This window comes from Streptomyces sp. NPDC048612 (assembly GCF_043199295.1).
Lineage (GTDB): Bacteria > Actinomycetota > Actinomycetes > Streptomycetales > Streptomycetaceae > Streptomyces.
The window spans coordinates 1-115,343 of the sequence record NZ_JBICVV010000025.1 but is presented as its reverse complement, the minus strand read 5'-3'; the positions used below and the strand labels follow the sequence as shown (position 1 = coordinate 115,343).

The window sequence follows — 115,343 nt, the reverse complement described above, 5'->3', positions numbered from 1 at the left end:
GAGCCGCCCCAGCCGGCCTCGACGACGGTGCCCGAGCCGACCGCGTGGACGCTGGTGCCGGAGGCGGCGTGGAAGTCGATGCCGGTGTGGCTGCCGGAGGACCACAGGCCGCTGGACGCCTTGTAGGCGGTGGAGACGTAGGAGTCGCCGACGGGGGCGACGAAGGCGTTGAGGCGCTTGCGCTCCGCGTCGCGGGCCGCCCGCACCTTGGCCTCGTGGGCGGCCTTGGCCTTCTTCTTCGCGGCCTCGGCGCGCCGCTTGGCCTCGTCGGCCTGCCGCTTGGCGACGGCCTCGGCCTTCGCCTTCGCCGCGGCGACCTCGGCGTCGGCCTGCTGCGCGTCGGCCTGCGCGGCGACCCGGTTGGCCAGCTCGTCACCCAGCACGACGGCCTGCTGGAGTCCGGTGTCGTGGACGCGCGACTCGTCCGTCGCGGCCAGCGCCGGCGAGGCCACGGAGGCAACCACACCGCCGGCCGCGATGGTGGCTATGCCGGCGATGTTGCGGGTCGTCCGGACGGGACGGCTCGTGCGGCGGTGCTTCCCGGTGGCACGGATGAACGCCATGGGCTGGCTTGTCCTTTCCCTCCTTCTCGCCTACCGGGTTAGCTGACGGGTTCGGAGCAGGAAGGTCTCCTACGGCCTCCTCGGAGAGGAGCCCGATTCACCCCACGGGACGTATGGGTCCCCGGCTCCCCTGGCTCGCGCCGTACGGGGACTCGGCGATGACTGCCCGGTGCCACTGTTGTGGCGGACTTGTGACGAACAGCCGGACCGACGCTAAACGGGGCAACTTTCAATCGGCAAACAGAACCGGTTTTTTGTGCGGGATGCCACAAGAACGGGAGCACCGACGGAGATAAACCGGACATACGGCGGCTCCCGTGACACTCGTGCGTCACGGGAGCCGCCTCGTCGACATGTGACCTTCCGTCACACGGCGGGGACCAACGGCGGGGACTAGCCGCCTACGACGGTCACCTCACCGATGCCCAGCCCCTTGACCGGCTCGGCGATCTGTGCTGCGTCGCCCACCAGGACCGTCACCAGCCGGTCCACGGGGAAGGCGTTGACCGCCGCCGCGGTGGCCTCGACCGTGCCGGTCTCCGCGAGGCGGGCGTACAACTGCGCCTGGAAGTCGTCCGGGAGCTGCTGCTCCACCTGGTCGGCGAGGGTGCCCGCGACGGCCGCAGCGGTCTCGTACTTCAGCGGCGCGACCCCGACGAGGTTCTGCACGGCGACATCCCGCTCCTCGTCCGTGAGCCCCTCTGCCGCGAGGGTGCGCAGCACCTTCCACAGGTCCTCGAGCGCCGGGACGGTGGAGCCGGTGTCGACCGAGCCGCTGATGGCGAGCAGCGCGGCGCCCGTGGACCCCTCCGGGGAGGAGGGGGCGGTGGAGCGGAGCACCTGGCCGAAGGCGCGCACCCCGTAGGTGTAGCCCTTCTCCTCCCGCAGCACGCGGTCCAGGCGGGAGGTGAGGGTGCCGCCCAGGCAGTACGTGCCGAGGACCTGGGCCGGCCACACCCGGTCGTGCCGGTCGGCGCCGATACGGCCGATGAGCAGCTGCGTCTGGACGGCGCCGGGGCGGTCGACGATCACCACCCGGCCGGTGTCGTCGGCGACGATCGGAGCGGCCTTCAGCGGCTCGGCCGTGGAGCCGGTCCAGGCGCCGAGGGTGTCGGCGAGCGCCGCGGCGAGGTCGACACCGGTGAAGTCACCGACGATCACGGCGGTGGCCGTGGCGGGCCGTACGTGGGCGTCGTAGAAGGCGCGGACGGCCGCGGCGTCGATACGGGCGACGGTCTCCTCGGTGCCCTGCCGGGGCCGCGACATGCGGGCGGTGGCCGGGAACAGGTCCTTGGACAGCGCCATCGCGGCACGGCGGGCCGGGTTGGCGAGCTCGTGCGGGATCTCGTCGAGGCGGTTGCGGACCAGCCGCTCGACCTCGCTCTCCGGGAAGGCGGGGGCCCGCAGCGCGTCGGCGAGCAGACCGAGCGCACGGGTCAGCCGGGACGCCGGCACCTCGAGGGAGACCCGTACGCCGGGGTGGTCGGCGTGCGCGTCCAGGGTGGCGCCGCAGCGCTCCAGCTCGGCGGCGAACTCCTCCGCGTCATGGGTGTCGGTGCCCTCGGACAGCGCACGCGCCATGATCGTGGCGACGCCGTCCAGGCCCTCGGGTTCGGCGTCCAGCGGCGCGACGAGGTTGATCTCGACGGCGACGACCTGCTGGCCGGGGCGGTGGCTGGTCAGCAGGGTGAGCCCGTTGGGCAGTTGGCTGCGGTCGGGGGCCGGGAAGGCCCACGGCTTGGGCGCGCCCCCCTGGGGCTGCGGGTGGAAGTCCATGGTGCTCACGGGAGAATCGGCGTGGGTGGTGGCGTCGCTCACTGGTGCGCCTCCCCTTCCTCGTCGTCGGCGGCGTCGGTCGGCTCGGTGGGCTCGTAGACGAGCACCGCGCGGTTGTCGGGGCGCAGCCGGGCCTTGGCGACGGCCTGCACCTCCTCGGGGGTGACGTCCAGGACGCGCTGGACGGCGGTCAGCGCGAGCTGCGGGTCGCCGAACAGGACGGCGTAGCGGCACAGTTCGTCGGCGCGGCCGCTGACCGTGGCCAGCCGGTCCAGCCACTCGCGCTCCAGCTGGGCCTGCGCCCGCTCCATCTCCTCCGGGGTCGGCCCCTCGGCGGCGAAGCGCGCCAGCTCCTCGTCGACCGCGCGCTCGATGGCGGGCACCTCGACCCCGCCGGAGGTCTTCACGTCCAGCCAGCCCAGCGAGGGGGCGCCGGCCAGCCGCAGCAGGCCGAAGCCGGCCGCGACGGCGCTGCGGTCCCGGCGCACCAGCCGGTTGTACAGGCGGGAGGACTCGCCGCCGCCCAGGACGGTCAGCGCCAGGTCACCGGCGTCCGCCTCACGGGTGCCGTCGTGCGGCAGGCGGTAGGCCGCCATCAGCGCGCGGGAGGGCACCTCCTCCTCGACGACCTCACGCAGCTCGCCGCCGATGACGTCGGGCAGGGTGCCGTCGCGCGGCGGCTGCTTGCCGTCGTGCGAGGGGATCGAACCGAAGTACTTCTCGATCCAGGCCAGCGTCCGCTCGGGGTCGATGTCGCCGACGACCGACAGGACGGCGTTGTTGGGCGCGTAGTAGGTGCGGAAGAAAGCCCGCGCGTCCTCCAGGGAGGCCGCGTCCAGGTCCGCCATCGACCCGATGGGCGTGTGGTGGTACGGGTGTCCCTCGGGGTACGCCATGGCCGTGAGCTTCTCGAAGGCCGTGCCGTAGGGGACGTTGTCGTAGCGCTGGCGGCGCTCGTTCTTGACGACGTCGCGCTGGTTCTCCAGGGAGTCCTCGTCGAGCGCGGTCAGCAGCGAGCCCATCCGGTCCGCCTCCAGCCAGAGCGCGAGCTCCAGCTCATGGGCGGGCATGGTCTCGAAGTAGTTGGTGCGCTCGAAGCTCGTGGTGCCGTTGAGCGAACCGCCGGCGCCCTGCACCAGCTCGAAGTGGCCGTTGCCCTTCACCTGCGCGGACCCCTGGAACATCAGGTGCTCGAAGAGGTGAGCCAGGCCGGTACGGCCCTTGACCTCGTGGCGGGAGCCGACGTCGTACCACAGGCAGACGGCTGCGACCGGGGTCAGGTGGTCTTCGGAGAGCACCACGCGCAGGCCGTTGGCCAGCCGGTGCTCGGTTGCTGTCAGGCCGCCGGAGCCGGCTTGTTCTGTGGCCGTGTGACCCATGGGCATGTACGTCCCTTCGATCCGCTTGCGAGGAAGTTCTGTCACTGTATGCAAGCGCGTCGGCATCTGGCGAAGTTCCCCTCCGACCAGGGCCCGAACGTACGCGCACCCGGCCCCTCGGGAGCCGAAGGGGGAGTCGCGGTCGGCGTTGTCAGTGCGGCGGTCCACAATGGTCCGCGTCAGACTCAGACATACTCGCGGGTCGATCCCCAGCTGGTTGACCCGACTGGTTGACCGTTGTTCCGATGTCGCCTCCCCGACCTCGGCAGTAGACGCAGCAGAAGGAGCCGCAGCCGCGATGGCCCGCCGCAGCACGAAGACCCCGCCGCCGGACGACTTCGAGGAGAGGATCCTCGACATCGACGTCGTCGACGAGATGCAGGGTTCCTTCCTCGAGTACGCGTATTCGGTCATCTACTCGCGCGCCCTGCCGGACGCCCGCGACGGCCTCAAGCCCGTGCACCGCCGCATCCTGTACCAGATGAACGAGATGGGGCTGCGCCCCGAGCGCGGCTACGTCAAGTGCGCCCGCGTCGTCGGCGAGGTGATGGGTAAGCTCCACCCGCACGGCGACGCGTCGATCTACGACGCCCTGGTGCGCATGGCACAGCCGTTCTCCATGCGGCTGCCCCTGGTGGACGGCCACGGCAACTTCGGCTCCCTGGGCAATGACGACCCGCCCGCCGCGATGCGGTACACCGAGTGCCGGATGGCCTCCGCGACATCCCTGATGACGGAGTCCATCGACGAGGAGACCGTCGACTTCGCGCCGAACTACGACGGCCAGGAGCAGGAACCGGTCGCCCTCCCCGCCGCGTATCCAAACCTTCTCGTCAACGGCGCCTCCGGTATCGCCGTCGGTATGGCGACGAACATGCCGCCGCACAACCTCGGCGAGGTCATCGCCGCGGCCCGCCATCTGATCAAGCACCCCAACGCCGATCTCGACACGCTGATGCGCTTCGTGCCGGGTCCCGATCTGCCGACGGGCGGCCGGATCGTGGGTCTCGGCGGCGTACGGGACGCGTACGAGAAGGGCCGTGGCACGTTCAAGATCCGCGCGACGGTCACGGTGGAGAACGTCACCGCCCGCCGCAAGGGCCTGGTCGTCACCGAACTCCCCTTCACGGTCGGCCCCGAGAAGGTCATCTCCAAGATCAAGGACCTGGTCGGTTCGAAGAAGCTCCAGGGCATCGCGGACGTCAAGGACCTCACCGACCGCGAGCACGGCCTGCGGCTGGTGATCGAGGTCAAGAACGGCTTCAACCCCGAGGCCGTATTGGAGCAGCTCTACAAGCTCACGCCGATGGAGGAGTCCTTCGGCATCAACAACGTCGCGCTGGTGGACGGCCAGCCGCTGACGCTGGGCCTCAAGGAGCTGCTGGAGGTCTACGTCGACCACCGCTTCAACGTGGTGCGCCGGCGCAGCGAGTTCCGGCGGACCAAGCGGCGCGACCGTCTCCACCTGGTCGAGGGCCTGCTGACGGCCCTGGTGGACATCGACGAGGTCATCCGGCTGATCCGCTCCAGCGAGAACAGCGCACAGGCCAAGGAGCGGCTGATCGAGCGCTTCTCGCTGAGCGACATCCAGACGCAGTACATCCTCGACACCCCGCTGCGCCGGCTGACCAAGTTCGACCGTATCGAGCTGGAGTCGGAGCGTGACCGGCTGAAGGACGAGATCGAGAAGCTGACGCAGATCCTGGAGTCGGACAGCGAACTGCGCAAGCTGGTCTCCGGCGAGCTGGCCGCGGTCGCGAAGAAGTACGGCACGGACCGGCGGACGGTGCTGCTGGAGTCGGCGGGCACCTCGGTCGGCGCGGTGCCGCTGGAGGTCTCCGACGACCCGTGCCGGGTGCTGCTCTCCTCTACCGGCCTGCTGGCGCGGACGGTCACCGGGGACATGCCCTTCGATGTCGACGCAAAGCGCGTCAAGCACGATGTGATCGTCTCGGCGGTGCCGGCGACGACCCGCGGCGAGGTGGGGGCGGCGACGTCCCTGGGCCGGCTGTTGCGGATCTCGGTGATCGATCTGCCGCAGCTCCCGGAGACCGCGGCGGCGCCCAGCCTCTCCGGTGGCGCGCAGCTCGCGGAGTTCCTCACCCTGGAGGACGGCGAGGAGCTGGTCTGCCTGACCACGCTGGACGAGTCCTCGCCGGGTCTGGCACTCGGCACGGAACTGGGTGTCGTCAAACGGGTGGTGCCCGACTATCCCTCCCACAAGGAGGAGTTGGAGGTCATCACCCTCAGGGACGGCGACCGCATCGTGGGCGCGGTCGAGCTGCGCACTGGAGAGGAGGATCTGGTCTTCATCACCAACGAGGCGCAGCTGCTGCGCTATCCGGCGTCCCAGGTGCGGCCGCAGGGCCGGCCGGCGGGCGGTATGACGGGCATCAAGCTGGGCGAGGGCGCGAAGGTGATCTCGTTCGCCGCGGTCGATCCGGCCGCCGACGCCATGGTGTTCACGGTCGCCGGCTCGCACGGCACGCTGGACGACTCGGTGGCGACGGCCAAGTTCACCCCGTTCGATCAGTACCCGCGCAAGGGCCGGGCGACCGGCGGGGTGCGCTGCCAGCGCTTCCTGAAGGGCGAGGACTGTCTGACGCAGGCGTGGGCCGGGCCGGCTCCGGTGCGGGCCGCGGACGCCAAGGGCAATCCGGTCGAGCTGCCGGAGGCCGACCCGCGCCGGGACGGCTCGGGAGTGCCGCTGACGAAGCCGGTGGCGACGCTGGCGGGGCCGGTGTAACCGCCGCCGCAGTGGCGAGGTGACCGACGCCGTCGGGCCGGTGGAGAACCGGCCCGGCGGCGTCAGTCGTCCTCCGCCTCCTCGCGGGCCGCCACGTACCGCAGCACGCCCCACATGCTGTTCGGATCGGCTTCCGGCGGTGTGCTCTCCCGGCAGTTCTCCAGCTCCTTGCGCAGGGCCGGCGCGTCGATGCCACTGCCGATCAGGACGAGCTGGGTGCACCGCTCCTCGTCCTTGGGCCACGGGGCGGGGTAGAAGCGCAGGAAGTCACCGACGGCGTGCACCGTGAACTTCTGGCGGCTCTCCGGTACGTCGAAGTGCACGAAGCCCTTGATGCGGTAGAGGCCGGCCGGGCGGCTGTCGAGGAAGTCCATGAGGCGACGCGGGTGCATCGGCTCGGCGGAGGTGAACTCCACGCTCTCGTAGGCGGTGTGGAGGTGGCCCGCGTGGTGGGTGTGGCCGGGGTGGTCGCAGGTACCGGGGTGGTCGCAGGTACCGGGGTGACCGCAGTTGTCGCCGGCGTCGTGGCCGGGCGCCCCGTTCGCCGCAGCCTCGCGCAGCAGGTCCTCGAAGGACAGCTGGCGAACGGCCGCGTCGTGGTCCGCGCCCAGGCCGCGGTCGAAGAACAGCTCGGGATCGACCCGCCCGTAGGCGGTGCAGATCACCGGGCGGCCGGGGGCGAGGCCGGCGAGCGTGTCCATGAGTGACTGCCGCGCCGCGTCGCCGATGCGGTCGGCCTTGTTGAGCACCACGATGTCGGCGATGCCCACGTGCCGGTCCAGTTCGGGATGGCGTGCCCGGGTGTCGTCGAACTCCGCGGCGTCGACGACCTCGATCAGCCCGCCGTAGACGATCCGGTCGTTGTCGCTGGCGAGGATCATCCGGATGAGTTCCTGCGGCTCGGCCAGCCCGCTGGCCTCGATGACGATCACGTCGATCCGGGCGGCGGGGCGGGCCAGCCGCTCCAGGTAGGTGTCCAGCTCGCTGGTGTCGACCGCGCAGCACAGACAGCCGTTGCCGAGCGAGACCATCGAGTCGACCTGCCCGGCGACGGTCATGGCGTCGATCTCGATGCTGCCGAAGTCGTTGACGATCGCACCGATCCGGGTGCCGTCGCTGGTGCCGAGCAGATGGTTGAGAAGGGTGGTCTTGCCCGACCCGAGGAAGCCCGCGAGCACGACGACCGGGATCTGTTGCGTGGCCAAGGGGCCCCTCCATGGTGCGGGTGGCGGGCCGCACGGACCGGCGGCGGACGAGCTGTCGATCGTAACGGACCGCCGCCGCCCGGGCCCGGCCCGGCACCCGCCCCTGGCGCCTCCTGGGCTAGCGGGGCGCGACGACGGGCAGCGGCTGCGGCGGGGGCGGTCCGACGTACCGGGCCGCGGGGCGGATGATCTTCGAATCCTGGGCCTGCTCCAGGATGTTGGCGCTCCAGCCGACGACCCGGGCCGCGCAGAAGGTGGGCGTGAACATCTCGCGCGGCAGTCCACACAGCTCCATGACGACACCCGCGTAGAGCTCCACGTTGATGTGCAGCTCACGACCGGGCTTGAGCTCGGCCAGCAGCTCTTCGACCCTCGCCTCCACCTGGACGGCGAACTCCACCAGCGGGCCCCCGAACCGCTCGGCGATACCGCGCAGCATCCGGGAGCGCGGGTCCTCGGTGCGGTAGACGGAGTGCCCGAACCCCATGATCCGGTCGCCGCGCCGCACGCGGTCGCGAATCCAGGGGTCGATGCGGTCAGGGCTGCCGATGGCGTCGAGCATGTCCAGGGCGCGGCTGGGCGCACCGCCGTGCAGCGGGCCGGAGAGCGCGCCGACGGCACCGACCAGGCAGGCCGCGAGGTCGGCACCGGTGGAGGTGATGACGCGTGCGGTGAACGTCGAGGCGTTGAAGCCGTGGTCGATGGTGGAGATCAGATACGCCTCGATGGCCCGGACCCGCTCCGGCTCCGGCTCGTCACCGGTCAGCATGAAGAGGTAGTTGGCCGCGTGGCCGAGGTCCGCACGCGGCTCGACGGGCTCCAGGCCCTGGCCGAGCCGGTACAGCGCGGTGATCAGGGTGGGTACGGCAGCGCAGGCGACGAGCGCGTCGGCACGGCGGCGGCCGGCGTCGAGGTCGTACAGCGGCCGGAATCCCGCCGTCGCACCGAGCAGTGACAGCGCGGTGCGCAGCCCGGCGAGCGGGCCGGAGAGCGCACCGGCACGGGCGAGGGCGGGCAGCGCCTCACGCACCTCCGCGGGCAGTGTGCGCAGGGCCGCGGTCTCGGCCTTGAACGCCGCCAGCTGGGCGGCATCGGGCAGCTCCCCGTGGAACATCAGGTACCAGACGTCCTCGAAGGTGCGGGCCGTGGCCAGCTCGACGGCGGAGTACTGGCGGTAGTGGTAAAAGCCCTCGGCGCCCCGGACGTCGCCCAGCTGGGTCTCGGTGACGATGACGCCCGCAAGCCCCCGCGGAGCGTCGATAGGTGCCTTCACCTTGGCGGTCATGGCTGGTCTCCTTGCTCTTTCTCACTCGAATATTGATCCGACTGTCCATGCTTGACTCAATACTTGTCAATGTTGATTGAATCAATATGGATAAGCCTGGATACGGTGACCTCATGGCGGATCGAGAAGCAGCGCAGGAAGCGGACGGGCAGCGACTGAGCACCCGGGAGACGGCCGACCGGCTCGGCGTGAAGCCGGAGACCGTGTACGCCTACGTCAGCCGCGGCCAGCTGACCAGCCGCCGCGAGCCGGGGGGTCGCGGCAGCACCTTCGACGCGAAGGAGGTCGACGCGCTCGCCCGCCGTGCCGGACGCCGCGAGCCTTCCTCCTCCGGTAGCGAGTTGGCGGTCCGTACGGGCATCACACTGATCGACCGCAACCACTGCTACTTCCGCGGCGTCGACACCTCGGAACTCGCCGCCCACTACAGCTACGAGGAGGTCGCCGAGTGGCTGTGGACCGGTGAACTGCGGCCCGGCATCCGCTTCACGGCACCACAGGACGCGCTGTCCGCCGCCCGACGAGCCATGCAGGCCCTGCCGCCCCACAGCGGACCGATGGACCGGCTACGGGTCGCCGTGATCGCCGCCGCGGCCGCCGACCCCCTGCGCTTCGACCTGTCCGAGAACACCGTCATCGACACGGCACGCACCCTCATCCCGACCCTTGTCGACGCCCTGCCGTCGCACGCCCCCGAGCCAGGCGCCGGCGACTCACTCGCAACACGCCTCTGGTCACGGCTCACGGCAGAACCAGCCGACGCCGCGGCACTCCGTGTGCTGGACGCCGCCCTGGTCCTCCTCATCGACCACGACCTCGCCGCCTCGACCCTCGCGGTCCGGGTCGCCGCCTCCGCCCGCGCCCATCCGTACGCGATCGTTTCGGCCGGCTTCGGTGCACTCGATGGCGTGATGCACGGCGCGGCGAGCGGGCTCGCGCATCGGATGCTGCGGGAGGTACTGGACCGGGACAGTGCGGCCGCCGTTGTCGCCGACCACCTGCGGGCAGGCCGCCAGGTACCAGGCCTCGGTCACCGCGTCTACACGGGCGAGGACCCACGCGCCCACACCCTCTTCCAGCTCCTGGAGGACGTACCGCAGGCCCGCCCTGCGCTGCAGGCCGCCCGTCAAGTGATCACCACGACAGCGCGGCACGCCGACCTGCACGCCAACGTCGACCTGGCCTTGGCCGTACTGACCGTCTCGACAGGCATGCCGGCCGAGGCGGGCGAGACCGTCTTCGCCGTCTCCCGCACGGCCGGCTGGATCGCCCACGCCCTGGAGGAATACGCGGAACGCCCTCTCCGTATGCGTCCCAGCGGCCAGTACCACGGCCCCCGCCCGCCACAGCCGCTGCCGTGACCGCCGGCCGGCGGGTGCACGGACGACACGGCGGCAACCCCGACACCACCCCACATCGGCATGGCGCCATCGCATCTCCGGGCCTCCGACGGGAGTGGCGCCAGCCGATGCCCAGGCGCTCGCCTCCCGTCATCGCCCTCTTGAGGCACACCCGAAAACCCGCTCCGGACGAATGAGGTTAGGCTCACCTATGTGACTACCTGCGCCACTGCTTCCCGTGAATCGGCCGAATCTCTCGCCGGAACCGCGGCGCCTGCCCGGACCTGGCTGCTCATCGAGCAGACAGGCCCCTGGGGAGCCCATGCACTGACGAACAGTCACCTTGACCCTGACGTCGGCCGGGCCCTCGAAGCCGCAGCAGAGGGAACGGGCGTGCGCGTCGCCCTGATCCGCAGGCCGGGACGCCACGCCGACTGCCACGGCACCTCCAGGCGACGCCTGTTCCTCGCGCACACCGCCCCGGGCCGCTCCTGGATTCGCACGGCGAGCGTCAGCGACCCGCGGGCAGCCCTCGACCTGGACTTCACGGCCCTCGGCGCGGGAGAGCATCACGGCCTCTGGGAGCCGTACATCGGTGAGCCGCTGGTCCTGGTGTGCACCAACGGCAAGCGGGACCGATGCTGCGCCCTGCTCGGCCGCCCGCTCGCTGCCGAACTCGCCACTGGTGGAACCGAGGTCTGGGAGGTCACCCACATCGGTGGTCACCGCTTCTCCCCCACCCTTTTCGTCCTCCCCTACGGCTACGCCTACGGACGCGCCTCCGCCCCTCTGGTCAAGGAGGCTGTGGAGGCGGCGCGCGACGGCCGGATCGCGGGCGACCACTGCCGTGGGCGCTCGGCCTGGGACCGGCCGGGCCAGGCCGCTGACCTTGCGGTCCGCCGACTGATCGGAGAGGACCGGGCGGACGCACTCGACGTCGTACGGACCGACGCGATGTGGCCCGACCCCAAGCCGGCCGACGGCTGGACGACCGGCAGCACGGCGGCTGCGGGGCTCTCCCCTGCCTGGGCCGTTACCGTCGCGCACTCGGACGGGCGCTCCTGGCGGGTCACCGTCGAACAGCGGGCCGACGGTGCTGCGGCGCCCGCTAGCTGTGGTGCGCCGCTCGGTCCACCGGCGCGTATGGCGGTTGTCTCCGTCTCCGCGGCGAACGACATGCTTCACGGGGCGCTCTCGGCCGCCACTAGGTGACCTCGCGGGCTTCCCCCGGCGGTCGCCGCGCTCGTCGTCAGCCTCCGGTTCCGCTGCACGCGACCGGTCCGGGCCCGCGCGCTTGCCGGCTCGATGGCTGCTCTGGAGCCGGTGGCTGTGCCTCTCCTCGGCCCCTCGGGCTGACGCATCGGTGCCGTCCGGCGGAACGGGACCGTCCCATGACCAGGTGAGGCGGCAAGCGAAACGCACTGTCCAGCTGCGGCGACTTCGTACAGCCCCGATTCGGCGGCCGAACCCCATCCCACCCGGCTCCTTCCACCACCGCCGCCACGCCCCGCAGCCATCCCCCGTTGACCTCATTGACCGCTCCTTCCCACGCTCGCACCGCATGCCTCGCCCTGCCCCGGGCGGCTTCCCACCGCCCGGCGCAGGGCCTATCCGGTTTCACATGCGAGGTTAGGCATGCACACTCCGCACCCAAAAGGCCTGTGGATAACCCTCCCAACACTTCCCCGTCGCCTGCTGACCAGCACCTGACCTGCACCTTCGCTACGACGAGCGCTCTCCGGCCGATAGGCAGGTCGAGAACGGCGCGGCGGGACCGGCAACCCGGCACAGGGGGTCGCAACAGCAGCAAGGGCCCGGATTCGGCCCAGGTCATCAGGCCCGGGGCCGGCGGAGTCACGTCCGAGTCGCCGCCCGGACACCCTCCGAATTCCTTCCATCAGGGATTACCGTGCGGCCACGACCGCGCTTACTGTTCGTTCGTATGGGCGAAAAGGAAGCGTCGGTTCCACGCCCGAGCGGCCCAGAGCCCTCGGGCTCGGCACCGTTTCCCGCCGACACCCCGACCCCCGGCGCCACTACCGGCCAGCCGGGCAGCCTCTCGCACACGGCCGGCCGTCGCCCCGCCTTCGAGTCCACGGTCGCGGCAGGCAATGAGCCCGCGACCGGAAGGCTGCGCCGCGCGCGGCCACGGCTGGGCTGGCCACGGCGCGTGTTTGCCCAGGTCCTGATGGTGCAGTTGGCCATCGCCACCGGCGTCACGGCGCTGGCGACCGGCCTGTTCCTCGCTCCGCTCAGTACCCAGCTGGACGACCAGGCGATGCGCCGCGCTCTCGCCATCGCGCAGACCACCGCGGCGGAGTCGCACCTCGACGACGCCCTGGAGTCGTCCCGCCCGACACGTCACGGGCCTGTGCAGAACGAGGCGGAGAGAATTCGCGCCGCCACCGGGGCCGAGTACGTCGTGATCATGGACAAGCGGGGTGTGCGCTGGTCCCACACCGACCCTGATGAGATCGGGCGGCACGTGTCGACCGACCCGAGCGCCGCGCTCTCCGGCCAGGACGTCATGCAGATCGACGAGGGAACCCTCGGCCGGTCCGCGCGCGGCAAGGTCCCGCTCCGTGACGAGGCCGGCAAGATCGTGGGCGCGGTCTCCGTCGGCATCGCGTACGAGAGCGTGCAGCAACGGCTGCTCTCCACCGTTCCCCAGCTGCTCGCCTACGCAGGCGGGGCACTCGCCGTGGGCGCACTGGCCGCCTATCTCGTTTCCCGCCGTCTCCAGCGCCGCACCCACGACCTGGCCTTCTCCGACATCTCCGCGCTGGTCGCGGAGCGGGAGGCGATGCTGCACGGCATCCGCGAGGGGTTCCTCGCGCTCGACAGACACGGCCGTATCCGGCTCATGAACGACGAGGCCCAGCGCCTCCTGGACCTCCGCACCGAGGACACCGGACGCCCCCTGGAAGAAGTCCTCCCACCCGGCCGCACCACCGATGTTCTGGCCGGTCATGCCTCAGGGCCAGACCTGCTGGCCGTCAGTGGCCAGCGGGTCCTGGTGGCGAACCGCATGCCGACCGATGACGGTGGTGCCGTGGTCACCCTGCGCGACCGCACCGAACTGGAGCGGCTGGGCCGCGAACTGGACGGCACCCGCGGCCTCATCGATGCCCTCCGCGCCCAGGACCACGAGCACGCCAACCGGCTGCACACGCTGCTCGGTCTGCTGGAACTCGGGCTGTACGAGGAAGCCGTGGAGTTCGTGACGCAGGCGGTGGGCGTCCATCGCGCGACCGCCGAGCAAGTCACCGAGCGCATCCACGATCCCCTGCTCGCCGCCCTTCTGGTGGGCAAGGCCACCGTCGCCACCGAGCGCGGCGTGTCCTTGAGCATCTCCCCCGACACACACGTGCCCGACCGTCTCGTCGATCCGGCCAGCCTGGTCACCATCCTCGGCAACCTCGTCGACAACGCCCTGGATGCGACATCGGGTGAACGCGACGCCCAACTGGAGGCGGAGATCCGCGCTGAAGGCCGGACTGCCGTCGTGCGTGTCAGCGACAACGGACCAGGCGTGCCCGAAGAACGCCGCGCGGAAATCTTCACCGAAGGGTGGACGACCAAGGAGCCGCCCGCCCATGGGCAGCGCGGTATCGGCCTGGCACTCGTGTGCCAGCTCGCCGAGCGCTACGGAGGCAGCGCCGAGGTCAGCGAGCGCCCCGGTGGCGGTGCGGTATTCACCGTCACGGTGCCCGACGCACTGTCCGACGAGCTTCCCGAGCCCCGTGGGGCAGACCCACAGAACAGCATCACGGACGACACCCGCACCACCACCGCACGTGCCGCAGCGGGCACTCGCCGTCCCCAAGGTGCCACGGAGGCCGGCCGATGATCGATGTACTGGTCGTGGACGACGATGTGCACGTCGCAAAGATCAATGCGGCCTACGTCGCCAAAATCGAGGGATTCCGCGTCAGCTGCCTGGCACACACCGCCGGCGAGGCCCTGACCGTCCTTGAGAGGCACCCCGTCGACCTGATCCTCCTGGACCACTACCTGCCCGACAGAACAGGGCTCCAACTGGTCGGCGAGCTTCGACGCCGCGGTCTGCTCACCGACGTGATCATGGTAACCGCGGCTCGCGACATCGCCACCGTACAGGCGGCGATGCGCCACGGAGCTCTGCAGTACCTGGTCAAGCCCTTCACCTTCGCGGGCCTGCGCTCCAAGTTGGAGAGCTACGCAGCGTTGCACCGCACGTTTGCGGGCGGCGGGCAGGCGGAGCAGTCCGAAGTGGACCGGATCTTCGGGACGTTGGGAGCCGCCAACGCCGGGCCAGCAGAGTTGCCGAAGGGACACTCCACCGCCACTGCCGACCGTGTCCGCTCGGTACTGCGCTCCGCGGATGCCCCACTGTCCGCACAGGACGTCGCCCTGCAGGCGGGGCTGAGTCGGCAGACCGCCCAGCGCTACCTCAAGCTCCTGGAACGCGCCGGGCGGGTGCGCCTCACGCTCAGATACGGCGAGACCGGCCGCCCCGAGCACCGCTACGAGTGGGTCTGAGCCCTCAGCAGGGACGCACGGAGGCAGGCGGCGTGCGTACGGCCAACACCACCGCCACACCGCACTTGCATGCCGGCCACCGCCCTCAGATCACCCACGTGAACACCCCTGCGGGTAAACAGACCTAAGCCGCCCCCGCCCCCGTGAGCGCCCGTACCTCCGTTTCCGCGTGCCGTGCCTTGTCGGCGGTCTCCGGGGAGAGCACGGTTCCCAGCCAGCCCATCAAGAAGCCCAGCGGGATCGACACAACACCGGGGTTGTCGAGCGGAAAGACGGCGAAGTCCAGTCCGGGGAAGAGTGACTCCGGACTGCCGGAGACCACCGGTGACAGGACGACCAGGGTGATCGCAGGGATCAGACCGCCGTAGACGGACCACACCGCGCCCCGGGTGGTGAAGCGGCGCCAGAAGAGGGTGTACAGCAGGACCGGCAGGTTGGCCGACGCGGCGACGGCGAACGCCAGCCCCACCAGGAAGGCCACGTTCAAGTCCTGGGCCAGCAGGGCGAGGCCGATGGCGACCGCGCCGACGGCCACCGCCGCGATACGTGCCACGGCGACCTCGGCGCGCTGAGCGTCCTGCGTCGTACCTCGCGGGCGTCGTAGTGAGGCATACAGGTCATGCGCCACGGAGGCCGACGATGCGAGCGTGATGCCGGCGACCACGGCCAGGATGGTGGCGAACGCGACAGCGGCCACCACGGCGAACAGCACCGCCCCTCCAGTCGAACCGGCGCCGCCTCCCAGATCGAGGGCGAGCAGCGGCACAGCGGTGTTGCCTGCCGTATTGGACGCCCGGACGGCATCGCTGCCGAGTACTGCGGCAGCACCGAACCCGAGCACGATGGTCATCAGGTAGAAGCCGCCGATCAGACCGATGGACCAGACGACGGAGCGGCGGGCGGCACGCGCCGTGGGGACGGTGTAGAAGCGGGAGAGGATGTGCGGCAGCCCCGCCGTGCCCAGGACGAGCGCGATGCCGAGGCTGATGAAGTCGAGCCGTGAGGTCCAGTCGCCGCCGTATTTGAGGCCCGGCGCGAGGAAGTCTCGGCCGTGCCCGCTGCGTTCAGCAGCGGTGCTCAGCAGTTGGTTGATGTCACCGTGGAAGCGGACCAGTACCAGGACGGTCAAGGCGACGGCGCCGCCCAGAAGGAGTACGGCTTTGACGACCTGAATCCAGGTCGTGGCCCGCATACCGCCGAAGGCGACATAGACCACCATCAGGGCGCCGACCCCGATCACCATCCAGGTACGGGCCTGCTGGCCCGCGCCCCCCACGAGCAGGGCGACCAGGCTGCCGGCACCGACCATCTGCGCCACCAGGTAGAGCACTGACACGGTGACGGAGGCCGTGCCGGCCGCGATGCGGACGGGGCGTTCCCGCATCCGGGCGGCGACGACATCGGCGAGGGTGAACCTGCCGCAGTTGCGGACCAGTTCGGCGACGAGGAACAGGACGATGAGCCAGGCGACGAGGAAGCCGACCGAGTACAGCAGGCCGTCGTATCCGAAGAGCGCGATCAGCCCGGAGATGCCGAGGAAGGAGGCGGCGGACATGTAGTCCCCCGCGATGGCGAAACCGTTCTCCATGGGGGAGAAGAGCCTTCCGCCCGCGTAGAACTCCTCGGTGGAGCCGCCTCTGCGGCGGCTCACCCATGTGGTGATCGCCAGGGTGACGGCGATGAACACGCTGAACAGGAGCAGCGCAAGGGTCTGGTGGTCACCGGTCACCGGATGTTCCCTCCGGTCAGTTCCTGGGTTTCCCAGCGGATGTCGAGCGCCGCGCTGTCCCTGCGCAGCCGGGCATGGCGCGCGTACGCCCAGGTGAGCAGGAACGTGGTGACGAACTGGCCGAGCCCGGCGAGCATCGCGATGTTCAGGGCGCCCGCGACGCGATGGGCCATGAGGTCCGGCGCGGCGATCGCAGCGATCACATAGGCGAGGTACCAGCCCAGGAAGACGACCGTGCCGGGCAGGACGAACCGTCGGTACCGTCGGCGCACTTCCTGGAAGGCCGCGCTTCGCTGCACCGCCAGATACACCTCGCCGTGCGGCACGGACCGCTGTCCCGGTGCCGACGGGGGCGGCTGTGTCCCGCCTCGCCCGCCCGTTGCCTCCACCGTGTCGGCCAGTTCGCCCCACCCGGAGGCGAGGGCGTCGTACCAGGGGTCGTCGAGCCGCAGGGCCCCTGGTTCTCCGGCCGCACGGCCGTCCTGCTTGTCCACCGAACTCTCCTTGATGCACGGGTCTGTTGTCCGTGCGGCCCAAGGGTGGACAGAAAGGAAGATCCTGGACTCTTCATTGCGAATCCTTCACCCCATCAGGTGATGGGACTGTCCGGGCGACTGTGCGAGACCCTGACGGTGGGCGCAGCGAAGGGCCGAAGCCTGGTCCGTGGCCCTGCCTAGGCGAAGAGTTCAAGCCGCACGCCCACCTGCGCTCTGAGCATGCTTGCGCACGTCCGTCAGCGCCTCCCGCCGCGCCCTTCCGGGCCACGAGACCCTCTTGAGCCCGGCACGGCACGGAGCCTCGCCCGCCACATGCAGCTCAGCACCGCCCTCAGCGGCGGCCAGGCGACACAGAAGCTCGGGCCGTGAATCCCATGCCCACTCGCCACGCAAAGCCGCTCACGGGCGCCTTGCGGCCCTTCTCGACCCACCCCACGCCACACCGCGGCGATCACACCCAGGCAGAGACGCCGATGGGCGCCTCCCCACCCCAGCGGTGGAGAGGCGCCCATCGGAATCAGTCGCCCCTTAGGTGTCGATGCGCGACCGGTCCAGGGTCGACGCGGAGTTGGTGATGAACTCCTTACGGGGAGCGACCTCGTTGCCCATGAGGAGGTCGAAGGCCTTCTCCGCCGCTTCGAGATCGCTGATGTTGATGCGACGCAGGGTGCGGTGGCGCGGGTCCATGGTCGTCTCGGCGAGCTGGTCGGCGTCCATCTCACCCAGGCCCTTGTAGCGCTGGATGCTGTCCTTGTAGCGGACCTTCTTGCGCTGGAGTTCCAGCAGGGTCTGGCGCAGCTCGTTGTCCGAGTACGTGTAGATGTACTTGTCCTGGCCCTTCTTGGGGTTGATCAGCTCGACGCGGTGCAGCGGCGGGACCGCGGAGAACACCCGGCCCTGTTCGACCATCGGGCGCATGTAGCGCTGGAAGAGGGTCAGCAGCAGGCAGCGGATGTGGGCACCGTCGACATCCGCGTCGGCCAGGAAGATGACCTTGCCGTAGCGGGCGGTGTCGATGTCGAAGGTACGGCCCGACCCGGCTCCTATGACCTGGATGATGGCGCCACACTCGGCGTTCTTGAGCATGTCCGAGACCGAGGACTTCTGGACGTTCAGGATCTTGCCGCGGATCGGCAGCAGGGCCTGGAACTCCGAGTTCCGCGCCAGCTTGGCGGTACCCAGCGCCGAGTCTCCCTCGACGATGAACAGCTCACTGCGGTCGACATCGTCGCTGCGGCAGTCCGCGAGCTTGGCCGGCAGCGAGGAGGACTCGAGCGCCGTCTTCCGCCGCTGGGCCTCCTTGTGCTGACGGGCGGCGATGCGCGTCCGGGCAGCCGCGACGACCTTCTCCAGGACGGAGCGGGCCTGCTGCTTGTCGTCCCGCTTCGTGGAGGTCAGGAACGCCTTGAGCTCCCGGCTCACCACCTGGGCGACGATCCGCGAGGCGGCGGAGGTACCGAGCACCTCCTTGGTCTGCCCCTCGAACTGCGGCTCCGCGAGCCGTACGGTCACGACGGCCGTGAGCCCCTCCACGGCGTCGTCCTTGACGACGTCGTCCTCGGCGACCCTCAGCAGCTTGCTCGACCGCAGCACCTCGTTGACGGTCTTGGTGACCGACCGCTCGAAGCCGGAGACGTGGGTGCCGCCCTTGGGCGTCGCGATGATGTTGACGAATGACTTGATCGTCGCGTCGTAACCGGTGCCCCAGCGCAGCGCGACATCGACGCCCAGTTCCCGGGTGACCTCGGTCGGTGTCATGTGGCCCCGGTCGTCGAGGACCGGCACCGTCTCCTTGAAGGTGCCCTGGCCGCTCAGCCTCAGGACGTCGCAGACGGCCTTGTCCTGCGCGAGGTACTCGCAGAATTCGCTGATGCCGCCGTCGTAGCGGAACGTCTCTTCCGTCTTCCCGGCGCCGTCGATACCCCGCTCGTCACGGACCACGAGGGTCAGGCCCGGCACGAGGAAGGCCGTCTGGCGGGCCCGGGCGTACAGCGTCTCCAGGGAGAGGCGGGCGTCCTTGAGGAAGATCTGCCGGTCGGCCCAGTAGCGCACCCGGGTGCCGGTCTTCGTCTTGGTGATCCGCTTGCCCTTGAGCAGGCCGTTGCCCGGGTCGAACGGGGCGTCGGGGCCCGATTCGGTGAAGATGCCGGGGACGCCGCGGCGGAAGCTGATCGAGTGCGTCTTGCTGTTGCGGTCGACCTCGACGTCCAGCCGGGCGGACAGGGCGTTGACGACCGAGGCCCCGACGCCATGCAGGCCGCCGGAGGCCGCGTACGAGCCGCCGCCGAACTTTCCGCCGGCGTGCAGCTTGGTCATCACGACCTCGACGCCGCTGAGGCCCGTCTTGGGCTCGACGTCGACGGGGATGCCCCGGCCGTTGTCCTTGACCTCCACCGACCCGTCGTCGTGGAGGATCACCTCGATGTGGTCGCAGTAACCACCCAGGGCCTCGTCGACGGAGTTGTCGATGATCTCCCAGAGGCAGTGCATCAGCCCCCGGCTGTCGGTCGAGCCGATATACATGCCGGGGCGCTTACGGACGGCTTCAAGCCCCTCGAGGACGAGCAGATGCCGCGCGGTGTAGTTGGATCCGTCCCGGTCTGCCCCGGTCAGCACTGCGGTGGACGGCACGGACATCTCGGCGGTCACGCGGTTCGCTCCTCGCTGAATTTCTGGCAGCCCGCATTCCGCGGACTCTGTTGTGGCGGTGTCGCCGGTCAGAGGGTACCGAGGCCTGGTAGAGCCGATGTGACGCCACCCGTAAGCATGACCATGGTAGTAGAATTTCGCTCGTACGTTCGATACCTCGTTGGGGTGACGTCCGAGTGACGTGCACATCACGTTCCCTTCGAGGCATGAACCATTTAGGCTCCGGGCACGTCCTCATCAACAACCGGCAAGCCAGCCGGGGGGACAGACCAACAACCAACGTGAATCAGACCACCACGCAATACGGCTCATTCGCCGCCACCCGGCAGCACCCGGCCCCCTCGAAGAATTTTTTCGAGGAAAAGGCACGAGCGGGAACGATTTCGGCCTGGTTGGATGTTGACCCTGGTACGACAGCTCGTCGAGCTAGAGAAGAGGCGACGTGACTACTGTTCTGACACCCGCGAGCCCGCTGACGGCCGCTGACCGCTGCGACCGCTGCGGCGCCCAGGCATACCTGCGCGTCGTCCTGATGTCCGGCGGAGAACTGCTCTTCTGCGCCCACCACGGTCGCAAGTTCGAGCCAGAACTCAAGAAGATCGCCGCGGAAATACAGGACGAGACGGAGCGGCTGACCGCTTCTCCGGCGTCCGCGTCCGATGAGGAACGCTGACACTTCGCATCCACGACGAGCGAGCAGCGGCCCAGCGCCGTACTGCGGGCGGTCTCCCCGACACCACCGGGGAGACCGCCCGCACTCGTACGCTCAGCCATGCCTGACAGCTCCCCGCGCCACTCAGCCGGCCCCGTGTGCGGACACGGCCGGGAGCAGCGCCGTGGCGCGCGTATAGACCCCCGGACTGCCCGCCTGACCGCAGCCGGTCCCCCACGACACCAGGCCCACCAGCCGCCCCTGCACGACCAGCGGCCCGCCGCTGTCACCCTGGCAGGCGTCCCGGCCGCCGGACGGCTCCCCTGCGCACAGCATCGACTGCGCCCTGTACTTGCCCTCGGCACTTCCCGGATAGGCCCGCGCACAGACCGCGTCCCGCAGCACGTTCACATGTGCCGCCCGCAGGTGTGACGCATAGCTGCCGCCGCCCGTGGTGTCGCCCCACCCGTAGACCGTGGCCGCATTGCCCGGCCGGTAGGCGCTGTCCTGCCGCCCCGCTATCGGGATGGGCCGGTTCGGGAGCGGCTTGTCGAGCGTGAGGACAGCCATGTCGCCGTCGTTCGTCCAGCTGTTGTAGCGCGGGTTGACCCAGATCCTCGCGGGCTTGAGTTCCTGCCCGCCACCGCCGGCGAGGTTGTCACGTCCGACGACGACCCGCAGGTCCCTCACCTGCCGCCAGGGGACGCCCAGCACCTCCTTGCTCAGGCAATGCGCCGCCGTCACCACCGTCGAGTGCCCTACGAGCACGCCGCCGCAGAACTGTCCGGAGCGCTGGGCCCCGAACCGCTCGTGAGAGGCCAGCGCCACCGCCCAGGGGCTGTGGGACAGCGGAGCGGGCTTGCCCCCGATCACCGACTCGTCCGCGGCCGCCGTGGCCGGCAGGGCGAGGGCCAGCGCGAGGGCTCCGAGGGCAACGTGGGCGATCGGACGCATTCGGACTCCTGACGATGAGGCAGTGCGCGCATACCCAGAGTGACCCAATCGGCTGCCCCGCGCACCCGGACGGGCGCGAGCCCGGCCTCTCCGAGGGGAGAGACCGGGCTCGCGATGCCGTCCGGACGGGTGGGACTAGTCGAGGTAGTCGCGCAGCACCTGGGAGCGCGACGGGTGACGCAGCTTCGACATCGTCTTCGACTCGATCTGCCGAATCCGCTCACGCGTGACGCCGTAGACCTTGCCGATCTCGTCCAGCGTCTTGGGCTGGCCGTCGGTGAGGCCGAAGCGCATGGACACGACGCCGGCCTCACGCTCGGAGAGGGTGTCCAGCACCGAGTGCAGCTGCTCCTGCAGCAGCGTGAAGCTGACCGCGTCGGCCGGGACGACCGCCTCGGAGTCCTCGATGAGGTCACCGAACTCGCTGTCGCCGTCCTCGCCCAGCGGGGTGTGCAGCGAGATCGGCTCACGGCCGTACTTCTGGACCTCGATGACCTTCTCGGGGGTCATGTCGAGTTCCTTGGCCAGCTCCTCCGGGGTGGGCTCACGGCCCAGGTCCTGGAGCATCTGGCGCTGGACGCGCGCGAGCTTGTTGATGACCTCGACCATGTGGACGGGGATACGGATCGTACGGGCTTGGTCGGCCATGGCGCGGGTGATCGCCTGGCGAATCCACCACGTCGCGTAGGTCGAGAACTTGTAGCCCTTGGTGTAGTCGAACTTCTCGACCGCACGGATCAGACCGAGGTTGCCCTCCTGGATCAGGTCCAGGAAGAGCATGCCGCGGCCCGTGTACCGCTTGGCCAGGGAGACGACCAGACGGAGGTTGGCCTCCAGGAGGTGGTTCTTCGCCCGGCGGCCGTCCTCGGCGATGATCTCCAGCTCGCGCTTGAGCTTCGGCGCGAGCTTGTCGGAGTTCGCGAGCTTGTCCTCGGCGAACAGGCCCGCCTCGATGCGCTTGGCAAGCTCGACCTCCTGCTCGGCGTTGAGGAGGGGGACCTTGCCGATCTGCTTGAGGTAGTCCTTGACCGGGTCGGCGGTGGCGCCGGCCGCGGCGACCTGCTGCGCGGGGGCGTCGTCCTCGTCGTCGTCGGACAGGACGAAGCCGGCGTTCTCCGTGCCCTCGGCGGCCTCGGGGGCATCGCCCTTGCCGGGCACCGGGGTCTCCTCGGTCACGTCCTCGTCGAGCAGCTCGTCGACGTCCTTCTTGGACGCGGTCTTCTTCGCGGTGGCCTTCTTGGCCGTGGTCTTCTTCGCGACCGTCTTCTTGGCGGTCGCCTTCTTCGCCGCTGCCTTCTTCGCAGGCGCGGACTCGGACTCACCGGCCGACGGGTCCGCCATGGGGGCGGGGGCCGCGGCTGCGGTGGTCTTCTTGACCGTGGCGGCCTTTGCCGCGACGGTCTTGGTGGCGGTGCGCTTCGCCGGACTCTTCGCTGCGACGCTCTTGCGGGTGCGCTTGGGCGCCTCTGCGGCACTGACCATCAGCGTCACACCCTCCTCGTCGAGGATCTGGTTGAGGCTGCGCAGAACGTTCTTCCACTGGGTTGGCGGAATCTGGTCAGCCTCGAAGGCCCGACGCACGTCATCGCCGGCGATCTGCCCATCTGCCTTTCCCCGCTCGATGAGCGCCATCACAGACTCGGACTCGGCGATCTCCGGCGGGAGCGTACGGGATGTGCTGGCCGACACGAACAACCTCTCGGAACGATGGAAACGGCTTCCGACCCCGTCCTGTGTGGATCGGAGCCGACGACCGCCGGTGGGGATGGACCGACGGCGCAGGGGCAACCGGGGAGTTGAACAGCGTCACGAACGCCGCTCGTATTCCCTCCTCGGCTATCACCTCTTAAGTCATCGCGCTTCCCTGAAGAGCGTTACGCCCAATCTGCGTGGCCCGAGTCACACCCCATAACGACCCATTCCCAGTCATATGACATGCAACCCTCCCAAGACCTGTCGCCGGATTCGGTCGACGCCCCGAATCCGGCGATCCCGTGCGCCGTCGCCGCGTACGGCGTGCCCTGCCCGGAGGGGTGTGCAGGGCACGGAGGCCGCGCGGCGCCTACAGTCCGTACGCGGTCGAGTACGGCCTTCAGTGCTCGCGGGGCGCGGGGACGACGTGGTCCGCGGGCGTCCCGGACCCCTGGCCGACGACCTCGCCATGGGCGGCGAGGAGCTGCCGCATCGCGGACTCGGCTGCCGTGGCGTCGCCGGAACCGATCGCGTCGACGACCCGCATGTGCTGGCCCACAGACGTCTCGACCGGTCGCTCGCAGCCGCCGGCGGAGCCGCCCGAGACGTGCAGGGCGGCGGAGACGATGCCCGAGAGGTGCTCGAGCATGCGGTTGCCGGCGAGCTGCAGCAGCAGCGAGTGGAACTCGGCGTCGGCGCGGCAGAAGGTCATGGTGTCGCCCTGGGCCGCGGAGTGGCCCATGATCTCGACCATGTCCGCCAGCCGCTGCTGGATGTCCTCACGGCCGTGGCCCGCGGCGAGCCGGGCGGCGAGGGGCTCGATCGTCCAGCGCAGCTCGCACAGCTCTCGGCGCTGGTCGTCACGCTGTGGCCCGTAGGCCCGCCATTCGATGATGTCGGGGTCGAGGAGGTTCCAGTCGCTGACCGGGCGCACCCGGGTGCCCACGTTCGGGCGGGCGCTGACGAGGCCCTTGGCCTCGAGCACGCGCAGCGACTCGCGGACGACGGTGCGGGAGACCTCGAAGCGCTGGCCGATCTCCTCGGGGACGAGCGGGCGGTCGGCGCCGAGATCGCCGGAGACGATCATCTGGCCGAGCTGCTGGACGAGTTGGCCGTGCAGGCCGCGGCCGCGACTGCCGGCCGCGCGACGGCCGACCCGGCCGATGTCCGACTCGGAGCCGTCCCAGACCTGCGAAACCCGCTCGGCACGGTCCTGGCCGGCTGCGTTGTTGGCGTTCGCGGCGTTGGCCGCGTTGGCGTAGGGGTAGCGGTCGAGCTCGCCCGGGCCTGCGAGGCCGGTGTCGCCGGGGCGAGCCGCGGTCATCATGGTGTGCGCAAGGGTACTCACGCATCTTTTGTCGGCGACACCCTGAACACCCTTGAGGTCTTTGGTGAAAAGCACACGAAAGGGTGATCGCCCCCCATCCCTGAATTGACGCTTTATCGGAAAGAAATGCGCTCTCCCAGGCGAGTTGCGGACAGCGGCCACTACAACAGGGCGCCAAAACGTATGCATTACTCGATCAGCAGCTGAAGCGGGAAGGCCCCGTGGGTGCATCACCGCAGGTCAGGCCGGTCGGCGACAACACCCCTGCGCCGTTTGCGTGTTGGGGTGCGATCCACATCACGAACAGATGCTTCCTGGTCGATTCCGAACGGGCTCTTGACGCGACCACTGAACGGCAGGGCGACTTCGACCGAGGTCTCGTGAAAAGCACCGCAAACAATGTCATTACAGGGGAACGAAATACGCGAATGCGCCGCGCTCGCACCTGCGCGTAACCGGTGGATGGCGCGGCCAACTGGCACCGCGAAAAGGTCACTCGACAGCGACGATGAGCCACGGCACCCAAGGCTCCGCCGGGGCCGGGAGCGGAGAGGCGGGAGGCAGGGGCGAGCGAGCCGATGCGCAACGGCCATCGGCCGCGGCCCCCTTCGCGCCGGTCGCTAGTGGAGTGGCGCCCCGATCGGGCGGTACCTCGCGGTCGAGAACGCCGTCGGTGGGCGCACCCGAGCCGCGGGGATCACCGGACAGTCAGGCGGTACGAGGCGTCGCCCCCCTGGCGGGGCGTGAGGCCGGTCGGGAGCTGCAGGGGACACGAAAGGACTCACCCAGCCAAGGTACCGCAATATGTCCTATTTTCTCGCAATTGCCCAACCTTGATAGCCCATCGTGTCACCGCGGGTGAACTTCAGCCCCACGGTGTCTGGGCTGCGCCCGGCAGCCTCAGACCTCCGGGCGCAGCATCGGCGGGTTGAGCAGCGTCGCTCCGCCGGCTCTGAACAGCTGTGCGGGGCGGCCACCCTGACGTGTCGTCGTACCCCCGGTGGGAACCAGGAAGCCGGGAGTCCCGGTCACCTTGCGGTGGAAGTTGCGGGGGTCGAGCGCGACGCCCCAGACCGCCTCGTACACCCTGCGCAGCTCGCCGACGGTGAACTCCGGCGGGCAGAAGGCCGTGGCGAGCGAGGAGTACTCGATCTTCGAACGGGCCCGTTCCACGCCGTCGCCGAGGATGCGGGCGTGGTCGAAGGCGAGCGGGGCCGCCAGCTCGCCCTCCCGGGCGAGGGTGTCGTCCTGTTCCAGGAGGGACTCGACCGGTGCCCATCGTGCGCTGTGGGCGTCGCCGCCGGCCCGGGGAGCAGGCAGGTCGGGGGCGAGCACCAGGTGCGCGACGCTGACGACCCGCATCCGGGGGTCCCGCTTGGGGTCGCCGTACGTGGCGAGCTGCTCGAGATGCGCGCCGGGGACGGGCGACGAGTCCTCCGGGGACTGGGCGTGCAGGCCGGTCTCCTCGGCGAGTTCCCGGGCGGCCGCGCCTTCGAGGTCCTCGTCGGCCCGGACGAACCCACCGGGCAGGGCCCAGCGGCCCTGGAACGGCGGCTCACCGCGGCGTACGGCCAGCGCGCACAGGGCGTGGCGGCGCACGGTGAGCACGACCAGGTCGACGGTGACAGCGAAGGGCGGGAAGGCCGACGGGTCGTAGGGAGGCATGGGCGTGATCATAGTCGTCCGCCTGACGATAAACAGGCCCGAAGCACCTCACCGCCCCAGCTGCAGGCCGTCAGCGGCCGTCTCCACCACCCCCATGCCGAGTCTGCTGACCCGTACGGCGAACGGCTCCTCCGCGACGCTCAGTCCGGTGAACTGCAGGGCGCCGAGCGGAGCCGTACCGGGCGGCTGCACGGACACCGTGCCGGCGGGGACATCGGGGCGTAGGCCGGCGAGCGCGACGAGTATGTACACCGCGCCGGCTGCCGCCACGGCAGCGGGGCGGCAGGCCGCCGGGTGCGGCACGGGGGCGCCGTCGCCGGTGCGCTGCTCCCCCGCGTACATCTCGGGGAGGCGGTATCCGAAGCTCTCCGCCGCGTCGAGAACCCCTCTGGTCAGGGCGTCGGCTGTCCGCTCGTGGCCGGCCGCGGCCAGACCGGCGGCGGCAATCGCCGTTTCGTGGACGCGGACCGCGCCGCTGCGGTGGCCGAAGGGGCTGTAGCCGCTCTCCTTGGCACCCAGCCCGCGCAGCCCCCATCCGGAGTCCATGGCCGGGTTGCCCAGCAGGCGGGCTAGTTGTCCGATCTGGGCCGCGTCCAGCAGACCGGGAGCGAGGACGCCGCCGCCGAGCAGGCCGGTGTCGAGGAGCGCCGCGGTGGTGGAGGCGAGGTGCGGGACGGGGCGGCCATCGGCGGTGAGCAGTGCGGCGGGGCGGCCGCCCGCACCGTCCTCCAGCCAGAAGTCCCTCCGGAATCGGGTGCGCAGGTCGTCGGCCCGGTCCCGTAGCTCCGCCGCTCCGGGGGCTCCGAAGGCGTCGAGGAGATCGGCGCCCAGGAGGGCGGCACGATGGGCGTGGGCCTGGGTCTCGCAGCGGTACGGTCCACCGGGCGCGGGGTCGGGGACGTAGCCCCCGGGACCGCCGCCTGGCGGCTCGGTGACGCGTCTCAGCCATCGCAGACAGCGCTCGGCTGCGGGGAGCAGCCGCTCCGTCTCCCGTTCGGGCAGCCCCCAGCGGCGGGCCTCTGCGAGTACGGCCGGGAAGAGGAGAGTGGCCTCGACGCCGGTGCAGCTCGGTGGGGCATGGGGTCCGGCATCTCTGAGAGGGCCTGGGATTCGGCCGAAATCCGGTCCTGGTGCGGCTTGTTGCGTACGGGCGAGCGCACGCAGTGTGCCCGCGGCGAGCCGGGTGCCCAGGGGAAGCAGCATCCGGGCGGCCCACAGCGCCTCGACCGGTGCGAGGCCGCAGCGCCAGGGGAAGCCACCGGCGACATACAGGTCCGCGGGGGCCGCCGGGTCGCGCATCACCAGGCCGTGGAGATCGTCGAGACTGCCCGCCATGAGCGTCTCGGCCCGGTGGTCGTCGCATTCCAGGCGGGCCGCGCTCCAGGGACGCGGTGGCCGGTCGCCCCGTGGCCGCGGGACGGCCGGCCCGGTGCGCGGGCCGGGGATGCGGGCAGTAGCGGGGCCCCGGTGGTTGTCCGGGGCGCCGCTCGGTCCGGACTTGTCGTGTTCCAGTCCGGCACGCAGTTCGATGGTGTGGCGGGCACCGGGCGGCAGGTGCAGATCCCAGCGCAGCAGGCCCGCCGAGGCCAGCATGTCCGCGGGGCGGGGCGTCGCCGTCACCACCGCGTGCACACCGGGCCCGGACCAGCAGAGTCTGGAGCCGTGAACCACGGCCCGCAGGGCGGGGCCCGGGAGGCCGGCGGCGACGGAGCCGAGTTCCGCGAGGTCCGTGCCCAGCCGGATCTCGACCGGAAGCCGGACGGGCCGGGCGGCACTGCTGTGGAACGTGATCCGCTCGGTGCCGTCGGCGGACCGCAGCCGCTCCACGTGGAGCTCCGGGTCCGGCCCGCGCTCACCGGTCGCACGGATCGTCCCGACGAACCGGGCTCGGGCCGTTCCGGTCAATCGCCCCTGGACGGCGAGTGGTTCCTCGCCCGCGACCAGCAGCTCACAGCGGGAGAGGACCCGTCGGCCGTCGCGGTAGAAGCCGTCCATGCCCTGGCCGGTCAGCTGCCCCGACGCCGGGGAGACGGCGAGGGCGGGGAGGGCCACACAGACGAGTGAGGAGTGGACGGGTTGCGGTCGCGGCGCCCGGGGTAGTGCCGGGCACCGCGCTCCGGGCAACCGACGGGCAGGTTGGGCAGTGGGGACGATGCCTGGCACGCGCTGTGCTCCCTGGTGAGGTCGGGGCTCCGGACGGATTACGCCACTCGGGTGAACGCTCCGGCCTGCGCCCAGGTCACGCGGGCCTCGCAGCAGCGGCCCGGTCACCGCCGGCTCCGGTCTCCGTCGCGACCGGTTCGGCGCCTGCCGCGCCCGTCGGTCGTACGGCTGCCCGGACCGGTGGTGCCGCGCGGTCCCCGGGGGCGGCCGGCGGGTCCGGAGCGGGTCGGCCGGGGGCTTTTCGTGGGCCGCGGTGTCTCCTTGGCGGCCGGTGTGGTGGCAGTCGCGGGCGGCTCGGTGGCGGCCGCCGCCTCCTGGTGCTGCTCGCGCAGGCAGCGGCGCAGCGGCTCCGGGTCGAGGCCTTCGTTGATGGCGCGGTGCAGCAGCTGGGCGAAGGTGTAGTCGGGGTCGAGGGCCAGGGCGCAGCTGAGGGCGACGCGGGCCGAGGGTCCGTCCTCGGTGGACCAGCACACCCAGCCGGCGAGAGTGAGCGGCGCCACCGCGTGTTCGGCGTAGCCGCCGGCGCAGCGGCGGGCCAGGGCACGCCAGAGCCGGAGGGCCGGTGCAGCGGTGGAGCCGTCCATCCACTCCGCCGCGCGGTCACGGGTGACCCGGTCCTGGAGGCCGAGAATGAGTTGGGCGGCCTCGGCGTCGGTGATCAGCGCGTCGTCGCAGGCGTCCCGGGCCCGGTTGCTGCCCGAGGGGGTGTCCAGACGGAAGCGGCGGATCATGGCGGTGGCCAGCTCGAGGGTGTCCCGGCGGACGGTCACCGCCCCGTCCCTCCGGAGCATGTGCGGCACCAGTGCACCGGCCGCCCTGTCCAGTGCCTTCTCCTGTTCGGCGGCCCGGCGCCCGGTACGGGGCTGCAGCCTGGCCTCCATCTCCTTGAGGGAGCCGCGCACCTGCATTCCCGCGTAGGCGGCGGCCGCGGCCATCACGGAGGTGCCCGGCAGGACCATGGGGGTGCCCTCGGCGGGGCAGCAGCGGAAGTCGGGGCAACAGTAGGACCAGAAGCGGCCGTTGGAGAGGCAGAGGGCTTCCAGCACCGGTACGTCGAGCGTGCCGCAGGCGGTTCGGAGCCGCTGGGCGAGGGGGCGGAGGCGGTCCTTGACGTCCTTGCCGGTCTCGCCCGCGGCGGGCTCCTGGCACAGGTAGGCGATGATCGCCGTGGGCCGGTTGTCACGCTCCTGGCCTGCAGAGATCAGACAGTCGGCGAGCTGGTCGGCGACATCGGGCCACTGCGCGGTATCGGTCGGGATGCCGAGCCTGACCCGGCCGCCGAAGCGTCCGCGCGCACCGTGGAGAGCCACCATGACGATGCTGTCGTCCGGATAGAAGCCCAGGAAATACGGCAGGGCGTCGGCGAGCTCGGCCGGACTGCGCAGGGTGACCTGGGCGTCGGCGGACCGTGCGGCATCGGCGGAGGCGGTGGCGGAGTGGGACAGGTCGGACGGGGTCGGGGAGGCGGCGATGTAGGCGGGGTCGGAGAGCGCAGAAGGGTCGGTGGCATCCGCGGGACCGGACTGGCCGGCCGGTCCCTCGGCGCCGGTGCGGTGCGCGGGAGGGATGGGGTCGGAGGGCCTGGCAGTGCTCGGCGGGTCGGCCGGTGCCGAGGGCTTGGGCAGGCGGGGGGAGTTGGCAGGCGCCGAAGGCTTGGGCGGGTGAGAGGAGGTGGGGGCGGGGTTGCTGTCGTCGGCGCGCTTGCTCGGTTCGCTGTGCGGATTCATGGCTCGAAGATCCCGCGACCGGCCGCCGCACCGCGACCCCTGTGGATAACTCGCGGGCGACGAGGTTATCCACAGGTTCGGGCGGGGGTTCGCGCGATGTCAGTGGCATCGGGTTGCATGGGGGCATGAGCAACGAAGATCTGCGTGCCGCAGCCGATGCCGTCCTGACCCGCCTCGTCGGGCGTCCCAGCGACGACGTCAGGCTGCGCGAGGATCAGTGGCGCGCGATCGAGGCGCTGGTCGCCGATCACCGCCGCGCCCTGGTCGTGCAGCGCACGGGCTGGGGCAAGTCAGCCGTCTACTTCGTGGCGACGGCGCTGCTGCGCGAGCGCGGCAGCGGACCGACGGTGATCGTCTCCCCGCTGCTCGCGCTGATGCGCAATCAGGTCGAGGCGGCCGCACGGGCCGGTATCCGCGCGCGCACGATCAACTCCGCCAACACGGAGGAGTGGGACACCGTCCAGGCAGAGGTGGCGTCCGGCGAGGTGGATGTCCTGCTGGTGAGCCCGGAGCGGCTCAACAACCCCGATTTCCGTGATCAGGTGCTGCCCAAGCTCGCTGCGGCGACGGGGCTGCTGGTGGTCGACGAGGCCCATTGCATCTCCGACTGGGGCCATGATTTCCGGCCCGACTACCGGCGACTGCGCACGATGCTCGCCGATCTCCCGCCCGGTGTGCCGGTGCTCGCCACTACGGCGACGGCCAACGCACGGGTGACCGCCGATGTCGCCGAACAACTCGGGACGAGCGAGGGCTCCACCGAGGCGCTGGTGCTGCGCGGACCGCTGGACCGGGAGAGTCTGAGCCTGGGCGTTCTTCCGCTGCCGGACGCCGCGCACCGGCTCGCCTGGCTCGCGGACCATCTGCACGAGCTGCCGGGCTCGGGGATCATCTACACACTGACCGTCGCGGCCGCCGAGGAGGTCACGGCGTTCCTCCGGCACCGGGGGCACACCGTCTCCTCGTACACCGGCAAGACGGAGAACGCGGACCGCCAGCAGGCCGAGGACGATCTGCTCGCCAACCGCGTCAAGGCGCTGGTGGCGACCTCGGCGCTGGGCATGGGCTTCGACAAGCCCGACCTGGGGTTCGTGGTGCATCTGGGCTCGCCGTCGTCCCCCATCGCGTACTACCAGCAGGTGGGCCGGGCCGGCCGTGGGGTCGAGCACGCCGAGGTGCTGCTGCTGCCCGGGCGGGAGGACGAGGCGATCTGGAAGTACTTCGCTTCGCTGGCGTTCCCGCCCGAGGAGCAGGTGCGGCGGACCCTGGATGTGCTGGCGGCCGCCGGCCGGCCGGTGTCGCTTCCGGCTCTGGAGCCGCAGGTCGAACTGCGGCGCTCGCGCCTGGAGATCATGCTCAAGGTCCTCGATGTGGACGGCGCCGTGCAGCGCGTCAAGGGGGGATGGACGTCCACCGGCCGGCCATGGGCGTACGACACCGAGCGCTATGCATGGGTGTCACGTCAGCGCGAGGCCGAACAACAGGCCATGCGGGACTACGCCACCACGACGGGCTGCCGGATGGAGTTCCTGCGGCGGCAGTTGGACGACGAGGCGGCGGTGGCGTGCGGCCGCTGCGACAACTGTGCCGGGGCGCGGTTCACCGCCGAGGTGTCCGCCGCCTCGCTGGACGCGGCGCGTGGTGAGCTGGGGCGGCCGGGGGTGGAGGTCGAGCCGCGACGGATGTGGCCGACGGGGCTGCCGGCCGTCGGTGTCGATCTCAAGGGGCGCATCCCGGCAGGCGAGCTGGCCGCGACCGGCCGCGCCCTGGGACGGCTCTCCGACATCGGGTGGGGCAACCGGCTGCGCCCGATGCTGGCCCCGCAGGCTCCGGACGGCCCGGTCCCGGACGATGTGGCGGCCGCGGTGGTCACAGTTCTCGCCGACTGGGCCAAGGGGCCCGGAGGTTGGGCCTCTGGGGCTGCGGAGGCACCGGCCCGCCCGGTGGGCGTCGTCGCGCTCTCCTCACACAGCCGTCCGCAGCTGATCCGGTCGCTGGCCGAGCGGATCGCCACGGTCGGACGGATGCCGTTCCTGGGCACGGTGACCTCGTCGGAGGACGGTGCGCACAGCAGGATTCCGCGCAGCAACAGCGCCCAGCGGCTGCGGGCCCTGCACGGTTCGCTGGGCGTGGCGCCGGAGTTGGCGCAGGCCCTGGCCGCGGCCGGTGGGCCGGTGCTGCTGGTGGACGACTACGCCGACACCGGCTGGACCCTGGCGATGGCCGCACGACTGCTGCGCCGGGCGGGAGCAGAGGAGGTGTTTCCGCTGGTCCTCGCCGTACAGGGCTGAACGCGGCACGGCGCACGGCGACACGCGGGGATATTTGGGATAGCTGCGGCGATTCCGGTCACGGGCGGGAATTGCTCGTTGCCGCATGGGTGTGCGACCGCGAGAATTGGAGGCGCTTCCCCTTACCGGCCGTCCGTGGTCAGGCAGGGCCATGTCGTGGTGCCCATCCGCGCCAGGCCACCGTCCGATGTCCGGACGCGTAGACGAAGGGAGGAACGTGACCTTCGGCTTCGCCTCACCCTCGCAGATGCCCCCGCCCGCGTCCGCCGACTCCGCCCGACTGGGGCGGATGCTGGAGCCCGCCGAATGGGCCTCGGCCGGCATCCCCTTGCTGCGCAACCCCCGTGAGGTCGTCGCCGGCCTGCACGAGCGACATCGCCCGGAGCCGTCGACGGCCATCGTCGCGGTGCTCGATGCGCAGGAGCGGGTGACGGCCAGCGCTTCGTTCACCGAACTCGCGGCCGCTCCCGATGGCTGGGGGTTCCGCAATGTGCTGCTGGCGCATCTGCGCCGCGTCATCCCGCACGACCTGCGGCTGCGCGCCCCGGTGCGGACCGCCGTGCTGCTCTACTGCCGTGCGGGCGAGCCCCGTTGGACGGAGACGGACGGGGCGTGGATGTGGGGGCTGCGCGACGCCTGCACCCTGCACGGGCTGCGCTGCGGGGCGTACATCACCCTGACCCCGGACCGCTGGCAGGTCCTGGGAGAGGGCCGGGGCGGGCGCCGCCCGAGGACGTCTCCGGTGGACATGCCGCTCGGAGAGCCGGCACCTTCAGGGGCGGGGCGCAGGGAGATGGCGCACATGACGACGACGTATGCGGATCATCCGCGTGCTGCTGTGGGCATTCCGGCCCAGAACCGTTCGGTGCCGCGACGCACCGGCGGCGGTGCGCCGGAAGCGCATCGGCACACGGCAGCGCGCTGAGCGGACCGGGCGGGCATCCCGGGTTCCCGCCCCGGGCGGGAGAACGAGCGCTCCGTTCGGCATCACCATGACGTCCGTCGCACGGGGTCTCGCCAGTCTGGAACGCAAGCCAGCCCGACGGCCTCCAGGGCCGACGGGCTGTTGCGAACCGGCTACGGTCAGGCGTTGGCGCCGAGCACGGCGTTGATCCGCTGCGGGTCACCGCAGACGATCAGCAGGGTTCCGGCGCGGGCCATCGCAGCGGGCAACGCCCCCGCGGTGACCTCGTCCGAGTCGCCGTTGACCGCGACGACCACGACGGGCCGGCCGGTGGCCCGCCCGGACGCGGCGTCCGCGTAGAACACATCGTCCGCGGCGTCGTGTTGGGCCCAGTAGGACGCCTCGCCGAAGGACAGTTCATGCGCGGCCCACGGATGGGTCTCGCCGGTGGTCAGCACCAGGATTTCGCCCGGCGCGCGACCGGAGTCCAGCAGGAGATCGACGGCCTCGTCGGCGGCGTCGACGGCGCCGTCGGCCGGAGCCGGGATCAGCTGCAGCTGCGCTCCCGCAGCGCTGCCGGACGCACCGGCGGGCGGCTGCGGGGAGTTGGTGCGCTGCGCCGGCGGAGCGGCGACAGGACCACGCGGCGGGGCGGCAGGTCCGGGCTTGCCCGGACGGACGCTGGACGCGGGGGCGCCGCGCGGAGGCGCGGGGCGGGGACCGGGACCAGGAACAGGACGGGGGGTCGGCGCGGTACGGCCGGCGGCCGGAGTTGCGCGGGGACCCGGGACACTCTCGTGAATCTGAGGCTCCTCGGGGATGAGAGGCATAAAGGGATGTCTATCAAACGTAAGTGCGGAACATGTCATCGGGTACCGAATTCATGCCCGCACCGCTCAGAAGTCGAAGCCGAGTTGGCCACCGGCTTCCAGAGCGGCTGCTTCGGGGGTGATGCGCACCTTCTTCAGATGCCGCCACCGGGGCAGGGCGTCCATGTAGGACCACGACACTCGGTGGTGCGGCGTAGGACCGTACTCCTCCAGGGCGATGCGATGGGTCGGCGAGGGGTAGCCGGCGTTGCCCGCGAAGTCGAAGTCGGCGTGTGCCAGGCCCAGTTCGGCCATCAGCGCGTCGCGCCGCACCTTGGCGATCACGGACGCGGCGGCAACCGCGATACAGGACTGGTCGCCCTTGATGACCGTGCGGACCCGCCATGGCGCGCCCAGGTAGTCGTGCTTGCCGTCGAGGATGATCGCGTCCGGCCGGACCGGCAGCGCCTCCAGGGCGCGTACGGCCGCGAGCCGCAGGGCAGCGGTCATGCCCAGCTCGTCGATCTCCTCCGGCGAGGAGTGCCCCAGGGCATACGACGTGACCCACTCGCCGAGCACATCGCACAGTTCGGTTCGGCGCTTGGGAGTCAGCAGCTTGGAATCGGTGAGTCCGTCGGGCGGCCGGCGCAGTCCGGTGATGGCTGCGCAGACGCTGACCGGACCGGCCCACGCTCCGCGTCCGACCTCGTCGACACCTGCAACGATCTTGGCGCCCGTCGTGGCGCGCAATGATCGCTCGACGGAATGTGTGGGGGGCTCGTACGGCATGGCGCCAGCCAGGTTACGCCTATTCGGCCCGGCCGTCCGCACCGGACCCGGACCTGGCGGAAATCGGTGCCGGCGACCGCGTGAGCAGCACCGGACGGTATCACTACCGGCGGGTACGCCGAAGCGGCCCGGGCACCCCGGGACCGGTACCGAACGTCGCCGTTCCATCGCCCTGCGCACACCGGTGCAGCGTCGAAGTCACCGTACGGGGCAGCCCGTTGGAGGGTGCCACAGGGCATCGGAACGCGCGCCGACAACCAGGCGCGCGCAGGTCGGGACGGGAAGGCGCGACGAGCGAAGGGGCGCGGCGGTACGGCGGTGGTCAGTCGGGGAGGGCCGGGGTCCAGGACGGGAGGGACTCGGTGCCTTCCAGCCACGCCTCGGGCGGAGCGCCGGCGCGTCCGGCGGCGACGATGCCTCCGACGATCGCGCACGTGGTGTCGACGTCGCCGCCCGCCTGGACCGTGGTCCAGAACGCCCGCTCGTAGTTGCCGAGGTGCTGGGCGGCGGCCCACAGAGCGAAGGGCACGGTGTCATGGGCGCTGGTGCGCCGTCCGCAGCCCAGGACGGCGGCGACGGTGCCGGAGTCGGCGTAGTCGAGCATGTCGCGGGCCCGGCGCAGCCCGGCCTGTACGGCGCTGCGCGGGATCAGCTCCAGCACCCCGTCGAGCAGCTGCTCGGGGCCGGTGTCGCGGTCCGGGTCGGCCACCAGGGCGGCCGCCGCGGCGACGGCCATGGCGCCGACGACCGCCTCGCGGTGCTGGTGGGTGGTGTAGGCGGAGATCTCCGCCTGGTGGGTGGCCTGCTCGGGGTCGTCGGCGTACCAGGCGCCGAGGGGCGCGATCCGCATCGCGGCTCCGTTGCCCCAGGAGCCCTGGCCGTTGAAGAGCCCGGACGCCAGCTCGCGCCAGTCGCCGCCCTCGCGGATCAGCCGCAGCATGCGGTTGACGGCCGGCCCGTAGCCACGGTCGAAGTCGTGGTGGTCGGCGAAGGAGCGGGCGAGAGCGTCCTGGTCGATCCGGCTGTGGGCCGCGAGGACGGCCAGGACGGAGCAGGCCATCTCGGTGTCGTCGGTCCACTGCCAGGGGGCGGGAGGCGTCTCCCGGCGCTTGAGGGAGGGGTAGTTCGCGGGGACGAAGAACTGGGAGCCGAGGGCGTCACCCACGGACAGTCCACGCAGGCTCGCCAGAGCCCGCTCACAGCGGTCTGCGTCACGGTGGTCGAGGGTCATCGGGGTGCACTCTAACCGGTGGCCCCATAAGGAACGGGTTCACACCAGCGCTCGAAGGGCCGGTCGAGGGTGTAGCGGCCGTCGGGGCCGAGCAGCAGGGTGCGCCATTCCGCGTTGCCGGGGTTGGACAGCGACTCGAAGTCGGCGACCGTCCAGTGGAACCAGCGCATACAGAACAGCCGCATGGTGAGCCCGTGCGTGACAATCAGGACGTTCGGCGGGTGCTGGGGGTCCTCGAAGCTGCGCCACAGACTCTCCAGGAACGCCCCGACGCGGTCGTAGACGTCGGCTCCGGACTCTCCCTGGGCGAAGCGGTAGAAGAAGTGGCCGTAGGCGTCCCGGTAGGCCTTCTGCCGTCGGACGTCTTCGCGGTCCTGCCAGTTGCCCCAGTCCTGCTCGCGCAGCCGGGGTTCCTCGCGCACCCGGACCCTGGCGGGATCGAGGCCGAGCTCGCGGAAGGTCTGGTGGGTGCGGCGGTACGGAGAGACATACGCGGAGACCCGCTCGTCGCCGAACATCGCGCGCACCGCGCCGCCGGCCTCCGCCGCCTGCCGCAGCCCGGCCCCGGTCAGGGCGAGCGCATGATCGGGTTCGCGCTCGTACACGGTGTCGTCGGCATTCCCCTCCGACTCTCCATGGCGGATGAGAACGATGCGTCGGGGCCGAGCCATGCCGCCAGCCTAAATCGGGCACCTCGCGGCTGTCGCACGCTGCCGGGGCCGCGGCCCGTCGCACATCCGTCCCCCGTCGCCTCCGTCGTCGGTGCGCGAGCGGGGCCGGGCAGCCGTCGCACCTCCCCTGGGCGCGGGCGGCGAAGCCCCACATCAGCCACATCAGCCACACCAGCCACACCAGCCACACCAGCCACATCGAGAATCGGGCATAAATCACGCGTTCGCCGGGGCGTATCGGCCGGGCGGCGCCACCCGGCAGCGGCCGGTCGCCGTACGGCCGGGTGATACCGGGCAGGAAGTTCTGAAGGGGAGTGAGAGTGGACAAGCATCCTCCCGAGGTAAATGCAACCCTAGTCGCATTACGATGATGATGACAGACGTAATCCACTAACGCAACTGGAGTTGCAATTGACTGAGCAGACGGTGCCCGGCAACAACCCCGAGGGGGACGGCTCCGCACCCAGCCCCGGCACCCGGCGCCCCGGCGGCCGCACCGCCCGCACCCGCGCCGCCGTCCGCGACGCCGTACTGGCCGGACTCACCGAACACGGCTATCCAGGACTCACCGTCGAATACGTCGCCGCCCACTCCGGCGTGCACAAGACCACGCTCTACCGGCGCTGGAAGGACGTCGAGGGCCTGGTGGCGGACGCTCTGGACCTCGCGGGCGAGGACAGCTGGGTCCCACCCGACACCGGGTCCCTGGAGGGCGATCTGCGCGCCCTGGCCCGGGAGGTCGTCACGTCGTTCACCGACCCGGCGGTGGCCGCTTCGGGCTCCGCGATGATCGCCGCCGCGTTCCAGTCGGAGCGTGCGGCCGGAGCGCTGCGCGCCTACTACACCGAGCGGTTCGCGCGCTGCGAGGCCGTCGTCGAACGCGCCGTGCAGCGCGGGGAGTTGCCGGCATCACCGGGCGCCGGGGAGGCAGGCGTGGCCGGCGCCGCCGCCGATGCCGCCCCGCAGCACGGCATCGACGCCGGAGCGGTCGTCCGCTCCGTCTCGGCGCCGCTGTTCTTCCGGCTGTTCATCACCCGGGAGCCGGTCGACGACAGCGTCGCGGAGCAGACCGTGGCGGCGACGCTCGCGGCCGCCCGCGCCGGGGCGTTCACGGCCGCCGACGAGGCGGACACCGCGCAGGGAACGGCCCCTTGAGCACGCCGTCCGTCACACCGTCCACGACGGTTCGAGCTGCACCACGTCGCCCGCGATCGCCCGGACGTCCGCGGCTATCTGGGCACGCAGCGCCAGCCGCTCGACCCGTTCGGGCCGGTACTTGCCCCGCTCGGCCGCCGACTGCCACAGGGACAGCACCAGGAACTCCTCCCCCGGAGCCCGCCCCAGCATCCCGCGCAGCATGCCCGGTGAACCCGCCATCGCCGGGTTCCAGACCTTCTCCTGCATCAGCATGAAGTGATCCACACGGTCCTGGCGCACCTGGCAGTGCGCCAGCCGCAGGACGTCCACATCGCTGAAGGAGGGGCGGAAGCCCACCTTCACATCAAACTCGTGTTCGAACAGCCGGACTTGGGCGTCCTTGTACGTGCCGATCTGGGCGGCCGCCAGCCGGTCGTGCGAGCGCGCCATGAAGGAGTCGTAGAACGCCCGGCTCTCCCAGAAGGCGACCAGATGCGCGACACCCGGCCGTCCCCGGCTCCACCCGCCGCACTGCCCCCGGAATCCCGGCTCACCCAGCAGCCCCGCCCATTTCCGCTGCCCCCGCTCGAACCCTCGACGGTCCACGACGGTGAGGCGAATCCACTTGACCAGCACCGCGCCATCGTACGGCCCTGGGCCGGACCGGGATCACTGCGCGTCACAACCCGCCACCCCGAACTTCCTTACGGGCGCGGATCGATGGGAGTGAGGACCCCGAGCCGCCGCTCCACCGCCTCGGCCGCCTCCAGGCAGAGGTCCTCCCGGTAGGAGCGCCCGATCAGCTGCACTCCGTACGGGAGCCCGTCCACGACGCCGGTGGGCACGGCCACCGCGGGGACCCCGACGAAACTGGTCGCGGTGCACAGCCGCAACGCGTCCTGCACCCGTCCATGGCTCTCCGCGTCCCGCGCCTCCTCCCCCGGCGCGAACGGCGGATCGGTGAACACCGGCCCCAGGACCAGCGGATACGCGTCCAGAAAGGCCGCCCAGTCCCGCTGGATACCCATCCGCACCCCGGTCAGCCGCAGATACTCCGGCAGGTCCACGGGGCCCGACCTGGCCATCCCCCACTCGACATAGCGGTGCCCGCCCTCTCCGAGCAGCGGCTTGACCGCCGGCCAGGTGGTGGCGAACTCCGTGAGCGTCATCCGGGCGTAGACGTCGAGGGCGTCGTCCAGCCGCGGTACGTCCGTCACTTCGCACACCTCGTACCCCGCGTCCCGCAGCGCGTCCGCCGCGCTCTCCACGGCCCGGCGCACGACCGGATGCACACCACGGCCCCCGGGGTCCGCCACCATCGCCACCTTGAGCGGACGCGCCGGCGGCGCCCCGTAGGGCGGCACCGGTACGGCCCGCGGGTCGCGCGGATCAGCCCCGGCCAGCACCTCGTGGGCGAGCCGCAGATCATCGACGGTGCGGGCCAACGGGCCGTCGACCACGAGGAGCTGAGCGGCGAGCGCGGGGTCGTCCGGGCCGATGCGGTGGTCGGCGGCGTACCGCCCGTAGGTCGGCTTCAGACCCGCGACACCGCAGAAGGAGGCGGGAAGCCGCACCGAACCACCGGAGTCGTTACCGAGCCCGAGCGGGGCCATGCCGACCGACACGGCCGCACCGTCGCCGCCACTACTGCCACCCGGCGTGACGGCGGTGCTCCAGGGGTTCAGGGTGTCCCCGAACAGCTCGCTGCGGGTGTGGATTCCCGCCAGGATGAGCGTCGGCATGTTGCTGTGCCCGACGGGGATGCCGCCCGCCGCGCGCAGCCGCGCCACCGGGGGCGCATCGGAGCGCGCGACGAAGTCACGGAAGCGCTCCGCGCCGTAGGTCGTCGGCACCCCCTCGATGGCCGTGGTCTCCTTCACCGTGAACGGGACACCGGCCAGCGGTCCCAGCTCGGCGCCCGCAGCGCGCCGGCGGTCGACCTCCGCCGCCTCGTCCCGCGCCCGCTCGGCCAGCAGCTGGGTCACGGCGTTGACGGCCGGGTTGACCTCGGCGATCCGCTCCAGATGCGCCTCGACCAGCTCCCCCGCCGACACCTCGCCGGCGTGTACCGCCGCCGCCTGGGCGCGGGCCGTCATCTTCCACAGCGCGTTGCGCATGTCCTCCCCCTCGCGTGGCGCCGGCCGCCCTTCCGGGCACCCGGAAACCGGTATCCGGCGCCGTTCGACGTTCCGATGCACTTGCATCGCTTCGACATCGTAACCTTGCCACCGATACACACGCATCGAATAACCGGAGTGCGGGACATGCCCAGACAGGTCGACCACGAGAGCCGTCGCCGGCACATCGCCGAGGCGGTGTGCCAACTCGCCGACGAGAGTGGCCTGGAGGGCGTCACGCTCCGGGATGTGGCGGCCCGCGCGCGGGTGTCCATGGGCGCCGTCCAGCGCTGCTTCGGCACCAAGGAGGAGATGCTGGTCTTCGCGCTCGGCCACATCGGCGAACGGATCACCGCGCGGGTGTCAGCCCGGCTGACCGCCTCACCCGCCCAGTCGGCCCGTACGGCCCTGGGGCACGCCGCGACCGAGGTGTCGCTGGTCGAGGAGGAACATCGCGCCGAGGCGCGGGTCTGGCTGGCCTTCGTGGCCCAGGCTGCCGTCAGCCCGCCCCTGGCCGGAATTCTGCGTGCCAACTACGCCGGCCTGCGGACGATGTTCGCGCGGCTGATCGCGGAGGCATCGGACACCGCCGACCCGGACCGCGCGGCCCGTACGCTCCTCGCCCTGGCCGACGGCCTCACCACCCACGTCCTGATCGGCCACCTCTCCCCCGCCGAGGCCCTCGACGTACTGGACGGCCAGCTCAACCGCCTCTGGGACGAGCGGACTCACTGAGCCGAGCCGTCCCCCCCCTTGACCGGACGGCGTTTTTCAGCCACCCGAGCCCCGACAAACCACGTGTGACCAGGGGCAGTTCACTCCGCCCCCGGGTCGCCGGACCGTGGCACGATGGTCAGCCAACGGGAAGTCCCGGGGAGCTGCCACGTGGCCGTGCCGGCCGCGCCGCGGTCCCCGGGAGATGACGGGAGGGACGTCCGGTGAGCACGCTCAGCAAAGGCATCGAGAAGGTCGAGGTAACGCTCAAGTGGGACCCGAGCCCCATCGGGACACCGGACAATGACCTCGACATCGTCGCGGCGACCTACACGGCCGACGCGCCGCACGGCGACCCGGCCTATCTGGTGCACTTCGACAGCCGGTCGCCCGACGGGACCATCACCCTCAACCGGGACAGCAGGACCGGCCAGGGTTTCGGTTTCGACGAGATCATGACGCTGGAGCTGCACCGGCTGGCCGAGACCTACACCCGGGTGATCGTGGGAGTGGCCATCCAGCAGGGCGAGGGCCGCAAGGTCTTCGGCGAAGTCGGGAACACCGCGGTACGCATCCGCGAGGGGTACACCGACCTGGTGGAGCACGACTTCACCGAGGTCCCCGGGGCGACCGCCGCGACGGTCGCCGAGTTCGTCCGGGACGAGGCGGGGCAGTGGCGTTTCCACTCGGCGCTCCGGGGATTCGACGCCGACCCGCACACGTTCACCGCGGAGATGGGCCGCTGACGGGCGGCAGCGAGCCCTCTGGGACGGCGGTGAGGGAAAAGGAGCCCTTCTGCCGCCTCCCCCCCCCGGGTGAGGCCCCCATGGGAGGCCTCACCGGCCCCCTTCAGGCCGCCCCCACCCGCGCTCCGGAAGGGTCGGCAGGCTCCCCGGACGGATCGAGGAGCTTCCGGCGCAGCATCGCGACCATCTCGTCGTCGACGCCCAGCATTCCGCTGAGGTAACCCCGCACGGAACCGTGCTGTCGCGTCAGAGCGGCGAGGAACCGGCGCATCACGTCGGCGGGCGCCCGGCCGTATCCGGGCCAGACCGGTTCCTGGCCGGGGTGCTCGGCCCGCCAGTCCGCGAGGAGGCGCTCGGTGGCCCGCTCGGTGAGGGTGAAGTCTTCGATGATGTCGGCCTCCGGCACTCCCAGGGCGGCCAGTACGAGTGCGGCGAGCAGACCGGTGCGGTCCTTGCCGGACGCGCAGTGGAACACCACGGGGCCGTCCGCGACGGCGATCACTTCAAGTGCCTGCCGTAGTTCCCCGACGCCGTCGTGGGCGACCTCCAGGTACCGCTCGGCGAGGAACGGGCCGGTTTCCACCTCGGGGCCGAGGCTCGGCTGGTCGTAGGGCCGGTGCTCGATGCTGAGGTGGTGGTAGCGGAAGGACGGGTGTGCGGGGATACGGCCCTTGGCGTCGATCTCCCACGGGTAACGCAGGTCGATGACCGTGCCGATGCCCAGGCCGAGGAAGCGTGTCCAGTCCTCGCCCCGCAGCTTGCCCAGCGAGTCGGAGCGGAACAGCCGGCCGCCTCGTACCGTCCGGCCGTCCGCGCTGCGATAGCCGCCCAGGTCACGGAAGTTGTGCAGTCGCTCGAAAGCCAGGTGTCTGTTCACAACGCGGCACTCTATGGCCGCAACAACGGCGGGTACCACAGCAGAAGAGGGTGCCGACCGGTGGTCGGCACCCTCTCTCACATACGGCGCGGTGCCCTCAGCGGAAGCCGCTCACGCGTCGGACGCCCGTCCGCTCGTGATCAGCTGCACCCGCTGGTGGAACCGCAGCCCTCGCACAGGTAGCAGCTGCCGGCCCGCTGCATCTTCGTCCCGCAGGAGAAGCACAGGGGGGCGTCGGCGTTGATGCCGAGCTGCATCTCGACGAGTTCGGCGTTGGTGTGCGCCTGCTTCGGGGCCGCGGACTCCTCGGCGGTCTTCGCCGCCGGGGTGGACTCCTTCACCGACTCCGTCTGGCGGGGCGCCGACTGGGCCAGGCCCTCGACGTCGACCTCGTCCTCGGACGGCTCGTACGAACCGGTCTCCAGGTGGCGCTGACGCTCCTCGACGGAGTGGATGCCGAGCGCCGAGCGGGTCTCGAACGGCAGGAAGTCCAGCGCCAGGCGGCGGAAGATGTAGTCGACGATCGACTGCGCCATCCGCACGTCCGGGTCGTCGGTCATACCGGCCGGCTCGAAGCGCATGTTGGTGAACTTCGAGACGTAGGTCTCCAGCGGCACGCCGTACTGGAGGCCCACCGACACCGCGATGGAGAAGGCGTCCATCATGCCCGCGAGGGTCGAGCCCTGCTTGGACATCTTCAGGAAGACCTCACCGAGACCGTCGTCCGGGTAGGAGTTGGCGGTCATGTAGCCCTCGGCGCCGCCGACCGTGAAGGACGTGGTGATGCCGGGACGGCCCTTGGGGAGGCGGTTGCGGACCGGGCGGTACTCGACGACCTTCTTCTCGGCGACCGGCTCGGCCTTCTTCTCCTCCTCCTTCTTCTTGGCGGAGAGCGGCTGGCCGACCTTGCAGTTGTCGCGGTAGATCGCGAGCGCCTTCAGGCCGAGCTTCCAGCCCTCGAAGTAGACCTCCTCGATCTCCTCGACGGTGGCCGTCTCCGGGACGTTGACCGTCTTGGAGATCGCACCGGAGAGGAAGGGCTGCGCGGCGGCCATCATGCGCACGTGGCCCATGGCGGAGATCGAGCGCACGCCCATGGCGCAGTCGAAGACCTCGTAGTGCTCGGTCTTCAGGGCCGGGGCGTCGACGACATTGCCGTGCTCGGCGATGTGGGCGACGATCGCCTCGACCTGCTCGGGCTGGTAGCCGAGCCGCTTGAGCGCCTTGGGGACCGTGTTGTTCACGATCTGCATGGAGCCGCCGCCGACCAGCTTCTTGAACTTCACCAGCGCCAGGTCCGGCTCGACGCCCGTGGTGTCGCAGTCCATCATCAGGCCGATGGTGCCGGTGGGGGCCAGCACGGAGGCCTGGGCGTTGCGGAAGCCGTTCTTCTCGCCGAGGCGCAGCACGTCCTGCCAGGCCTCGGTCGCCGCGGCCCACACCGGGGTGTCCAGATCGTCCATGCGCGGCGCGGTGCCGTTGGCGTCCGAGTGCTGCTTCATGACGCGCTTGTGGGCGTCCGCGTTACGGGCGTAGCCGTCGTACGGGCCGACGACCGCGGCCAGCTCGGCGGAGCGCTTGTAGGAGGTGCCGGTCATCAGGGAGGTGATGGCACCGGCCAGCGCACGGCCGCCGTCGGAGTCGTAGGCGTGGCCGGTGGCCATCAGCAGGGCGCCGAGGTTGGCGTAGCCGATGCCCAGCTGACGGTAGGCGCGGGTGGTCTCGCCGATCTTCTCGGTGGGGAAGTCGGCGAAGCAGATGGAGATGTCCATCGCCGTGATGACCAGCTCGACGACCTTGGCGAAGCGCTCGGCGTCGAAGGACTGGTTGCCCAGGTCGTCGTCGCGCAGGAACTTCAGGAGGTTGAGCGAGGCGAGGTTGCACGAGGAGTTGTCCAGGTGCATGTACTCGCTGCACGGGTTGGACGCGGTGATCCGGCCCGACTCCGGCGAGGTGTGCCAGTGGTTGATGGTGTCGTCGTACTGGATGCCGGGGTCGGCACACGCCCAGGCGGCCTCCGCCATCTTGCGGAAGAGACCCTTGGCGTCGACCTGCTCGATGACCTCACCGGTCATCCGGCCGCGCAGCCCGAACTGCGAGCCGGACTCGACGGCCTTCATGAACTCGTCGTTCACACGGACCGAGTTGTTGGCGTTCTGGTACTGGACGGACGTGATGTCGTCGCCGCCCAGGTCCATGTCGAAGCCGGCGTCGCGCAGGGCGCGGACCTTCTCCTCCTCCTTCACCTTGGTCTCGATGAAGGCCTCGACGTCCGGGTGGTCCACGTCCAGGACGACCATCTTGGCCGCACGGCGGGTGGCGCCGCCCGACTTGATCGTTCCGGCGGACGCGTCGGCGCCGCGCATGAAGGAGACCGGGCCGGAGGCGTTGCCGCCGGAGGAGAGCAGCTCCTTGGAGGAGCGGATACGGGAGAGGTTCAGGCCGGCGCCGGAGCCGCCCTTGAAGATCATCCCCTCTTCCTTGTACCAGTCGAGGATCGACTCCATGGAGTCGTCGACGGAGAGGATGAAGCAGGCGCTGACCTGCTGCGGCTGCTGGGTGCCGACGTTGAACCACACCGGCGAGTTGAAGCTGAAGACCTGGTGGAGCAGGGCGTAGGCCAGCTCGTGCTCGAAGATCTCGGCGTCCGCCGGGGAGGCGAAGTAGCCGTTCTCCTCGCCGCTCTTGCGGTAGGTCTTGACCACTCGGTCGATGAGCTGCTTGAGGCTGGACTCACGGGTCGGGGAACCCACCGCGCCACGGAAGTACTTGCTCGTGACGATGTTGACCGCGTTCACCGACCAGAAGCCGGGGAACTCGACGCCACGCTGCTCGAAGTTGACCGAGCCGTCGCGCCAGTTGGTCATGACGACGTCACGAGACGCCCACTCCACCTCGTCGTACGGATGCACGCCGGGTGTGGTGTGGATGCGCTCGATACGCAGACCCTTGCTCGCCTTGCTGCCCTTGGCGCGGGAGCCTCGTGCCGGGCCGCTCGTCGTCTCTGTCATGCCGCCTCCCTGTATACGGGCAAACGCCCATATGTGCGCACGCATTCCGTGGCACGGTGTATGTCTTTCTGATCCCGGGACGCCCTGCTCTCGCCCCGGTACAGGTCCTGGATGTGCGCCGAGCTCAGTCGGCGGTGGTGGCGGGCACGGGGACGGCCGGGCCGCCGGCCTCCCCCTCGGTCCCGCATTCCTGCCCGGGCGGCCCCTGCTCGCGCTGCTCCCGCAGCTCGGCGATGGCCGCCTCGAAGTCCTCAAGCGAATCGAACGCCCGGTAGACGGACGCGAAGCGCAGGTACGCGACCAGGTCGAGTTCCTGCAGCGGACCCAGTATGGCGAGCCCGACGTCATGGGTGGACAGCTCGGCACTGCCGGTGGCGCGCACCGCCTCCTCGACCCGCTGGCCGAGCTTGGCGAGGGCGTCCTCGGTGACCGGTCGGCCCTGGCACGCCTTGCGCACTCCCGCGATGACCTTGTTGCGGCTGAAGGGCTCGGTGACCCCGCTCCGCTTGATCACCATCAGTGACGCCGTCTCGATGGTCGTGAAACGGCGGGAGCAGTCGGGGCACTGGCGGCGCCGGCGGATCGCCGTCCCGTCATCCGTGGTGCGGCTGTCGACGACGCGGCTGTCCGGGTGCCTGCAGAAGGGGCAGTGCATGGCTCCACCCTCCTCACCCTGTGATATACGGACGTACGTACGCCAACGAGCCCGGCGTACGGCGACAGACCTCCGGCCGGTCCGTACGGGCCCTTCGGAGCAGCCACCAGCATAGGCGATTCCCGACCCCCTCAGGGACCAGGCACCACAACTTCTGGGTGACCGAACGCATCTAACCACTAGATGTGGTGTCGGGCCGCTTACATCTGCCTACCGCGTGTCGTGGCGGAGGCGGGCCGGGCGGTCGCCCACGAGAGTACGGGAAGCCACCCGGCGGGCGGCGCGGCGGGGCCGGGATGACAGAATCGGCCGGGTCGGGACAGGCGGTCCACGAGTCTCCGTACGACGGCGGCACGGCTCGCCGTGCGACCAGGAATCCGGGCCGACGCGCCCCGCCGGGGACTCGAAAAGTCACTCGGCCATACACCCAGCCTCTTGATCCGGGTAGCAATCGGCGAATATTTCACTCGAACGTGTGTTTGGCGCAACCTTTCGAAAGCAACTACCGTTGGCTAACTAGGGAGAACATTTCGAGAGGGGCCGACGTGACCACCACCGCAGACACCGCGACCATCACCGCACAAAGCCACTCCCAGAGCCGGTTCGAGCACCCGCAGAAGGCACAGCGGCCGATGGACGACGCCACGTCGGATTCCGAAGAGCAGAAGCCCGCCCGCGCCCTGCCCGGCAGGCCACCGGGCATCCGGGCCGACAGCTCCGGACTCACCGACCGCCAGCGCCGGGTGATCGAGGTGATCCGCGATTCCGTGCAGCGGCGGGGCTACCCGCCGTCCATGCGCGAGATCGGCCAGGCCGTCGGCCTGTCCAGCACCTCGTCCGTCGCCCACCAGCTCATGGCGCTCGAACGCAAGGGCTTCCTGCGCCGCGACCCGCACCGCCCCCGGGCGTACGAGGTACGCGGCTCGGACCAGACCAGCACCGCCGCGACGGAGACCGCGGGCAAGCCCGCCGCGTCCTACGTTCCGCTGGTCGGCCGGATCGCCGCCGGCGGCCCGATCCTCGCCGAGGAGTCGGTCGAGGACGTCTTCCCGCTCCCCCGCCAGCTCGTCGGCGACGGCGAACTCTTCGTGCTGAAGGTCGTCGGCGACTCCATGATCGAAGCCGCCATCTGTGACGGCGACTGGGTCACGGTCCGCCGCCAGCCGGTCGCCGAGAACGGGGACATCGTCGCCGCCATGCTGGACGGCGAGGCCACCGTCAAGCGCTTCAAGCGCGAGGACGGCCATGTGTGGCTGCTGCCGCACAACTCCGCGTACCAGCCGATCCCCGGGGACGAGGCGACCATCCTCGGCAAGGTGGTGGCGGTACTGCGCCGCGTCTGACCCACCGCTCACGACCGAGCCCCGGAACCACTGCGCCGGTTCCGGGGCTCTGCTTGTCGCGCCTGAGCCGGCGCCGCTCTCGCGGAGGTGGTCGCGGTCCGGTGGGGGTGCTCCATTGAGGGCTGCGGCGCAAGAGCGGGTGGTGCGCCGCCTAGGGCGTGTCCGGGCGATCATGTTCGGAGCCAGATGGCGAGGGCTGCTGCTGTTGCGGTGTCGAGAAAGACGTAGCCGCGCTTGTCGTACCGGGTGGCCACCGCTCTGGACTGCTTGAGCCTGTTGATTGCCCGTTCGACGGTGTTGCGCTTCTTGTAGCGCTCTTCGCCGAAGCCGGGTGGCCGTCCGCCGCGTGAGCCTTTGCGCAGGCGGGCGGCCTGGCTGTCGGTCTTCTCCGGGATCGTGTGCCGGATGGCCCTTCGCCGCAGGTACTGGCGGCACGGGCCGTTGCTGTATGCCTTGTCGGCCGCGACGCTGTCAGGCTTCTTCCGTGGCCTGCCCGGCCCCGCCAGGGGGACACGGATCTTCTCCAGAACGGGCTTGAACTGCGTGCAGTCCGCCCACTGTCCGGGTGTGAGGAGCAGGGACAGCGGACGGCAGCGGCCGTCCGCGCTCAGGTGGAGCTTGGTGGTGAACCCGCCACGCGAGCGGCCCAGGCCCTCACCTCCCTCACCACCTCCGCCAGCCGGCCGTGAAGGCTCTGCCACGGCCTCTCGTCCTGGTGTTCTGCCGTTTCGGCCCCCTTTGAAGCGGGGGCCGGCGGCGGGCAGGTGCGAGCACCGGCCGCGTGCTGGTGCGCGCGCATGATCGTGGAGTCGACCGAGATGTCCCAGTCGATCTCACCCGCGGCATGAGCCTCGGCCTGGACCTGCTGCAACAGCCGTTCCCAGGTGCCATCGGCCGACCACAATCGGTGCCGTTCATAGACGGTCTTCCACGGGCCGAACCGTTCGGGCAGGTCACGCCACTGCACACCGGTCCGCACCCGATGGAGAATCCCGTCGATGACCTGCCGGTGATCCCGCCACCGGCCACAACGCCTGTTGCTCACCGGCAAGAACGGACGCAGCCGTTCCCACTCCGCATCGCTCAGATCACCCCGCCCCATGCCCACAACAACGACCCGGACACAGCACAGTCACATGATCGGCCGGACAAGCCCTAGGCGTCTGTCTGTGAAGCCTTTGCCGCCGCGTCGATGGCGGCCAGCGAGCGGCGGACCTGGTTGCGGTCGGTGGTGTACCAGAACTCGGGCATCGACTTGCGGAGGAAGGAGCCGTAGCGGGCCCGCTCCACCCGGGGATCGAGGACCGCAACCACACCCCGGTCGCCCGTGGCGCGCACCAGCCGGCCGGCGCCCTGGGCCATCAGCAGGGCCGCATGCGTCGCCGCGACCGCCATGAAGCCATTGCCGCCGTTCTCCTCCACGGCCTTCTGCCGGGCGCTCATCAGCGGGTCGTCCGGACGCGGGAACGGCACCCGGTCCATCACCACCAGCTGGCAGTTCGCCCCCGGCACATCGACGCCCTGCCAGAGGGAGAGGGTGCCGAACAGGCAGGTACGGGCGTCGTCGGCGAAGGCGCGGATCAGCTCGCCGAGGGTCTCCTCGCCCTGGAGGAGAATCGGCACGTCCAGCCGGCCTCGCAGCTCCTCGGCGGCGCCCTGGGCGGCGCGCATCGAGGAGAAGAGGCCGAGGGTGCGGCCGCCCGCCGCCTCGATCAGCTCGGTGAGCTCATCGAGCATGTCCGTACGGCTGCCCTCCCGGCCCGGCTGGGCCAGATGCTTGGCGACGTACAGGATGCCCTGCTTCGAGTAGTCGAACGGGGAGCCGACGTCCAGGCCCTTCCAGGGCGGGGCGTCCTCGCCCTCCGTGCCCTCGGGAGCCAGGCCCAGGGAGGCGGCGACCCCGTTGAAGTCGCCGCCCAGCTTGAGGGTGGCGGAGGTCAGGGTCACCGAGCGGTCCTCGAAGAGCTTTTCGCGCAGCAGGCCCGAGACGGACAGCGGAGCCACGCGGAGCGAGGCGCCGAAGCGGTCATGGCGCTCGTACCAGACCACGTCGTACTCGGAGCCGTTGGCGATGCGCTCGGCGACGGCGTGGACGTTCTCCACCGAGGCGAGGGCCTGCTTGCGGACGGCGTCCTCGTCCTGGACCGACTTGTCGCGGGTGGAGCCGAGCGCCGAGATGACCGTACGGGCCGCGTCCCGCAGCGCCATCAGGCAGTAGCCGAGATCCTCGGGGATCTCTTCGAGGCGGCCGGGCAGGGCCAGCTCCATGAGGCGCTCGAAGGTCTCCGAGGCCGTCTGGAGCTGATCGGCGGCCTTCTCGTTGACGAGCTTGGCGGCGCGGCGGACGGCGCGGTTGACCTGGCCGGGGGTGAGCTCGCCGGTGGCGACGCCGGTGACCCGGGAGACCAGCTCATGGGCCTCGTCGATGATCAGGACCTCGTGCTGCGGGAGGATCGGGGCGCCCTCGATCGCGTCGATGGCGAGCAGCGCGTGGTTGGTGACGACCACGTCGGCGAGCTTGGCGCGCTCCCTGGCGGCCTCGGCGAAGCACTCCGCCCCGTACGCGCACTTCGAGGCGCCCAGACACTCCCGGGAGGAGACCGAGACCTGGCCCCAGGCACGGTCGGAGACCCCGGGGGTCAGCGCGTCACGGTCGCCGGTCTCGGTCTCGTCCGCCCAGTCGCGCAGCCGCAACAGGTCCTTGCCGAGCTTGCTGGTCGGTGTCGCCTGCTCGAAGACGTCGAAGAGGCCGTCCTCCTCTTCCTGCGGGACGCCCTCGTGGAGGCGGTGCAGGCACAGGTAGTTCGAGCGGCCCTTGAGCATCGCGAACTCGGGGCGGCGGCGCAGCAGCGGATGCAGGGCCTCGACCGTCCGCGGCAGATCACGCTCAACGAGCTGGCGCTGGAGCGCCAGGGTGGCGGTGGCGACGACCACTCTCTCGCCGTGCGCGAGCGCCGGGACCAGATAGCCGAGGGATTTGCCGGTGCCGGTGCCGGCCTGCACCAGCAGATGGGCCTGGTCGTCCACGGCCTCGGCGACGGCCTCGGCCATCGCCACCTGGCCGGGGCGCTCGGTGCCGCCGACGGCGGTCACGGCGGCGTGCAGGAGATCGGGGAGGGAGGGCTTCGTCATAGCGTGGCAAGCCTACGCGGGACCACTGACAGCCGGGTCCGTCACGGCATGTGGAGCGGATTGGGGACGGTGCCGTGGACCGCCGCGTGCGGCCGGTCGGTGCGGTCCCGGTAGCCGTCCACGTGCAGACGGTTGCGGTTCAGGCACAGCCGCGCGATCCGCGGGGTGAGCAGGTCGAAGGTCTCGTACCGCTCCTTGAGAGCGGGGAAGCGTTCGTGGTGGCGCAGGATCTCCGCCCGGACGAGTGACCAGAACTCGGCCTCGGGCACACCCAGTTGGTCCGCGCACAGCGGTGCGAGGTAGCGGAAGACGCCGACGAACAGGCCGGAGTGGATGAACTGGGTGAGGAAGGCGGGCGGTTCGGTCAGCAGCACCGCCCGTACGTCGTCCGGCATGGAGTCGTGCTCCGGGAGCGGGCGGGAGCTGGTGTTGACGTCGTCGACGAAGTCCTTCACCGCGAGGCGGGTGGGGACGTCGTGCTCGTCGAAGACGACGATGGCGTTCTCGCCGTGCGGGGAGAAGACCGTGCCGTAGCGGTAGAGGAAGTGCAGCAGCGGCGGCAGCAGCGCGGCGAACAGCCGGGCCAGCCAGGCGCGCGGGGCCAGCCCCGAGCGGCGCACCAGCTCCGCGGTCAGGGCGCGGCCCCGGGGGTCGGTCTGCAGCAGTGCGGCCAGGGTGCGGGCGCGTTCGCCGGGGTCCAGGTGGCGGCTGACCGGCTCCCGCCAGATACAGCCGAGCAGCTCCTTGAACTGGTACGGGACGCCGGGCAGCCGGTCGTAGAGGGGGTGCTCGACGGTGACGGACGCGGTCTCGCCGAGCAGGATGACCCGGGTCTCGTCGCGCAGATAGGGGTCGGCGTCGCGCAGGCCGTGGACCCAGCGGGTGACGGCGGGCGCGGCGAGGGTGCGCTCGGTGGGCAGGCCGCGCCAGACGAGGGTGTTGAGGATGGAGAGCGGCAGCTTGACCGTGCGGGCCTCGGGCCGGCTGAGGTTGAGGAAGGTGCGGATGGACTGCTGCGGCAGACGGAGGTCGTTGTCAGTGGGCAGCGCGATGATGGATCTGTCCGCGAGTTGCGGGGCGAAGAGCGGGGCGATGGTCTCGTCCCATTGCCAGGGGTGCACGGGGAGATAGAGGTAGTCGGCGGGGTCGAGGCCCTCGTCGGCGATGGTGCGGGCGAAGGCGTGACGGGTGGCGGGGTCGAGTTCCTCGCCGTAGAGACGGTCGGGGGTGGCGAGGGTGGGAATACCGCGGTAATGGGCGATGCCGTGGTGCGCGGCGAGCCAGGGCAGGCGCCGGGCGGTGCGGGCCTCAGGGGCCCAGGTCGCGGCGTCGGCGGCGGAGAATCCGAGCCGGCCCTTGTTCGCGACGAGCCAGGGGTGGCCGGTCTGGTGGCCTTCGAGGGAGGCGTAGTCCAGGTCGGCGAGTTCGGCGGCGCTGAGCGCGGTGGCATCGAGGCGGGTGTCGGCGGCGAGGGTGGCGGTCAGCTCGCGGATGAGGTGGCCGGTGGTGTCGCCGGACAGGCCCAGCACGGTGTCGTGGGCGTGCGTGAGGAAGCGGAAGGGGTCCGTGTCCGGGGTGATCGAAGCGGGGTCGACGCGCCAGTGGCCGTAGGCGCCGCGCCGGGCCCGGAAGCGGTAGACGAGGGTGTCGGAGACCGGCAGGCGGTACTGCGGGGTGCCGTCGGGGGCGGTGCCGTCGGGCTCGGGGCTGAGGATCTCCTCGTAGGCGAACTCCGCCAGGGTCTTGGCGAACAGTCGGCGCGCGGCGTGCTGCCAGGCGCGGTGCGAGGGCTGGGGCTCAGGAGACAAGGCGGGACTCCTCGAAGCGGGACCGCCCCGGCTCGTACGGGGGACAACCGGGGCAGCGCGGTGGACGGCGGACCGGAGCGGGACCGTCGGCGGACGGCCGCGGCGTCAGAGCAGGTGGCGGCGGGCGCGGTCGCGGACCATCAACGCCGCCCGTTTCGAAGGAAGTTCGATCTCCTCGGCGTAGTGGAAGCCGGCGCTCAGGAAGGCCGCGACGGAGGCGGTGTTGCGCAGATCGGGCTCGGCGACGACCCGTGTGCAGCGCGGGCGGTGGTCGAGGACGAGGTCGGCGGTGGCGCGCAGCAGGGTGCTGCCCAGCCCGCGCCCCCGGTCGCCGGACCCGCCGATGAGCAGATGGATGCCGGTGTCGTGGGGCCGGGCGGCGTAGTGGCGGGCGAGGGGGTCGAGGTCGGCGCGGTAGATCTCCCAGTAGCTCATCGGGACCCCGGCCAGCACCCCCAGGCAGGGCACGCTGCGCCCGTCGCCGTCGAGCTGCTCGCGCAGATGGGCGGCGGTGGTCTCCGGCGGGCCCGCCAGCTCCCAGAAGGCCGCCACGGCCGGGTCGTTCATCCAGCCCACGATCCGGTCGAGATCGCGGTCCGGCCGGACGGGCACCAGCGCGAACGGCCCGGCGGGGGTGTCGGCCGCGCCCCAGCCCGCCGGGTTGTCGAGGAGTCCGTCGGCCGGGGCGCCCGGGGACCCCGGCGGCGGGCCGTCGTCGGACGCCGCGCGGCATTCCGGGGGCGGGGCCTGCAGGCCGAGGGGGCCGTCGGAGCCGAGGCTGCGGCCGGGTTCGGTGGGTGGCACGGCGACGCTCTCCTCTCGTGGCCGCGTGCCGCGTGGCCGTATGGGTCGCGGGGCGCCGGCGCCGGGGGCTGGGGGCGGGGGTCTGCTGTCGGGGTTCGCGGTGGGCGGCTAGGGGGCGAGGGGGTTGGTCAGGGTGACGTAGACGGACTGGGTCTCGACCGGGCCGACGAGTTCGTCCAGGCCGTGCAGCCGGGTCGCCAGGTTGGCCTTGCAGCGCAGGGTGCGGGCGGCCAGGAGCTGTTCCGGGAGCGGCGAGCGGTGCTCCCGCGGGGCCGCGGCGGCGTCGGCGAGGAACCGGCGGAAGGCGGCGAGCAGGATCTCCTCGCGGACCAGGCACTGGGAGCCGAAGGCGCCGATGAGGCCGAGGACGTTGTTGATGCCGAGGTAGTAGGCGAAGCGTTCGTCGGTGACGTCGTCGGGCACGAAGGTGTCGCTGGCCACGCCGATGCCGGGCAGCCGTCGTTCCAGTTCGGCGCGGCGCGAGGTGCGGAAGTAGTAGCCCTGGTTGTCGCGGTAGCGGCCGCCGACCGGCCAGCCGTCGGGGTCCAGCAGGACCACGGTGTTCTGCTGGTGGGCCTCCAGCACGACGCCGGCCGTGCCGTCGAGCCACAGCACGGGCCGGACGACCGCTTCGAGGTAGCGCAGGAACCACTCGGTGGCCACCGCCCCCAGGGGACGGCCGGTGCGGGCCCCGAGTGTCAGCACGAGGTCCTCGAGTCGGGAGCGCACTCCGGAGCGGCCGGGCCAGGGCCGGGGGGAGGTGAGGCCGGCGACGCAGACGGCGTCGTCGGTGGTGCTGAAGGGGTTGTGGCGGATGACGACGTCGAAGCCCTGGACGGGTGCGCCGTCGAGTCCGTCGACGGCAAGATAGGCCGGGTCCCGGACGATGTCGAAGCCGGGGTGGACGGTCTGCCACTGCTTGGCGAGGCCGGTGCGCAGCAGCCGGTGCACCTCGACCCCGCGGGCCAGTTCCTTACGGAGGTTCTCCCGGCGGGAGTTGGTGATGCGCAGCCCGAGGGAGAGCTTGAGCATGGCGTCCGCGCCGGGGCGGTAGACCGTGCGGACGGAGGAGGTGGGGTGCCACAGCGGGCCGTGGGCGCCGAGGTCGTGCAGCAGACCGGCCTCGCGGAGGGCGAGGACGTCGGGGCGGTCGGCGAGTTCCCTGGCCTGCCAGGGGTGCAGCGGCAGCGCCACGGTGCCGTCGGGGACCCGGCAGCCGCTCCCCGCGAGGTCCGCGGTGAGCTGCCCGGCCGCCACGGGCTTGCCGCGTTCGGTCCAGGCGGAGTCCGCGGCCAGCACCGAGCGGTGCACGGCCGTCCAGTGCAGCGGGAAGGCGCCGCGGAGTTCGGGCGAATAGGCGCGGGTCTCGGCGTCGGAGAGGCCTTCGCGGCTCTTGGGTGTGGGGTGCAGCGGGTGCCCGAGGAGGAGGGACTGTTCGGCTTCGAGGAAGAGGGCGCCGTGGTCGTCGGCGGGCCGGGCGCGCCGGTCGGTGAGGAAGGCGGCGACGTTGCGGACGGAGTTGGCGACCCGGCCGACGAGTTCGGCGCCGTCGCCGTCCGGTGACTGCTGCGGAGCGCCGTCCGGCTCCGGCTGTTCACCGCCGTCCGCCACGCGGTGCTCACCGCCGTCGGAGGCCCGCCGGTCGCCGTGCGCGGCCTCCCGGCGCAGCAGTGCGGCGAGGGTGACGGCGTCCAGCGGGGCGGCGCCGGCGGGGGCGCCTTCGAGGGTGGGGGCGCCCAGGCGGTGCCAGCCGGTGGGTGACCAGTAGCGGACCGGGACGAGCAGGGCGCTCGCCGCGGCCTGCAGCGGGAGGCGGAGCCGTCCTTCGGCGGGGTGGTGGGTGCCGCTCTCCCTGATCCAGCAGCGCAGCAGGTGCTCGATGCCGGCGGCGTCGGCGGCGACGGCCGGGTCCGGGTGGTCGAGCGGGTCGTGGTCGCCGGTGCGGGTGCGGTCGTGCGGGCCGGGGACGGACCGGTCCGGGTGCTCATGGGGCTGCTGGTGGCAGGTCTCGTCCGGGGCGCGGCGCTGCTGGCGCGGTACCGACTCGATGGTGCCCGCGCCCTGGTGGGCGGGGACCCGCTCGGCGGGCTGGCCGGCGTCGGGGCCGAGGTGTTCGTTCATGGGGTGGTGCCTCGCATGGTCGTGGGGGACGAGCCCGTCGGCCCGGGGGTGGTGCGGACCGCCGCCGCGATGGCGTCGGCGAGGCGGTCGAGGATCGCGTCCGCCTGTTCGTCGGTGATGGTCAGGGGCGGCAGCAGCCGGACGACGGCGGAGTGCCGGCCGCCCAGTTCGACGATCAGGCCGCGGTCCAGGCAGGCGTCGCGGACGGCGACGGCGAGTTCGGGGGCGGCGGGGCGGGCGCCGGTGGCATCGGCGTCGGCGTCGCGGTCGACGAGTTCGACGCCGAGCATCAGGCCGCGGCCGCGGACGTCGCCGATGCAGTCGTGGGCGGTGGCGAGGGAGGTGAGCCGGTCGAGCATCCGGGCGCCCAGCTCCCCGGCCCGCCGGTCGAGGCCGTTGGCCCGGACATGGGCGAGGGTGGCGGCGCCGGCGGCCATGGCGAGCTGGTTTCCGCGGAAGGTGCCGGCGTGCGCGCCGGGCTGCCAGGCGTCCAGCTCCTCGCGGTAGACGATCACGGCGAGCGGCAGGCTGCCGCCGATCGCCTTCGACAGCACGATCACGTCGGGCACGATGCCGCTGTGGTCGACCGCCCAGAAGGCGCCGGTGCGGCCGACCCCGGTCTGTACCTCGTCGACGATCAGCGGGATCTGCCGTTCCGCGGTGATCTCCCGCATCCGCCGCAGCCAGCTGTCCGGTGCGGGGATCACGCCGCCCTCGCCCTGGACGGGTTCCAGGATCATCCCGGCCGGGCGGGACACCCCGCTCTTGTGGTCGTCGAGCAGGCTCCGGGTCCAGCGCGCGGCGAGTTCGGCGCCGCGCTCGCCGCCGGTCCCGAAGGGGCAGCGGTAGTCGTACGGGTAGGGCAGCCGGACGACGCTGGTGTGCCGCGCTCCCCCGGAGGCGGCGAGCGCCTCCGAGGTCATGCCGTGGTAGGCGCCGGAGAAGGCCATCAGGCCGTCCCGTCCGGTCGCGGTGCGGACGAGTTTGAAGGCGGCCTCGACGGCGTCCGTGCCGGCCGGGCCGCAGAACTGGATGCGCGCGTTTTCGGCCAACTCCGCGGGCAGCGTGGCGAACAGCTCGGTGGTGAAGGCGTCCTTGACGGGCGTGGCCAGGTCGAGGACGTGCAGCGGCGCACCGGAGTCGAGGACCCTGCGGATCGCTTCGAGCACCACCGGATGGTTGTGGCCGAGCGCCAGCGTGCCGGCGCCGGAGAGGCAGTCGAGATAGCGCCGTCCGTCGGCGCCCTCGATGGTGAGCCCGCGGGCGCGCACCGGGACGATGGGCAGCGAGCGCGCATAGGTGCGGGCGGCGGACTCACGCAGGGACTGACGGCGCAGAATCCCCTCGTGGGCCGGCGCCGCCGGCACGGTTTCGGTCAACGCCACGGCAGTTGTGTCCTCCTGCTGGTGAGCTGCGGAAGGCCGCGGGCCCCGCGAAGGGCCCGGCCGTCCCCCGTCCGTACCAACGACGGCGGCGACGCGAGATCACGGTTGCCGGCAAGATCCTTGGCTGCCTGGAACCGGGGACCCGAGTACCGCCGTCCCCATCGTCACCGGCATAGTGGGGTGTTGCACCGGGATCTTGAGGTTCATGACAAAGAACGGGTCCGGTGTCCAGCAGCCCGTGTCATCCCGGCTCAGTCCGATTCATCAGGGGGAACTCACCCATGCGATCCATACGTCGGCCAGTCCTGGCCGCCGCCGCTCTCACCGCCGTCATGGCGCTGACTGCCACCGGCTGCGGGCCGGAGGGCGGCAACGCGGACGCCCAGCCCAGCCAGTCCGCGGCCCAGGACTCCACGGGCGGGGGTGACTTCAAGATTCCCCAGGACATCCAGGACAAGCTCAAGGAACACGGCGTCAACCTGGACAACTGGAAGAACGGCGAGTGGAAGAACTGGGACCGGGACAAGTGGCTCCGCGAGGCCGGTGAGTTCATCAACCCGATCATCAAGGACTTCTGGGACAAGGACAAGATCGACAAGGTCAAGCCGCCCCAGGACCCCAGCAAGCCCGAGGACATCTCCGAGGACCAGGGCAAGACCGACCCTGAGCCCGCCGCCGTCCCCGCCCGGGCCGTGAAGACCCCGTACACCTCCACCGCCCCCGGCGTGGGTCTGCTGCTGTTCAGCACCCCCGAGGGCGATTCGCGGTGCTCCGCCACCGTCGTCAAGGACCCGGCGCACCCCGGTAAGTCCAACCTGGTGTGGACCGCGGCGCACTGTGTGCACGCCGGCAAGAACGGCGGCTGGTACCGCAACATGATGTTCGTGCCGAACTTCAACAAGACCGGCGGCACCGCCGGCCAGTTGAAGAGTAAGCCCTTCGAGGACCGGGTCCCGTCGGGCAAGTGGTGGGCGGACGACATGGCGACGTCCCAGCAGTGGATCAAGGCCGGCGGCGCCGTCCCGGGTGTCCCGATGGCTCCGTACGACTACGCGCTGATGCATGTGAAGCCGGAGCAGGGCACCGGCGGCAAGTCGCTGGAGGAGATGGCCGGCGGCGCCTACGAGGTCGACTTCAACGCCCCGGCGATGGCGAAGATCCCGAGCCTGACCGCACAGGGCTACCCGGCCGAGGCGCCGTTCGACGGTGCGGCGCAGCAGCAGTGCACCGACAAGCCGACCCGGCTGTCGATGGACGCCCAGAAGCCGACCATGTACCGGATCGGCTGCACCATGACCGGCGGTTCCTCCGGTGGCCCCTGGTTCGCCAAGGGCTCGGACGGCAAGCAGGTGCTGATCTCCAACATGTCGATGGGCCCGCGTCCGGCCCGCTGGTCGGCCGGACCGCACCTGGGTCCCGAGGCCAAGACGCTCTTCGACAACATGAGCAAGAAGTGGGCGGCCAAGCAGTAGCCGCCCGGGGCGGGTGGTGCCCGGCCGGCACCGCCCGCCCCTGAACGGAACGAAGGCCCGCCCCCGGTCTCCCGGGGGCGGGCCTTTCGCTTCGCTGTACTACGGGGCGGTCAGGCCGCCGGCGCGAACGGCTGGAACTCCGCGGCCAGTTCCTCGTGCACCCGCGCCTTGAGGACCGTGCCCTCGGCGGTGTGCTCCTCGGAGATGACCTCGCCCTCGGCGTGGGCCCGCGAGACCAGGGCGCCCTGGGTGTAGGGCACCAGCACCTCGATCTCGACCTTCGGCCGGGGCAGTTCCTCGTCGAGCAGGGCCAGCAGCTCCGCCATGCCCTGGCCGGTACGGGCCGAGACGGCGAGCGCGTGCTTCTCCTGGCGCAGCAGTCGCTGGAGCACCAGCGGATCGGCCGCGTCGGCCTTGTTGACGACCACGATCTCGGGCACGTCCGTCGCGCCGACCTCGCGGATCACCTCGCGTACCGCGGCCAGCTGCTCCTCCGGCACCGGGTGCGAGCCGTCGACCACGTGCAGGATGAGGTCGGACTCGCCGACCTCCTCCATCGTGGAACGGAACGCCTCGACGAGGTGGTGCGGGAGGTGGCGGACGAAGCCGACGGTGTCGGCGAGGGTGTAGAGGCGTCCGCTGGGTGTCTCGGCCCGCCGGACGGTCGGGTCCAGGGTGGCGAACAGGGCGTTCTCCACCAGGACACCGGCGCCGGTCAGGCGGTTGAGCAGGGATGACTTACCGGCGTTGGTGTAGCCGGCGATGGCGACCGAGGGGACCTTCTTGCGCCGGCGCTCCTGGCGCTTGATGTCCCGGCCGGTCTTCATCTCCGCGATCTCCCGGCGCATCTTCGCCATCTTCTCGCGAATCCGCCGCCGGTCGGTCTCGATCTTGGTCTCACCGGGACCACGGGTGGCCATACCGCCGCCCGCCGAACCGGAGCCACCGCCACCCATCTGCCGGGAGAGCGACTGGCCCCAGCCACGGAGCCTGGGGAGCATGTACTGCATCTGCGCCAGCGCGACCTGTGCCTTGCCCTCCCGGGACTTGGCGTGCTGGGCGAAGATGTCGAGGATCAGGGCGGTCCGGTCGACCACCTTGACCTTGACGACGTCCTCGAGGTGGATCAGCTGGCCCGGGGACAGCTCACCGTCACACACCACGGTGTCCGCCCCGGATTCGAGCACGATGTCCCGCAGCTCCAGGGCCTTGCCCGAGCCGATGTAGGTGGCCGGGTCGGGCTTGTCGCGGCGCTGGATGACGCCGTCGAGCACCAGGGCGCCGGCGGTCTCGGCGAGGGCGGCGAGCTCCGCGAGGGAGTTCTCCGCCTCCTGGACCGTGCCGGTGGTCCAGACACCGACGAGCACCACCCGCTCCAGGCGGAGCTGGCGGTACTCGACCTCGGTGACGTCCTCGAGTTCGGTGGAGAGGCCCGCTACACGGCGTAGTGCGGCACGTGCGGAGCGGTCGTACTGGTCGCCGTCACGCTCCCCGTCGATCTCGTGGCTCCAGGCGACGTCCTCTTCCATCAGGGCGTTCGCCCGAAGGCTCTCGGGGAGGCGCTGCCGGTCCTGCGGAAGGGAAGAAGAGGAGGTCATTTGATCCTTCGCGTCGTTGGGAAGCCCGCACGGGGACCTCGCGGCCCCACCGGGACTGTCGTCAGGGCGACCGTCGCGGGACTCCCGCGGCCGTCGCTGGTGTCAACGTCCGAGCCGTCCCGGAGATTCCCGGGCCGGCCAGTGCCGACCTGACGATGGTCCCACGCCCCGGGAGGGCCGTCACGCGGGTTTCCCGGGGGTTCGGGCGGCTCCCTTGGGACCCCCGGGCGTCGGGGCGGCCACCTTGGCCCCGGGGCCGGGGGCGGTCGCCTTCGGGCCGGGCTTGGCCGGGCTCTTCCGGGGCTTCCACTGCGCATGACCGGGCATCGGCGGGGTCCGGTCGCCGTAGAGCCATGCCTGGAAGAAGCCGGTGAGGTCCTGCCCGGACACCTGGGAGGCCAGCTGGACGAAGTCGGCGGTGTCGGCGACTCCGTCGCGGTGCCGGGACACCCACTCGCGCTCGATCCGGTCGAAGGCCGCCGGACCGATCTTCTGCCGCAGGGCGTAGAGGACCAGCGCGCTGCCGTCGTAGACGATCGGGCGGAAGATGCTGATCTTCTGCCCCGGGCTGGGGGCCTTGGGCCGGGCGGGCGGTCCGCCCTCGGCGCGCCAGCCGTCGGACTGCTCGTACGCGTGGCGCATACGGGCCTCCAGAGAGGCCCGGGTGCCGCCCTTCTCCTGGGCGTAGAGGGCCTCGTACCAGGTGGCATGGGCCTCGTTGAGCCAGACGTCGGACCAGCGGCGCGGGCTGACGCTGTCGCCGAACCACTGGTGGGCCAGCTCGTGCACCATCACGGACTCGACGTACCAGTCGGGCAGCTGGTGGGTGGTGAACAGGGCCTTCTCGAACAGCGACAGCGTCTGGGTCTCCAGCTCGAAGCCGGTCCGGGCGTCGGCGATCAGCACCCCGTACGCCTCGAAGGGGTAGGGACCGAGCTTGCGCTCCAGCCAGGTCAGATGGCCCGGTGTCTTGGCCACCCAGGGGGCCAGGGCGGCTCGGTGGGCGGTCGGGACGACGTCGCGCACCGGCAGGCCGTGCGGCCCGTGGCGCAGCAGCACGCTGGACTTCCCGATGGAGACCTGGGCCAGCTCGGTGGCCATGGGGTGGTCTGTCCGGTAGGTCCAGGTGCGGGTCCCGCCCCGGGTGCCGGGGCGCAGCGGCAGCCCGTTGGCGACGGCGGTCAGCTGCTGCGGCGCGGTGATGCGGAAGGTGAAGAGCGCCTTGTCGGAGGGGTGGTCGTTGCAGGGGAAGACCCGGTGGGCGGCGTCGGCCTGGTTGGCCATCGCCAGCCCGTCGGCGGTACGAATCCAGCCGCCGTTGCCGGCGCCGGCGGGGTTGCTGGTGTGTTCGACGGCGATCTTCAGTTCCTGTCCACGGGAGACGTGGAAGGCCGGGGTCAGCACCAGGTCCTCGCCGTGCTGCTCGTACCGGGCGGCCAGGCCGCCGATCTTCACGGAGCGTACGGCGCCGCGGGCGAAGTCGAGGTTGAGCTGGTCGAGCTCGCTGGTCGCGCGGGCGGTGATCTCAGTGGTGGCGTTCATCGGCCGGTCGTTGTGGCCGGAATACTCCAGGGAGATGTCATAGGACGTGACGTCGTAGCCGGTGTTGCCGAGGGTGGGGAAGAGCCGGTCGCCCAGGCCCTGCGGCCCGGCCGGCGGCTCGGCCACCCCGAGGGTGGCCAGGGCGGCCAGCCCGAGGGCGGCGGCCCGCACCCCGGTCCGGCGGCCCCGGCCGCTCGGGCCACGGGACAGGGCGGGGACAGGGCGGTCGGGATCGCGGGACGGGCGGCGCAAGGGAAGGGACATGCACTACGGCTACCAACGCGGCCCCGTCCCCCGCGGGTCACGGGGCAAACGGCACCCGAACGGGCGGCGGATCGGGCACCCGTTTTACGCCGCCGGGCGGAGCGGCTCCCGACGGGGCGTCAGCCGGCGGACGTACCGGGCGCTCAGGGCTGCAGGGCCGCGGGCTGCCGGGCCTTGCCCGCCCGCAACACATCGAAGACGCCGGGCACTTGACGCATCGCGCGCATCAGGGACGGCAGCCCGGCGGGGTTGGGCAGATGCAGCGTGTAGGTGTGGCGGACCCGCTGTTCGTGCGGGGGTTCGACGGCGGCCGACACCACGGCGGCGCCCTGGGAGGCGATGGCCTCGGTGAGATCGGCCAGGAGCTGCGGCCGGCTGAAGGCCTCGGCCAGGAGGGTGACCCGGCAGCCGTGGCCTCCCTGGGCGGCGCCGCGCCAGCGCACCCCGACCGGCGGCCGGCCGGTGGCCGCCATCCGGGCCACGACGGGGCACAGGGCGCGGTGCACGGTGACCGTGCCGCCACGCACGGCGAAGCCGGTGACGGCGTCCGGCGGCACCGGGGTGCAGCAGCCCGCCAGCCGGACCGCGGCGCCGGGCAGGTCCGCGACCGCGAGGACCGAGGCGGGAACGACCGGGTCCGCCGCGGGGCCGTCGGGCTCCTCGGCGCGGCGGCCGGCGGACGGCTCACCGGGGAGCCCCTCGCCAGGGCCCGAGGGGCGGGCGCAGGACTCCCGTGACCCGGCCAGCCACCGGGCGATGGCGAGCCGGGCGGCGGGGGTACGGGCGTGGTCGAGCCACTCGGGAGAGGGGCCGGCCGTGGGGTCCGGTGCCATCAGCAGCTGCAGGCTGTCACCGTCGTGCAGGACCGTGGAGAGGGTGGCGAGCCGTCCGTTGACGCGGGCGCCGATGCAGCAGTGCGCCCCCTCGCCGTGCCGCTCGTAGGCGGCGTCCACACAACTCGACCCGGCGGGCAGACCGATGACGCCGCCGGTGCCGCCGGACGAGCCGTCCGGCGGGGCGCCGGTGCAGAAGACGGTGATCTCGCGGTCCTGGGCGAGGTCGTCGCGCAGCGAGGTCCAGAACGTGTCCGGGTCGGGGGTGGTGCGCTGCCACTCCAGCAGGCGGGAGAGCCATCCGGGGCGAGTCGGGTCGGCCCGCTCGCCCTCGGGGGCGTCCACGTCGTCGGTGGGTGCGTAGGGGTTGCCGAGGGCGATCACCCCGGCCTCGGCGACCCGGTGCATCTGGTGCGTACGGATCAGCGTCTCCGCGATCTCCCCGGACGGGCAGGTGACCGCGGTGTGCAGCGACTGGTAGAGGTTGAACTTGGGAGCCGCGATGAAGTCCTTGAACTCGGAGATCACCGGGGTGAAGCAGGTGTGCAGTTCACCGAGGACGGCATAACAGTCGGCGTCCTCGGCCACCAGCACCAGCAGCCGGCCCAGGGCCGCGCCGGTCAGCTCACGGTGCGCGAGGCGTACCCGGTGCACGGAGACGAAGTGCCGTGGCTGGACGAGGACTTGGGCGTCGATACCGGCCTCGTCGAGCACCGTGCGCACCCGCCGGGCCAGTGCGGTGAGCGGGTCGGGCCGGGAGGCGTGCTCCAGGACCAAGGCCCGGGTGGTGGCGTACTCCTCCGGGTGCAGGATGGCGAAGACCAGGTCCTCCAGCTCGGCCTTCAGCGCCTGGACGCCGAGGCGTTCGGCGAGCGGGATCAGCACGTCGCGGGTCACCTTGGCGATCCGCGCCTGCTTCTCGGGGCGCATCACGCCGAGGGTGCGCATGTTGTGCAGCCGGTCGGCGAGCTTGATGGACATCACCCGGACGTCGTTGCCGGTCGCCACCAGCATCTTGCGGAAGGTCTCCGGCTCGGCGGCCGCACCGTAGTCGACCTTCTCCAGCTTGGTGACGCCGTCGACGAGGTAACTGACCTCGGCGCCGAACAGGTCCTGTACCTGATCCAGTGTCACATCCGTGTCCTCGACGGTGTCGTGGAGCAGGGAGGCGGTCAACGTCGTGGTCTCGGCGCCGAGTTCGGCGAGGATCAGGGTCACCGCGAGGGGGTGGGTGATGTACGGCTCGCCGCTCTTGCGGAGCTGGCCCCGGTGCGAGGTCTCGGCGAGCAGGTAGGCCCGGGTGAGGGTGTCCAGGTCGGCGTCGGGGTGGTGGCCGCGGTGCACCTTGGCGACGTGTTCGAGGGCGTGCGGGAGGCCGTCGCGCGGGGCCGGGCCGAGGAGCGCGGCGCGGCCGATGCGGCGCAGCCCGGTGAGTTCCAGTCGGCGGCGGCCGCGCCTGCGGCCCGCTGCTCCAGGATTACCAGGGTTAGTGGCCTCTGCGCTCATGGGCACCTCCGGCAGCGTCGACCGGCGGTGTGACGCGTCAGATCGGGCGCCCGGGCCGGTGCTTGATGCTACCGAGCCCATCACGCACCGCTTCCCGCCTCTCGCTCAGCGTGATGCGGACCACCCGTTCGAGCGAATCTTTTGGCCGGAACCCCTCTCGGGGCGGGCCCGGGGCCCGGTACGCCGTGGGCCGGGTCAGCCGAGCGCGGCGGTCAGCCAGGCGGGGTCGAAGGTGCCCTCGGCGACGATCTCGGCCGGGCCGGTCATCTCGACCGTGCCGTCGGGCCGCTCGGTGATCGAGAGGCGGCCGCCGAGCACCTCGACCGTGTACGTGACGGGCGCTCCGGTCGCGGCGGGGTCCAGGCCGTCCCGGCGGGCGGTGGCGACGGCGACCGCGCAGGCGCCGGTGCCGCAGGAGCGGGTCTCACCCGAGCCGCGCTCGTGGACCCGCATCGCCACATGGCGCGGACCGCGGTCGACGACGAACTCGATGTTCACGCCGTCGGGATAAACCGACGCGGGGCTGAACGGCGGTACGTCCCGCAGTTCGCCGGCGTGGGCCAGGTCCTCGACGAAGGCGACCGCGTGCGGATTGCCCATGTTCACGTTGCGGGCCGGCCAGCTGCGGCCGTCGAGGGTGACGACGACGCCGTCCTCGGGGAGTTCGGCCCGGCCCATGGAGACCGTGACATCGCCGGTCTTGGCGAGGTGGACGCGGCGTACGCCGGCGCGGGTGGCGATGGCGAGGTCGCCGGCCTCGACCAGGCCGGCGTGCAGCAGATAACGCGCGAAGACGCGGACGCCGTTGCCGCACATCTCGGCGATCGAGCCGTCGCCGTTGCGGTAGTCCATGAACCACTCGGCCTCGTCGGCCAGGTCGCGCGCCTCCGGGTGCGCGGCGGAGCGTACGACGCGCAGCAGGCCGTCGCCGCCGAGGCCGGCCCGGCGGTCGCAGATCCTGGCGACGGCGGCCGCGGACAGGTCGAGGCGCCCGTCCGGGTCGGGGACGATCACGAAGTCGTTCTCGGTGCCGTGGCCCTTGAGGAAGGCGAGGCGCTGCGTGCTGGTCACCCCTGCATCGTACGGGGAGGGCGGCGGGAAGGGGGGTGCGGGGCGGGGCGGGGCCTCAGGGGTGCTGACTACACCCGCCCACCCCCCGAAGGGGGGTGGGCGGCGGGGAAAAATAACGAGCCGCGCGCGATGGCCCCCGTCCCAGCACCCCACCCGCAGCACACCCGCCCGCACCGCACCCGCTGGTCAGCGCAGCCGCGCCACGCGCCAGATGGCCAGCGAGGCCGGGAGGGCCACCAGGACGGTGTAGATCAGCACCACGCGCCAGCAGGCGCGGCGGCCGGAGCCCGGCGCCGGGAGGCCGGGCCAGGTGTGGCCGACGCGGCGGGCGGCCATCATGCCCCAGCCCGCGGCGCAGCAGCACAGCAGCAGACCGAGCATCGCGATCATGGCGCCGCCGTCGCCGCCGAACTCGAAGGCGAGCGGGAAGGCGAACATCAGCGAACCGAGGGCGGCGAGCGCCACGATCGGCGCCAGCTGCCACAGCCGCAGCCGGCGCGGCGGGCGCAGCTCGCGGAAGGACTCGCCGCCCTCGCCGGGGCGGTCGGCTCCGGAGCCCGGGGCGTCGGAGTCGTCCAGGGTGTCGGGGTCGGTGCGCGGGCGGCCGACGCCGCCGTCGGGACCCGTCAGGCCGTCGCCGGTGTCCGGGCCGTCATCGGCGAGGGGAGCCGTGTCGGCGCCGCTGTCCGGTTGCTGCGCTCCGTCGCGAGGGCCGGCCTCCATTGCCACGCGCCCTCCCCACTCCAGACTGCATGCCTCGATCGAAGGTCGATGATGACACGCCCTCAGGGGCCCGGATGACGGCCGGAGCGTCCCGATGCCATGACGTGATCAGGCTGTGACCGGTCGTTCGAGCAACGCCAGTGCCTGCCCCGGAAGTTCCTCCCGGTGCTCGGCCGCGCCGTTGAGCCAGTGGACGCGCGGGTCCCGGCGGAACCACGAGTCCTGGCGGCGCGCGAAGCGCTTGGTGGCGCGCACCGTCTCGTCGCGCGCTTCCTGCTCGGTGCACTCCCCCGCGAGCTGGGCGAGCACCTGCTGGTAGCCCAGCGCCCGGGAGGCCGTACGGCCCTCGCGCAGTCCCTCGCCCTCCAGCCGGCGCACCTCGTCGACCAGGCCCGCCTCCCACATGCGGTCGACGCGCCGCGCGATCCGCTCGTCGAGTTCGGGGCGCGCGACGTCGACACCGATCTGCAGGGTGTCGTAGACCGCTTCGTGGCCCGGGAGGTTGGCGGTGAAGGGGCGGCCGGTGATCTCGATGACCTCCAGGGCGCGCACGATACGGCGGCCGTTGCTCGGCAGGATCGCGCGGCCGGCCTCGGGGTCGGCGGCGGCCAGCCGGGCGTGCAGGGCGCCGCTGCCCGACGCGGCCAGTTCGGCCTCCAGGCGGGCGCGCACCTCCGGGTCGGTGCCGGGGAACTCGAGTACGTCGATGGCGCCGCGCACATAGAGGCCGGAGCCGCCGACCAGGACCGGGGTGCGGCCCTCGGCGAGCAGCCGGTCGATCTCGGCGCGGGCCAGCCGCTGGTACTCGGCGACGCTGGCGGCGCAGGTGACGTCCCAGATGTCCAGGAGGCAGTGCGGGACGCCCTGCTGCTCCTCGGGGGTGAGCTTGGCGGTGCCGATGTCCATACCGCGGTAGAGCTGCATGGAATCGGCGTTGATGACCTCGCCCCCCAGGTGCTGCGCGAGCGCGACGCCCAGATCGGACTTTCCGGCCGCGGTGGGGCCGACGACGGCGATGACCCGCGGAGCGGGAACGGCGGTGTTCACCCCGTCAGTCTCGCAAACCTCCCGGCCCCATCTCGAACGAGCGACGTGACGGGCCACCGATGATCTCGTTGCCTGTTGCGAGGTCCCGAGAGCCGGAAGCAGCACCGGCGCCCGCGGGCGGCGTAACGGTCCGCTCCCGGAGGGCCAGGGATGTGGCCGGGGATGTCACCACAGGAAGAGCGTAGGAGCAGTTATGGGCGTGTTTTCGCGGTTTCGCCGCCGTAAGTCCGGAGCGGTGACGGAGGAGAGTGCCACGACGGCGGTGGCGGCCGGGGCGGAGGAGCCGCAGGAGGCTCCGTCGGACGCCGGGGGCACCGGGGAGGTCGCGGACGCCGCCGAGCGCCCGGCGGCTGAGAAGGCGGACGCGGCACCCCCGGAAGCGTCCGGCGACGCGGCGGCCGAGACGGAGGAGACGGCGGACACCGGGGCGCCGCGGGCCGAGCAGGCCGGTGAGAGCGCCGGTATCCCGCGGCAGCAGTCGGCGGAGGCCGCCGCGGACAGCGAGAGCGCGCAGCACCGGACGCGCTGACCGCGGCACCGCCACAACGGCCGCGGGCCACGGGGCCGCGTGGCCCTCGCCGTACGCCGGGCGGCCGCCCTACGACCAGGCCGCCACGAAGTAGCCCACGCCGTAGGGAGCCTCCTCGCGGAGCAGCCGGCCGCTGAGGCCCGCGCCCTCCGCCGCCCCCGCGAGGACCTGCCAGCAGGCCCGCCCGGACACCTGGAGGCCGGCGGCCGGCTCCGCGTCGAGCGCGGCCAGTGCGGCGGTGTCGGCCTCGCCCAGGGCGCGGGCCGTCCCGGCGTCGAAAGCCTCGGCCCGCTCGTCGAAGTAGCCGGGCGCCTTCACCGTCCGGCAGGCGCTGCCGTCGCCCAGCACCAGCAGCGCGACCCGGGGAGCGCCCGCGGCGGTCTCCCGGCCCAGTTCCAGACAGCGGTCGCGGGGCAGGGACGGGTCCACCCCCAGCGCCTCCACGGGAGCGTCGTCCCAGTCCGTACGGGACAGCAGCCAGGCGCCGACGGACAGCGACGGCGGGAGTTCCCGGTCCGGGGCGGTCTCCGCGGCGCCCAGCGACACCTCGAGGTCCACCCCGAAGCCGCGGAAGGAACCGACGGAGCCCTGGGGGTACCGTCCCTGCCCGGCCTCGTCGGCCGGGCCGAGGACGATCAGCCGGTCGGGGCGGGCGGCGCCGAGCACGCCGACCGCGTCGAGACAGGCGGCGCGCAGCGCGTCGAGTTCGGGCGCCGCCCCGGCGGCCACCTCCGGGACGAGCAGCGGCGGGCAGGGGCAGAGGGCGGCGGCTACGAGCATGACACGCAGCGTAACGCCCCTGGTGCGGGGCCGTTCGCCGCGCCCTGGGAGCGCCCGGTCAGTCGCAGCCGCAGCCGGCGGCGGGCGCCGGGCTCGGCGCCGGGGCCCCGATGGTGGGCAGACCCAGCAGCACGCCCTGGGGCTTCTGCGCCGGGGCGGCGTTGCGCTTCTCCCAGGCGTCCCCGGCCCGGGTACGGCGCACCGCCTGGGCCGCGCCTTCGGCCAGGAGGTGGTGCGGAGCGGCGTAGGTGATCTCGACGGTGACCACGTCGCCGGGGCGGACCGGCTCGTCGGGGCGGGTGAAGTGGACGAGGCGGTTGTCGGGGGCGCGGCCGGACAGGCGGCGGGTCGCGTCGTCCTTGCGGCCCTCGCCCTCGGCGACCAGGACCTCCAGCGTGCGGCCGACCTGCTTCTTGTTCTCCGACCAGGAGATCTCCTCCTGGAGGGCGACCAGGCGCTCGTAGCGTTCCTGGACGACGGCCTTGGGGATCTGGCCCTCCATGTCGGCGGCCGGGGTTCCGGGGCGCTTGGAGTACTGGAAGGTGAAGGCCTGGGCGAAGCGGGACTCGCGGACCGTGTGCAGGGTCTGCTCGAAGTCCTCCTCGGTCTCGCCCGGGAAGCCGACGATGATGTCGGTGGAGATCGCGGCGTCCGGCATGGCGGCGCGCACCTTCTCGATGATGCCGAGGAAGCGCTCCTGGCGGTACGAGCGGCGCATCGCCTTCAGGACGGTGTCCGAGCCGGACTGGAGCGGCATGTGGAGCTGCGGCATGACGTTCGGCGTCTCGGCCATGGCGGCGATGACGTCGTCGGTGAAGTCACGGGGGTGCGGGGAGGTGAAGCGGACCCGCTCCAGGCCCTCGATCTTCCCGCAGGCACGCAGCAGCTTGCTGAAGGCCTCGCGGTCGCCGATGTCGGAGCCGTAGGCGTTGACGTTCTGGCCGAGCAGGGTGATCTCGCTGACGCCCTCGGAGACCAGCGCCTCGATCTCGGCGAGGATGTCGCCGGGCCGGCGGTCCTTCTCCTTGCCGCGCAGCGCGGGCACGATGCAGAAGGTGCAGGTGTTGTTGCAGCCGACGGAGATGGAGACCCAGGCCGCGTAGGCGCTCTCCCGCCGGGTGGGCAGGGTCGAGGGGAAGGCCTCCAGCGACTCGGCGATCTCGACCTGCGCCTCTTCCTGGACGCGGGCGCGCTCCAGCAGCACCGGCAGCTTGCCGATGTTGTGCGTCCCGAAGACCACGTCGACCCAGGGGGCCTTCTTGACGATGGTGTCGCGGTCCTTCTGGGCGAGGCAGCCGCCCACGGCGATCTGCATGCCGGGGCGCGCGGCCTTCTTCGGGGCGAGCTGACCGAGGTTGCCGTAGAGCCGGTTGTCGGCGTTCTCCCGCACCGCGCAGGTGTTGAAGACCACGACGTCGGCGCCGTCGCCGTCCTTGGGAGCGGGTACGTATCCGGCCTCTTCCAGCAGGCCGGACAGCCGCTCGGAGTCGTGGACGTTCATCTGGCACCCGTAGGTGCGGATCTCGTAACTCTTGTCGACGCCCACTGCCTGGCTCCGGTCGCTGCTGGTCATGTCTCAAGGGTAGGCGGTGCCGGGAGTGCCTCCCGACGCCGGAGGCCCGGTCGGGACCGTCCGGCGCAGGAGGGCGGGCGTCCGCTCAGAGGGCGAGCACGACCGCGGCGACGAGGCCGCCGACCCCCAGGGCGAAAGCCGCGCTGCGCCAGCCGCCGTGGCCCCAGCGGAAGGGCCGGTCGAGGGCGTAGCGGCCGGGGCCGGTGGCCGCTACGGCCAGCGCGACGACGGCGATGGTCAGCGGGTATTCGAGGCCGCCGGTCTCCGCCCAGAGCCCTTTGGGCGCCGCGAGGACCATGGCGTTGATCATCACGCCGATCAATGCGGCGGCTGCCAGCGGGGTGAGCAGGCCGAGGGCGAGGCCGAGGCCGCCGAGGACTTCCGTGGCTCCGGCGAGGCCGGCGAAGAAGGTGCCGGGGCGGTAGCCGAGGGCTTCGAAGCCCTGGGCGGTGGTGTCGAGTCCGCGGCCGCCGAAGAAGCCGAAGAGCTTCTGGGCGCCGTGGCCGGCCAGGATGAGCCCCACGGTCAGCCGCAGGAGGAGCAGTCCGAGATCGGCGGCCGCGGGAGGCGGGCGGACGGTTTCGGACCGGGCACGGGTGTCGGGCCGCAGTGCGGTGGGCGGTTTCATGAGGTGTCGCTTCCCGCACCGGCGCGTCAGAGGGCCGCTGTGGGGTACCGGCGCCGGTGCGCTCGGGCTGGAGGGATGCTCTTGGGTGCGCGCCGCCGGGCGCGCGGGTGGGGACGTGCCGGGTCCCCGCTGTGTCACCAGGTGAGGGGCCGCCCTCTGCCGCCGGAGCGGTACGGGCGCCACGTCGCCACCGTATCGCCTGGTGTTCCGGGTGCAACCGCGGTCCGGTACGGCTCCGGTGAGGTCACGACCGGGCCTCACCCCTCCCGTTCCCGCCGTGCTCCTGGCAGTATCCCGCCCATGGTCACAGCACTCCCCCGTACCGGCCGGCGGGCCGTCCAGGCGGCGATCGCGGCGCTGGTCGCCCTCGGGCTGGGGCTGTGGTGGCTGATGTCGACGGGCGCTGCGCCCGTTCCCCGGGGGCAGGTGACGATGGCGACCGGCGTCCCGACCGGTGTCTACGCGCGCTACGGGGAGCTGCTGCAGCAGGATCTGGCCCGTGACCTGCCGGATGTGGATCTCCGGCTGACCCGCAGCGAGGGCTCGATCGACAATCTGCGGCAGCTGGTCGCGGGGCGCGCGAAGTTCACCATCGCGACGGCGGACGCGGTCGCCACGTACAAGATCAGGGGCGAGGCCGGCGCGGACCGGCTGCGGGCCTGTGCGCGGCTGTACGACGACTACGCGCAGCTGGTGGTGCCGAAGGGTTCCGCGGTGCGCTCGACGAAGGATCTGCGGCGGCTGCGGGTGGGCGTCGGGGCGGACGGCTCCGGCGTCCAGCTGATCACCCGGCGGCTGCTGGAGGCGGCCGGGCTGGACTTCAACCAGGACATCGAGCCGGTGCGGGTCGGCATCGACCGGATGCCGAAGCTGCTGGAGCAGCACAAGCTCGACGCGTTCTTCTGGTCCGGCGGGCTGCCGACGACGGCGGTGCAGCACCTGGCGCGGCGCTTCCCGGTGCGGCTGGTCCAGCTCGGGGACCTGAGTGAGGCGCTGCACCGGCAGGGGGAGCGCACCCGCTACTACCGGGCCGCGGTGATGCCCGCCGACGCCTATCCGATGGCCCAGGGCGGGAAGGCGGTGAAGACGATCGCGGTGGCGAACCTGCTGGTGACGACGGACCGGGCGGACGCCGCGCTGACCGAGGGCATCACCCGGACCGTCATCGACAGCCGGGACCGGATCGGCCGCCAGGTGCATGCCGCGCAGAAGGTGGATCTGCGGACGGCGGTGTTCACCGATCCGCTGGAGCTGCACACGGGCGCCCGGCGCTATTACGTGTCCCAGAAGCCCTGAGGGCGGCCCGGGGGCCGGGAGAGGCGCCGGAAGAACGGACCGGGGCCCGCACCGGACGTACCGGTGCGGGCCCCGCTCACAGGACGCGGAAGGCGTCAGGCGGCGACGATGTTCTCCGCCTGCGGGCCCTTGGGGCCCTGGGTCACGTCGAAGGTGACCTTCTGGCCCTCGAGGAGCTCACGGAAGCCCTGCGCGGCGATGTTCGAGTAGTGGGCGAAGACGTCGGGGCCGCCGCCGTCCTGCTCGATGAAGCCGAAGCCCTTTTCCGAGTTGAACCACTTGACGGTGCCGGAAGCCATGTTTTTCTCCTTCATGGGGCAAACGGGAGACCACACTGCGCGGCCTCCTTGTCGCCGAGATGATCGCCCCACACCGGAACAGGTCCGGATAACAAGGAACGCCCGGGGCTTCAGCCTCCGGGCGCGCACAAAGTTCATGGGTACCACAACTGCAACGTCGTCGACGGTAGCACAGCCGGTGCGGTTGTCCAGCGTCCCGCGCGGCGCCCGCCTCACGGCTCGGTGCGCGGCACGGTCACGGTGACCTTCAGCCCGTGCGGCGGATGCGGGGCGTAGGCGATGGTCGCGCCGCCCGCGGCGAGCAGGGCGCGGGTGATGGACAGGCCGAGTCCGGAGCCGGAGACGTTCTGGTGGCGGCTGCTGCGCCAGAAGCGGTCGCCGACCCGGGCGAGCTCGTCGTCGGTGAGGCCGGGGCCGCGGTCGGTGACGGTGATGTCGACGCGCTCGCCGGCCGGGGCGACGCCGACGGTGACCGGGCGGTCCTCCGGGGTGAACTTCAGCGCGTTGTCGATCACCGCGTCCAGTGCGCTGGAGAGGGCCACCGGGTCGGCCCAGCCGGTGACGGCGCTGTGCCCCTCGTAGGTGAGGACGACCCCCTTGTCGTCGGCCAGCGGGCGCCAGGAGTCGACGCGCTCGGCGGCCAGCTCCGCGACATCGGTGAGCTGGAGGTCGGCGGCGGTGTGCTCGGCGAGGGCGAGGCCGAGCAGGTCGTCCAGGACCCGGGCGAGCCGCTTGCCCTCGGTGCGGACCGAGGCGATCTCCGCGTTGCCGTCGGGGAGTTCGAGGGCCAGCAGCTCGATCCGCAGCAGCAGTGCGGACAGCGGGTTGCGCAGCTGGTGGGAGGCGTCGGCGACAAAGGCGCGCTGCTGTTCCAGGACGTCCTCGACGTGGTCGGCCATCTCGTTGAACGAGCGGGCCAGCCGGCGCAGTTCGGGCGGGCCCGCGGTGGCGGCGACCCGGGCGTTCATCCGGCCGGTGGCGATGTCGTGGCTGGCCGTGTCCAGGACCCGTACGGGCCGCAGCACCCAGCCGGTGAGGCGGAAGGCGGCGGCGACCGCGACGAGCATCGCCGCGCACTCACCGGCGGCGATCAGCAGCCAGCCGCGCAGGACGTGCGTGCGCAGCTGCCCCGTGGGCGAGTCGGTCATGACGACGGCGACCACGTCGCCGTCGCGGATCACAGGGGAGGCGACCGGGATGCGGCCGGTGTCGTCCCAGGGCCAGACCTGGTGCGGGTCGTGGCTGCGGCGGCCGGCCAGCGCCTCGCTGAACGCCCGTGCGGCCTCACCGTCCCGGGGTACCGGCAGGCCGGCGGGGGCGGCGGCCATGGGAGTGCGATCGCGGTAGAAGACCCCGGCACGTATGCCGTAGAGGTCGTAGTACCGGGCGAGTTCGGTACGGAGGGTGGCGCGCCGCTCGTCCTCCTCCGGGGTCTTGTCCCCGGCCTCCGCGCCGGGTCGGGCGGTGACGAACTGGGCGAGGGAGGCGAAGCGGGCGGCGTCGTCGATCCGGTCGACGACCACCCGCTGCTGCTCGACCCCGGCCGTGATCACGCCGAGCGGGATGCCGAGCGCGAGCAGGACACCGGCCATGAGGACGATGAGGAGCGGGAGGAGTCGGGTGCGCACCTGGTCGCGGCGGCCTTCAGGAGGCCGGGGCGGCGGACGTCCGCACCCCCGGGCCGGCGGCCGGGACGACCAGGCGGTAGCCGACGCCGCGCACCGTCTCGATCAGCGCGGGCATGCGGAGCTTGGCGCGCAGGGAGGCGATGTGCACCTCCAGGGTCCGGCCGGTGCCCTCCCAGCTCGTGCGCCACACCTCGCTGATGATCTGCTCCCGGCGGAAGACCACCCCGGGGCGCTGGGCGAGCAGCGCGAGCAGGTCGAACTCCTTGCGGGTGAGCGGGACGCCGGTGCCGTCCACGGAGACCTGGCGGGTGGCGAGTTCGACGGTGACCGCACCGAGCCGCAGCGACTCGTCGGCGGCGCCCTCCTCGACGGGCTGCTCGGCGCCGCCCGGTGCGTTGCGCCGGCTCACCGCGTGGATACGGGCCAGCAGCTCACCGGTGTCGTACGGCTTGACCACGTAGTCGTCGGCGCCGAGGTTGAGCCCGTGGATGCGGGAGCGCACATCGGAGCGCGCGGTGACCATGATGACCGGGGTGGCGCAGAGCTTGCGTATCCGGCCGCACACCTCGAAGCCGTCCTGGTCGGGCAGCCCGAGGTCGAGCAGCACCACCGCGAACGGCTCCGCGTCGTCGGGGAGCAGGGCCTTGAGCGCGTCCTCGCCGTTGCGGGCGTGCACCACGGCCAGGCCGTGCTTGGCGAGCACCGCGGACAGGGCCGCGGCGACATGATCGTCGTCCTCGACGAGCAGCAGTCTCATCAGGCCCTCCTCCCGGGTGCGTGCGTACGGGCCACAGGGCATCTACGGCGATGGGAGGCCTGTGCGTCAAGAGGTGGTCACCTCCGCGCCGCCATCCGTTACCCAGCCGGTACGCCCACGACACCACCCTCGCGGTGTCCGCGCCCCCGGCGCCCCCGCTGCTCACCCTGCGTCCCGCCGCGGCCGGATCGTTATCCTCAAGTTCCCCTCAGATGTAATGACGCTGGTAGCGGGGCGTCCTAGATTCCTCCCCAACCGAGGAGGACGGAGCTACACGCCGATGAGCGAAGTATCGGTGACCAAGAACGCCGAGGGCCCCGCACCGACGGGGGACCAGCTGGTCGTGCTGGACAACGTGAACAAGCACTTCGGCGCGCTGCACGTGCTCCAGGACATCGACCTGACGATCAACCGCGGTGAGGTCGTCGTCGTGATCGGGCCCTCGGGCTCCGGCAAGTCGACGCTCTGCCGCACGATCAACCGCCTGGAGACCGTCGACAGCGGCAGCATCTCGATCGACGGGAAGCCGCTGCCGCAGGAGGGCCGCGAACTGGCCCGGCTGCGCGCCGACGTGGGCATGGTCTTCCAGTCCTTCAACCTGTTCGCGCACAAGACCGTGCTCGAGAACGTGATGCTGGGCCAGACCAAGGTTCGCAAAACGGACAAGGCAGAGGCCGCGAAGAAGGCCCGCGCCCTGCTCGACCGGGTCGGTGTCGGCACTCAGGCGGACAAGTACCCCGCACAGCTCTCCGGTGGTCAGCAGCAGCGGGTGGCGATCGCCCGTGCGCTGGCGATGGACCCGAAGGTGATGCTGTTCGACGAGCCGACCTCCGCGCTCGACCCGGAAATGATCAACGAGGTGCTGGACGTGATGCAGCAGCTCGCCCGGGACGGCATGACGATGGTCGTGGTCACCCATGAGATGGGGTTCGCGCGCTCCGCGGCGAACCGGGTCGTCTTCATGGCGGACGGCCGCATCATCGAAGAGGCCGAGCCGAACCAGTTCTTCAACAACCCACGCAGCGACCGCGCCAAGGACTTCCTGTCGAAGATCCTCCATCACTGAGGCCGCAGTTGGGCCACCATCATTGCCAACACCTGTTGAACCAAAGGATGTTCACCATGAGGATTCGTAAGACGGCTGCGGCCGGTGCGATGGTGCTCGCGCTGGCGGCGACGGCGACCGCGTGTGGCGGCGAGAAGGGCGCGGCGGGCGACAAGCCGGCCGGCGGCGACGTCTTCAGCGGCGACTACAAGGTCGCCTCGGCGCCGAAGATCGACTCTCCGGTGCTGAAGAAGGCGCAGAAGGCCAAGAAGATCGTCATCGGTGTGAAGGCCGACCAGCCGTTCCTGGGCTTCAAGGACACCACCGGCAAGTACTCCGGCTTCGACATCGAGATCGCCAAGATGGTCGCCGCCGACCTCGGCTTCTCCGAGAAGCAGATCCAGTTCAAGACGATCGACTCCAACGTCCGTGAGACCACCATCTCCAACGGGCAGGTCGACTACTACGTCGGTACCTACACGATCAACGACGAGCGCAAGAAGCAGGTCGGCTTCGCGGGCCCGTACTACACCGCCGGCGCGGACCTCCTGGTGCGCAAGGACGACAAGTCCATCACCGGACCGGACGCCGTCAAGGGCAAGAAGGTCTGCTCGATCGTCGGCTCCACTCCGCTGCAGGAGATCAAGAAGAAGAAGTACGGCGCCGAGACCAGCGAGCAGTCGAAGTACTCGGACTGTGTGAAGTCCCTGCTGGACGGCCAGGTCGAGGCGGTCACCACCGACGACGCGATCCTCAAGGGCTACGCCGCCCAGCGCCCGGAGAAGCTCCGGGTGGTCGGCAAGACCTTCACCAAGGAGCCCTACGGCGTCGGCATGAACAAGGACGACAAGGCCCTGCGCGACGCGATCAGCGACGCGCTGGAGAGCCACATCAAGAACGATGACTACGAGAAGGCGTACAACGGCACGCTCGGCAAGTCCGGGTCGAAGTTCGTCGCCCCGGAGACGCCGCTGCCCCGCTACTGAGGCGCTCGCGAACCCACCGGAGACCGTGCCGCCCCGTACGCCCGCCGCGGCGGGCGTACGGGGCGGTGTCTTCGACCGCCGCTGAACTCCTCCCCGCCGCCGACCCGATGACCGCTACCGCGGAGACCCCATGAACGTACTCCTCGATTATCTGCCCGAGTTCCGGGACGGATTCCTCGGAACCCTGGCGATCACCGCGTCCAGCGCCCTGCTCGCGCTGGTACTCGGCGTGCTCATAGCCGGTTTCCGGGTCTCTCCGATTCCGCCGCTGCGCGCCTTCGGGACGGCCTGGGTCACGGTGCTGCGCAACACACCGCTGACGCTGCTCTTCCTCGTCGCCTTCTTCGTCGTACCGCAGATCCTCTTCCAGGGAGCGAGCCCCTACGTGCTGGCCACGCTGGCGCTCGGCTTCTACACCTCCTCCTTCGTGTGCGAGGCGGTGCGGTCCGGTATCAACACCGTTCCGCTGGGACAGGCGGAGGCCGCACGCAGCCTCGGTATGACGTTCTCCCAGACCCTGGGCCAGATCGTCCTCCCGCAGGCGACGCGCACCGTCCTGCCCCCCTTGAGCAGCATCTTCATCGCACTGACGAAGAACTCCGCGATCGCCGGAGCGTTCGGCTACGGCGAGCTGTTCAACGTCTCCAAGCTGCTGAACGACAAGGGCTACGCGATCGCCTGGATCTTCCTGTGGACCGCGCTCGCCTACCTCATCATCACCTTCGCCCTCAGCGGCCTCTTCCGGCTGCTGGAGCGCCGTATGGGGGTCGCCCGATGAGCGGCCGTGAGGAGCGGATCAGCACGACGTGGGTGCCGCGCGCAGGCGGGGCGGAACAAAGCGAGGTAAGGACATGAGCGGCGCCAGCGTTCTCTACGACGTACCAGGACCGAAGGCGAAGGCGCGCAACCGCGTCTACTCCGTCGCCGGCGCGCTCACGGTGCTGGCGCTGGTCGCCTTCGTCGTGATGCGGCTGAACACCGAGGGCCAGCTCGCACCCGAGGTGTGGAACATCTTCAACAACGCCGGTGTGCGGACCAACATCCGCGACGGCCTGCTGACCACACTCCAGGTCTTCGCGGTCGCGGCGGTGCTGTCGCTGGCGCTGGGCGTGCTGCTCGCGGTGGCGCGGCTCTCCGACCACCGGCCGGTCCGCTGGCTGGCGACCGGCTTCATCGAGCTCTTCCGCGCCGTGCCGCTGCTGATCACCATCTACGCGCTGTGGGTGGTGCTGCTCAGCAACCGGGAGAGCCTCGGTCTGGCCGGGGACCAGCCGCAGTTCTGGGCGCTGGTCATCGGCCTGACGGTCTACAACGGCTCGGTGCAGGCCGAGGTGCTGCGGGCCGGCATCAACTCCGTGCCCAAGGGGCAGGGCGAGGCCGCGTACGCGCTGGGCATGAGCAAGACGCAGGTCATGACGACGGTGCTGATCCCGCAGGCCGTGCGGGCGATGCTGCCGACGATCATCAGCCAGCTCGTGGTGACCCTGAAGGACACCTCCCTCGGCTACATCATCACCTTCGAGGAACTGCTCTTCAATGCCCGTTGGATCAGCACCAACGTCATCGTCAACGGTGAGGACACATACGTCCCGGTGATCATCGTCACCGGCACCATCTACGTGTCGCTCTGCCTGGCGCTGTCCACGCTCGCCAACTGGATCGAGCAGCGCGGTCGTCGGGCCAAGACCGGCATCGTGGTCGCGGCAGCCGCCGAGCCGGTGACGGCCACCGATGCGATGGACATCAACGACGCGGTGCCCGCTGCTCCTGAACGCAAGGAGAACTGACGGCCGGCAAGCCCTCCACACGACAGGCGGCGGCACTCCCATGCCGCCGCCTTTTGCCGGCCAAGGGCAATGACTGTCCATACCTCACCTCCGGACAAATCCACTGAAGGTGGAATTTCACACGTCCGGCCACTCGGGCTAACGGTCGAGGGTGCAGACGTACGAGGAAATGATCAAGCCGCACCTGGATACCTGTTGACCCATCAGCCGAACGCCAACTAGCTTCTTGATCAAGAGGGTTCGGTAATCGGCTTCCCGGGGAGCCCATGCGGCGCGGAAGTCGATGCCCTCCAAAACAAGGGGGTAGCGGCATGAAGAAAACTCTGCGAGCTCTGGCCGTCGGGTCGACTGCGCTGGCGTGCGTGCTGGTGACCGGAACCGGCGCCCAGGCGAATTCGGGCAGCGGGAAGAAATACAAGGGGTGCGTGAACTCCGTCACGGTCTGGCGTTCCGGCGGCAACGTCTACGCACAGGGGAAGATGACCTGTGACTACGCCATGATGATCCTGCGCCCCGATGCAGCACTCTCCTCCTACAAGAAGGGGAAGCTCCAGGACATAAACATCCATGGACTGAGGGGCTGCAACATGGCCAAGTCGTGCAAATCCAAGAAGATCTCCCTGAAGGCCCACAAAGGCTGGAGCTACCACGGCACGAACGGCGGAACGACGGATGTCGACGAGGTCTGGCCCAAGAACACCGCCGCGAAGGTCTGGTACACGTACAAGTAATGTCCAGCAAGGTGGATTCCACCCCCTGCTGATTACCTCGGCATACGCATCGCAACTGCGTGGCTAAGGTTCCGACAACGTCACCGCGGGGCTGCAGACCAGACCAGGCTGCAGCCCCGTGCACATTTACCACGGCGATTCACTCTTCCTCGCGCGGCCATGCACGTCTGCCTTCCCCTCCCAGACGTGCGCGCGGACCTTTACGTCAATACTGCAACCGCACTTCTGCATTTCGCCTCCCTTGCGCGTGCATTCCGTGCGCCAACGACAGGGACCAGGGACTCCCTTCGCCGATACCGCGCAGGAAGCAGGTCCCGAACGACCGGGCGTCTCAACCTCGTAGGTGCTGGACGCCAACCACGACGCCCTCCAAAGCCGCGCCGCGGGGCTGGTACCCGCGCCCGGAGGCGGTGGCACCCCCGCCACCGCCTCCGTCACTTGACGCGAGCGGTCGCAGTGGGTTGCATACGCTGTGTGATCACGCACCGGGCTCCAACTGCCAGTTCCCGCATGTCCCGTACGTACCAGCGGCCCCGGGGAGCTGCGCCGTGGACCCGGTGATCGTCGTCGGGGCCGGCCCGGTCGGCCTCTCCCTCGCCCTCGCCCTCACCCGGCTCGGTGTCCCCACCGTCGTCCTCGACGAGACCACCGGCGAGGAGGACCCCCGCCCCGCCCGCACCGTCGTGCTCCGCCCGGACACCGCCGCCTTCGTCGCCCGGCTCGGCTGCGCCGACACCCTGGAGAGCGCCGGCACCCACTGGACGGCCTGGCGCACGATGCGCCGCCGGCGCCTGCGGGAGCGCATCGCCTTCGCCCCGCGCACCCCGGACGGCGCCGCCGCCCCCACGACCGCCTCCCCGGTCCATCTCCCGCAGCACGCGCTCACCCGCGCCCTGCGCGCCGCCCTCGCCGACGAGAAGCTCGCCGAGGTCGTCACCGACAGCCGGCTGGCCGATCTGGAGCAGGACGAGCACGGCGTCAGCGCCCACACCCGCGGCCCCAACGGGACGTGGTGGCACGGGAGTTACCTGATCGGCTGCGACGGCCCGCGGTCGACCGTGCGCAAGCTGCTGGACATCCGTTTCCCGGGCCGTACGGCCGTCGAACGGCACGCGGTGGCCGCGCTGCGCTGCGAGCTGCCCTGGCCCGGCGAGGCCCTGCTGCATCGCTCCCCGCCCCGGCAGGGCGGCGGACCGGGCAGCGAGGTCTCCGCCCGCCCGCTGGCCGGCCATGTCTGGCGGCTGGACTGGCTGCTGCCGCCGGGACGCGAACTGGTCACCCCGGACGCCCTGGTCGCCCGCATCCGCGACTCGCTGGCCGGCTGGACCAGCGAGTCCCCGGCGGGCCCGGCCGATGAGACCGGGACGGAGGGCGACGGCGCGCTCCCCCGGGGGCGCGGCCACGGCCGGCTGGTCCCGCCCTACGAACTCCTCGACACCGGGGTGCACACCGTGCACCACCGGCTGGCCCGGGACTGGCGGCGGGGCCGTGCCTTCCTCGCCGGGGACGCCGCGCATCTGCTGGGCGCACTCGGCACCCAGGGCCTGGACGAGGGGCTGCGGGACGCCGAGAACCTCGCCTGGAAGCTCGGCCTGGCCTGGCATCACGGCGCGTCCGACCTGCTGCTCGACAGCTACCAGGCCGAGCGCCGGGGCGCGGTCGCGGCCCGGCTGCGCGCCGCCGACCAGGCGCTGCCGCTGCTGCGGGACGGCCGCGCGGTCCGCTGGCGCACCGTCCTGCCGGGTGCGGCGCGCGGCCGCAGCACCCTGCTGACCGACGGCCACCTGGGCCGCGGCCCGCTCGGCGCACCGCCCGTCTACGCCCGCACCCCGCTGGGGCCACCCGCCGGGCAGACCGGCGGCCCGCTCGTCGAGACGCCGCCCGGCGCGCCGGTGACGGATGTGGCGGTGACCGCGTCGGACGGTGCGGTGGTGCGGCTGCGCGACCGGCTCGGGCACGGTCTGCTGGTGGTGCTGGTCGCCCCCGGCACCGGTGTCTGGGACCGTCGGCACTGGCAGTCGGCGGGCCTGATGCCCCGGCTGGCTGACGCGGTCGACGCGCTGCCCATGGACGCCGAGATCCTGGTCACCGAGGCCTATCCGGGCGCCGCCGCGCACACCGTGCTGCTGGTGCGGCCGGACGGCCATCTGGTCACCGCGCTGTCCGGTGTCCGCCCGGCCGAGATGGCGGCGTGCGCGAACGCGGTACGCGGCGGGGCGCACGGGCCGGTCACCGGAGCCGGACGGGCCCGGCGGTCCGGGGACTCCGGGGAGACCGCGGCGTCCGGGGGCGACGGGGCCGGGGAGGGGGCGGCGTCCGCGGTTGACCCTGTGGGAAGCTCCGTGCTTCACTCCGAGGATGACTGACCACAGCTCGCGATTCTGGCGGAGGGTCCATCTCGACCTGGTCCGCTATGCGGGCTGCATGTGTCGCCCGTCCTGTTGATCCGCAGTTCCCTCCCCGCGCGGCCGCCCTTCTCTGCCCGGCAGCCGCGCCTCTTCGCGATCACTCAGGACGGTTTCCGTGCCCGACGTACGTACCCCTACGCGCCCGCCTGTCACCGGCCATGACGGCGGGCCCGGCGCCTCCGAACTCCTCGACTTCGCCCTCCGGGCCGCCGCCGACCCGGCGCTCGTCGCCTCGCTGCCGCTCGACCCGGAGGGCCGCACCTGGCTGCGGCTGGACGGGCCGGGCGGCGCCGAGGCCTGGCTGATCGGCTGGCCGCCCGGCACCGGCACCGGCTGGCACGACCACGGCGGCTCCCGGGGCGCCTTCGCCGCGGCCTCGGGTGAGCTGACGGAACAGTCGCTCGCCGCCGCGCTGCCCACCGAGGGCTGGAGGACCCTGGAGCTCGCCGATGACGTGGACCGGGAGCGCCGGCTCAGCGACGGGCGCGGCCGGGCGTTCGGCCCGCACCATGTGCACCAGGTGCTCAACCTCTCCGCGGACACCCACGCGGTGTCGGTGCACGCCTACTACCCGCCGCTGCCGCTGATGCGCCGCTACAGCCGCACCGGGCCGGTGCTGCGGCTCGAAGCGGTGGAACAGCCGGAGGAGTGGACATGAGCGCGGTCGACGCACTGCTGGCGCAGGCCCGGAGCGAGCTGGGGCACCGGCTCGGTCCCCAGGAGGCGGCCGCCGTCCAGGAGGCGGGCGGGCTGCTGGTGGACATCCGCTATGCGGAACTGCGGGAGCGCGACGGCACCATCCCCGGCGCGCTGATCGTCGAGCGCAACGAACTGGAGTGGCGACTCGACCCGACCGGCGAGCACCGCGCCCCGGAAGCGACCGGTCATGATCTGCCGGTCGTGGTCATCTGCAACGAGGGCTACGCCTCAAGCCTCGCCGCTCTCTCCCTGCGCCAGTTGGGGCTGTACCGGGCGACCGACCTGGACGGCGGCTTCCAGGCCTGGCGTGCGGCGGGGCTGGCAGTCGAGGACTGAGGGGCTGCACGCCCCGGGCATCACCGGGCCGTCCGGCGTGCGGCCCGGTCTCCGGTCCCACCGTGCACGCCGACCGGACACGCCGACGGTCGTTCCGGCCGCCGCCCCTCATCCCTCCGACAGGAAGTGCTCCTCCAGGAGATCCGGGTCCTCGCCTTCCTCCTCCAGCGCCTGTTTGACCACGCGGAGGGCGAGGCCTTCCGGGTATCCCTTGCGGGCCAGCATTCCGGCCAGACGGCGAAGGCGCTTCTCGCGGTCCAGGCCCCGGGTGGCGCGCAGTTTGCGGTCGACCAGTGCGCGGGCGGTGGACTCCTCCTGCTCGGAGTCGAGGCGGCCGACGGCCTCCTCGATGAGGGCGGAGTCCACGCCCTTGGTGCGCAGTTCGCGGGCCAGGGCACGGCGGGCCAGGCCCCGCCCGTGGTGGCGGGAATCCACCCAGGCGTCGGCGAAGGCCGCGTCGTCGATCAGCCCGACGTCCTCGAAGCGGGACAGCACCTCGTCCGCGACCTCTTCGGGGATGTCCCGTTTGCGCAGGGCGTCCTCAAGCTGCTTGCGGGTGCGCGGATTCCCGGTGAGCAGGCGCAGGCAGATGGCCCGTGCCTGCTCCTCGGGTGTACGCGGTGGCCCCGACTCGGCCCTCGACGAGGAGGGACCACCGCTGTCCTCACTGCCATGACGGCCCCTGCGGCCGCTACGGGTCTCGGCGTCGCCGGTGGCGCTGTGCGTCTCGTCCGCGCCGCCCGGCCATTCCGTTCGCCGTGTCATGGCGGGCTAGCTCTTGGCCGCGGCGGCCTTGGAGCCCTTGGCGCCCTTGGCCGCCGGTGCCGCGGCTGCCGGTTCGGCCGCCACCGCGGCGTCCGTGCCGGGCTCCGCCGCCGGGTCCTGCGGCTGCACGCCGATGCCGAGCTTCTCCTTGATCTTCTTCTCGATCTCGTTGGCGAGATCCGGGTTGTCCTTGAGGAAGTTGCGGGCGTTCTCCTTGCCCTGGCCGAGCTGGTCGCCCTCGTAGGTGTACCAGGCACCGGACTTGCGGATGAAGCCGTGGTCCACGCCCATGTCGATCAGGCCGCCCTCGCGGCTGATGCCCTGGCCGTAGAGGATGTCGAACTCGGCCTGCTTGAAGGGCGGGGAGACCTTGTTCTTGACGACCTTGACGCGGGTGCGGTTGCCGACCGCGTCCGTGCCGTCCTTGAGGGTTTCGATGCGGCGGATGTCCAGTCGGACCGAGGCGTAGAACTTCAGCGCGCGGCCACCGGTCGTGGTCTCCGGCGAGCCGAACATCACGCCGATCTTCTCGCGGAGCTGGTTGATGAAGATCGCGGTGGTCTTGGACTGGTTGAGCGCGCTGGTGATCTTGCGCAGTGCCTGGCTCATCAGCCGGGCCTGGAGGCCGACATGGGAGTCGCCCATCTCGCCCTCGATCTCGGCCCGCGGCACCAGGGCGGCGACGGAGTCGATCACGATGAGGTCGAGCGCGCCGGAGCGGACCAGCATGTCCGTGATCTCTAGCGCCTGCTCGCCGTTGTCCGGCTGGGACAGGATCAGGGAGTCGGTGTCGACGCCGAGCTTCTTGGCGTACTCCGGGTCGAGGGCGTGCTCGGCGTCGATGAACGCGACGGAGCCGCCGGCCTTCTGGGCGTTCGCGACGGCGTGCAGGGTCAGGGTCGTCTTACCGGAGGACTCCGGGCCGTAGACCTCGATGACGCGGCCGCGGGGGAGGCCGCCGACGCCGAGTGCGACGTCGAGTGCGGTGGACCCGGTGGGGATGACCTCGATGGGCTCCTTCGACCGCTCCCCCATGCGCATCACGGCGCCCTTGCCGAATTGCCGTTCAATCTGTGCGAGTGCGGCGTCCAGCGCCTTCTCGCGGTCAGTGCCTGCCATGGGTTCCACCCGATTTGCTTGAGTCGATCGCTTCACGTCCATGACGCTAACGCCTGCCACTGACAATGCGCCCGGACCCGGCTCCGGCCTGTGGATAACTCCGCGAAAAGCCCGAGAGTGGAGGCCGGTTCTCTCATGAGAATGGATGTTCGATTTTAGTGTCAAGCGCTTCCGCCCGGATGTCGCCGACGGGAACCGTCCGCCGGCGACGCCGCCCGGTCTTCCGGTGGTGCGCCCTCCGTCAGCGGACGTCCTGGTCCTCCGCCGTGGCGCCGTCCGCCTTCCGGTCCTCCAGCGGAGCCGTCGGCTGCGCGCCGTGCAGGTTCCGCCGCATCCGGGCCAGGGCCCGGACACCGTGCCCACGCCTGCCGTGGACCCGCAGATCGTCGGGGACCTCGTACCGCTTCACATACGCACCGAGGAAGGCCTGCAGGGTCGCCGTCGCCGGGATCGCGATCAGCGCGCCCACCGCGCCCATCAGGGCGGTACCGGCGACGACCGAGCCGAAGGCGACGGCGGGATGGATGTCCACCGTCTTGGCGGTGATCCGCGGCTGGAGCAGGTAGTTCTCGAACTGCTGGTAGATCACGACGAAGCCGAAGACCCACAGGGCGTACCAGGGGTCGACGGTGAACGCGATCAGGATGGGCAGGGCGCCCGCGAGATAGGTCCCTATCGTCGGGATGAACTGGGAGACCAGGCCCACCCACATGCCCAGCGCCGGGGCGTACGGCACACCCAGGATCTGCAGCAGCACGTAGTGCGCCATGCCGGAGATCAGCGCCATCAGGCCGCGCGAGTAGAGATATCCGCCGGTCTTGGCGACCGCGATCTCCCAGGCGCGCAGCACCTCCGCCTGGCGGTGCGGCGGCAGCACGGAGCACAGCGCGCGGCGCAGCCGGGGGCCGTCGGCGGCGAAGTAGAACGAGAACAGCGCCACCGTCAGGAGGTTGAACAGGCTGCCCAGCACCGTCGCGGAGACAGCCAGCACGTTGTTGGCGCCGTCCGTGACGTACTTCTGCAGCCAGTCCGACTTGAGCAGGTTGTTCTGCACCTCGACCCGCGAGAGGTGGGTGTGCAGGGTGCTGTTGATCCAGCTGATCAGGGAGTCCAGATACTGCGGGAACTCCGCGACCATGTTGGCTATCTGCCCGGCGAGCATGGAGCCCAGCAGCGCGAAGAAGCCCGCAGCGACGACGAGGATGCTCACGAAGACGAGCCCGGTGGCCATGCCGCGGCGCACCCCCCGGGCCGCCATCCAGTCGACGGCCGGTTCGACGGCCAGCGCGAGGAAGAACGCGATCAGCACGTTCAGCAGCAGGCTGATCAGCTGGTGGAATCCCCAGGTGGCGAGCTGGAAACAGGCCACCAGGGCGAGCGCGAGCACCATGGCGCGCGGCAGCCAGCGCGGCATCCGCGCATCGGACCGGCCCTCGGGGCGTGTGACGTCGTTACTGGTGATCTCTTCTGACTCGGGCACGGGGCCAAGTGTCCCGTACGCCCATGACACTCCCGGTCCCGGTCCGTGCCCCGGTCCGCGGCAGCCGGCCGTCGGGCCGTCATCGCCGCAGGTCAGCGCGGCGCGAACGGCCTGGTCAGCGTTTTTCGGGCGGCACCTCCATGACCGAGGTCACCACCCGCCACACCTCTTTGGCGCTCCATCCCGCGTCCAGCGCCTCGTGCACGGTCCGGCCGCCGAGGCCGGACATCACATGATCGCGCGCGAAGGAGTCGGCGTACGCCGCACCGAAGTGATCCGCCATCCGCTGCCAGAAGACCGTCAACCGCATGCCTTCAGTATCCCGCCCTGGGAGGGCAGCGGACGCGAGCCGGTGCCACCGGGAGAATTGCGCCCTACGGTCAGCGCATGGCCGAATACGTAAGCTCTCCTCCGACTCCTCTGGCACGTGCCGAGCGATTCGTCTGGCTGACCGCCCGGGTACTCGAGCAGCGGCTCTTCGAGTACCACTTCCTGGGCGGCGGGGCCGACCCCGTGGAGACCGCGCTCGCCGCGTACCGCAACGATGACGACGGCTTCGGCCACGCCCTGGAGCCCGATCTCCGGGGCCCGGTCAGCCAGCCGCTGCACACCGCGCACGCCCTGAAGGTCCTCGATCTGATCGGACGGTGCGACGGCCGCCAGGTGGAGCGGATCTGCCGCTATCTGACGAAGATCTCCACCCCGGAGGGCGCGCTGCCCGCGCTGCACCCCTCACAGCGCGGCTACCCTGCCGCGCCCTGGATTCCGGTGGTCGACAATCCGCCGAGCGCGCTGCTGGCCACCGGCCCGGTGGTGGGTGTCCTGCACCGCAACGAGGTGTGGCACGCCTGGCTCTTCCGGGCCACGGACTACTGCTGGGCGGCGGTGGAGTCGATGGAGGAGACCCACCCGTACGAGGTCGAGGCGGCGGTGGCCTTCCTGGACGGCGCCCCGGACCGGCCGCGGGCCGCCGCGGCGGCGCAGCGGCTCGGCCGGCTCGTACGGGACCGGGGTCTGGTGCTGCTGGACCCGGAGCGGGCCGCGGACGTCCCGGTGGCGCCCGGGTACGCCCCCGGGGAACACCACCTGGCCTACGACTTCGCGCCCGCGCCCGGCTCGCTGGCCCGCGACTGGTTCACCGACGAGGAGATGGCGCGGGCACTGGACCATCTCTTCGCGCTCCAGGAGGAGGACGGCGGCTGGCCGGTCAACTGGCGGGTGTGGGCACCCGGCACGGCGCTGGAGAGCCGTCCGATGGTGACGCTCAAGGCGCTGCTGACCCTCCGGGCTTACGGGCGGCCCCTCTAGGCGCCGCCCGGCGCTCACCCTCCCAGGGCCCGCACCCCCGCGGTGACTCCTACGGCGACGCCGATGACCAGGAGGAACGGCGCCCGCAGCACGAGCGCGACGGCCGCGGCGGCCACGCCCGCGGCCTTGGCGTCGAGCATCAGGTGCCGGCCGTCGCTGAAGGTCTGCTGGGCGGTGAGCGCGGCCAGCAGGGCCACCGGGAGCAGCGCGGCCAGCCGCTTGACGAGCGGGCGCTCCAGCAGGCCGGCGGGCGCCGCCAGACCGAGGTACTTGACCAGGTAGCAGCCGACGGCGGTGACGGCGATCGCGATCCAGACGTTCATACCCGGTCCTCCCCGGTGGCGGTGCCGCGCGGGCGCGTGCCGTCCGGGCGCGCGGTCGTCCCGCCGGTGCCGGACGGGACGGCGCCGGACTCCCGCGCCGTCCCGGCCTCCTGCGCCCGCTCACGGCGGCCCTGTACGAGGAGGACGGCGGGCGCGGCGAGCGCGGCGGCCAGCACCGGTACGCCGGTGGGCAGCAGCGGCAGCGTCACCAGCACCAGCACCACGGCGAGACCGGCCGCGACCCGTTCCACGGTGTCCTTGAGCATCGGCGCGAGCAGCGCCAGGAAGACCGCGGGGCCGGCCGCGTCCAGGCCCCAGGCCTCGGTGTCGCCGAGCGCCTCGGCCCCCAGGGCACCGGCGAGGGTGGTGAGGTTCCACAGGGTGTAGAGGGTCAGCCCGGTGACGGTGAAGCCCAGCCGGGCGGTGCGCCGGTCGGGCTGGGCCAGGGTGACGGCCGAGGTTTCGTCGATGACCCAGTGGGCGGCGAGGGGCTTGACCGTGGACCGGTACCCGAGGACGGCGGACAGCCGCAGTCCGTAGAAGGCGTTGCGGGCGCCCAGGAAGAACGCGCCGGCCGCGGCGGTGAGCGGGTTGCCGCCCGCCGCCAGCGCGCCGACCAGGGCGAACTGCGAGGCGCCGGTGAACACCAGCAGGCTGAGCGCGCAGGTCTGCAGGAGGCCGAGCCCGGCGCCGGCCGCGGTCACGCCGAAGGCGAATCCGGAGAGGCCGACCGCGACGCCGACGCCGAGCGCGTCCCTGATGACGGCGGCGTCGGAGGTCACGGCGGGCGGAGCCGGCGGAGCCGCGGCCCGCTCCGTGGTGCGTATGTCTGTCTGTTCTGCCACGTCCCGGACCCTAGGGTCCGGCGCCACCTGGGGTCTTGTACGTTCTTGCGCCCGGCACGCACGGCCGACCCCGGGCCCGCGAGGCTCGCCCGTGGCGCCCTACGCCGCGCGCTCCCTCCGGTAGGCGCCGGGCGGTACGCCGACGATCCGGGTGAAGTGCCGGTTCAGATGCGGCTGGTCGGTGAAGCCGACGGCGACGGCCGTGTCGGCGAGGGTGCGGCCCGCTTCCAGGAGTCCGCGGGCCCGGCGGACCCGGGCGTCGGTGAGCCAGGTGTGCGGCGGCATGCCGTAGGCGCCCTTGAAGGCCCGCAGCAGGGCGAACGGGCTGGTGCCGAGTTCGTGCGCCAGTCTCTCCAGGGAGGGCGGGTCGGTCATCCGCTCCTCCAGGACGGCACGGGCGCGGGCGGCGGTCCGAGTGCCCGCGGTGCGGGGCGTCCGTGCCGGGAGCGGGCCTCCGTAACGCCGCAGCAGCCGGGCCACGACGCTCCGCAGCAGGGTGTCGGCGGCCAGCGCGTTGCCGGTCTCGGCGGCCCGGTGGATCTCGGTGATCAGGTGGCCGAGCTGCGGGTCCTCGGCGGTCGTCCGGTCGAACCCCGGGGTGCCGCGCAGCGCCGTGGTCTCCTCGGCGATCTCCGCGACGACCTCGTGGGAGGGGTAGAGCGTGGCGTAGGCCCAGCCCTCCGGGGCGCCCGCCCGCGCGGTGTGCGCGACCTCCGGATTGATCATGATGATGCCGCCGTGGCCGGCCCGGACCGTGCCCTGCCGGAGCCCGACCTCCTCGATGCCGGAGGTCACCGCGCAGACGACATAGCCGTCGTGCGCGTGGCGGGGAAAGGAGTGCCGGACGTAGCGGGCGCGCAGCAGGTCGAGGCCGGGCAGTCCGTCGTAGCGCCAGTGGCGCGCCCACTCGCCGGGCGCCCGCGGCACCACGGCAGCCCCGGTCCCGCCGTCGGCGGCGCTCTCCCCGCTGACCATGACCATGCCGCCATTCTGCGTCCGCCGGGCGGCCGCCGGCCCGCACGTCCGAGGCGTGGACGGCCGGGGAAGGCGGGGCGGACCCGGGCCGACGGCCGCGGCGCGCGGGGACCGCGTTGTCAGTGGTCCGGTGCACGATGGGGGACATGGCGAAGGCAGCGCTCGACTCGTTCTCCCCCGCGACCCGCGGCTGGTTCGCCGGGGCCTTCAGCGCACCGACGGCCGCGCAGGAGGGCGCCTGGCGGGCGATCGGCGAGGGCTCCGACGTCCTCGTGGTGGCGCCGACGGGCTCCGGCAAGACGCTGGCCGCCTTCCTCGCGTCGCTGGACGCACTGGCGAGCACCCCGCCGCCCGCCGAGCCGAAGAAGCGCTGCCGGGTGCTGTACGTCTCCCCGCTGAAGGCGCTGGCCGTCGACGTCGAGCGCAATCTGCGCAGTCCGCTGACGGGCATCCGCCAGGAGTCGGTCCGTCTGGGCATGCCGGAGCCGGACGTCACGGTCGGCATCCGTTCCGGGGACACCCCGCCCGCCGAGCGCCGCTCGCTCGCCAACCGCCCGCCGGACATCCTCATCACGACCCCCGAGTCCCTGTTCCTGATGCTGACGTCCTCGGCCCGGGAGGCGCTGGCGGGCGTCGAGACCGTGATCCTCGACGAGGTCCACGCCGTCGCCGGCACGAAACGCGGCGCGCATCTGGCGCTGTCCCTGGAGCGGCTGGACGAGTTCCTGGACCACCCGGCGCGGCGGATCGGGCTGTCGGCGACGGTCCGCCCCGTGGAGGAGGTGGCCCGCTACCTGTCCCCACGGCGCCGGGTGGAGATCGTCCAGCCGCCGTCCGGCAAGCGCTTCGACCTCTCGGTGGTCGTCCCGGTGGAGGACATGGGCGAGCTGGGCGGCTCGCCGGTCCAGGAGGGCGACACCGGGGAGAAGCCGTCCATCTGGCCGCAGGTAGAGGAGAAGATCGCCGACCTCGTCCAGGCCCATCGCTCCACGATCGTCTTCGCCAACTCCCGCCGTCTGGCGGAGCGGCTCTGCAACCGCCTCAACGAGATCGCCTACGAACGCCGGACCGGTGAGGCGCTGCCCGAGCACCACTCCCCCGCGGAGCTGATGGCCGAGGCCGGGGCTGCCAAGGGAGCGCCGGCGCTGCTGGCCCGTGCCCACCACGGCTCCGTGTCCAAGGAGCAACGCGCCCAGGTGGAGGAGGACTTGAAGGCGGGTCGGCTGCCCGCCGTGGTGGCCACCTCCAGTCTGGAGCTGGGCATCGACATGGGCGCGGTCGATCTGGTCGTCCAGGTGGAGTCGCCGCCGTCGGTCGCCTCCGGGCTGCAGCGCGTCGGGCGGGCCGGGCATCAGGTCGGCGCGGTCTCGACCGGCATCGTCTTCCCCAAGTACCGCGGTGATCTGGTGCAGGCCGCCGTGGTCACCGAACGGATGCGCTCCGGCGCCATCGAGGCACTGCGGGTGCCGGCCAATCCGCTGGACGTCCTCGCCCAGCAGGTCGTCGCCATCACCGCGATGGACACCTGGGACGTCGAGGAGCTGCTGGCGCTGGTACGGCGGGCCGCCCCGTTCGCCGCCCTGCCCGAGTCGGCGTTCACCGCCGTGCTGGACATGCTCGCCGGCCGCTACCCCTCCGACGCCTTCGCCGAGCTGCGGCCGCGCCTGGTGTGGGACCGCGTCGCGCACACCGTCACGGGCCGCCCCGGGGCCCAGCGGCTGGCCGTCACCTCCGGCGGCACGATCCCCGACCGCGGCCTGTTCGGGGTGTTCCTGGCGGGCGGCGACTCGGGCAAGGGCGGTGGCGGGCGACGGGTGGGCGAGCTGGACGAGGAGATGGTCTACGAGTCCCGCGTCGGCGATGTCTTCACGCTCGGCACGACGTCCTGGCGCATCGAGGACATCACCCGTGACCGGGTGCTGGTCACCCCCGCCCCCGGGGTGCCGGGCCGGCTGCCCTTCTGGAAGGGCGACCAGCTGGGCCGCCCCCTCGAACTGGGCCGTGCACTCGGCGCGTTCCTCCGCGAGATCGGCACGCTCGCCCCGGAGGACGCCGGCGCCCGGCTGGCCGCCGCCGGGCTGGACGACTGGGCGGTGTCCAATGTGCTGAGCTATCTCGCCGAGCAGAAGCAGGCCTGCGGCCATGTCCCCGATGACCGCACCATCGTCGTGGAGCGCTTCCGCGACGAGCTCGGCGACTGGCGGGTGGTCATCCACTCCCCGTTCGGCGCGCAGGTCCACGCCCCCTGGGCGCTGGCCCTCGGCGCCCGCCTCGCCGAGCGGCACGGCATGGACGCCCAGGTGATGCACGCCGACGACGGCATCGTGCTGCGGCTGCCCGACGCCGATCTGATGGGCCTCGACCTCCTCGACGGCGACGACGGCTTCGACCCGTCCGCCGGCCCGCTCGGCCGCGGCGCGGAGTACGACCCCGAGCAGTCCCCCGTGGGCGCCGCCGATGCCGTCTTCGACAAGGGCGAGGTGGACCAGCTCGTCACGGACCAGGTCGGCGGCTCCGCGCTGTTCGCCTCCCGGTTCCGGGAGTGTGCCGCCCGTGCCCTGCTGCTGCCGCGGCGCAGCCCCGGCAAGCGCACCCCGCTGTGGCAGCAGCGCCAGCGGGCCGCCCAGCTCCTCCAGGTGGCGAGCGAGTTCGGCTCCTTCCCGATCGTGCTGGAAGCCGTCCGCGAATGCCTCCAGGACGTCTTCGACGTCCCGGGCCTCACGGAGCTGATGGGCGACATCGAGGCCCGCCGGGTCCGCCTGGTGGAGGTCACCACCCCCGAACCGTCCCCGTTCGCCCGCTCGCTCCTCTTCGGCTATGTCGCCCAGTTCCTGTACGAGGGCGACTCCCCGCTCGCCGAGCGCCGCGCCGCCGCCCTCTCCCTGGACTCCCGGCTGCTCGCCGAGCTGCTGGGCCAGGCCGAACTGCGCGAACTGCTGGACGCCGAGGTACTGGCCGAGCTGGAGCGCGAGCTGCAGTGGCGTACGGACGACCGGCGGGTCAAGGACGTCGAGGGCGTCGCCGACGTCCTGCGGCTGCTGGGGCCGCTGACCGACGCCGAGCTGGCCGAGCGCGGCGCCGACCCGGCCTGGCCGCGGGAGCTGGCCGCCGCCCGCCGTGCCCTGTCCGTGCGGATCGCGGGTGCTGACCACTGGGCCGCCGTCGAGGACGCCGGCCGGCTCCGTGACGCGCTGGGCACGGCGCTGCCGGTCGGCGTCCCGGAGTCGTTCACCGAACCGGTCAAGGACCCGCTCGGCGATCTGCTGTCCCGCTTCGCCCGCACCCACGGCCCGTTCACCTCCGAGCAGGCCGCCGCCCGCTTCGGCCTCGGCACCGCCGTCACCGACGGGGCGCTGCAGCGTCTCGCCGCCGCCGGCCGGGTGGTCCAGGGCGAGTTCCATCCCGCGGGCATCGGCCAGGAGTGGTGCGACGCCCAGGTGCTGCGCAGGCTGCGCCGCCGCTCCCTGGCCGCGCTGCGCGAGGAACTGGAGCCGGTCCCGCCCGCCGCGCTCGCCGCCTTCCTCCCCCAGTGGCAGCATGTCGGCGCCCCGCGCCCGGCAGGGGCCGGCGGTATGCCGGCACCGCCCGGCGGCGCCTCGCACGGCCTGCGCGGCATCGACGGCCTGGTGCGCGCCATCGAGCAGCTCCAGGGCGCTCCGGTGCCCGCCTCCGCCCTGGAGAAGCTGGTGCTGCCGTCCCGCGTCGGCGGCTACACCCCCGCCCTGCTGGACGAACTCACCGCCACCGGTGAGGTGGTGTGGGCCGGCGCCGGTGCCCTCCCCGGCAAGGACGGCTGGCTCTCGCTGCATCTCGCCGACTCCGCCCCGCTGCTGCTCCCGCCGCCGCTCCCGCTCGAACTCACCGCGCTGCACGAGTCGTTGCTGACCGCCCTCGCCCCCGGTTACGGCCTGTTCTTCCGCCAGCTCGCCGACCAGGTCCGCGCCACCACCCACCCGGACGCCGGCGACCCACAGCTGGCCGACGCGCTGTGGGACCTGGCCTGGTCGGGCCGGCTGACCAACGACACCCTCGCCCCGCTGCGTGCCCTCCTCGGCTCGGGCCGTACGGCGGGCTCGACCGCGCATCGCGCCCGCCGCTCCGTCCCCCGGGGCCGGTACGGCTCCCTCACCGCGGCCGCGGGAGGCCGCGGCGGCCGTCCCACCGCCTCCCGCTCCGGTCCGCCGACGGTGGGCGGCCGCTGGTCGCTCCTGCCCACCACCGAGCCGGACCCCACGCACCGCGCCCATGCCCTGGCCCGCGCGCTCCTGGACCGGCACGGCATCGTCACCCGTGGCGCGGTCGCCGCCGAGGGCGTCGAGGGCGGGTTCTCCGCCGCGTACCGGGTGCTGGCCGCCTTCGAGGAGTCCGGCCAGGCCCGTCGCGGCTATGTGGTGGAGGGGCTGGGCGCCGCCCAGTTCGCGATGGACGGCGCGGTGGACCGGCTGCGCGCGGTCAGCACCCAGCGGGAGCGCACCGCCGATGACGCGCCACCGGACGGCGGCCCGGCGCGGTCCCGGCCCGGCGGTCCGCAGCGCGCCGTCGTCCTGGCCGCCGCCGACCCCGCCAACGCCTACGGCGCCGCCCTGCCCTGGCCCGAGCCGCCCGAGGGGTCGACCCACAAGCCCGGCCGCAAGGCGGGCTCCCTGGTCGTGCTCGTCGACGGTGAGCTGACGCTCTACATGGAGCGCGGTGGCAAGACCCTGCTGCTGTGGCCGCTCGGCCACGAACCGGACCGTGCCGCCATGGACCCCCGCCTCCGGCTCGCCGTCGAGACGCTCACCGATGCCGCCCGCGCCGGCGCCCTGGGCACCCTCACCACCGAACGCATCAACGGCACCGCGGCCCTCACCTCCCCCTTCGCCGTCACCCTGGAGGCCGCCGGCTTCCACCCGACCCCACGGGGGCTGCGCCTGCGCGGATGACACCGGCGGCGCCCCACCCGGCCCCGGGCGCGGACCCCGCGCTCCCGGCTCCCGGCTCCCGGCTCCCGGCTCCCGGCTCCCGGCTCCCGGCTCCCGGCTCCCGGCATCATGGGGGCATGCCCGAAGGTGACACCGTCTGGCGCCTGGCCCAGCGGCTCCACGACGCACTGACCACCGGTCCGCTGACCCACTGCGATCTGCGCGTCCCCCGGCTGGCGACGGCGGATCTGACCGGCCGCGCGGTGCTCCGCGTCCTCCCCCGCGGCAAGCACCTCCTCACCCGCTTCGAGGGCGGCCTCACCCTCCACTCCCATCTGCGGATGGACGGCGCATGGCGGATCTACGCCCCGGGCGAGCGCTGGCGCGGCGGCCCCGCCCACCAGATCAGGGCGGTCCTCGGCACCGCGGACCACACCGCCGTCGGCTACCGCCTCCCCGTGCTCGATCTGCTGCCCACCGCCGACGAGCCCCGGGTCGTCGGCCATCTGGGCCCCGACCTCCTCGGCCCGGACTGGGACCCCGCGGAGGCCCTGCGCCGACTGCTCGCCACTCCCGCACGGCCCCTCGGCGAAGCCCTGCTCGACCAGCGCAACCTCGCCGGAATCGGCAATGTCTACAAGTCCGAGCTGTGCTTCCTGCTGCGCGCCTCCCCCTGGCTCCCCCTGGGGGACCTGCCCCGGCCGGACCGCGTGCCCGCGCTCGCCAGGAAACTCCTCGAAGCCAACAAGCGGCGCCCCGCCCGGGTCACCACCCCCAGCGCCCGCCCCGACCGCCGGCTGTGGGTCTACGGCCGGGCCGGCCGCCCCTGCCTGCACTGCGGCACCACGGTCCGCACCGCCGACCAGGACCCCACCGCCGAGGAACGCGTCACCTACTGGTGCCCCGCCTGCCAGCCGGACCCACCGGACAGCCGCCCCGCGGGCTGACACGAAGACCTCCCGCACGCCAATTGACGACCCGTCAGATTCCTCCCTACCCTCACACCATGCCTCTCCCGGCGTACGACCTCACGGGCCGGACCGCGCTCGTCACCGGCGCGGCGAGCGGCATCGGCCGCGCCACCGCAGTCCTCCTGGCTACGGCCGGCGCCACCGTCCACTGCGCCGACCTCGACGAACAGGGCGCACGGGCGACCGCCGCGGCCATCACCGCGGCAGCGGGCTCCGCGCACGCGCACCGGCTCGACGTCACCCGGCGCACCCAGGTCGCCGCCGTGGTCGACGCCGCCCGCAGCACCACCGGCCGCCTGGACGTGCTGGCGAACATCGCCGGAATCATGCACTCCGCGCCCGTCCTGGAGACCGCGGACGCGGACCTGGACCGGGTCTGGAACACCAACTTCAAGGGCGTGCTGTACGGCTGCCAGGAGGCCGCGCGCACCATGATCGCCACCGCCACCCCGGGCTCCCTGGTGAACATGGCCTCCGGCGCGATCGACACCGGCGCCCCCGGCCTGCTCTGCTACGGCGCCGCCAAGGCCGCCGTCGTCCAGCTCACCAAGACCCTGGCCACCGAGGTCGGCCGGCACGGCATCCGCGTCAACGCCGTCGCCCCGGGCTGGATACGTACCGCGATGACCGGCCGCCACACCGCGGAGGCACAGCAGCAGGCGGAGGGACCGATGATCCGGATGTCCCCGCTGGGGAGGGTGGGAGAGCCGGAGGACGTCGCCCACACCGTGCTGCATCTGGCGTCGGACGCCTCGTCCTTCATGACCGGCCAGCTCCTCCGCCCGAACGGCGGCGTCGCCATGCCCTGGTGAGCACCCCGGGACCCGTCACCCGGCGCCCCCGGACCCGCCGCGCCGCCCGCCGCACGGCGCGACGGCAGAGACCCTCGTTCCGCTTCGTCCGCGGAACGCAGTGCACCGGCAGCAGACTGAGCCCCCAGCCGCCCACCATCACGGCCCCCTCGACCACCCCCGACGACTGCGGCCACACCACCAGCCGGACCGCGGCCCACCACCACAGGCCCCCGACGACCACCCCGGATATCCAGCGCCCCGGTGCGGCCCGCGGGCGCCGTCCGGCCGGCCCGCGGGCCGTGACGTCACGCCACCCCATGGCTGCCTCCTCCGGCCGACGCTAGACGGGTCCCGCCGCCCGGCGGGAGGGCGCACCGGGGCGTTTCCGGCGCGCGAGCGGCCTCACAAGCCCCGGCGCGGGCCGCCGCCGGTCACTGGGCCTCGGCCTGGAACATCCAGTGGTGCTTCTCCAAGTCGGCGGTCAGCCCGATGAGGATGTCCTGGCTGACCGGGTCCGGGTCCGCGGTGGCGATGATCCGCTCACGCATCCGGCCGATGACCGAGCCCAGGGCCTCCACCATCGCCCGGACCACGTCGCCGTCCTTGACCCAGCCGTCCTTGACCTCCCGGATACCGCTGGTCTTGGCGACGGTGGACGCCCGCCCGTCCGGGGACACTCCGATCGCCGCCGCCCGCTCGGCCACCGTGTCGGCGTGCTGCCGCCCGCTGGTGACGACCTCGTCGAGCTGGAGATGTACGGAGCGGAAGCGCGCCCCGATGACGTTCCAGTGCACCTGCTTCGCGACGAGGGAGAGATCCACCAGGTCGACGAGCGCTCCCTGGAGGGCCTTCCCGACGATGGCGCGGTCCGCGTCGGACAGTGTGCTCTTGACGACAGACATCCAGATACTCCTGTTCAGGCGATTTATCCGGTTTTGCCATCGTACAAATGAATCGCCCGTTCCGAACTGCCCGGACGGTCCGGCCGAGCGCCTGCCGGAGCTCCGGCGGGCCGCACACACCCGCCCCCGCACGGGCAGCACGAAGCCCCGGCGGGCTGCTGCCCGCCGGGGCTCCGATGCGTACGAACAGGGGTGTCAGGCCGCGACGACATCCACGACGTCTGCCGGGGACTTGATGGTCACGCGGTCCTCCGGCACACCGGCCAGGGACGTGACGGACACCGAATTGAGCTTCGGCCGCACCGGTGCGGGCACCGGGTCGCTCGCGGCCGCGGACGCTGCCAGCTCGGCGAGCGCCAGCTCATCGCTGACCTCCCGCATGAGCTCGGACATGCGCACGTCCAGCGCGTCACAGATCGACGAGAGCAGTTCGGAGGACGCCTCCTTCTGCCCCCTCTCGACCTCGGACAAATAGCCGAGCGATACCCGGGCGGAGGAAGAGACCTCGCGCAGGGTTCGGCCCTGGCGCTGACGCTGTCGGCGCAGCACGTCACCCAGCAGGCGACGAAGCAGAATCATCGCTGGCTCCCTCCTCGGACCTCGGATTCGCATCCTTCTCGCCCCACCGTACCGCCTCGGGCGGGACCGGTGCCGGGCGCAAGTACGTGTTCACTCAGGGCTGCAAACATCCATTCCCCCCGTGTTGTTCCGTATCCTGTGCCCGCGATTTTTCTGTCAGTTCGCTCAACAACAGTGCGAGCACGGCGCGAATAGTGTCCTGGCGGATCTGCTCCCGGTCCCCCGCCAGCGACAGCCGGCGCACCGTCCCGGCACCGTCCGGCCCCTGGACCGCGACGAAAACGGTGCCCACCGGATGCCCGTCCTGCGGATCAGGGCCGGCCACCCCCGTGGTGGCGAGGCCCCAGTCGGCGCCCAGCACCCGCCGCGCACCCTGTGCCATCTGCCGGGCGACCTCGCCGTCGACGGCACCGCGCGCGGCCAGCAGAGCGCCGTCCACCCCCAGCACATCCCGCTTGACCTCGGTCGCATACGCCGTGACCGAGCCCCGGACCACCCGCGAGGCCCCCGGGACGGCGGTCAGCGCGCCCGCCACCAGTCCGCCGGTCAGCGATTCCGCAACGGCCAGGCTCTGGCCCCGCCCGGCGAGCAGCTCCAGCGCCCCGGCGGCGGCCGAACCCGGCCCGCTCACCGTGCGGTGTCCCGCTCGGCGCGCGCGGCCCGCTCCCGGGCCAGCCCTGCCCGGCGCAGCACCACGGCCTGCCGGACGTAGTCGAGCCCGGTGAGGACGGTGAGCGCCACCGCCACCGCCATCACCCACCAGCGGAAGGTGGCCAGCGGACCGGTCAGCACCAGGACGTACATCCCGACCGCGGTGCCCTGCGCCAATGTCTTGATTTTGCCGCCACGACTGGCCGGAATGACCCCGTGCTTGATCACCCAGAACCGCATCAGCGTGATGCCGAGCTCCCGGAAGAGGATCACGCCGGTCACCCACCAGGGCAGATCACCCAGCACCGACAGACAGACCAGCGCGGCACCCATGATCGCCTTGTCGGCGATCGGATCGGCGATCTTGCCGAAGTCGGTGACCAGGTTGTACGTGCGTGCCAGATGCCCGTCGAAAATGTCGGTGATCATGGCGACGGCGAACGCGGCCCAGGCGAAGGCCCGCCAGACCGGGTCCGTACCGTCGCCGTGCATCAGCAGCAGCACGAAGGCCGGGACCAGCACCAGCCGCAGCATCGTCAGGACGTTGGCGATGTTCCACAGCCCGGCCTGCCGGACGACCGGCGCCGTGCGCGGGCCACCAGCTGCGGATGCCGGGACTCCGGTCATCTGCCCGCCTCCTCGGTACACCCCGCGCCCTCCACCGACAGCACCTCAGCGACGAGGTCCACCCCCTCGCTCGCCACCACCTTTGCTTCGACCATACGACCGGGCTCCAGTTCCCGGGTGGTCGACAGCAGGGTGACGCCATCGGTCTCCGGAGCCTGGTGCGCGGCCCGCCCGACGAGCCCGTCCTCGTCGTCGGCCCGGTCGACCAGCACCCGCAGCGTCTCGCCGATCCGCTCCTCGGCGCGCTGCGCGGTCAGCTCCTCGGCCAGCCGCGAGACCCGCGCCAGCCGCTCGGCGACCACGTCCGGGTCGACCTTGTCCTCGTACGAGGCGGCCTCGGTGCCGTCCTCGTCGGAGTAGCCGAAGACGCCGATGGCATCGAGCCGGGCCTCGGTGAGGAAGCGCTCCAGCTCCGCCAGGTCGCTCTCGCTCTCGCCGGGGAAGCCGACGATGAAGTTGGAGCGGGCACCGGCCTGCGGCGCCTTGGTGCGGATCGTCTCCAGCAGCTCCAGGAAGCTGTCGGTGCCGCCGAAGCGCCGCATGGAGCGCAGCACACCGGGCGCCGAGTGCTGGAAGGAGAGATCGAAGTAGGGCGCCACCTTGTCCGTGCCGGTCAGCACGTCGATCAGACCGGGCCGCATCTCGGCGGGCTGGAGGTAGCTGACCCGGATGCGCTCGATGCCGTCGACGGCCGCCAGCTCCGGCAGCAGCGTCTCCAGCAGGCGGATGTCGCCGAGGTCCTTGCCGTAGGAGGTGTTGTTCTCAGAGACCAGCATGACCTCCTTGACGCCCTGCTCGGCCAGCCAGCGGGTCTCCCCGAGCACGTCCGAGGGGCGGCGGGAGATGAACGAACCGCGGAAGGACGGGATGGCGCAGAACGAGCAGCGCCGGTCGCAGCCGGAGGCCAGCTTCACCGAGGCGACGGGGTTTGCGTCCAGGCGGCGGCGCAGCGGCGCCCGCGGTCCGGACTTCGGTGCGACGCCCTCGGGCAGGTCCTCGGGAGCCGAAGCCAGCGCGTCCCCGTGGCCGGGCAGCGCGACCCCGTCGGCGTCCTGGCGCTCGGCGGGGCTGATCGGCAGCAGCTTGCGGCGGTCGCGCGGCGCGTGGGCCTCGACGTTTCCGCCGCTCAGGATGGTCTGCAGACGGCCGGAGATGTCGCTGTAATCGTCGAAGCCGAGCACACCGTCCGCCTCGGGCAGCGCCTCGGCGAGCTCCTTGCCGTAGCGCTCGGCCATGCAGCCGACGGCCACCACGGCCTGGGTTCTGCCGTGATCCTTCAGATCGTTGGCTTCCAGCAGGGCATCGACGGAGTCCTTCTTCGCGGCCTCGACGAAACCACAGGTGTTGACGACGGCGACATCGGCATCGGCGGCTTCCTCGACGAGCTCCCAGCCGTCCGCTGCCAGGCGGCCTGCGAGCTCCTCCGAGTCCACCTCATTACGGGCGCAGCCAAGGGTGACAAGGGCGACGGTACGGCGTTCGGGCATAGGCCTCAGCCTACTTTGTCCCGGCCACCCCCTTGGCGCGCAGGTCTCCGCCGCCGGTCCCGGGCTCCGGGGCCGGGCGGCGGACGCCCCCTGAGAAGGGCTTTCAGCCCGCCTGGGGGTCCCCGGGCGTGTAGCTGAGCCGCTCGACGGTGCCCTTCTCGCCGACCTGCTTGACCTCCTTGCCGTTGACGTACAGCTGCACGGCTCCGGCGTTACCGAGGACCAGGTCGATCCGCTTCTTGTCGGTGATGGTCTTGGACTCACCCTGCTTGAGCAGGCCGTCCTCCAGGAGCTTGCCGTTGGCGTCCTTGGCGGAGATCCAGCTCTGGCCGTCCCGGGCGGTCACCTTGATCGTGACCTTGTCCTTCGGCAGCCCGGCGACCGCGCTGTCCGAGGGTTCGGGGTCGGGCTTGACGGGCGGCTTGATGGTCGAGGGATGGCGGGTGGGCGCCGGCGCCTTCGCATGGGCGTCACCGGCCGTGACCGGGCCGCCCTCGCTCTTGTCGCCGCCCGTGAAGAGCGTGAAGCCCGCGAATCCCACCACGGCGACGATCGCCGCGACCATCGCCGCGGTCCAGTTGGGGCGGCGCGGCTCGGAGCGGATGCGTTCGGCTTCGTAGAGCGGCGCGGCGGGGGTCGGCTCGGGCCGGCCGCCGTGCTCGGCGTCGAACTGGTCGATCAGGGGTCGGGAATCGAGGGATACGGCGCGGGCGAGCGCCCGGATGTGGCCCCGGGCGTAGACGTCGCCTCCACAGCGGGAGAAGTCGTCCTGCTCGATCGCGTGCACGAGGGGAATGCGCACCCGTGTCGTCGTACTGACCTCTTCGACGGTCAGTCCCGCTCCGATACGGGCCTTCTGGAGGGCAGCACCGACGGAAGGCCGGTCTGCTTCGGGGGAGTTGCCGATGGACACGGAGGCGCCTTTCGAGCGTGTAGCCACCTGCTGGAAGTTCAGTCTAGGGGTGGAGCGAAAGGGTCGGGCAAGCGGGAGAGCGGACTTTGTACGCCATCGGAACGCCGTCGGCGATGCCCTGGGGCTCGATGGTGAAACATCGCTCCCTCATCTCCCTCAACTTGACGTATCGGCAGGAGAAACGGTTGCCTTTTTCTTTCGTTCGGGTGGCCCGGATGTCTGTGCTACTCGGTAGCCTCCCCCCGGATCACCGCCAGCACTCCGTCCAGTTCCTCAGGCTTCACAAGAACGTCACGAGCCTTTGACCCCTCGCTCGGTCCGACGACGTTCCGGGACTCCATGAGGTCCATCAGCCGCCCGGCCTTGGCGAAGCCCACCCGCAGCTTGCGCTGGAGCATCGACGTCGACCCGAACTGGGTGGAAACCACCAGCTCAGCGGCCTGACACAGCAGGTCGAGGTCATCGCCGATGTCCTCGTCGATCTCCTTCTTCTTCGCCGTGCCGACGGTGACGTCCTCGCGGAAGACCGGCGCCATCTGGTCCTTGCAGTGCTGGACGACGGCCGCCACCTCCGCCTCGGTCACGAACGCGCCCTGCATCCGCACCGGCTTGTTGGCGCCCATCGGCAGGAAGAGCCCGTCGCCCTTGCCGATCAGCTTCTCGGCGCCCGGCTGGTCGAGGATGACCCGGCTGTCGGCGAGCGAGGACGTGGCGAACGCCAGGCGGGAGGGCACATTGGCCTTGATCAGGCCGGTGACCACGTCGACGGACGGGCGCTGGGTGGCCAGCACCAGGTGGATACCGGCGGCGCGGGCGAGCTGGGTGATGCGGACGATCGCGTCCTCCACGTCCCGCGGCGCGACCATCATCAGGTCCGCCAGCTCGTCCACGATCACCAGCAGGTACGGGTACGGCGCCAGCTCCCGCTCGCTGCCCTCGGGCGGGCTGACCTTGCCGAGGCGCACCGCTTCGTTGAAGTCGTCGATGTGCCGGAAGCCGTAGGCCGCGAGGTCGTCGTAGCGCAGGTCCATCTCGCGCACCACCCACTGCAGCGCCTCGGCGGCCCGCTTGGGGTTGGTGATGATCGGGGTGATCAGGTGCGGGATGCCCTCGTACGCGGTCAGCTCGACCCGCTTGGGGTCGACCAGCACCATCCGGACGTCCTCCGGCGTGGCCCGCATCATGACCGAGGTGATCAGGCAGTTGATGCAGGAGGACTTGCCGGAGCCGGTGGCGCCGGCCACGAGGACGTGCGGCATCTTCGTCATGTTGGCCATGACGTAGCCGCCCTCGACGTCCTTGCCGAGCGCTACCAGCATCGGATGGTCGTCGCCCGCGGAGTCGGCCAGCCGCAGCACATCGCCGAGGTTGACCATCTCGCGGTCGGTGTTGGGGATCTCGATGCCGACCGCGGACTTGCCCGGGATCGGGCTGATGATGCGGACGTCGGGGCTGGCCACCGCGTAGGCGATGTTCTTGGCCAGTGCGGTGATCTTCTCGACCTTGACGGCCGGGCCCAGCTCGACCTCGTAGCGGGTGACCGTCGGGCCCCGGGTGAAGCCGGTGACCGCGGCATCGACCTTGAACTCCTGGAAGACCGTGGTCAGCGAGGTCACTATGGCGTCGTTCGCGGCGCTGCGGGTCTTGCCGGGCCCGCCCCGCGCGAGCAGCTCCAGCGAGGGCAGGGAGTAGGTGATGTCGCCGGACAGCTGGAGCTGCTCGGCACGGGCCGGCAGCTCGCCGGAGGGCTCGGGCGGGGCCTTGGTGAAGTCCGGCACGGCAGGGGTGCGCTCGGCCGGGGACGGGTCCGGCTCGGCACCCCGGGCCGGCGGCACCGAGCCGCTCTCCCCCGCGGTGTCCTCGTGCCCTCGGCGGTCGCCGGAGACGCTGCTGCTGAGCCCGGCGACGAGCGGGGAGGGCTGGACGCCGTGCAGCACCGCGCCGTCCAGCGCGGCGGCGGCCGCCGCGGCGACGTCCACCGCGTCCATCGGCCGGTCCGGGTCGGGCTGGGCGGCGGCCCGGCGCGGCCGGCGCCGCTTGGCGAGAGCCGCTTCCTCTATCGCGTCCGGGTCGTTCGCGGCCGCCGCGGCGGCGCTGCGGCGCGGCTTGCGGGCGGGCTGCTCGCGCCAGTCCTCGGCGTAGTCCTCGGCCTCGTCGTAGTACGTCTCGTCCGGGGCGGGGTGCACCACGCCCAGCTTGACGCCGAGCGCCCGCAGCCGCTGCGGAATGGCGTTCACCGGTGTCGCGGTGACCACCAGCAGCCCGAAGACGGTCAGCAGCGCCAGCAGCGCCACCGCCAGGGTCTGTCCGACGGTGAAGATCAGCGGCTTGGACGCGACCCACCCGAGATAGCCGCCGGCGTCCTGTATGGCGGCCAGCCCCTCGTTCCGGCCCGGGGAGCCGCAGGCCATCGCGACCTGTCCGAGTATGCCGACGACGAGCGCCGACAGCCCGATGACGATCCGGCCGTTGGCCTCCGGCTTCTCGGGGTGCCGGATGAGGCGTACCGCGATGCCGCCCAGCAGTATCGGCACGACCAGGTCGAGCCGGCCGAAGGCGCCGGTCACCAGCAGCTCGACGAGATCGCCGACCGGGCCGCTGAGGTTGGACCAGGTACCGCCCGCGATCACCAGGGCCATGCCGAGCAGCAGCAGTGCCAGTCCGTCCTTGCGGTGCGCCGGATCGAGGTTCTTCGCGCCGCGGCCCACGCCGCGGAACATCGCCCCGATGCCGTGCGCGAGCCCCAGCCAGCAGGCGCGGGCGAGGCGGTAGACACCGCCGGTGGGCGACGGCGCCGGCCTGGGGGCGGCCTTCTTCGCGGGTGCCCTCTTGGCCGGTGCCTTCTTCGCGCCCGCGGTCTTCTTGGCCGGCGGCTTGGCGGGCGCTCTCTTCGCGGCGGTCTTCTTGGCGGCGCCCGCGGTCCGTCCGGCGCGCTGCTTCGAGGGGCCCGCCGTGCTCTGGGTTCCCTTGCCGGACGTACGTGAGGCCATGGCGACGAGATTACAGGCGAACGCAGGCGTGACACGAGCGCGCGGCGCTTCACCCGAACGTGTCGCACGCCCGCCTCATGACGGGGTGTCAGTCACCCCGCGACGTTTCCCGACCCCGGCTCCAGGGCGTCCAGCGCTCTGCGCAACCCGGTCAGTTTGCGCTCCAGATGAGCCGCCGTGGCGACCGCCGCCGCGTCCGCCGTCTCGTCCAGCTGCTTGGACAGCGCCTCGGCCTGCTCCTCGACCGCGGCCAGCCGCGCGGAGAGCTCGGCGAGCAGCCCCGCGGACTCCCGCGCCTCGTCGGCGTTGGGCCGGCCGCCCTCCAGCTGGAGCCTCAGCAGGGAGGCCTGCTCCCGCAGTTGGCAGTTCTTCATGTAGAGCTCGACGAACACCGAGACCTTGGCGCGCAGCACCCACGGGTCGAACGGCTTGGAGATGTAGTCCACCGCGCCGGCCGCATACCCGCGGAAGGTGTGATGCGGGCCGTGGTTGATGGCCGTGAGGAAGATGATCGGGATGTCACGGGTCCGCTCGCGCCGCTTGATGTGCGCGGCGGTCTCGAACCCGTCCATGCCCGGCATCTGCACATCGAGCAGAATCACCGCGAAATCGTCCGTGAGCAGTGCTTTGAGCGCTTCCTCCCCGGACGATGCCCGCACCAGTGTCTGATCGAGCGCGGAGAGGATCGCCTCCAGCGCCAGCAGATTCTCCGGCCGGTCATCGACCAGGAGGATCTTGGCCTTCTGCACCATGGCCCGTCCTCCTCGCCCCGGCATCGAACCGGACGCCGCCCCAGGGGACGACTCCGTCACGCCGCCCGTCCTTGTGCCGGTCATGGTAGCTGCACCCCGCCTGTCGCCACACCCTGTCACCGCGATGTCACTGTGCACGTAGCAGAGACGCAGACAGGGACCAGAAGGTTCCCCGAATCCCACGGTTCCACACGTCCGCGGCAACACTGAGTCAGCACGCGATGATCCCCTTTCGCCTCCATACTGGACGCTCCGTCACTCCGCCCGCATCCATTGCTCCATGACCGACAACAGATGATCGGTATCCACCGGCTTGGTCACGTAGTCGGAGGCTCCGGAGTCGATGCTCTTCTCCCGGTCGCCCTTCATGGCCTTCGCGGTCAGCGCGATGATGGGAAGCCCGGCGAACTGCGGCATCCGGCGGATCGCCGCCGTGGTCGCATAGCCGTCCATCTCCGGCATCATGATGTCCATCAGGACCAGCACGATGTCGTCGTGCTGCTCCAGCACCTCGATGCCCTCGCGCCCGTTCTCCGCGTACAGCACCGACAGCCCGTGCTGTTCCAGGACGCTGGTGAGGGCGAAGACGTTGCGGATGTCGTCGTCGACGATCAGCACCTTCTCACCGTGGAAGCCGCCCTCGAAGGCCGGGTCCACCAGATCCTGGCCGTTGCCGAGCCAGGGCTCCTCAGCGGGCTGCTGCGGGGCCGGCTGCGGCGGCGCCTGCAGCGGGGCCTGCGGGGGCGTCTGCGGCGCCTGTGGGGGCGTCGCGGCCGGCTGCTGCCGCCCGGAGAGCTCGAAGCGCCGCGGAGTTCCCGAAATCGCCCGGCGGCGGCGCCTGCTGAGGCTGCCTCCGGAGCCCATCTCGTGCTCCTGCCGCTCCTCGGCCTCCTGCTGCCCGACCTCGCTCTCGCGTGCCTCCGCGTCCATCGCGAGCCCGCCGGCCACCAGCTGGGGGTAGCCCTGCGGCGGCAGCCCGCCCGGGTTGTGCGGCAGGTAGAGCGTGAAAGTGGAGCCGCGGCTGGGCTCACTCGCGGCATGGATCTCGCCGCCCAGCAGCCGGGCGATCTCCCGGCTGATGGACAGGCCCAGGCCCGTACCGCCGTACTTGCGGCTGGTCGTGCCGTCCGCCTGCTTGAACGCCTCGAAGATGACCCGCATCTTGCTGGACGCGATGCCGATACCGGTGTCGGTCACCGAGAAGGCGATCATGTCCGCGTCCGGGTCCCGCAGCGAACCGTGCTCCAGCAGCTGTTCCCTGATGGCCACCGGGACGTCCGCGCCGGCCGGCCGGATCACCAGCTCGACGGCGCCGCTGTCGGTGAACTTCACCGCGTTGGACAGCAGGTTGCGCAGCACCTGCAGCAGCCGCTGCTCGTCGGTGTGCAGCGTCGCGGGCAGCTCCGGGGAGACCCGCACCGAGAAGTCGAGTCCCTTCTCCGCGGTCAGCGGCCGGAACGTCGCCTCCACATAGTCCACGAGCTGGACCAGCGCGATCCGCGTCGGGCTGACATCCATCTTGCCCGCCTCGACCTTCGACAGGTCGAGGATGTCGTTGATCAGCTGGAGCAGGTCGGAACCCGCGCCATGGATGGTCTCGGCGAATTCGACCTGCTTCGGGGAGAGGTTCCCCTCGGCGTTGTCGGCCAGCAACTTGGCCAGAATCAGCAGGGAGTTGAGCGGCGTGCGCAGCTCGTGCGACATGTTCGCCAGGAACTCCGACTTGTAGCGCATCGAGACCGCGAGCTGCTCGGCGCGCTCCTCCAGGACCTGCCGCGCCTCCTCGATCTCGGTGTTCTTCACCTCGATGTCGCGGTTCTGCGCCCGCAGCTGCTCGGCCTTCTCCTCCAGCTCCGTGTTGGACAGCTCCAGCGCCTTCTGCCGGCTCTCCAGCTCGGCCGAGCGCTCCTTGAGCTGCTCGGTCAGCTCCTGCGACTGCTTGAGCAGCACCTCGGTCTTGGTGTTCACCGAGATGGTGTTGACGCTGGTCGCGATCATCTCGGCGATCTGGCTGAGGAAGTCCTTCTGGATCTGGGTGAAGGGCTGGAAGGACGCCAGCTCGATCACGCCGAGCACCTTGTCCTCGAACAGCACCGGCAACACGATCACATTCGCCGGCGGCGCCTCGCCCAGCCCGGAGGCGATCTTGAGATAGCCGGACGGGACGTTCTCCACCAGGATGGTGCGCCCCTCCTCGGCAGCCGTGCCGATCAGCGTCTCGCCGGGCTTGAAGGTCGTCGGCATCCCGCCCATGGCGTAGCCGTACGAGCCCATCAGCCGCAGCTCGTACGCCCCGGCCTCGCCGCCGTCCGCGCCGATCTCCTGGCTGTCGGGCTGCGCCGCGAGGAAGAACGCGCCGTGCTGGGCGGAGACCGCGGGCGACAGCTCGCTCATGATGAGCGTGGCGACGTCCTTGAGGTCGCGGCGGCCCTGCATCAGACCGGAGATCCGGGCGAGGTTGCCCTTGAGCCAGTCCTGTTCCTCGTTGGCGAGGGTGGTCTCGCGGAGCGTGGAGATCATGGTGTTGACGTTGTCCTGGAGCTCCAGGATCTCGCCGGCCGCGTCCACGTCGATCCGGACGTTGTGGTCGCCGAGGGTGACCGCCGCGGCGACCGCGGCGATGGCACGCACCTGACGGGTCAGGTTGCCGGCCATCTCGTTCACCGACTCGGTCAGGTCCCGCCAGGTGCCGGCCACGCCGCGCACCTGCGCCTGACCGCCCAGCTGGCCTTCCGTGCCCACCTCACGGGCCACCCTGGTGACCTGCTCCGCGAAGGACGACAGCTGGTCGACCATGGTGTTGATGGTGGTCTTCAGCGCGAGGATCTCGCCCCGCGCGTCGATGTCGATCTTCTTGGTCAGGTCGCCCTTGGCGATGGCGGTGGTGACCATGGCGATGTTGCGGACCTGGCCGGTGAGGTTGTTGGCCATCGAGTTCACGGACTCGGTGAGGTCCTTCCACGTACCGGCGACGCCGGGAACGCGGGCCTGGCCGCCCAGGATGCCGTCGGTGCCCACCTCACGGGCCACTCGCGTGACCTCGTCGGCGAACGACGACAGCGTGGTGACCATCGTGTTGACCGTGTCGGCGAGCTGCGCGACCTCGCCGCGCGCCTCGACCGTCACCTTCTTGGTGAGGTCACCGTTGGCGACCGCCGCCGAGACCTGGGAGATGTTGCGCACCTGGATGGTCAGGTTGTTGGCCATCAGGTTCACGTTGTCGCTGAGGTCCAGCCAGATACCGGTGGCACCCGGCACCCGCGCCTGACCGCCCAACTGCCCCTCGGTGCCCACCTCGCGGGCCACCCGGGTCACCTGCTCGGCGAACGACGACAGCTGGTCGACCATCGTGTTGACGGTCGTGACCAGTTCGAGGATCTCGCCCTTGGCATCGACGGTGATCTTCTTGGACAGGTCGCCGCGGGCCACCGCGGTCGTCACCTCGGCGATGTTGCGCACCTGCGAGGTGAGGTTGTTCGCCATGAAGTTGACGGACTGGGTGAGGTCCTTCCAGGTGCCGCTGACGCCCTGCACCTCGGCCTGGCCACCCAGGATGCCCTCGGTGCCGACCTCACGGGCGACCCGGGTGACCTGCTCCGCGAACGAGGAGAGCTGGTCGACCATGGTGTTCAGAGTGTTCTTCAGCTCCAGGATCTCGCCCCGGGCGTCCACGTCGATCTTCTGCGACAGGTCACCGCGCGCGACCGCCGTGGCGACCTGCGCGATGTTGCGGACCTGGGCCGTGAGGTTGCCGGCCATGCCGTTCACGGAGTCGGTCAGGTCGCGCCAGACACCCGCGACGCCCGGCACCTGCGCCTGACCGCCCAGCCTGCCGTCCGTGCCGACCTCACGGGCGACCCGGGTCACCTGCTCGGCGAAGGCGGAGAGCTGGTCGACCATCGTGTTGATGGTGTTCTTCAGCTCCAGGATCTCGCCGCGCGCGTCCACGTCGATCTTCTGCGACAGGTCACCCCGGGCGACCGCCGTCGTCACCTGGGCGATCTGCCGCACCTGTGAAGTCAGGTTCCCCGCCATGAAGTTGACGGAGTCGGTCAGTTCCTTCCAGGTGCCGCTGACGCCGTCCACCCGGGCCTGACCGCCCAGCCGGCCCTCCGTGCCCACGTCCCTGGCCATCCGCGTGACCTGGTCGGCGAACGAGGACAGCTGGTCCACCATGGTGTTCACGGTGTTCTTCAGCTGCAGCATCTCGCCGGAGACATCGACGGTGACCTTCTGCGAGAGGTCACCGTTGGCGACCGCCGTCGTCACCTGGGCGATGTTGCGCACCTGCCCGGTGAGGTTGCGGAAGGCGGTGTTCACGGAGTCCGTGAGGTCCTTCCACGTCCCCGCGGCCCCGGGCACCGCCGCCTGGCCGCCCAGCTCGCCCTCGACCCCGATCTCCCGCGCGACGCGCGTCACTTCGGCGCCGAACGACGAGAGCTGACCCACCATCGTGTTGACGGTGTTCTTCAACTCCAGCATTTCACCGGCGACATCGACGGTGACCGTCTGGGAGAGGTCACCGTTCGCGACCGCCGTCGTCACCTGCGCGATGTCCCGCACCTGCGCCGTCAGGTTGCGGAACGCGGTGTTCACCGAATCGGTGAGGTCCTTCCACGTCCCGGCCGCGCCCGGCACCTGCGCCTGGCCGCCGAGCTGGCCCTCGGCGCCGACCTCGTTCGCCACCCGCGTCACTTCGTCCGCGAAGGTCCGCAGCGTCTCGGTCATGGTGTTGATCGTGTCGGCCAGCTGCGCGACCTCGCCGCGTGCGCTGACCGTGACCTTCTGCGACAGATCGCCGTTCGCCACAGCCGTGGTGACCTGCGCGATCCCCCGAACCTGCGCGGTGAGGTTGCCGGCCATGAGATTGACCGAATCCGTCAGGTCCTTCCACACCCCGGCGACGCCGGGGACCTGGGCCTGACCGCCCAGCTCACCCTCCGTACCGACCTCACGGGCCACCCGCGTCACCTCGGACGCGAACGAGGAGAGCTGGTCGACCATCGTGTTGACGGTGTTCTTCAGCTCCAGCATCTCGCCGGAGACATGGACGGTCACCTTGCGCGACAGATCACCCTTGGCCACCGCCGTGGTGACGAGAGCAATGTCACGCACCTGGGCCGTCAGCCGGGACGCCATGGTGTTGACGGATTCCGTGAGGTCCTTCCACGAACCCGACATTCCGCGCACCCGCGCCTGGCCGCCGAGCTTGCCCTCCGTACCGACCTCACTGGCCACTCTCGTGACCTCGTCGGTAAAGGCGGAGAGCTGGTCCACCAGCCCGTTGACGGTCCGGCCGACCTTCAGGAATTCACCCCGCAGAGGGTGCTCCGAAGAGCTGTCCGAACTGCGCGAGCGCAGATCCATCCGCTGTTCCAGGTCGCCCTCGGAGACCGCCGACAGCACCCGTCCCACCTCGGAGACGGGCCGTACGAGGTCGTCGACCAGGGCGTTCGAGGCGTCGATCGCCGCGGCCCAGGAGCCCTCGGCGGCACCGACCTCCAGCCGCTCCGTGAGCTTGCCCTCACGGCCGACGACCCGGCGCACCCGCGTCAGCTCGCCCGTGAGATGCAGATTGCGGTCCGCGACCTCGTTGAAAACCGCCGCGATCTCCGACATGACGCCGTCGCCGGAAACCGTGAGCCGTTTGCGAAAGTTCCCGTCCCGCATCGCGACCAACGCGACCAACAGCCGATTCAGCGCAGCCGTATCCACTTCGGTCGTCCCGTTGTTCCGGGATCGTCCGCCTTTCGCGCGCGTGCTTGCGCCCCGCGCCGCTGCGCCAGACTCCACCGTGTCCCTCCCGCAGGGTCGACCGTTCTACCCGGGCTTTCTCTTGATACTTGCCCAGTGTTTCACCATGGCTCAACCAGGCCATAACAGTTCGGCAGCATCGCACACCGTCCCGGTGCACGATTGGGGCGGAAACACACGTGACCGGCATCCTTGGGTGCGGCGAAGGTAAGTAACCTGGCATACGGCTGTCCACCGCCCCGGCCATCGAGTACGGGCGGTGGGACGAGCACAACAGGTATTCGGAGGGGCGCCGCGACCATGGGGGAGCAGATCACCGACACACGCATGAGGAGACCAGTGATCACCGCGCGGGCCGCCGCAACCTTCGAGCCGGTCGGGCGCTCCGTCGCCACTGCCCGTGCGTTCGTGCGCGACACCCTGCAGGGCTGGGGCTGCGCCGACATCGTCGACGACGCCGTCGTCCTGACGAGTGAGCTGGTCACCAACGCCGTGGTGCACGCCGGCACCGCCGCCGACGTGCTGTGCCTGCGCAACGAGTCCGGGGTGCGGATCTCGGTCGCCGACCGCTACCCCGAACGGGAGATCCCGCTCCAGAACGCCGGCCAGGTCGTCGTCCACCCCGACCGCGAGGGCGGCCGCGGCCTGCTGCTGTGCGGCGCGCTGGCCTCCCGCTGGGGCGTCGAGTACACCGCCGCGCAAAAGCACGTGTGGTTCCAGCTCGACCTCCCCGAGCGCCCGGCAGGCACCCGCTCGGCGGGCCCCGCACTGCCCGTGGACGCCCTGCCGGTCACCGACACCCGCGTCCGCGTCGCCGTGATCCAGATCGACCGCGGCGGCTGCATCAGCTTCTGGAACGAGGACGCCCAGGACCTCTTCGCCTACGACCCCGAGCAGGTCATCGGCAAACCGCTCACCGACTTCGCCGCCTGGCCGCACACCCCCGGCACCGGCACCGGCATCGCCGAGGCGCTCCAGCTGTCCCGCTGGGAGGGCTCGTACGGCATAAGGGGCGCCGACGGCCGGGTCGTCCCCGTGTACGCCTCCCACCTGCGGGTCCGCGACGCCGACGGCGAGGCCTCCACGGTCTGTCTCCTGGTACGCGACCACGAGCGGGCGATCCTCCAGAGCCCGCAGCGCACACCCGCCCCGGACGCCGCCTCCCAGTCCGACCGCTCGGAGGGACGCCCCTCCGACCCGTTCGAGGTCTTCATCGGCTCCCCGGCCCCGGACGACCTCGACGGCCTGCTCCAGCGCACCGTCGAACGCGCCCGCGACATGCTCGACGGCGACGCCGCCTACCTCCTCCTGGCCACCGACGACGAGACCGAGCTGGAGGTCCGCGCCTCTACCGGCCTGCCCTCCGCCCGCCAGCGGTTCGCCCGGGTCCCCGTCGAGGCCGGGTCCGGGCGCTACGGCTCCGCCCGGATGCCCGCCGTCCACGAGGACCTCACCGCCGTCCCCGGCGCCGTCCCGCTCCTCAGCGGCACGGGCATGCGCTCGGTCGTCACCGTCCCGCTGAAGGTCGAGGGCCGGCTGACCGGCTCGCTCGGCGTCGCCGCGGAGGGCGCCGGCCGCTACACCAACGAAGAGGCGCTGCGGCTCCAGTTCGCCGCCGACCGCATTGCCCTCGCCGTCGAACGCGCCCGCCTCACCGAGCTGGAGAAGCTGCGCCGCGGCTCCCTCTCCTTCCTCGTCGAGGCCTCCGACCTCCTCGCCGGCACCCTCGACCGCGACCAGACCCTGGCTCTGATGGCGCAGATGACGGTCCCCACCCTCGCCACGTGGTGCGCCGTCTACACCGTCGCCGACCAGACCTCCGAGCCCGAACTCTCCTATGTCCTGCACGAGGACGAGGACCGTATCGACGGCCTCAAGACCCTGCTGATGAAGGTCGATCCGCCCGAGCCGGTGCCCACCCCGGGCGCCCGGGTGTGGACCGCCCCCGGGGACGCCGCCCACGACGCCGCGCTGCGTACCTCGATGCGCAGCCTCGGCCTGGGCAACGCCGCCCGCCCGTCCACCGGTCCGGGCGCCACGCTCGCCACCGCCGCGGCCGTCGGCGGTGAGACCGTCGTCCTCCCCCTCGTCGCCCGCAACCGCGTCATCGGCATGCTCACCCTGGGCAAGCCCACCGAGGAGCACTTCCGCCAGGAGATCCTGGAGCTGGCCGAGGACCTCTCCCGCCGGGCCGCCCTCGCCCTGGACAACGCCCGCCTCTACTCCGAGCGCACGGCCATCAGCCAGTCGCTCCAGCGCAGCCTGCTCCCCCCGGAGCCGCTGCCCGACGTCCCCGGCGTCGAGGTCGAGGTCATCTACCGCGCGGCCGGCGAGGGCAACGAGGTCGGCGGTGACTTCTACGACCTCTTCCCGATCCGCGACGGCGCCTACGGCTTCGCCATCGGCGACGTCTGCGGCACCGGCCCGGAGGCCGCCGCCGTCACGGGCCTGGCCCGGCACGCGCTGCGGCTGCTCGCCCGCGAGGGCTTCGGCGGCCCCGCCGTCCTGGAGCGCCTGAACGCCGCGATCCTCGACGAGGGCTCCCGCAGCCGCTTCCTGACGCTCCTTTACGGCGAGCTGTGGCCCCAGGAAGACGGCGGCGCCGTCCTCAAGGTGGTCTGCGCGGGCCATCCCCTGCCGCTCCGGCTGCGCCAGGACGGCACGGTCGAACCGGCCGCCGAACCCCAGCCGCTGCTCGGCGTGATGGACGACCTGGAACTCTACGAGCAGACCGTCACCCTCGACCCGGGCGACGTCCTGCTGTGCGTCACCGACGGCGTCACCGAACGCCGTGAGGGCACCCGCATGCTCGGCGACGACGGCCTCACCGACGTCCTGACGACCTGTACGGGGCTGACCGCCGGTGCCGTCGCCGCCCGCGTGCTGCGCGCCGTGGAACGCTTCGCCGCCGAACCCGCCTCCGACGACATGGCCATCCTCGCCATGCGCGTCCCCGAGGTCCAGGCCGGCTGACCTGGAGGGCAGCGACCCCTGTGAGCTGTCTCACAGCCCGGCGGCCGCCGCCCCCACCGCCACCTGCACCCTTGCGTACGGTGCAGGGCAGCCTTGCCTGCCCTGCACTGGAGTCACTCCCAACGGCCGCCCACGATACGGGGCATGACCTCCACACCCGCCGGAGCACCCGGCGACCTGCTCGCCGTCGTCAGCCAGACCGGCCCCACCGTCACCTTCTTCGACGCCGCCACCCACGAGCGCCTCGACGTGCTGCCCGTCCCGGCGCAGCCGCACGAGCTCTGCTTCGACCCGGATCACCGGCTGCTGTACTGCACCAGCACCTATCTCTCCGGCTACTACGGCGCCAACGAGGGCCGGGCCCACCGGATCACCGTCATCGACGTCGACACCCGCACCGTCGTCGACGTCCTCGACACGGCCCCCGACCACGCCCCGCACGGCCTGGCCCTGGACCGCGCCCGCGGCCGGCTGTACGTCAGCGTCGAGGCCACCGACACCGAGCCCGGCGGCATCGTGGTCCTCGACACCCGCACCCGGGCCCGCCTCGGCCGTATCTCCGCGATGGCCCCCGGTCCGCACTGGTTCGCCGTCTCCCCTGACGGGCGGTACGGCTACACCACCAACAAGGAGGCCCCGTTCGTCTCCGTCATCGACCTCGACCGGGGTGAGTGCACCGGCCGTATCCCCGTCCCCGGCAGCGAGGGCCTCGCCGTCGCCCCCGACGGCCGTCATGTCTATGTGGCGGCCCCCAAGGCCGCGTTGGCCGCCCCGCCCTCGGCTCCGACGGGCATCCGCGTCATCGACACCGCCACCCAGGAAGTCGTCCGCACCCTCCCCACCAAGGGCCAGGTCATGCCGGTACACGTGACCTCGGCGGGCCTGCTCCTCGCCGGCGAACTGCGCCCGGACACATCCCAGAACGGCCCGCTCGGCGGCCAACTCCCGGGAGTGCTGTCCGTCTTCGCCGCCGACACCCTCACCCCCGTCGGTGAGGTAGAGGTCGGCAGGTTTCCCCTCACCCTCACCTCCTCCCCCGACGGCCGCCTCGGCTATGTCTCGGGAAATCTCTCCAGCACCGTCACCGTCGTCGACCTCACGACACTGAGCCCGCTCACCACATTGGAGGTCGACCGCACCGATGTCTCAGGCGCCCACGGCCTGGCCTACATCGAATCCCCGCGTCACTGAGGCGCATTGCGGTACCGCGTCCCAACACGACAAAGGCCCCCGCCACTTGGCGGGGGCCTTTCCTCTGGAGCCCCAATACGGAATCGAACCGTAGACCTTCTCCTTACCATGGAGACGCTCTGCCGACTGAGCTATTGGGGCGCGGCAACGGGATAGATATTACCCCAACTCAGCGACAGGTTCGAACCGGACCCGGCGCGACTCGTTAAAAGGCCGGCTGCAGCAATCCACCCAGCGCGTTGCACGCACCGACCATCTTGTGCAGTTCCCGCCGCGACATCCCCGCGTGCACGGGCAGCGCCAGCGTCTCGTCCACCGCCCGCTCCGTCTGCGGCAGAAACACATCCCGCCGCAGCCCCGGCATCCGGTACACCGGTGCCAGTACGGGCACCCGGCACGCCACACCCTTAGCCCGCAGCGTCCGCGCGAACGCGTCCCGGTCCGGCCGCCCGTTGCCCGGCACCCGCACCACATACTGCTCGTAGGTGTGTCCCGCGGCCGGCGTCGGCGTCCGGACCCCGTTGAGCCTGCCGTCCAGATACGCCGCATGCGCCCGACGCAGCTCCGCGCCCTCGGGGTCGCCCCCGGGCTCGTCCTCCACGAGCACCAACAGGCCGTGCCGCTGGCCCACTTCTCGTATCCACCCGGCGTCCGCGGGCCGCCCGAAGCGGTTGACCGCCACGACGGCGGCGGTCTGGCTCGTCACCACATCCGCCACCGCGGCCGGATCGACGCAGTAGCTGTCGCCGTCCACATCGGCGAACACCGGCACCGCGCCCAACTCCACCACGGTCCGTGCCACTTCGGCGCTGCCATACGCCGGCACCACGACCTCGTCACCAGCACGTACACCGGCCGACTTGAGCATTCCTGCTGTCCGCATGACACGCATCCTGGCCAGCGGAGGTGAACGTCGCGTTACGCCCATCACCCGGGGGACAGAACAAAAAAGCTCCGGTCCCTGAACCAAGGGTTCAGGGACCGGAGCTTAAAATTTGTTCGGCGGCGTCCTACTCTCCCACAGGGTCCCCCCTGCAGTACCATCGGCGCTGAAAGGCTTAGCTTCCGGGTTCGGAATGTAACCGGGCGT

General features: G+C 71.5%; 87 protein-coding genes, 1 tRNA gene, 1 rRNA gene, 1 pseudogene and 1 riboswitch (1 of these 91 running past the window's edge). Of the genes and pseudogenes, 30 read left to right on the top strand and 60 right to left on the bottom strand.

What is annotated here, in order from left to right; translation table 11 throughout:
• The 3 genes from ACGFN2_RS30060 to ACGFN2_RS30050 form a co-directional block, all read right to left on the bottom strand.
• On the bottom strand, positions 1 to 563 hold the 5' portion of the coding sequence (locus tag ACGFN2_RS30060) for a M23 family metallopeptidase (RefSeq protein WP_362605232.1). It extends 238 nt beyond the left edge of the window; the window shows 563 of its 801 coding nt (coding positions 1-563); its start codon is at positions 561 to 563; its stop codon lies off the left edge, out of view.
• Between the two features lie 12 nt (positions 564 to 575).
• Positions 576 to 731: riboswitch (cyclic di-AMP (ydaO/yuaA leader) on the bottom strand.
• Between the two features lie 225 nt (positions 732 to 956).
• Positions 957 to 2,339, bottom strand: coding sequence for a pitrilysin family protein (locus ACGFN2_RS30055; protein ID WP_362605380.1), 1,383 nt, complete (start codon positions 2,337 to 2,339; stop codon positions 957 to 959).
• A 38-nt stretch (positions 2,340 to 2,377) separates the two neighbouring features.
• Positions 2,378 to 3,718, bottom strand: a complete 1,341-nt coding sequence (locus ACGFN2_RS30050; protein ID WP_393365710.1) for a M16 family metallopeptidase — start codon at positions 3,716 to 3,718, stop codon at positions 2,378 to 2,380.
• Positions 3,719 to 4,016: 298 nt separating this feature from the next.
• On the opposite strand from ACGFN2_RS30050, the gene ACGFN2_RS30045 reads away from it, so the two are divergent.
• Positions 4,017 to 6,464 (top strand): DNA topoisomerase (ATP-hydrolyzing) subunit A, encoded by a 2,448-nt coding sequence (locus ACGFN2_RS30045; protein ID WP_393365684.1) that lies wholly within the window; start codon positions 4,017 to 4,019, stop codon positions 6,462 to 6,464.
• 62 nt (positions 6,465 to 6,526) lie between these two features.
• On the opposite strand, the gene ACGFN2_RS30040 is transcribed toward ACGFN2_RS30045, so the two are convergent.
• Together ACGFN2_RS30040 and ACGFN2_RS30035 are read right to left on the bottom strand one after the other, a co-directional pair.
• Complete coding sequence (locus ACGFN2_RS30040) at positions 6,527 to 7,669, bottom strand: CobW family GTP-binding protein (RefSeq protein ID WP_393365682.1); 1,143 nt, start codon at positions 7,667 to 7,669, stop codon at positions 6,527 to 6,529.
• 118 nt (positions 7,670 to 7,787) lie between these two features.
• Positions 7,788 to 8,954 (bottom strand): citrate synthase, encoded by a 1,167-nt coding sequence (locus ACGFN2_RS30035; protein ID WP_393365680.1) that lies wholly within the window; start codon positions 8,952 to 8,954, stop codon positions 7,788 to 7,790.
• A gap of 113 nt (positions 8,955 to 9,067) precedes the next feature.
• On the opposite strand from ACGFN2_RS30035, the gene ACGFN2_RS30030 reads away from it, so the two are divergent.
• From ACGFN2_RS30030 to ACGFN2_RS30015, 4 genes are all read left to right on the top strand, one after another.
• Positions 9,068 to 10,315: a citrate/2-methylcitrate synthase gene (locus ACGFN2_RS30030; RefSeq protein ID WP_393365678.1), complete on the top strand. Its 1,248-nt coding sequence runs from the start codon at positions 9,068 to 9,070 to the stop codon at positions 10,313 to 10,315.
• Between the two features lie 192 nt (positions 10,316 to 10,507).
• A complete protein-coding gene (locus ACGFN2_RS30025) occupies positions 10,508 to 11,506 on the top strand; it encodes a sucrase ferredoxin (protein WP_393365676.1) in 999 nt (332 codons plus the stop codon).
• Between the two features lie 976 nt (positions 11,507 to 12,482).
• Positions 12,483 to 14,144, top strand: a complete 1,662-nt coding sequence (locus ACGFN2_RS30020; RefSeq protein WP_393365708.1) for an ATP-binding protein — start codon at positions 12,483 to 12,485, stop codon at positions 14,142 to 14,144.
• The gene (locus ACGFN2_RS30015; protein ID WP_393365674.1) at positions 14,141 to 14,815 is read left to right on the top strand and encodes a response regulator; all 675 of its coding nucleotides are present in this window, start codon (positions 14,141 to 14,143) and stop codon (positions 14,813 to 14,815) included. Before ACGFN2_RS30020 ends, ACGFN2_RS30015 begins: the two co-directional genes overlap by 4 nt.
• Before the next feature lie 124 nt (positions 14,816 to 14,939).
• Here the strand turns inward: ACGFN2_RS30015 and ACGFN2_RS30010 are convergent, their stop codons facing one another.
• The 3 genes from ACGFN2_RS30010 to ACGFN2_RS30000 form a co-directional block, all read right to left on the bottom strand.
• Positions 14,940 to 16,544 (bottom strand): cation acetate symporter, encoded by a 1,605-nt coding sequence (locus ACGFN2_RS30010; protein WP_393365672.1) that lies wholly within the window; start codon positions 16,542 to 16,544, stop codon positions 14,940 to 14,942.
• A complete protein-coding gene (locus tag ACGFN2_RS30005) occupies positions 16,541 to 17,038 on the bottom strand; it encodes a DUF485 domain-containing protein (protein ID WP_393365670.1) in 498 nt (165 codons plus the stop codon). The genes ACGFN2_RS30010 and ACGFN2_RS30005 overlap by 4 nt, the downstream gene beginning before the upstream one ends.
• A 531-nt stretch (positions 17,039 to 17,569) precedes the next feature.
• The gene (locus ACGFN2_RS30000; RefSeq protein ID WP_362605249.1) at positions 17,570 to 19,690 is read right to left on the bottom strand and encodes a DNA topoisomerase IV subunit B; all 2,121 of its coding nucleotides are present in this window, start codon (positions 19,688 to 19,690) and stop codon (positions 17,570 to 17,572) included.
• A gap of 442 nt (positions 19,691 to 20,132) precedes the next feature.
• Between ACGFN2_RS30000 and ACGFN2_RS29995 the strand changes: the two genes are divergently transcribed.
• Positions 20,133 to 20,363 carry a hypothetical protein gene (locus ACGFN2_RS29995; protein ID WP_003981845.1) on the top strand — a complete coding sequence of 77 codons (231 nt, stop codon included), beginning with the start codon at positions 20,133 to 20,135 and terminating at the stop codon, positions 20,361 to 20,363.
• Between the two features lie 123 nt (positions 20,364 to 20,486).
• Here ACGFN2_RS29995 and ACGFN2_RS29990 read toward each other — a convergent pair whose 3' ends face one another.
• From ACGFN2_RS29990 to ACGFN2_RS29965, 6 genes are all read right to left on the bottom strand, one after another.
• Positions 20,487 to 21,296, bottom strand: coding sequence for a serine protease (locus ACGFN2_RS29990; RefSeq protein WP_393365667.1), 810 nt, complete (start codon positions 21,294 to 21,296; stop codon positions 20,487 to 20,489).
• 135 nt (positions 21,297 to 21,431) lie between these two features.
• On the bottom strand, positions 21,432 to 22,991 hold the full coding sequence (locus ACGFN2_RS29985; RefSeq protein ID WP_362605253.1) for an RNA polymerase sigma factor: 1,560 nt from the start codon (positions 22,989 to 22,991) through the stop codon (positions 21,432 to 21,434).
• A gap of 397 nt (positions 22,992 to 23,388) precedes the next feature.
• Positions 23,389 to 24,390, bottom strand: a complete 1,002-nt coding sequence (locus tag ACGFN2_RS29980; protein ID WP_362605255.1) for a FadR/GntR family transcriptional regulator — start codon at positions 24,388 to 24,390, stop codon at positions 23,389 to 23,391.
• Positions 24,391 to 25,215: 825 nt separating this feature from the next.
• Positions 25,216 to 25,980, bottom strand: coding sequence for an NUDIX hydrolase (locus tag ACGFN2_RS29975; RefSeq protein ID WP_362605257.1), 765 nt, complete (start codon positions 25,978 to 25,980; stop codon positions 25,216 to 25,218).
• A 48-nt stretch (positions 25,981 to 26,028) separates the two neighbouring features.
• A complete protein-coding gene (locus tag ACGFN2_RS29970) occupies positions 26,029 to 28,032 on the bottom strand; it encodes a glycogen debranching N-terminal domain-containing protein (RefSeq protein WP_393365664.1) in 2,004 nt (667 codons plus the stop codon).
• Positions 28,033 to 28,247: 215 nt separating this feature from the next.
• Positions 28,248 to 29,870, bottom strand: coding sequence for a DUF4192 family protein (locus tag ACGFN2_RS29965; protein WP_393365662.1), 1,623 nt, complete (start codon positions 29,868 to 29,870; stop codon positions 28,248 to 28,250).
• A gap of 125 nt (positions 29,871 to 29,995) precedes the next feature.
• Between ACGFN2_RS29965 and ACGFN2_RS29960 the strand changes: the two genes are divergently transcribed.
• Together ACGFN2_RS29960 and ACGFN2_RS29955 are read left to right on the top strand one after the other, a co-directional pair.
• Positions 29,996 to 32,161: a RecQ family ATP-dependent DNA helicase gene (locus ACGFN2_RS29960; RefSeq protein WP_393365660.1), complete on the top strand. Its 2,166-nt coding sequence runs from the start codon at positions 29,996 to 29,998 to the stop codon at positions 32,159 to 32,161.
• A gap of 217 nt (positions 32,162 to 32,378) precedes the next feature.
• On the top strand, positions 32,379 to 33,086 hold the full coding sequence (locus ACGFN2_RS29955) for a hypothetical protein (RefSeq protein WP_393365706.1): 708 nt from the start codon (positions 32,379 to 32,381) through the stop codon (positions 33,084 to 33,086).
• A gap of 158 nt (positions 33,087 to 33,244) precedes the next feature.
• On the opposite strand, the gene ACGFN2_RS29950 is transcribed toward ACGFN2_RS29955, so the two are convergent.
• The 4 genes from ACGFN2_RS29950 to ACGFN2_RS29935 form a co-directional block, all read right to left on the bottom strand.
• On the bottom strand, positions 33,245 to 33,895 hold the full coding sequence (locus ACGFN2_RS29950) for a hypothetical protein (protein WP_393365658.1): 651 nt from the start codon (positions 33,893 to 33,895) through the stop codon (positions 33,245 to 33,247).
• A 66-nt stretch (positions 33,896 to 33,961) separates the two neighbouring features.
• A complete protein-coding gene (locus tag ACGFN2_RS29945; RefSeq protein ID WP_362605266.1) occupies positions 33,962 to 34,663 on the bottom strand; it encodes a ribonuclease HII in 702 nt (233 codons plus the stop codon).
• Positions 34,664 to 34,985: 322 nt separating this feature from the next.
• The gene (locus tag ACGFN2_RS29940; protein ID WP_393365655.1) at positions 34,986 to 35,894 is read right to left on the bottom strand and encodes an ADP-ribosylglycohydrolase family protein; all 909 of its coding nucleotides are present in this window, start codon (positions 35,892 to 35,894) and stop codon (positions 34,986 to 34,988) included.
• An 11-nt stretch (positions 35,895 to 35,905) separates the two neighbouring features.
• Entirely contained in the window at positions 35,906 to 36,565 is a 660-nt protein-coding gene (locus tag ACGFN2_RS29935) for a histidine phosphatase family protein (protein WP_362605270.1), read from the bottom strand.
• A 411-nt stretch (positions 36,566 to 36,976) separates the two neighbouring features.
• On the opposite strand from ACGFN2_RS29935, the gene ACGFN2_RS29930 reads away from it, so the two are divergent.
• Entirely contained in the window at positions 36,977 to 37,720 is a 744-nt protein-coding gene (locus tag ACGFN2_RS29930; protein ID WP_393365653.1) for a TetR/AcrR family transcriptional regulator C-terminal ligand-binding domain-containing protein, read from the top strand.
• Positions 37,721 to 37,732: 12 nt separating this feature from the next.
• Here the strand turns inward: ACGFN2_RS29930 and ACGFN2_RS29925 are convergent, their stop codons facing one another.
• Entirely contained in the window at positions 37,733 to 38,338 is a 606-nt protein-coding gene (locus ACGFN2_RS29925) for a YdbC family protein (RefSeq protein WP_362605274.1), read from the bottom strand.
• Positions 38,339 to 38,406: 68 nt separating this feature from the next.
• Entirely contained in the window at positions 38,407 to 39,819 is a 1,413-nt protein-coding gene (locus tag ACGFN2_RS29920; protein ID WP_393365651.1) for an amidase, read from the bottom strand.
• Between the two features lie 147 nt (positions 39,820 to 39,966).
• On the opposite strand from ACGFN2_RS29920, the gene ACGFN2_RS29915 reads away from it, so the two are divergent.
• The gene (locus ACGFN2_RS29915; RefSeq protein WP_362605278.1) at positions 39,967 to 40,554 is read left to right on the top strand and encodes a TetR/AcrR family transcriptional regulator; all 588 of its coding nucleotides are present in this window, start codon (positions 39,967 to 39,969) and stop codon (positions 40,552 to 40,554) included.
• Between the two features lie 203 nt (positions 40,555 to 40,757).
• Complete coding sequence (locus tag ACGFN2_RS29910; protein ID WP_393365649.1) at positions 40,758 to 41,279, top strand: TerD family protein; 522 nt, start codon at positions 40,758 to 40,760, stop codon at positions 41,277 to 41,279.
• Between the two features lie 103 nt (positions 41,280 to 41,382).
• Here the strand turns inward: ACGFN2_RS29910 and ACGFN2_RS29905 are convergent, their stop codons facing one another.
• The 3 genes from ACGFN2_RS29905 to nrdR form a co-directional block, all read right to left on the bottom strand.
• Positions 41,383 to 42,156: a tyrosine-protein phosphatase gene (locus tag ACGFN2_RS29905; protein WP_393365647.1), complete on the bottom strand. Its 774-nt coding sequence runs from the start codon at positions 42,154 to 42,156 to the stop codon at positions 41,383 to 41,385.
• Positions 42,157 to 42,296: 140 nt separating this feature from the next.
• On the bottom strand, positions 42,297 to 45,167 hold the full coding sequence (locus ACGFN2_RS29900; protein ID WP_362605284.1) for a vitamin B12-dependent ribonucleotide reductase: 2,871 nt from the start codon (positions 45,165 to 45,167) through the stop codon (positions 42,297 to 42,299).
• A 124-nt stretch (positions 45,168 to 45,291) separates the two neighbouring features.
• Positions 45,292 to 45,822, bottom strand: coding sequence for a transcriptional regulator NrdR (gene nrdR / locus ACGFN2_RS29895; protein ID WP_362605286.1), 531 nt, complete (start codon positions 45,820 to 45,822; stop codon positions 45,292 to 45,294).
• A gap of 545 nt (positions 45,823 to 46,367) precedes the next feature.
• Between nrdR and lexA the strand changes: the two genes are divergently transcribed.
• Positions 46,368 to 47,165 carry a transcriptional repressor LexA gene (lexA, locus tag ACGFN2_RS29890; RefSeq protein ID WP_362605288.1) on the top strand — a complete coding sequence of 266 codons (798 nt, stop codon included), beginning with the start codon at positions 46,368 to 46,370 and terminating at the stop codon, positions 47,163 to 47,165.
• A 170-nt stretch (positions 47,166 to 47,335) separates the two neighbouring features.
• Here the strand turns inward: lexA and ACGFN2_RS29885 are convergent.
• The 6 genes and pseudogenes from ACGFN2_RS29885 to ACGFN2_RS29860 form a co-directional block, all read right to left on the bottom strand.
• Positions 47,336 to 48,267, bottom strand: a pseudogene (locus ACGFN2_RS29885) (IS5 family transposase).
• Between the two features lie 53 nt (positions 48,268 to 48,320).
• A complete protein-coding gene (locus tag ACGFN2_RS29880) occupies positions 48,321 to 50,297 on the bottom strand; it encodes an ATP-dependent DNA helicase (RefSeq protein ID WP_393365644.1) in 1,977 nt (658 codons plus the stop codon).
• 41 nt (positions 50,298 to 50,338) lie between these two features.
• Positions 50,339 to 52,105 (bottom strand): IucA/IucC family siderophore biosynthesis protein, encoded by a 1,767-nt coding sequence (locus ACGFN2_RS29875; protein WP_362605292.1) that lies wholly within the window; start codon positions 52,103 to 52,105, stop codon positions 50,339 to 50,341.
• A 105-nt stretch (positions 52,106 to 52,210) separates the two neighbouring features.
• Positions 52,211 to 52,909: a GNAT family N-acetyltransferase gene (locus tag ACGFN2_RS29870; RefSeq protein ID WP_393365642.1), complete on the bottom strand. Its 699-nt coding sequence runs from the start codon at positions 52,907 to 52,909 to the stop codon at positions 52,211 to 52,213.
• A gap of 108 nt (positions 52,910 to 53,017) precedes the next feature.
• Positions 53,018 to 55,030 carry an IucA/IucC family protein gene (locus ACGFN2_RS29865; protein WP_393365640.1) on the bottom strand — a complete coding sequence of 671 codons (2,013 nt, stop codon included), beginning with the start codon at positions 55,028 to 55,030 and terminating at the stop codon, positions 53,018 to 53,020.
• On the bottom strand, positions 55,027 to 56,415 hold the full coding sequence (locus tag ACGFN2_RS29860) for a diaminobutyrate--2-oxoglutarate transaminase family protein (protein WP_362605297.1): 1,389 nt from the start codon (positions 56,413 to 56,415) through the stop codon (positions 55,027 to 55,029). The genes ACGFN2_RS29865 and ACGFN2_RS29860 overlap by 4 nt, the downstream gene beginning before the upstream one ends.
• Before the next feature lie 281 nt (positions 56,416 to 56,696).
• On the opposite strand from ACGFN2_RS29860, the gene ACGFN2_RS29855 reads away from it, so the two are divergent.
• Positions 56,697 to 57,887 carry a trypsin-like serine peptidase gene (locus ACGFN2_RS29855; RefSeq protein ID WP_393365637.1) on the top strand — a complete coding sequence of 397 codons (1,191 nt, stop codon included), beginning with the start codon at positions 56,697 to 56,699 and terminating at the stop codon, positions 57,885 to 57,887.
• Between the two features lie 110 nt (positions 57,888 to 57,997).
• On the opposite strand, the gene hflX is transcribed toward ACGFN2_RS29855, so the two are convergent.
• The 6 genes from hflX to miaA form a co-directional block, all read right to left on the bottom strand.
• On the bottom strand, positions 57,998 to 59,485 hold the full coding sequence (gene hflX, locus ACGFN2_RS29850; protein ID WP_362605301.1) for a GTPase HflX: 1,488 nt from the start codon (positions 59,483 to 59,485) through the stop codon (positions 57,998 to 58,000).
• A 180-nt stretch (positions 59,486 to 59,665) separates the two neighbouring features.
• Positions 59,666 to 61,291 (bottom strand): M1 family aminopeptidase, encoded by a 1,626-nt coding sequence (locus tag ACGFN2_RS29845; protein ID WP_393365635.1) that lies wholly within the window; start codon positions 61,289 to 61,291, stop codon positions 59,666 to 59,668.
• 143 nt (positions 61,292 to 61,434) lie between these two features.
• Positions 61,435 to 63,630 carry a RelA/SpoT family protein gene (locus ACGFN2_RS29840; protein ID WP_393365633.1) on the bottom strand — a complete coding sequence of 732 codons (2,196 nt, stop codon included), beginning with the start codon at positions 63,628 to 63,630 and terminating at the stop codon, positions 61,435 to 61,437.
• Positions 63,631 to 63,825: 195 nt separating this feature from the next.
• Complete coding sequence (gene dapF / locus ACGFN2_RS29835; RefSeq protein ID WP_393365631.1) at positions 63,826 to 64,701, bottom strand: diaminopimelate epimerase; 876 nt, start codon at positions 64,699 to 64,701, stop codon at positions 63,826 to 63,828.
• A gap of 186 nt (positions 64,702 to 64,887) precedes the next feature.
• Positions 64,888 to 65,424, bottom strand: a complete 537-nt coding sequence (locus ACGFN2_RS29830; protein WP_393365629.1) for a hypothetical protein — start codon at positions 65,422 to 65,424, stop codon at positions 64,888 to 64,890.
• 108 nt (positions 65,425 to 65,532) lie between these two features.
• Positions 65,533 to 66,471, bottom strand: a complete 939-nt coding sequence (gene miaA, locus ACGFN2_RS29825) for a tRNA (adenosine(37)-N6)-dimethylallyltransferase MiaA (protein WP_393365627.1) — start codon at positions 66,469 to 66,471, stop codon at positions 65,533 to 65,535.
• Positions 66,472 to 66,670: 199 nt separating this feature from the next.
• On the opposite strand from miaA, the gene ACGFN2_RS29820 reads away from it, so the two are divergent.
• Positions 66,671 to 67,000, top strand: coding sequence for a hypothetical protein (locus ACGFN2_RS29820; RefSeq protein WP_393365625.1), 330 nt, complete (start codon positions 66,671 to 66,673; stop codon positions 66,998 to 67,000).
• 69 nt (positions 67,001 to 67,069) lie between these two features.
• Here ACGFN2_RS29820 and ACGFN2_RS29815 read toward each other — a convergent pair whose 3' ends face one another.
• From ACGFN2_RS29815 to ACGFN2_RS29805, 3 genes are all read right to left on the bottom strand, one after another.
• Positions 67,070 to 67,780 (bottom strand): class III extradiol dioxygenase subunit B-like domain-containing protein, encoded by a 711-nt coding sequence (locus ACGFN2_RS29815; protein ID WP_393365623.1) that lies wholly within the window; start codon positions 67,778 to 67,780, stop codon positions 67,070 to 67,072.
• 58 nt (positions 67,781 to 67,838) lie between these two features.
• Positions 67,839 to 69,353: a tRNA (N6-isopentenyl adenosine(37)-C2)-methylthiotransferase MiaB gene (gene miaB, locus ACGFN2_RS29810; RefSeq protein ID WP_393365621.1), complete on the bottom strand. Its 1,515-nt coding sequence runs from the start codon at positions 69,351 to 69,353 to the stop codon at positions 67,839 to 67,841.
• An 85-nt stretch (positions 69,354 to 69,438) separates the two neighbouring features.
• Positions 69,439 to 69,981: a DoxX family protein gene (locus ACGFN2_RS29805; RefSeq protein ID WP_362605318.1), complete on the bottom strand. Its 543-nt coding sequence runs from the start codon at positions 69,979 to 69,981 to the stop codon at positions 69,439 to 69,441.
• Between the two features lie 300 nt (positions 69,982 to 70,281).
• Between ACGFN2_RS29805 and ACGFN2_RS29800 the strand changes: the two genes are divergently transcribed.
• Positions 70,282 to 71,277 carry a TAXI family TRAP transporter solute-binding subunit gene (locus ACGFN2_RS29800; protein ID WP_393365619.1) on the top strand — a complete coding sequence of 332 codons (996 nt, stop codon included), beginning with the start codon at positions 70,282 to 70,284 and terminating at the stop codon, positions 71,275 to 71,277.
• A gap of 95 nt (positions 71,278 to 71,372) precedes the next feature.
• Here ACGFN2_RS29800 and ACGFN2_RS29795 read toward each other — a convergent pair whose 3' ends face one another.
• The 3 genes from ACGFN2_RS29795 to ACGFN2_RS29785 form a co-directional block, all read right to left on the bottom strand.
• Positions 71,373 to 71,576, bottom strand: a complete 204-nt coding sequence (locus ACGFN2_RS29795; RefSeq protein WP_006602702.1) for a cold-shock protein — start codon at positions 71,574 to 71,576, stop codon at positions 71,373 to 71,375.
• Between the two features lie 212 nt (positions 71,577 to 71,788).
• Positions 71,789 to 73,204, bottom strand: a complete 1,416-nt coding sequence (locus ACGFN2_RS29790; protein ID WP_362605322.1) for a HAMP domain-containing sensor histidine kinase — start codon at positions 73,202 to 73,204, stop codon at positions 71,789 to 71,791.
• Positions 73,205 to 73,220: 16 nt separating this feature from the next.
• Positions 73,221 to 73,961, bottom strand: coding sequence for a response regulator transcription factor (locus ACGFN2_RS29785; protein ID WP_393365616.1), 741 nt, complete (start codon positions 73,959 to 73,961; stop codon positions 73,221 to 73,223).
• Positions 73,962 to 74,241: 280 nt separating this feature from the next.
• Here ACGFN2_RS29785 and ACGFN2_RS29780 point away from each other — a divergent pair, with 280 nt between their 5' ends.
• From ACGFN2_RS29780 to ACGFN2_RS29740, 9 genes are all read left to right on the top strand, one after another.
• On the top strand, positions 74,242 to 75,027 hold the full coding sequence (locus ACGFN2_RS29780) for an amino acid ABC transporter ATP-binding protein (RefSeq protein WP_362605328.1): 786 nt from the start codon (positions 74,242 to 74,244) through the stop codon (positions 75,025 to 75,027).
• 56 nt (positions 75,028 to 75,083) lie between these two features.
• Positions 75,084 to 75,992: a glutamate ABC transporter substrate-binding protein gene (locus ACGFN2_RS29775; protein WP_362605330.1), complete on the top strand. Its 909-nt coding sequence runs from the start codon at positions 75,084 to 75,086 to the stop codon at positions 75,990 to 75,992.
• 130 nt (positions 75,993 to 76,122) lie between these two features.
• Complete coding sequence (locus ACGFN2_RS29770; protein WP_362605332.1) at positions 76,123 to 76,770, top strand: amino acid ABC transporter permease; 648 nt, start codon at positions 76,123 to 76,125, stop codon at positions 76,768 to 76,770.
• Between the two features lie 73 nt (positions 76,771 to 76,843).
• A complete protein-coding gene (locus ACGFN2_RS29765; RefSeq protein WP_362605334.1) occupies positions 76,844 to 77,779 on the top strand; it encodes an amino acid ABC transporter permease in 936 nt (311 codons plus the stop codon).
• 311 nt (positions 77,780 to 78,090) lie between these two features.
• Complete coding sequence (locus tag ACGFN2_RS29760; protein ID WP_362605336.1) at positions 78,091 to 78,510, top strand: hypothetical protein; 420 nt, start codon at positions 78,091 to 78,093, stop codon at positions 78,508 to 78,510.
• A 548-nt stretch (positions 78,511 to 79,058) separates the two neighbouring features.
• The gene (locus tag ACGFN2_RS29755; RefSeq protein ID WP_362605338.1) at positions 79,059 to 80,876 is read left to right on the top strand and encodes an FAD-dependent monooxygenase; all 1,818 of its coding nucleotides are present in this window, start codon (positions 79,059 to 79,061) and stop codon (positions 80,874 to 80,876) included.
• Positions 80,869 to 80,955 carry a putative leader peptide gene (locus tag ACGFN2_RS29750; RefSeq protein ID WP_311044721.1) on the top strand — a complete coding sequence of 29 codons (87 nt, stop codon included), beginning with the start codon at positions 80,869 to 80,871 and terminating at the stop codon, positions 80,953 to 80,955. Before ACGFN2_RS29755 ends, ACGFN2_RS29750 begins: the two co-directional genes overlap by 8 nt.
• Before the next feature lie 78 nt (positions 80,956 to 81,033).
• Positions 81,034 to 81,576: a cysteine dioxygenase gene (locus ACGFN2_RS29745; RefSeq protein WP_362605340.1), complete on the top strand. Its 543-nt coding sequence runs from the start codon at positions 81,034 to 81,036 to the stop codon at positions 81,574 to 81,576.
• The gene (locus tag ACGFN2_RS29740; RefSeq protein WP_362605342.1) at positions 81,573 to 81,953 is read left to right on the top strand and encodes a rhodanese-like domain-containing protein; all 381 of its coding nucleotides are present in this window, start codon (positions 81,573 to 81,575) and stop codon (positions 81,951 to 81,953) included. The genes ACGFN2_RS29745 and ACGFN2_RS29740 overlap by 4 nt, the downstream gene beginning before the upstream one ends.
• A gap of 108 nt (positions 81,954 to 82,061) precedes the next feature.
• On the opposite strand, the gene recX is transcribed toward ACGFN2_RS29740, so the two are convergent.
• The 4 genes from recX to ACGFN2_RS29720 form a co-directional block, all read right to left on the bottom strand.
• Complete coding sequence (recX, locus tag ACGFN2_RS29735) at positions 82,062 to 82,718, bottom strand: recombination regulator RecX (protein ID WP_393365612.1); 657 nt, start codon at positions 82,716 to 82,718, stop codon at positions 82,062 to 82,064.
• 6 nt (positions 82,719 to 82,724) lie between these two features.
• Positions 82,725 to 83,837, bottom strand: coding sequence for a recombinase RecA (gene recA, locus ACGFN2_RS29730; RefSeq protein ID WP_362605346.1), 1,113 nt, complete (start codon positions 83,835 to 83,837; stop codon positions 82,725 to 82,727).
• Positions 83,838 to 84,078: 241 nt separating this feature from the next.
• Positions 84,079 to 85,317 carry an AI-2E family transporter gene (locus ACGFN2_RS29725; RefSeq protein WP_393365610.1) on the bottom strand — a complete coding sequence of 413 codons (1,239 nt, stop codon included), beginning with the start codon at positions 85,315 to 85,317 and terminating at the stop codon, positions 84,079 to 84,081.
• Between the two features lie 115 nt (positions 85,318 to 85,432).
• A complete protein-coding gene (locus ACGFN2_RS29720; protein ID WP_362605348.1) occupies positions 85,433 to 85,627 on the bottom strand; it encodes a DUF3046 domain-containing protein in 195 nt (64 codons plus the stop codon).
• 77 nt (positions 85,628 to 85,704) lie between these two features.
• On the opposite strand from ACGFN2_RS29720, the gene ACGFN2_RS29715 reads away from it, so the two are divergent.
• Positions 85,705 to 86,625 (top strand): hypothetical protein, encoded by a 921-nt coding sequence (locus ACGFN2_RS29715; protein ID WP_393365608.1) that lies wholly within the window; start codon positions 85,705 to 85,707, stop codon positions 86,623 to 86,625.
• Positions 86,626 to 86,639: 14 nt separating this feature from the next.
• On the opposite strand, the gene ACGFN2_RS29710 is transcribed toward ACGFN2_RS29715, so the two are convergent.
• The 3 genes from ACGFN2_RS29710 to ACGFN2_RS29700 form a co-directional block, all read right to left on the bottom strand.
• Complete coding sequence (locus ACGFN2_RS29710) at positions 86,640 to 86,948, bottom strand: AzlD domain-containing protein (RefSeq protein WP_362605352.1); 309 nt, start codon at positions 86,946 to 86,948, stop codon at positions 86,640 to 86,642.
• Entirely contained in the window at positions 86,945 to 87,793 is an 849-nt protein-coding gene (locus ACGFN2_RS29705) for an AzlC family ABC transporter permease (RefSeq protein ID WP_393365605.1), read from the bottom strand. Before ACGFN2_RS29705 ends, ACGFN2_RS29710 begins: the two co-directional genes overlap by 4 nt.
• Before the next feature lie 99 nt (positions 87,794 to 87,892).
• Positions 87,893 to 88,774: an AraC family ligand binding domain-containing protein gene (locus tag ACGFN2_RS29700; RefSeq protein ID WP_393365603.1), complete on the bottom strand. Its 882-nt coding sequence runs from the start codon at positions 88,772 to 88,774 to the stop codon at positions 87,893 to 87,895.
• A gap of 140 nt (positions 88,775 to 88,914) precedes the next feature.
• Here ACGFN2_RS29700 and ACGFN2_RS29695 point away from each other — a divergent pair, with 140 nt between their 5' ends.
• The 3 genes from ACGFN2_RS29695 (at position 88,915) to ACGFN2_RS29685 (ending at position 95,452) form a co-directional block, all read left to right on the top strand.
• Positions 88,915 to 93,690, top strand: coding sequence for a DEAD/DEAH box helicase (locus ACGFN2_RS29695; protein WP_393365601.1), 4,776 nt, complete (start codon positions 88,915 to 88,917; stop codon positions 93,688 to 93,690).
• A gap of 116 nt (positions 93,691 to 93,806) precedes the next feature.
• Positions 93,807 to 94,616, top strand: a complete 810-nt coding sequence (locus ACGFN2_RS29690; RefSeq protein ID WP_393365599.1) for an Fpg/Nei family DNA glycosylase — start codon at positions 93,807 to 93,809, stop codon at positions 94,614 to 94,616.
• A gap of 59 nt (positions 94,617 to 94,675) precedes the next feature.
• Positions 94,676 to 95,452, top strand: coding sequence for an SDR family NAD(P)-dependent oxidoreductase (locus ACGFN2_RS29685; protein WP_393365597.1), 777 nt, complete (start codon positions 94,676 to 94,678; stop codon positions 95,450 to 95,452).
• 413 nt (positions 95,453 to 95,865) lie between these two features.
• Here the strand turns inward: ACGFN2_RS29685 and ACGFN2_RS29680 are convergent, their stop codons facing one another.
• The 9 genes from ACGFN2_RS29680 to ACGFN2_RS29640 form a co-directional block, all read right to left on the bottom strand.
• Entirely contained in the window at positions 95,866 to 96,336 is a 471-nt protein-coding gene (locus tag ACGFN2_RS29680; protein ID WP_362605361.1) for a DNA starvation/stationary phase protection protein, read from the bottom strand.
• Positions 96,337 to 96,531: 195 nt separating this feature from the next.
• The gene (locus ACGFN2_RS29675; RefSeq protein ID WP_018092941.1) at positions 96,532 to 96,915 is read right to left on the bottom strand and encodes a helix-turn-helix domain-containing protein; all 384 of its coding nucleotides are present in this window, start codon (positions 96,913 to 96,915) and stop codon (positions 96,532 to 96,534) included.
• Positions 96,916 to 97,009: 94 nt separating this feature from the next.
• Positions 97,010 to 97,546, bottom strand: coding sequence for a CinA family protein (locus tag ACGFN2_RS29670; protein WP_362605363.1), 537 nt, complete (start codon positions 97,544 to 97,546; stop codon positions 97,010 to 97,012).
• Positions 97,543 to 98,193, bottom strand: a complete 651-nt coding sequence (pgsA, locus tag ACGFN2_RS29665) for a CDP-diacylglycerol--glycerol-3-phosphate 3-phosphatidyltransferase (protein ID WP_362605365.1) — start codon at positions 98,191 to 98,193, stop codon at positions 97,543 to 97,545. Before pgsA ends, ACGFN2_RS29670 begins: the two co-directional genes overlap by 4 nt.
• The gene (rimO, locus tag ACGFN2_RS29660) at positions 98,190 to 99,680 is read right to left on the bottom strand and encodes a 30S ribosomal protein S12 methylthiotransferase RimO (RefSeq protein ID WP_362605367.1); all 1,491 of its coding nucleotides are present in this window, start codon (positions 99,678 to 99,680) and stop codon (positions 98,190 to 98,192) included. The genes pgsA and rimO overlap by 4 nt, the downstream gene beginning before the upstream one ends.
• A 103-nt stretch (positions 99,681 to 99,783) precedes the next feature.
• Positions 99,784 to 100,593 (bottom strand): helix-turn-helix domain-containing protein, encoded by an 810-nt coding sequence (locus ACGFN2_RS29655; protein ID WP_362605369.1) that lies wholly within the window; start codon positions 100,591 to 100,593, stop codon positions 99,784 to 99,786.
• A 224-nt stretch (positions 100,594 to 100,817) separates the two neighbouring features.
• Entirely contained in the window at positions 100,818 to 103,583 is a 2,766-nt protein-coding gene (locus tag ACGFN2_RS29650; protein WP_362605371.1) for a DNA translocase FtsK, read from the bottom strand.
• Between the two features lie 92 nt (positions 103,584 to 103,675).
• Complete coding sequence (locus ACGFN2_RS29645) at positions 103,676 to 104,335, bottom strand: response regulator (RefSeq protein ID WP_362605373.1); 660 nt, start codon at positions 104,333 to 104,335, stop codon at positions 103,676 to 103,678.
• Between the two features lie 255 nt (positions 104,336 to 104,590).
• Positions 104,591 to 110,128 carry a HAMP domain-containing protein gene (locus ACGFN2_RS29640; RefSeq protein WP_362605375.1) on the bottom strand — a complete coding sequence of 1,846 codons (5,538 nt, stop codon included), beginning with the start codon at positions 110,126 to 110,128 and terminating at the stop codon, positions 104,591 to 104,593.
• 261 nt (positions 110,129 to 110,389) lie between these two features.
• Between ACGFN2_RS29640 and ACGFN2_RS29635 the strand changes: the two genes are divergently transcribed.
• Both ACGFN2_RS29635 and ACGFN2_RS29630 read left to right on the top strand, forming a co-directional pair.
• A complete protein-coding gene (locus ACGFN2_RS29635; protein ID WP_393365592.1) occupies positions 110,390 to 113,062 on the top strand; it encodes a SpoIIE family protein phosphatase in 2,673 nt (890 codons plus the stop codon).
• Between the two features lie 144 nt (positions 113,063 to 113,206).
• Positions 113,207 to 114,253 carry a YncE family protein gene (locus ACGFN2_RS29630; RefSeq protein ID WP_393365590.1) on the top strand — a complete coding sequence of 349 codons (1,047 nt, stop codon included), beginning with the start codon at positions 113,207 to 113,209 and terminating at the stop codon, positions 114,251 to 114,253.
• Between the two features lie 65 nt (positions 114,254 to 114,318).
• On the opposite strand, the gene ACGFN2_RS29625 is transcribed toward ACGFN2_RS29630, so the two are convergent.
• From ACGFN2_RS29625 to rrf, 3 genes are all read right to left on the bottom strand, one after another.
• Positions 114,319 to 114,394: transfer RNA gene (locus ACGFN2_RS29625), tRNA-Thr, on the bottom strand.
• 64 nt (positions 114,395 to 114,458) lie between these two features.
• A complete protein-coding gene (locus tag ACGFN2_RS29620; RefSeq protein ID WP_393365703.1) occupies positions 114,459 to 115,121 on the bottom strand; it encodes a DegT/DnrJ/EryC1/StrS family aminotransferase in 663 nt (220 codons plus the stop codon).
• 129 nt (positions 115,122 to 115,250) lie between these two features.
• Positions 115,251 to 115,343, bottom strand: a 5S ribosomal RNA gene (rrf, locus tag ACGFN2_RS29615); the annotation flags it as partial.

Coding starts and splice junctions, on each gene's coding strand:
- ACGFN2_RS30055 (WP_362605380.1), bottom strand. CDS start 2,339: ATGGACTTCCACCCGCAGCCCCAGGGGGGCGCGCCCAAGCCGTGGGCC.
- ACGFN2_RS30050 (WP_393365710.1), bottom strand. CDS start 3,718: ATGGGTCACACGGCCACAGAACAAGCCGGCTCCGGCGGCCTGACAGCA.
- ACGFN2_RS30045 (WP_393365684.1), top strand. CDS start 4,017: ATGGCCCGCCGCAGCACGAAGACCCCGCCGCCGGACGACTTCGAGGAG.
- ACGFN2_RS30035 (WP_393365680.1), bottom strand. CDS start 8,954: ATGACCGCCAAGGTGAAGGCACCTATCGACGCTCCGCGGGGGCTTGCG.
- ACGFN2_RS30030 (WP_393365678.1), top strand. CDS start 9,068: ATGGCGGATCGAGAAGCAGCGCAGGAAGCGGACGGGCAGCGACTGAGC.
- ACGFN2_RS30020 (WP_393365708.1), top strand. CDS start 12,483: ATGGTGCAGTTGGCCATCGCCACCGGCGTCACGGCGCTGGCGACCGGC.
- ACGFN2_RS30015 (WP_393365674.1), top strand. CDS start 14,141: ATGATCGATGTACTGGTCGTGGACGACGATGTGCACGTCGCAAAGATC.
- ACGFN2_RS29990 (WP_393365667.1), bottom strand. CDS start 21,296: ATGCGTCCGATCGCCCACGTTGCCCTCGGAGCCCTCGCGCTGGCCCTC.
- ACGFN2_RS29975 (WP_362605257.1), bottom strand. CDS start 25,980: ATGCCTCCCTACGACCCGTCGGCCTTCCCGCCCTTCGCTGTCACCGTC.
- ACGFN2_RS29965 (WP_393365662.1), bottom strand. CDS start 29,870: ATGAATCCGCACAGCGAACCGAGCAAGCGCGCCGACGACAGCAACCCC.
- ACGFN2_RS29960 (WP_393365660.1), top strand. CDS start 29,996: ATGAGCAACGAAGATCTGCGTGCCGCAGCCGATGCCGTCCTGACCCGC.
- ACGFN2_RS29950 (WP_393365658.1), bottom strand. CDS start 33,895: ATGCCTCTCATCCCCGAGGAGCCTCAGATTCACGAGAGTGTCCCGGGT.
- ACGFN2_RS29945 (WP_362605266.1), bottom strand. CDS start 34,663: ATGCCGTACGAGCCCCCCACACATTCCGTCGAGCGATCATTGCGCGCC.
- ACGFN2_RS29940 (WP_393365655.1), bottom strand. CDS start 35,894: ATGACCCTCGACCACCGTGACGCAGACCGCTGTGAGCGGGCTCTGGCG.
- ACGFN2_RS29935 (WP_362605270.1), bottom strand. CDS start 36,565: ATGGCTCGGCCCCGACGCATCGTTCTCATCCGCCATGGAGAGTCGGAG.
- ACGFN2_RS29920 (WP_393365651.1), bottom strand. CDS start 39,819: ATGCGCAACGCGCTGTGGAAGATGACGGCCCGCGCCCAGGCGGCGGCG.
- ACGFN2_RS29915 (WP_362605278.1), top strand. CDS start 39,967: ATGCCCAGACAGGTCGACCACGAGAGCCGTCGCCGGCACATCGCCGAG.
- ACGFN2_RS29900 (WP_362605284.1), bottom strand. CDS start 45,167: ATGACAGAGACGACGAGCGGCCCGGCACGAGGCTCCCGCGCCAAGGGC.
- nrdR (WP_362605286.1), bottom strand. CDS start 45,822: ATGCACTGCCCCTTCTGCAGGCACCCGGACAGCCGCGTCGTCGACAGC.
- ACGFN2_RS29880 (WP_393365644.1), bottom strand. CDS start 50,297: ATGACGAAGCCCTCCCTCCCCGATCTCCTGCACGCCGCCGTGACCGCC.
- ACGFN2_RS29865 (WP_393365640.1), bottom strand. CDS start 55,030: ATGAACGAACACCTCGGCCCCGACGCCGGCCAGCCCGCCGAGCGGGTC.
- ACGFN2_RS29855 (WP_393365637.1), top strand. CDS start 56,697: ATGCGATCCATACGTCGGCCAGTCCTGGCCGCCGCCGCTCTCACCGCC.
- hflX (WP_362605301.1), bottom strand. CDS start 59,485: ATGACCTCCTCTTCTTCCCTTCCGCAGGACCGGCAGCGCCTCCCCGAG.
- ACGFN2_RS29845 (WP_393365635.1), bottom strand. CDS start 61,291: ATGTCCCTTCCCTTGCGCCGCCCGTCCCGCGATCCCGACCGCCCTGTC.
- ACGFN2_RS29840 (WP_393365633.1), bottom strand. CDS start 63,630: ATGAGCGCAGAGGCCACTAACCCTGGTAATCCTGGAGCAGCGGGCCGC.
- ACGFN2_RS29830 (WP_393365629.1), bottom strand. CDS start 65,424: ATGGAGGCCGGCCCTCGCGACGGAGCGCAGCAACCGGACAGCGGCGCC.
- ACGFN2_RS29815 (WP_393365623.1), bottom strand. CDS start 67,780: ATGCTCGTAGCCGCCGCCCTCTGCCCCTGCCCGCCGCTGCTCGTCCCG.
- miaB (WP_393365621.1), bottom strand. CDS start 69,353: ATGACCAGCAGCGACCGGAGCCAGGCAGTGGGCGTCGACAAGAGTTAC.
- ACGFN2_RS29805 (WP_362605318.1), bottom strand. CDS start 69,981: ATGAAACCGCCCACCGCACTGCGGCCCGACACCCGTGCCCGGTCCGAA.
- ACGFN2_RS29800 (WP_393365619.1), top strand. CDS start 70,282: ATGGTCACAGCACTCCCCCGTACCGGCCGGCGGGCCGTCCAGGCGGCG.
- ACGFN2_RS29795 (WP_006602702.1), bottom strand. CDS start 71,576: ATGGCTTCCGGCACCGTCAAGTGGTTCAACTCGGAAAAGGGCTTCGGC.
- ACGFN2_RS29785 (WP_393365616.1), bottom strand. CDS start 73,961: ATGAGACTGCTGCTCGTCGAGGACGACGATCATGTCGCCGCGGCCCTG.
- ACGFN2_RS29780 (WP_362605328.1), top strand. CDS start 74,242: ATGAGCGAAGTATCGGTGACCAAGAACGCCGAGGGCCCCGCACCGACG.
- ACGFN2_RS29775 (WP_362605330.1), top strand. CDS start 75,084: ATGAGGATTCGTAAGACGGCTGCGGCCGGTGCGATGGTGCTCGCGCTG.
- ACGFN2_RS29770 (WP_362605332.1), top strand. CDS start 76,123: ATGAACGTACTCCTCGATTATCTGCCCGAGTTCCGGGACGGATTCCTC.
- ACGFN2_RS29765 (WP_362605334.1), top strand. CDS start 76,844: ATGAGCGGCGCCAGCGTTCTCTACGACGTACCAGGACCGAAGGCGAAG.
- ACGFN2_RS29760 (WP_362605336.1), top strand. CDS start 78,091: ATGAAGAAAACTCTGCGAGCTCTGGCCGTCGGGTCGACTGCGCTGGCG.
- ACGFN2_RS29750 (WP_311044721.1), top strand. CDS start 80,869: ATGACTGACCACAGCTCGCGATTCTGGCGGAGGGTCCATCTCGACCTG.
- ACGFN2_RS29740 (WP_362605342.1), top strand. CDS start 81,573: ATGAGCGCGGTCGACGCACTGCTGGCGCAGGCCCGGAGCGAGCTGGGG.
- recX (WP_393365612.1), bottom strand. CDS start 82,718: ATGACACGGCGAACGGAATGGCCGGGCGGCGCGGACGAGACGCACAGC.
- recA (WP_362605346.1), bottom strand. CDS start 83,837: ATGGCAGGCACTGACCGCGAGAAGGCGCTGGACGCCGCACTCGCACAG.
- ACGFN2_RS29720 (WP_362605348.1), bottom strand. CDS start 85,627: ATGCGGTTGACGGTCTTCTGGCAGCGGATGGCGGATCACTTCGGTGCG.
- ACGFN2_RS29715 (WP_393365608.1), top strand. CDS start 85,705: ATGGCCGAATACGTAAGCTCTCCTCCGACTCCTCTGGCACGTGCCGAG.
- ACGFN2_RS29710 (WP_362605352.1), bottom strand. CDS start 86,948: ATGAACGTCTGGATCGCGATCGCCGTCACCGCCGTCGGCTGCTACCTG.
- ACGFN2_RS29700 (WP_393365603.1), bottom strand. CDS start 88,774: ATGGTCATGGTCAGCGGGGAGAGCGCCGCCGACGGCGGGACCGGGGCT.
- ACGFN2_RS29695 (WP_393365601.1), top strand. CDS start 88,915: ATGGCGAAGGCAGCGCTCGACTCGTTCTCCCCCGCGACCCGCGGCTGG.
- ACGFN2_RS29690 (WP_393365599.1), top strand. CDS start 93,807: ATGCCCGAAGGTGACACCGTCTGGCGCCTGGCCCAGCGGCTCCACGAC.
- ACGFN2_RS29685 (WP_393365597.1), top strand. CDS start 94,676: ATGCCTCTCCCGGCGTACGACCTCACGGGCCGGACCGCGCTCGTCACC.
- ACGFN2_RS29680 (WP_362605361.1), bottom strand. CDS start 96,336: ATGTCTGTCGTCAAGAGCACACTGTCCGACGCGGACCGCGCCATCGTC.
- ACGFN2_RS29675 (WP_018092941.1), bottom strand. CDS start 96,915: ATGATTCTGCTTCGTCGCCTGCTGGGTGACGTGCTGCGCCGACAGCGT.
- pgsA (WP_362605365.1), bottom strand. CDS start 98,193: ATGACCGGAGTCCCGGCATCCGCAGCTGGTGGCCCGCGCACGGCGCCG.
- rimO (WP_362605367.1), bottom strand. CDS start 99,680: ATGCCCGAACGCCGTACCGTCGCCCTTGTCACCCTTGGCTGCGCCCGT.
- ACGFN2_RS29650 (WP_362605371.1), bottom strand. CDS start 103,583: ATGGCCTCACGTACGTCCGGCAAGGGAACCCAGAGCACGGCGGGCCCC.
- ACGFN2_RS29645 (WP_362605373.1), bottom strand. CDS start 104,335: ATGGTGCAGAAGGCCAAGATCCTCCTGGTCGATGACCGGCCGGAGAAT.
- ACGFN2_RS29635 (WP_393365592.1), top strand. CDS start 110,390: ATGGGGGAGCAGATCACCGACACACGCATGAGGAGACCAGTGATCACC.
- ACGFN2_RS29630 (WP_393365590.1), top strand. CDS start 113,207: ATGACCTCCACACCCGCCGGAGCACCCGGCGACCTGCTCGCCGTCGTC.
- ACGFN2_RS29620 (WP_393365703.1), bottom strand. CDS start 115,121: ATGCTCAAGTCGGCCGGTGTACGTGCTGGTGACGAGGTCGTGGTGCCG.